A 113,750-nucleotide genomic window follows, 5' to 3' on the forward strand; every position below is an offset into this window, starting at 1 on the left:
GACACAAAAAAAGCGCGATCAAGATCGCCTGGCATTTGTGCGGTTAACTCACGCGCCAATTCTTCGGCCGCTTCGTTCTCGAAATGAAGCCGATAGGCGAAGCTGGTCTGATCCAATTGCCGCTTGATTGCCTCGTTCACGCGCGGGTTGCCGTATCCGATGTTGACGCACATGGGGCCGGAGGTGCCGTCAATGTATCGCTTTCCGCTCTGATCCCACAGGTAGATTCCCTCGGCGCGGGCAACGAGCGGGCGTCGCAGACGGCTCTGATAGAAGAGGTGGGACGGCTTGCGGGTGTCGGGGCCGCTTGATGTGCTATTCATTCTTGGTGCAACTCCAGAACTAGAAACTGTTTCAAGCCGTGGCGGGTAACAGGACACAATCGTCGGGTCTGACGGTCAGCTTAACGGCTGCGCCTTCGGCGAAGGGACGTCCTTCGATAGGGTTTATTGCCTGTAGCGTGTGAGGTCCAGCCTGCAGGAAGTACCGTGCCGCCAATCCTTGGTAATCGACGGCGTTGACGGTTGCGTCCAGACTAGATGCCTTGTCGAATTCGCCGGTTTGAGCGGTAAGTTTCAGTCTCTCGGCACGGAGTACGAGACGAAGCCGATCGCCGGAGGCAAAACGCGCGTTGCGGTCCAACGCTGTGAGTTTCATGCCGCCGTCCACGACAAGCAATAGCTCTTGGCCGTTCTTCTCCGAGACCTCGGCATCTAAAATGTTCGAGTTTCCAAGGAAGGTGGCGACAAACTCGTTGCAGGGGGCGTTGTAAACATCCTCGGGAGAACCGATCTGCTCGATGCGGCCTTGGTTCATGACCACGACCTTATCCGACATGGCGAGCGCTTCCGACTGGTCGTGTGTGACGAAAACGGTGGCTACGCCGAGTTCCCGCTGAATACGCTTGAGTTCGACACGCATCTCCTCGCGCAGATTGGCATCCAGAGCCGATAGCGGTTCGTCGAGCAGCAAGACGTCGGGCTGAATGACGATGGCGCGTGCTAATGCAATGCGTTGCTGCTGCCCGCCGGAAAGCTGCGCCGGATAGCGATCACCGACATGCGGCAGGCGCACAAGATCAAGTGCCTTTTTTACTCGCTCCGCTGCTTCTGCTTTGCTGACACTTCGGTATTTAAGCCCAAACGCCACGTTATCTTGGACGGACTTGTGAGGGAAAAGGGCGTAGTTCTGGAAGACGAGGCCGAGATTCCTCTTATGGATTGGTACATCGTTGACCCGTTTGCCTTTGATCGTGATTTCACCCTCGCTGGCCTGCTCCAGACCGGCGATAACCTTCAAGGTCGTCGTCTTCCCGCAGCCCGAGGGGCCAAGCAAGGTGACGAACGCGCCATCTTCAACCGTGAGGTCGATATCACGGGTCGCGACGAATTCGCCGTAGCGTTTCACCAGGGCCTTAATTTCGACTGCGTGCTGAGATGCGGTCACGGTGCTGTCAATCCTCATTAAAAGGGGCGTGTCGTAGCGGGTGGAAGGGGACCACGATCGCGGCCCCCTCCCTTAGCTTCTCTAGTATCCCTTTTGAACGCGGCCGAAGGTCTTCGACCACTCAGCCTCGTTACCGTTCCAGTAAGCAGGATCGGCAAAGGTAAGCTGACTTAGCGTTCCGGTCGCGTCGTAGGCCGGAAGCAAAGGAATCTTGTCGCCCAGATCAACTTTCGTCGGGTCGAGCGACGGCGGGTAGCTCTGGCCCTCGGCAACTGCAATGGCTACTTCAGGCTCCAGCATGAAGTTCAAAAGTTCTTCGCAGGCCTCCAAGGGGCTGCCCTTCAGAACCATCAGACACTCCTGCCAACCGAAACCATTCTTCGGGTCATGGTAGGCGATCGGATGGCCCTGTTGTTGTAGGGCGGCAATTCGACCGGACCAGCCTTCGGTCACGTAGATCTCTTCTTCGGCCAAAAGGCTCATCAGTTCTGCCCCGGAACCCCAGTATTTCAATGCATTGTCCCGATGTGCCCGGATGGCGTCCCAAACGGCGTCCATGTCCTTGATGTCATTTGGATTTTGATCGGTTGCCAGTGCGCCGTACCAGACACGCGTCCGCCAGTCGCCCCAACCGCCGATTTTACCTTTGTACTTCGCATCAATGAGAATCTTGGCGCCTTTTTCTTCCATCTCCTCCTTGGAGATGTACTTCGTATTGTAGGCTAGACCGGTGGTGCCGTAATCGTAGGGCGCGCAAGAGAGATTGCCGTTGGTGACCTTTCTGAAAGGCTCCTTCAGGGCAGTCATGGCGAGTTCGAGATTCGGAATGTTGGCCTCGTTCAAAACCACATCGTATCCAAGACCGGCGTAGCGCGCGTAATCGAACACACCCGAGGCGTGGAAGAGATTGAACTCACCGGGCTGTCCCGCTTTGACGCGGCTCAGATACTCGTCACCGCTGGAAAAGGTGCCATCGATGACTTCGATGCCCGTGGCTTTTTGGTAAGGATCGAATGCGTACTTTCGGAATGCCTCGGATACGACACCGCCCCAACCGTCGAAGCGCACGGAATCAGGTTTGGCCGCTAGCGCCTGCTTGCCAAGTGCACCCATCGGACCGCCGGTCAGGCCGTAAGCCAATCCGGCCGCACCAATGAGCGACATGAGTTCGCGCCGGCTGAGGTCGCCGCTGCGATAACGTTCTAGAAGCCGTTGATAGCGTTTCGTGTTGTCCATGGTGGTTATCCTCCTGTTCATGGGCTTTTAGTTTGATGGTGTTCGTGAAAGGCGCCGCGCCAAGCCGGCGCCAAGCAAAGGAAGAGCCACGGTCACAAGGATCATGACGGTTCCCAGGGCGTTGATTTCGGGGCTGATTGAATTTCGCAGCATCGAGAAAATCTGGGTCGGGACCGTTTCCACACCCGCGGGTTTCCAGAACAACGTGCCGGTGATGTCGTCGAAGGAAACGGTAAAGGCAAATAGCATCCCCGCGGCCACTGCCGGCATCAGTAAGGGGAGGGTTACTTGCATAAAAGCCTGTACTTTATTGGCGCCCAGGCTCAGGGCAGCTTCCTCATAAACGCGCTTGATGGCCACCAGGCGGGCCTGCACGACAAGAATGACGAAGGGCAGGGTGAAGATGACATGTCCCATCAGCAGCATCAGGAAGTTCTTGGGCAGCGACAGCCAGCGCAGGAACAGCAGCAGTGCCACGGCCAGCACGACCTCCGGTACCAGAACGGGTGCAATCAGCAGAGTGTTGAGAAATGACTTCCCCGGAAAATCGTAACGCACCAGCGCCAACGATGCGAGAATGCCCATGGCGGTTGAAATCAAAGCCGTCAAGCTGCCCAGAAGTAACGATGTCTGAAAGGCACGAACGATCGCCGCATTGTTCCAGAGCGCCTCGAACCAACGTAGACTCAATCCTTCGATCGGAAAGCCGCCGAACTGGCTGCTGTTGAAGGACAGCAGCACGACGACCGTCACCGGAGCGAACATGAAGAGGTACACCAGCACGGTGTACGATTTGAGCGCTATCCAGCCTTTATTTTGCATCGCCGGTCCTCATGAGAAGCTCTTGTACAACTGGTTTAGGCCAAGATAGCGGTTGTAGAGCAGCACCACCGATCCCAGAATCAAAAGCAGCACGATGGACAGCGCCGATCCAAGAGGCCAGTTCAACTGCGTTATGATGGCCTCGTAAATCAGGTTGGCGAACATGGCATCGGTCGGACCGCCGAGTACCAGCGGTGTAATATAGGTGCCGGACCCCAGCACGAAACAAAGCAGGCCGCCGGCCGCCAATCCAGGCATGGACAGCGGTAAGGTAACTTCCAAAAATGCCTGCCAGGGCGTTGTTCCTAGGCTGCGGGCCGCCGGGACCAGATCGCGGTCCATACCATCCAGGCTGACGTATATGTTGAGGATCATGAACGGCAGCAGGAAATGAAGTAACCCGAGGATTACCGTGACCTCGTTGTAGAGCATTTGCAGCGGTTCATCGGTTAAAGAAAGAGCCTCAAGCAGGTAGTTGAACGCGCCGCTGACACCCAGGATGTTGATCCAAGACATCGTGCGGATGATGTAGCTGATCCAGAAGGGGAGCATTAGCAACAGCAGCAAAAGCGCCTTGTTACGAAATCGCGTGTTAGCAACGAAGAAAGCTGCCGGATATCCAAGCAACGCGCACAGGATCGTCGTAATCCCGGCAATGCGCAAAGTGCTGAAAAGGATGTCGCGGTAAAAGCTGTCCGTCAGAACCTCCACCCAGTTATCCAGGTAAAAACCTGGCTGCTCGCCACCCACGGAGGTTCTTAGCCAAAAGGAGTAAACGACGACGAACGCCACCGGAACCACCAGCAAGAAGGCCACGGATACCATCGCCGGGGTTAGCAAGATTATAGGGTTCAAGTTGGGCCTGCGATCCGAGGCCATGGCGTCATCCCGTCAGTTTCACAACGACAAGAATCCTCCCGGACGCTTGCCAAGTCCCTTGATTACGTCCGGCTTCATAATATAAAGCAAATAGATAAGCAGAATATTAGACATAGATAGAAACTATAATAGGGGTGTCGGGTGAACCAGATTGAAGAACGACGCAAGGAACGCCTCAGCCGCCAGTTGGACTGGAATTTGCTACGAACCTTTATGGTTATCGTTCAGGAAGGAAGCATCACCCGAGCGGCGGAACGCCTGCTATTGAAGCAACCGTCCGTCAGTAGCGCCCTCAAGCGTCTCGAAACTCAGCTCGCTCGACAACTGATCGAACGCGGGCCCAGCATTTTCCGGGTAACGCCAGCGGGTGATCTGCTTTATCGGGAGTGCGTGGAAATTTATGGCAGTGTGTCGCGCCTTGCGGTTCTGTTGCGCGACGTACATGACGAGATATCAGGGCACATAACGATTTCCCTAGCCAGCCATGTGGTCTGTCCGACTTTTGATGAGGTCTTGTCGAGATTCCACCAAGAGCACCCGAAAGTAACCTACGCGCTTGAAATCGATACCAGTGCGGTGGTTGTCGAATCTGTTTTGCAGAAGCGGGCAAGCCTTGGCATTTGTTTGGTACACGACAAGGATCCGCGCCTTCCTTATCTCCATTTATACCGTGAGTTCTTTGGATTCTTCTGCGGCCCCCGACATCGCTTTTTCGGCAGAAGCGATCTGCAGTTAACAGATTTGCGAGGCGAACCGAACGTTTCCTTTAAGACCGACCAGCTTTCAGATGCCCTGCGCCCCGTAGCTTTGCTGCGCGAGCGTCATGACTTGCAGGGTCCCATCATCGGAACGTCCTCAAACCTGGAAGAGGTGCGCCGCATGATCATTGGCGGGCTTGGGATTGGACCCTTGCCGCTGCATGTCATGACGCGGGACCAAGAGGCGGGATTGCTCTGGCGTTTGCCTCCCTACGAGGATCCGCCGGTAATCGACATCTATATGGTTTACAATCCGCGCGCCCACCTGAATCGCGCCGAGCGTCACTTCATCGAGGCTTTGCAGGATGCTGTTGCGGCGACACCGCTGGAAGAGCGAACCTACGTACCTGAACGCGCGAACGGCTGAACCTAGATTTCCTTACCCTCAAAGGGGTGCCAGCCGTCTCGGTGCTCGATTTCGACAATCCAGACATCCGGATCGCGTTTGATGCTGCGTGCCAGGTACTCCTCGCCTTCGGCATTGCTGACGATGCCGTCGCGAAACGCAGCCATCCACCCCAAATTGCCATCGAGATCGCGAGCTTGAGTGAGAACCTTGCAACGACCATCCAATAGATCGAGCTTCAGGATAACAGCACCGCTCTGTCGCTCTCCCTTGTGGCGCACCATTGCCGAAATCGCCTGCTGATCGCAGTAGCGAATTTTCGCGCCGACCCACAAGTGCGTCGGCAAGCGTTCCTCAGTCATCGGCAACCTCATCGGTCACCGACGGTTCCGGGGGCAGGCCATAGCGCGCACGCTTGGCCGCCTTGCGTTCGGCACGCGCCTGTAGCTTCTCTTCCTTGCGATCGAGCCCTTCGATAACGATGACGGCTTCGCCTTTGGTCTCCTCAGCGTCAAAGGCTTGAACAAGGTCTGAAAGCTTGCCGCGGCGTACGCGCTCATAGAGCTTGGTGAGCTCAAGACAAACCGCAGCACGTCTGTCCCCGAGCACATGGAGAGCATCGGCGAGAAATCCCGCAATGCGGTGTGGGGATTCGTAAAAGACGAGCGTATGGAATCCCAATGCTTCTTCCTCGATGAAACGCTGCCGCTGGCCTGCTTTCTTCGGCGCAAAACCCTTGAAGACAAAAGATGAGGTCGGGAGGCCCGATATTGTCAGAGCCATGACGGCGGCGTTAGGGCCGGGCAGGGCGGTCACTTCAAATCCCGCGGCCAAAACAGTTTCCACCACACGGTAGCCCGGGTCCGAAAGGCCGGGCGTACCCGCATCGCTGCAAAGACCTACCGAGACGCCGGATTGCAGCAATCGCACAATCTGCATTGCCGCTTTTGCCTCGTTGTGTTCGTGGCAAGCGAGCAGACGTTTGCGCTTTGTGATTCCATGACGGTCCAACAATCGCGCAGTGTGTCGGGTATCCTCGCAGGCAAGGGCTGGCAACTCGTTAAGCTGCGCCAAGCTGCGGAGCGAGACATCCTCAAGATTGCCGATTGGCGTGGCGATGAGAACAAGCTTGGGGACTGGAGTGTCCATTTCCCTCTCGTGCTCCCTCAGGCGTTTGGTGCTCCGTAATAGAGCGTCACGGTATGCTTGGCTTCGGCAAAGAATAGCCAGCGCTCCATCAAGATGCCAACAAGTCCCATTAACACGGCAACGATCACGATTGGCGCGGCCGGGAGCACAACGAGTAGATCGGCGGCCAACAACAGGACCAGAGGTGCGACGAAGCCACAGGCAATCGCCAGACGCCTCAGTTTCATGGCGTGCTTGCGGCCGATCGCGAAAGCCATTTCCTTGAGCAGATAATTCTCTTCGGAGTGAGGCGCCTCTAACAGGCGCACCTTCCCAAACTGCCCTAACCCAGTGGCGCTCTCGGGTGTTGCCTGACTGCGCCGGTTGGAGGCAATCGCCCAATAGCCCGCTTTGATGGTCCAGCCCACGGATAGCAATAGCGCCGAGAGTCCCATAGGCCAGTTACCTTGCGGCGCATAGAAAACCGTGATGAGGGAGAAAAGCAACGCGCCGCCGGCTAACGCCATGCCGACAAAGGCCGGTAGAGTCCAGGCGCTGTGCCATTGCGCAATAGGCTTCAGGGACGCGTAGATCATGGCGGTGCAGCCAACGGTCACAGCTGCGCCAAGTGCTGACAATACCGCGGCCAAGGTCCACACCTCGTTGAAGAACACCCACCCGATTGCCAACGCCAACGCAGGAGCGAAGGTCACCAGCGATGCCACCCCTTCGCGTGAAAGCCAAGAGCTTCGCCATTGGCTAAGCGCACGCCAAGCGCGCTCCGGGTGCCCAAGATGCAGCGTCGATGACAGAAGGCCCGTGGTGATCATGCCAAGGCTTATGATCATGGATATTAATCCAAAAGCGCTATCGGCCGGCAGCATGCCCGCTGCGCCAAGAACGCCTATCAGGAACAGCAATCCGTAACCGCTGCCGGAAAAAACAGTAAAGACTATTATGGAAGGTGCAGGATGCATGCTTGTCCCTCAATCGCTCAGAACGCGGTCTAGCCAACCGAGTAAACCGCCGCTTGCGATGGGCTCCAGGGGCTGTGCCGTGGGCGTGGATGTGTTCGGCCGTTTGCGTTCGCGCGGTGGCAGGTACTTGTTGGTTGGTTTGTAGCCCATTTCCGGCATCAGATCGTACCCGTCTCTGTCAGCGACCATTCGAGAAACCTCTGATTCGGGATCGCCGAGATCGCCGAAATGCCGGGCGCTGGCGGGGCAGGTGCGTACGCAAGCCGGTTGGCGCTCTTCTTCTGCGATGTTCTCGTTGTAAATTCGGTCAATGCAAAGCGTACATTTGCGCATCACCTGTTCGCCCGGGTCCATCTCTCTGGCGCCGTAAGGGCAAGCCCAGGCGCAAAGGCCGCACCCGATGCACTTGTCTTCTTCGACCAAGACAATTCCATCTTCCGACCGTTTGTAGGAAGCGCCAGTCGGACAGACCGTCACACAGGCGGGTTCTTCGCAGTGCAGACAAGATTTTGGGAAATGCACGGTGCGCCCGTCGCAGCCTTCGCCTGCTTCGAAGCTGTGTACGCGGTTCAGCCAAGCGCCAGCAGGATCGGCACCATAGGCCGAAACGTCGGTGAGCGGTCCCGGATAGCCACCTGTGTTCCATTCCTTGCAATTGACCACGCAAGCGTGGCATCCGACGCAGATGTCCAAGTCGATGACTAGGCCAAGTTTCTTCGGCCCGGGATTTGTCGGGAGACTGGTCATCGTTTTCCTCCCTTTTTGCCATATGCCACCGTTTCGGGAGCTCTGGGCATCCCGGGAGGTCGCTTGAAGGCTTTGCGCTTGAGTGCGGTTTCCTCGAACCCTGGTTTTTCAGCTTTCTTTATACGTACTCGTAAGTCATACCAAGCGGCCTGTCCTGTAACCGGGTCGGACGCGGCGTAGCGATAGCCGCTGCCCTGTTCGGGGAGTAGTTCATCGATCAGGTGATTCAGCAGAAAGCCGCGGGTGCTTTCCGGCGCATCCTTGTCGAGGTTCCAGGCACCAGCACGCTTTCCAATGGCGTTCCAGGTCCAAACCGTCTTGGCGTTCACGCCTTGCATTATCTTTGTTGGGGCTTTGATCTTTCCGTGCCGGCTTTCAACCCAAACCCAATCATCTGCCTTCAGCTCAAGCTCCTGGGCTAAGGATTCCGGGACGAAGAGCACGTTGTGGCCATGAATCTGGCGCAACCAGGCATTCTGCGATCCCCAGGAATGATACATCGCCATCGGCCGTTGACTCACGGCATGGAGTGGAAAGTCATCGGCTGTCCGGGTTTCATCCTCCAGCGGGGGGTACCAGAAGGGTAGCGGATCGAAGTAACGGCGCAGACGTTCACGCTCGCGTTCGGGGGGCAGAACATCGCCATGACCGTCTGCTGCAAGCCGGAACTTTTGCAAGGGCTCGACGTAGAGCTGCAGGACCACAGGCGCGGCTTCCGTCATGAAACCCATGGACTTCGCCCAATCGAGGTAAGCCTGGTTGGCGAATTTAAAGTAATGCCCTTCCTCGGGGATATCGTGCCGCCAGAAGCATCCGTTCTCTATGTAGCGATCGAGTTGGTTAGGGTTGGGCGCGCCGACACCCTGTGCATCACCGTTCTCGCCGCGCCATCCCGCAAGCGGACCGATACCTGGTTTGCGTTGATGCTGGGTAATGTACTGTTTGTACCCCTCCGGAAATTTTTCCGAGCCGTCTTCGTTTGTCATCCCGGGCAAGCCAAGTCGATAGCCGAGATGGATCAGCACATCCTGGAAGGGGCGGACATCACGGTCGGGCGTCAAAACGGGCTGGCGAATTGCGTCGGCTGCGGCCTCGGCACTGCCGATCGGGCGGTCCAGCAAGGAAATGCAGTCCCATCGTTCCAGATAAGTCGTATCCGGCAGTACAAGGTCAGCGTAGGGCACCGTTTCAGAATAGAAGGCGTCGGAGTAGATCACGTGTGGAATGCGATATTCACCGGTTTCGGGATCCTTGTCGGTCAACATCGAGACGGTGCCGCCGGTGTTCATGGCTGAGTTCCAGGCCATGTTGGCCATGTAGAGGAACAAGGTATCAACCGGGTAGGGATCACCCTTCCACGCGTTGGTGATGACCATATGCATCAACCCGTGGGCAGACAGAGGATTCTCCCATGAGAACGCCTTATCGATGCGCTGCGGCTTTCCGTCCGGTCCCACGAGCAGATCTTCGGGGCCCTGCACGAAGCCAAGCGGCGGACCGGGCAGGGGCTGTCGCGGGTTCACCTGGCCTGGCTTGCCAGCTGGTTTGACCGGCGGTGGCGCGGACTGCGGGAACGGCGGCTTGTAACGGAAGCTGCCGGGGCTATCGATGGCTCCCAGCAGCATTTGCAATAGATGCAAGGCGCGGCAGGTATGAAAACCGTTCGAATGGGCCGAAATACCACGCATGGCATGCAGGGCCACGGGTCTGCCGACCATGCGTTCATGACGGACGCCACGCCAATCGGTCCAGGGCTGCTCGATCACCACGGTTTGGCTGAACGCGGCTTCGGCGATCTCCGCGGCAATACGACGGATCGTATCGGCAGGCAAGCCGGTTCGCTCGGCCACAGCTTCCGGGGCGTACTCCGCGGTCAGATACTTCTCAGCCAAGAGATAGAATACAGGCTTTGCCTGCCGGCCATCAGGTAACGTCACGGTTTCCCTTAAATCGGGCACGACTCCGTCACTGTCCCATGGTAACGCGGCCGCCTGTTTCTGATCCCATACCAGGGGCTTTCCGTCGGCGTCGCGAGCGAACAAGCCGTGGGAACTACTGCCGGGAGCATCGATGACCAACCAAGGAGCGTTCGTGTAGGATTTGAGGAATTCTTTGTCGATTTTTCCTGCGCTCAGGAGTTCATGAACCAGGGAGAGGGCAAAGAGGCCATCACTTCCCGGCGTAATTGGCAACCATTCGTCAGCGATGGCGGAATATCCTGTCCGCACGGGATTCACCGAGACGAACTTCGCACCGTTTGCACGCAACTTACTTAGGCCGATCTTGATAGGATTGGAGTCGTGATCTTCAGCCACGCCAAACATCATGAAAAACCGACTGTGCTCCCAGTCCGGTTCGCCAAACTCCCAAAAGCTGCCGCCGATGGAATAGAGACCACCTGCTGCCATGTTGACCGAGCAGAAGCCACCGTGAGCCGCAAAATTTGGCGTACCGAATTGCGAAGCCCACCAGGCCGTCAGGCTCTGGCTCTGATCGCGTCCGGTGAAAAAGGCAAGCTTACGGGGGTCTTCATTGCGGATCGCGGACAACCAACCGGTTGCGATCCCCAGTGCCTCGTCCCACTCGATCTCCTCGAACTCCCCAGAGCCGCGTGGACCCACGCGCTTTAAGGGTTTGCGCAGCTTGGCCGGGCTTTCCTGGTGCATGATCCCGGCGGAGCCCTTGGCACATAAGACCCCCTTGTTGATCGGATGATCGGGGTTGCCTTCGATGTAACGAATACCGCCATCTTTGAGGTGGACGCGGATACCGCAACGACAAGCGCACATATAGCAAGTGGTTGTGCGAATTTCGTCGGACACCTTGGGAGAAAGGTCGATAGGTCGGTCGTCCGGCACTGAAGGGCTCCTGGATTGAGATTTAGCGTGACGTGATGGACAGAACGCTATCCTAACCCTTGCGGGTAGAGATTCTCACCTACAAAGTGGAAAGGATTTCCAGGATGTGACGGAATGTTCCGATGCTAACGGATTGTTTTATCAGTCAGGTATTGCCGCGACACGAAGAAATACCTGATTGTATAGATAGCAGTATTTCTCACGGCCGCCTTAAAATTGCCTCTTTCCAGCCCCCGGGAAGTCTAGAGTAAGCTTGAGGCTGCATGGTTCGGGAAATACACTCAGATGCAGGAGGCATTATGGCACAGGATCCTTTGAAATTCCTGCGCGATCGGCAAGGTCCGGCGCGCGCTCCCTTGTTGCACGACCCAAAGGCTGATAATCCACAGGCTCCGCAAACCAGCGCCCGGGCGCCCGCGCCCAGTCCCAAACCAAAAGAGGAAGCGACCTTGCCGCAATCGATCCAGCCCACATCACGCTCAACAGTTTCATCGACTTCTGCAAGCCAGCCGGAGGGAACGGGTCGTTTGATCGTCGGACCGGCGATTCGAGTTAAGGGTGAAATTGGGGCTTGTGATACATTGGTTGTGCAGGGAGAAGTCGAAGCATCAATGACGGGCCGCGTGATGGAAGTCGCACAAGGTGGACTGTTCAAAGGGCAGGTTGAACTCGACGAAGCGAGCGTTGCTGGCCGGGTCAATGGCAAACTCACGGTCAAAGGATTGTTGAAAGTGACGGCCGGCGGGGAAGTGCGCGGCGAGATTCGCTATGGTGAGTTGCAAATTGAAAAAGGCGGCGTGATTGCGGGCGACATCGGTCTGTTAGATACGCCGTCAAAGGATTCAAAGCCCGAGGCTGAGGCGCCCAAAATGGAAGCTAAAACGGCGGCCGACTGACATTCAAATCGGCACTGACAATACCTCCAGCATCCGCAAGCGGCCCCGATTCGGGGCCGCTTTTAGATTCCATCCGGAATTACAGTAGCGCTGTAGCGTGGTGGCGCAGATGGTCTTCGATGAATGTAGCGATGAAATAGTAGCTGTGGTCGTAGCCCGCTTGCATCCGTAGCTCGAGTTCCTGGCCTGCGGTTTGGCAAGCACTGGCAAAGAGTTCCGGTCGCAATTGCTCCGCCAGGAATTGGTCGGCATCGCCTTGGTCGATCAGGATACCGCCACTTCTATGCCCGCTAAGGACAAGCGCAGTAGCATCGTAGTCGGCCCAGCTTTGCCGGTCTTCGCCGAGGTAGCCCGTGAAGGCTTTTTGCCCCCATGGCACCTGACTGGGAGCGACGATCGGAGAAAACGCAGAAATCGATAGGTAAGTTTCCGGGTTTCTCAATCCAATCGTAAGCGCGCCGTGACCACCCATGGAATGTCCCATGATTCCCTGGCGGGAGAGGTCGATGGATTCAAAGTTCTTCGCGAGGACCTGCGGGAGCTCTACCGATATGTAGCTGTACATCCGATATGCACCCGACCAGGGTGCCTGGGTGGCATCAAGATAAAATCCCGCACCTGAGCCAAAATCGTAGCTTTCGTCTTCACCGGGGATGCCTTGATTGCGCGGAGACGTATCCGGCGCCAGGATATTCAAGCCCAATTCGGCCGCTACTCGTTGCGCGCCGGCTTTCACGGTAAAGTTTTCCTCCGTACACGTCAGACCCGACAGGAACGTGACCAACGGACGCCTTTCACCTCTGACGGCCTGGGGCGGTTGGAAAAGCGAGAAGCGCATCGCGCCGTTACAGCGCTCGGAGTGATGTTCGAAGATGCTTTGCGCGCCTCCAAAGCATTTCGCTTCCGATATTTGTTTCAATACCATAACGGATTTAATTCCAGTAATACATTAATAAAGAACAACGCTCCGAATTGATTTTCCGGCGTGCATCAAATCGAAGCCCTTGTTGATATCCTCCAGCGGCATGATGTGGGTGATCATCTCATCGATGGCGATCTTGCCGTCCATGTACCAATCCACGATCTTCGGCACGTCCGTACGGCCGCGCGCGCCGCCGAATGCCGTACCGCGCCAGGACCGACCAGTAACCAGCTGGAAGGGGCGTGTCGAAATTTCCTGACCAGCGCCGGCGACACCGATGATGACGGAAACGCCCCAGCCTTTATGGCAGCATTCCAGAGCCTGACGCATCGTGTTCACGTTTCCGATGCACTCGAAGGAGTAGTCCGCCCCACCACCGGTCAGCGACACGAGGTAGGGGACAAGGTCACCCTCGACCTCCTTGGGATTGACGAAATGAGTCATGCCGAACTTTTCACCCAGCGCTTTGCGCTCGTTGTTTAGATCGACGCCGATGATCTTGTTTGCACCCACCATGCGTGCACCCTGAAGAACGTTCAGTCCGATACCGCCAAGGCCGAAGACAACGACGTTTGATCCGGGTTCAACTTTCGCGGTGTTGACAACTGCGCCGACACCAGTGGTGACGCCGCAACCGATGTAGCAAACCTTATCGAAAGGAGCATCGGGTCGAATTTTGGCCAGCGCGATTTCCGGCAAGACCGTGTAGTTGGCGAAGGTAGAGGTTCCCATGTAGTGGAGGATCGGCTTACCGTCGATCGAGAAGCGACTGCTGCCGTCGGGCATCAGACCCTTGCCCTGTGTTTCGCGGATGGCCTGGCAGAGGTTCGTTTTCGGATTGAGGCAGTACTCGCATTGCCTACATTCCGGGGTATAGAGAGGAATGACGTGATCGCCTGGCTTAAGCGAGGAGACGCCTGCACCCACCTCAACCACGACGCCTGCACCTTCATGTCCGAGGATCGCTGGAAACAGCCCTTCCGGATCGGCGCCGGACAGGGTGAAAGCGTCAGTATGGCAGATGCCGGTTGCCTTGATTTCCACCAGGACTTCACCAGCCCGTGGGCCTTCCAGTTGCACGGTCATGACTTCCAGCGGTTTGCCAGCCTCCAGGGCAACAGCGGCGCGTACATCCATCTTCAACTTCCTTCCTAAAGCACTTTTGGGGACGGTACCTGACCGACCGGATTATGTTTGGCGACAGACTTGCAGAAGGTGGTGGCGTATGACAAGGCTTGCGGCGACAATAATTGTCCTCTTGTCACGTGGGGCTGTTGTTTCCGGCTCTTGGCGATGGCGGCTTTGTCCGGGATTACAGCTCTTGCTAATCGAATACGCCCGGTTTGGTGACAAGCGGCATGAACTTGCATTCTGTGTAATAGATTTTTTTTTCTGGCCCTCCAAAAGGAGTCATATCTTGTGGATAAACGGAATCATCGAGTTTCTTTTTCAAAAGAAAGAAAATAACATTCGAAGTTATTTCATCATTCCGGTTAAGAAAATATGTAATGGGTTCTATATAGAAATCTTCCAAATGAAATTTTATTAGAGGTGGGTCATTTAGTTGAATATATAGCGAGAAGGGAACAAAGAATCTGTTCCCTAATCTTATATAGTAATAGTCCTGATCCACTAGGTACTCGCCTAGCGCGGATAGAAAATCCTCGCTTAACTCCCAATCGACAGGGCGTTGGTAGCTGTAATCTCCAGTTTCGCGGTTATAGCGTATATCGTCGCAATAGGGCGTAAAGGGGACAATAGGTAGTAAGAGGAGGGCGGTCAGCAGCAGGACCGGGATCAGCAGCGCCAAGGCCACCCGCCTGACCCAGACCGCTGACGCGGAGCGGCGCTTCTTCTTTGCCGCGCCGCTTTGACCGAACTCCTCCGCCATCCACCCTTACCCCCTTCATCCTCAAGCTTCGCTGAGGGGTATTCTCCTATGGCGACGGTCGCAGCGCCGACCACTCAGGGTTCGTTACCTGCCGCAACCCTTGCTTGCCATTCTTGTCGGTTATTATCTCAAACTCAAGGGTCATATCCTGCTCAGCGCGAGAGCGTACTTCAAAATCCGCACCCAAGCCCAGTTCACGTAGGGTCACGCGGTAAAGATCGGTCATCAGATCATCGCTGTTCGAGCTGAAGTTGTAATCCAAGCGATGCTTGATTTTTCCTGTAGCGAAAACTTTGTTACCCCGTCTTTCAAAAGATATTTTGCTGTCGCTTTGTAGAGCCTGGTGCTGAGACGCGGGCGTGTTGGCAAGTGCAGTACGCTGGCCGCCCCGTCCTTGGAGGTCTGCGGTAGTTGTCCCTCCATCCTCCAGCCGCAACATTGTTTGCTGCAGGGGCGATGGCTCGGGCAAGGTTTCCAGCGTTGTGGGGTCGATGCCAATAATTTGCGCTTCAATCGCTCTTTGATGGTCAAAGAGAAAACCTTGTGTTTCAGGGTTTTGTTCCAGAGATTGCGAGAAGTCTATCTCCATCACGCCGTCGGCGTCGGGATCCAGGAAGCGTTCTAGGAGCTTCGCGGCCTCCTTATCGCCAAGTTCCCGGCGCAGTACAACGGCAAGATCGCCAGCGCTTTTGAGCAGTTCTTCTGTCGTGCCAACGGCATCGGGAACCCGACCGCGTGAAGCAATGAAAACAGAAGTGTCGACCAGGACTTCGGCAATCAAACCCGCAATCTTTTCTTGGCGTTCGCGTTTCTGCCTGCGTTCTTGCGGGGGCGCTTCGCTGATTGCCTCTTCGATGTCCTGCTGCAATTGTTGGACGAATTTACCACTATTGCCCAAAAATCGTTTGTTCAGAGCAGATGGCTGTGCGGTGTTTGGTGGTTTTGGCCGTTTGCTTTGCTGATCGGTTGATAAGAGTGCAGTTGCAATCGGCGGCGGCGTCTTGGGAGCGGTGGTTGCTGGTGTTTCGCTTTTCCCCTGCCCACCGCTTTCTCGATTCGAGGGGCCTTTGTCCGTAGTTTGACGGGTGACGTTTTGGCCGTCGTTTTGATTGGAGGGCGCTGTTTCCCTTGCCTTTTGATCGCCCAGGGTGACGACGCTGCTCTGGGGCAAGCGGGCTAAAGGTGTCTGCAGGCTCTGCGATTCCGGGAAGGGATTCCGGAACCCATCGTCCGGGCGCGGCGTTCCTCCGCTTTGCGGCTGGTCTACTTGCGCCTCTGGCTTTGCTTGTGCGGACGCTGGACTGTCAGGTCCGTCCTGTGCCTTGCGGTTGCTGATTGGCTGAGGCTCTCTATCGTTGGGGTCATGCGGATTTCGTCCAGTATCCTCTGCCCCCGGTTTTCTCGGGGAGGCCTGGCTGGCGACATCATCCCGCTCACTGCCGGAGCCCGGCTGGCCGCCAGAGCCCGGCTGGCTTTTCTGCGCATTCCTCTCTGGGTTAATTTGGATGGAAGTCTCCTTACCGGAGGCGCTTTCCTTTGTGCCGCCGTTGTTAAAAGCGCTTTGGGCTGCGGGTTTTGCAGCCGCTGTGTTGCCAGGGCCGCCGCGCGGCGGCGCATCGTCAGACGCCGTCTCGTTCGTGCTGGTGGTGCCCGCAGGTTTTGCCGAGCTTGCAGCCGGTCCGGACCCTGGCTTGGCGCCGTTTGGCAGCGCGCCATTGCCAGAGGTGGTTGTGTTGGATGCCGCCGTGCCGGGAGCGCGCAGAGGCTGCCCGTCCCGCAAATTGACCGGCGCAGAAACGCGTGGGCCCTCGGGATCGTCCTTGACCTTGGCCGGATCGAAAACCAAGCCTTTGTCTGTAATCTCAAAGCCGTCCTCGGCCATCTCTTCACGGAAGCGCAGGCCAACCTCATCCGGGATCGGGCTTTTGGCCTTTTGCGTCATGGTGCGGGTGAACTCGAACGCCATGCCGCCCGGGCTGACGGGATCGAAGGGGTTTTTAGAATTGCGGTCGACCATGGCCATGACCGTCGGGCTGAGAACGGGCCGTCCGTCGGGTCGGCGTTTGGCCATTTCCTCGGCTAGCTCCTCGGTATTTTTTGCAAATTTCATCGCTGAACCTTTAAGAAAAATAGGGGATAAGCAAAAAATATAGGCGAAAAAGAATGATTATCAAATATAATGGTAATAAAACTAGAAAAATTGTCAAAATTTTTCGCTATTCCGGCTTGCAGGGTGCATTCGCGCAGGCTTAGGCTCGTCGCGCTTGGCCGAAGGAGGAACGAGTACTATGGACAGTATCCAACAAGCGCGGGTTGACCTGGCAGCCGCCCACAGGCTTGCCGCACGCTATGGCTATCACGAAGGTGTCTGCAATCATTTCAGCTATGCCATTCCGGATATGGATGATCGGTTTCTCTTGTCGCCTTATGGTGTTCATTGGTCACAAGTGCGTGCGAGCGATCTCCTCCTGGTCAATGCCAAAGGCGAGGTCATCGAAGGGAATGGTTATGCCGAGACGTCGGCCTTTTGCATCCATGCAGCCGTTCATCTGGCGCACCCGAGGGCTGCCTGTGTGCTGCACACTCATATGCCTTATGCAACAGCCCTGACATCACTTGAAAATTCCGAGATTCTGCCGATCAGCCAGAATTCCCTGAGGTTCTATCAGGATGTGGCCTACGACAACGACTACGGCGGATTGGTCCATGATATGGAGGAGGGCGCGCGGCTTGCCTCCAATCTAGGCAACAAGCGGGTCCTGATGTTGGGCAATCACGGGGTAATGGTTGTTGGGCCGACCATCCATCAGGCCTTTGATGATCTTTACTATCTGGAGCGCACCGCGGAGCTACAGGTGTTGGCTTATTCGACCGGCAAACCGCTGCGGTTAATGGGGGAGAACCTCGCGCGCCATACGAAGACACAGTTCGATGAAGAGCGTGACCGCTACAGCCGGATTCACTTTGATGGCTTGCTGCGGATTCTCGATCAGGAGAGCCCTGAGTTCAGAAACTAGGTCCCGCAGTTCGAGAATGCAAAAAAGGGAGCCATGGAGCTCCCTTTTTCATGTGCGAAGGATCGGCGAAGAAAGTTATTCGGCGGCGATGGCCTGTGCCGCCCGGCGCTGCAATTCTTCGCCCAGGAATTCGGCAAGTTTCTGCGGGCCGGTCTTGGCAAGCTTCGCCGAGCGCTCGGCTCCATTATTGTAGTTTGTGTTCGTATTGATGTCGTAGGTATAGATGTTGCCTTCGATATCGCGGATGAACTCGATACCGGCAACTTCAACGCCGTTGTCCGCGAGGACCTTTTCCAACGTCGAGATAAGCGCTGGATCAATATCATCAGTAATCTGGAATTTCGGCGCTTCTTCCTGATCTGGGGTCGCCGGGCAGAAGGCGTCGCCGACCGCGCAGGCGTCCGCAGGGCAAAGCTCAAATCCCTGGCTGGTATCGACCCGTACGGCATAGTGGAAACGTCCGCCGATGAACTCCGCACGCGTGATGTAGGGCTCCGCAGGCCGGATGTACTGCTGGATCAACCAAGTGCCATCGACAGGCGCCTCATACTCCGGACTTTCAAGATAAGCGGCCAAGCTTTCCAAATCTTGGAATAACTGAACGCCCAGGCCTTTCCCGCCACGGTTGGGCTTCAGGATAAGCGGTAGCTCCGCAAAGGCCCGAGCTGCTGGTAGCACCGCGTCCTTGCCGACGGCAATGCGCGTGCGTGGCGTGCGGACGCCCGCCGCTTGGAGCGCGGCATACTGTGCAACCTTGCTGACCTCCAGGTACAAAGCACGGCTGCCGTTGACAACCCTGCGCCCGTTCAATTCTAGCCAGTTCAGGACATGTTGGGTGTAGGAGGGTGCGTGGGTGTGCCCGCGCGTATGAGCTGAGGCGCTCATACGGCTATAGAAGATGCCTTCCGGCGGTTGGGAATCGAATGATAGAACGCCTTCATCAAGATGCCATTCCTCGAAATCCAGGCCCGCAGATTCCAGAGCCGACCGGAAAGGCGGCAACCACTCATCATTCTCGTGCAGAATATAGATCTTCGACATTTTTGCCGCTCCATATTTTACGCATAAAATGCGTGAAATAGTGAATATCACACTCAATAATGAGATTAAGTGGAGGCATTAAGACTCTTCAAGTGGGAAATACAAAAATTCACGAATCTGTGCGCAGAGCGGCGAGGGCTTCGGGTGTGTCGATATCTTCCAAAATGCTGCGATCATCGATTGCGATCTCGGCTACCAACTCCGGATAATCGCTAAGCAGATGTCGTGCGCCGACGTCACCATGGAGCGTTTGCAGTTCGGCAAAGAACTGGCGGGATATCAGAACTGGATTGCCGCGTTTACCCTGCCACGTCGGCAGGCAGATCGAGCGCCCTTCCACCGGATTGAAACCAGCGATGATGCTATTTATGACGGCGGTCGAAATGCGTGGCATATCACCGAGCATGATTATAACACCATCTGGCTGACCGGGGAGGCTCGCCAATCCCCGTTTTAGGGATGAAGCGAGCCCGCTGGCGTAATCCGGATTATGGGCGAAAACGAGCTCCATATCCGCGAGTGCGCTTGTAACTTCTTGTGCTTGATGACCGGTAACGACGACAAGGTCGCTTATCTGCGCGGCCTTTAGGGCTTCGACTGCATGGCGAACCAAAGGCTTGCCGTTGACGTCCGCCAGGAGCTTGTTGGCATGCCCCATGCGCCGTGACTGTCCTGCGGCCAGCAGCAACGCCGCAATTTTGGGTGCCCGCGGTGCCAGCGCACGGCCCTCATGTTCGGGATCAGGCGTTCCTTCAACGGCAAAAGAACGCGGCAGGGGTCGTTGGGCTATCTCCATCAATAGGCCGCCGGCACCCATTTGCATGATATCTCGAGATCCAACGGGTAGATCACAGAGCAGGCGTTCCAGAACCCAATCGAAACCGTTGACCTTGGGCGATCGGGCGCAACCGGGCAACCCCAGCACCGGCAGGCCATCCCACTCCGCAAGCAGCAGAAGATTGCCTGGGTCTACCGGCATGCCGAAGTGAAGAACCGTTCCGCCGGCTTGCGCGATGCCTTGGGGAACAACGTCGCGCCGGTCGACGATGGCCGACGCTCCCGATACGAGAAGCAGTTCGCACCCCTCCGCTTGGAGTTCCTCCAAGGCGCTGGAAATTGCAGAAGGATCGTGGGCGCAGCGGCGTTCTTTAGCTGGGGGGCAGTCGAGGTGAGCTAGGCGCTGATTCAGGGCGGCAACAGTCTTGTCTAGTAAACTGACCTTCATACCTGACAGTTCGGTTTGTACCAGTCCTATTTGCCGCGCTCGAAGCGGGGCGACGCTGATCAGCGGTTCATTGCCGAGCGTTTGCATCGCTTGGTCAATAATCTTCCCGTTTGCGGCGAAGGGAATCATCTTAACCGTGGCCACCATCTGGCGCGGTTCGACGAGGCCATAGGGTGGCACCGTTGCAATGGTGATGCACTCATCGGTCAAGTTGAAGGCATCAAGCCGACCTCTGTCGATCACTGCCAGTCCGCGCGCCTGGGCAATAAGATTGCAGCGCCCGGTAAAAGCTGCGGTCTGATTCAGGTTAGCACCACGAATAGCCGCGGCTACCATCGCCGCGGCTTCGTCTTCGTGCAGGTCTCCACGCGCCATGCGAGCGACGGTGACCTCTTCAATGCCTGCGGCGAGCAAGGCTGTAACGTCTCCCTCACTCAGCTTACGACCCTTCTTGAAGTTTGATTTATCAAAGCGGATCGAATGGGCGAGCAATGAACCGGCAGCATCGCGGCTATTGACCTTGCAAAAGTCCATCAGGCCGTGTCTCCCGGGGTCAGAGGCGGGGCAGCGCGCAAGACCTGGGTTATCTGCGCCATCACTGAAACGGCTATTTCAGCCGGCGATTTTGCACCGATTGATAGGCCTACAGGCCCTTGGATACGTGCGAGCGCTTCTTCGCTCGCGCCCTCCGCACGTAGGCGGGTCAGGCGCTTGGCATGGGTTCGTGTCGACCCCAGGGCGCCGATATAAAAGACGGGCGATTTGATGGCGGCGAGCAAGGCAGGGTCGTCGAGTTTAGGGTCGTGTGTCAGGGTGACAACGGCCGTGCGGCGGTCCAATGCCAGATCTGACATGGCCTCATCGGGCCAGGAGTCTACGCACCTGATTCCCGGGAACCGTTCTTCGGTTGCCCAAGCTTTGCGTGGGTCAATCAGAACGACATCGTACCCGGTCATCTGCGCCAGGGGCGCCAGGGCTTGCGCGATATGAACCGCACCGACCAGAACCAGGCGCAATGGGGGATTGAAGACTTGCAGGAACCAGCGGTCCTCGTACAGCCCGCTGCGGTCATCGCGTAAAGCCTTCCGAATTGCCGCGAACAGTTCGGCATCAGGCTTGAAGTCGCCATCGGCCTTGCCGTCGATTACCAGACACTGCTGGCCGGATTCGATGTTGGTAACCAAGACCGTTTCCAGCTTGCCTCGTCTAGCCTCCAGGAGCTTGTCGAGCAGGAGGCGCTTCATACCAAGGACTCCACGAATACCTTTACCGTGCCACCACAAGCCAAGCCAACCGACCAGGCGTCCTCATCGGTAACACCAAAGGTCAGGAGCTTTGGCGGTGCGCCTTCCATGATCTGACGCGCTTCGTGCACGACTGCGCCTTCGATGCAGCCGCCGGATACCGAGCCGACCATGCGGCCGGTTTCATCTACGGCCAACTGGCTGCCAACCGGGCGCGGTGAGGAACCCCAAGTTGCCACGACGGTCGCCAGGGCCACCTTGTGTCCCTGGTCTTGCCAGTTCGTGGCCGTTGCGAGAACATCTGCTTCGATCATGCTGACTTTCCTATCCATTGGCTTGCGGCCTCCTCTCGTGCCGGCGGGTCGGCGCTAAGTGCGGCGGCCAAATCGGCCAAACTGTTTATGCTATGGGCGCTGCGGAGTTCATCAACGTGACCGATCATCGCGCTGGCACCCTGTGATTTCGGTGCATAGGCGTCATACCGCAAGAGGGGGTTGAGCCAGATCAGGCGCCTGCAGGACTTGTGCAAGCGCTCCATCTCCTCGCCAACGCCGCGGGCGCCTTCACGGTCCAATCCGTCTGTGATTAACAAGACGACGGCCCCTTGTCCAAGTACCCGCCTGGACCACTGTCTGTTGAAATCCTTCAGGCACCCACCGATTCGCGTGCCGCCCGACCAATCCTCAACCTCGGCTCCCACCTTTTCCAGTGCTACGTCAATGTCCTTGTAGCGGAGCTGGCGCGTGATGTTGGTAAGCCGCGTTCCAAACACGAAGGAATGGACACGGTCCCGGTCGTTGCTCAAGTGGTGCATGAAATGGAGAACCATTCTTGAATAGCGTGCCATGGAGCCGGAAATGTCGCAAAGGACGGTCAAGGGGGGGCGGCGTGTGCGAGGCTCTTTCCAGTTGAGAGGAATGTGATCGCCCCCACCACGCAAACTGGCCCGCAGCGAGGCCCGAAGGTCTATTCGACGTCCATGCGGCGCTGCACGGAACCGTCTCGTCTTTACTTCTTGCAAGGGTAATTTCAAAGCTCTTATGGCGCGTTTTGCCGCTTCCAATTCATCGAGCGACATCTTCTCAAAATCCATTTCCTGGAGTCGTTCACGAGCGGAATAGGTGAAACTGGCATCGACTTCTATTTCTTCTTCCGCATTTTCCTGCGGCTCTTTCGGCGTCTGACGGGGCGGCGAGAAAGCATCAGCAACGCGCCTGCTGATTTCCTGCTCGGCAGCGTCGCGCAGACCGTCCGCCGTCACATCCGGCAACAACAACCCCTTCAACTTGTCCAGTATCTTTGGGTTGCGCCAGAAAAGATGGAAGGTCTGGTCGAAAACTTCCTGCTGATCGCGCCGATTTACGAAGGTGCTATGGAGTGTCCAATAGAAATCACGGCGCTCGCCGATGCCGACGGCGGTTATGGCCTCCAGGGCTTCGTGAACCTTTCCAGGGCCGACCGGTAGCCCTGCAGCCCTAAGCGTTCTGGCAAAGTAGAGGACGTTTTCCGCCAGGCGGCCTTCTTCGGCTGTGATCTGTCCATTTTGGGTGGTCATTTTTAAACGCCGGGAAGCCCGACCATATCCTGCTTTACCTCATCCAGAAGACGTGCGGCCTCGCTTCCTTGAATCTTCTGGATATCGTCCTGGTACTTCAAAAGAACGCCAAGCGTGCTATCGATCGTTTCCGGGTCCAGAGCGACTTTATCGAGTTGGGTTAAAGCATCGGCCCAATCAATGGTTTCGGCCACTCCTGGGAGTTTGAAAAGGTCATTTCCATGCCGCAAGCGCTGGATGAAGGCTACGATCTGGCGAGACAGGGCGTCCGCCGCCCCGGGCGCCTTGATCTTGAGGATTTCAAGCTCCCGCGCCGCGTTGGGATAATCGACCCAATGATAGAGGCAACGGCGCTTCAGGGCATCGTGAATCTCCCGGGTGCGATTAGAGGTGATGATGGTGATTGGCGCTTCCGCCGCCTTTATAGTGCCGAGTTCAGGAATGCTGACCTGAAAATCGGACAGGAGTTCCAGCAGGAAAGCCTCGAACGGCTCATCCGTGCGGTCCAATTCGTCGATCAACAGAACCGGCGCGCCGCCGATGCCGGGCCGCAGAGCTTGGAGCAGGGGGCGCTCGATGAGAAAGCGCTTGGAGAAGATGTCGCTCTCCAAACGTTCGCGATCCCGATCGCCCGCCGCTTCGGCCAGCCGAATCTCCATCATCTGGCGCGCATAGTTCCACTCATAAACCGCAGAGTTTACATCCAACCCCTCATAGCACTGCAGGCGGATTAGTGGCCGCCCCAAGGCGGTTGCCAGGACCTTGGCAATCTCGGTCTTGCCGACCCCGGCTTCGCCCTCCAGGAAAAGTGGGCGGCCGAGCTTTATTGCCAGAAATAGAACGGTGGCTAGACTGCGCTCGCCGATGTATTGCCCGCGTTTTAGCAGTTCCAATGTCTCATCGACATTCGCGGGTAAGGCGCAGTGCGCCGCAGAATCATCCGCCATACTTTCCTCTCGAAGGACCAATGTTGCCTATGAGAAGGAGACTATAGGGGCAAGGGTACGCCTGACAACGCGCCGGACCACCGCAGTGTTCGAATTATTTTTGGACCCAGCTTCCATCGGCGCGCTGGAACCACGTGCCGGCGGGCGCTTTTTGAAGGATTTGCGCGGCATAGACCTTGCCGACTTCCTCGGCGGTGACGCCCTGTTGTGCGGCTCGACTAGCGTAAATTTCCTTGCGCTGAGCGTTGACTTGAGCAGCGACGCTCTTGGCTGAGGCGTTGCCTGAATCGCGCACTACGAGCAATCCGTCAAAGCGTTCGCCGACAGCGCCTGATTTACGCAAATCGTCAAGTTGGTCGGCCTTAGCCTTTTTGAAGGTGTAGGTCAGACCCAAAGTGCTGGCCGCGATAGCCAAGCCGCCGAACAGCAAGAACTTGCGTCGTGAGGTGAATGTGCCGTTTCGCATGGTTTCCTCGCCGCCTTAAAAGATTCCCGGATTGCTCTGAATATCTTCGCGCGCCTGCTCTTCAAGCTTCACGCGGACTTCAGCATCCAGTTTGACATTCAAATTGATGGTGATGGGTTCCTTTGGAGCCTCGACCTTGACGGTCGGCGTGCAGGCCGAAAGGAATAGTAAAGCTGCCAGCACCGACCCGGCTGCCAGGAGCCCGTTCATCGCCGGTATGTTGCTCTCTTGCGCCACTATCGCGTCGCTGGGCTTCGCAGCAAATTTTTGCATCCGCACCGTCATCCATCCCCTGGCGTCTTAGGCCAGTTTTCCTGTGCCCGCTTCATCCACATATGCTGTCATTCTATTGTTACGGTGGCGAGAGGGAATATCTCCCCGAACGTTTCAATAAAAGTTCACCAATCGACGTGCCCTGCCGCAAAGCAGCCAGCAAAGACGTTGGATCCGTCGTAAGGTTAAAATTAAGCCTGAAGGGATAACCATCTAGAACATTTGGATTTCTTCCCTCTAGCCCTATAGAGAAAACCAACTCTTTATCGTTTGGCTTATCAAGATGGAGTTGGAGATCGTTGTATTGAAAGTCTTCCAGTGCATCGAGCATCAAAGAGACGCTTTCGCCCCCGCCCGACAAGGCTTGTCGAGTCGCTTCGTTGTTGTAGCGGATCGTGCCAACTTGCGTGTCGTCCAGGTTGGCGTTTGCAATGGTCACGGTGCCGCTGGTAAAGGCCAGTGGAACCTGGCCCGCGAGGATACCGGTAACTTGCAGCCCTTCGACATCAATGAGTTCGGCAAGTGCGCTCAGGTCCAGGCGGGTGAAACTCAAGGAAGCGCGGCCGTCTCCGCTTGCAAGGGAGTAGGCGCCATCCGTCAAAAGCAGGGGGCCGAGAAGACTTTGTGCTCTGGCTTCCTTGATTAGCAGCGTCGGCTCGCTGGTTTCTGCCGCCGGTTCTATGGAGAAAATCAAACGCACGTCGGTGAGGGGCAAGCCGGGATCGAAGCGCGACAGTGTGACCTCCTGATCGCCTTCAGTTGCGATTTTGATCATATCTCGAAACGACAGGGTACCGTTTAGTCCCTTCAGCGGCATATCGGCGTAACGTAGCGCCAGATCGGTGAGGGTTGCCGTCCCTTTGCCTTTCAGGTTCCTGCCATCCCAACCAAGTGATCCTGTCAAAGCCACAGTTCCCTCAACCTCTCGGAGGGAGGCGAGAAGGGGGCTGATTGCGAGAGGTTGTAAACCGCCCTTTTCGAAAACCACGGTTGTGTTGGGCAAACTGAGAGAAAGGTGAGAATAATCGCCAGCAAAAGATCCCAAAAACCCCAATTTTACCAGACGGTCCGCGAAATACACTTCGCCGGAAACGTCCGTTTTATCACTGCGCCGCGGCTTAAACGAGACATTCAGCCTTGCGGGCCCAGCCAGGATCGGATGCGTAACGGCGTCGGCGGTCAACCGCGCATCGCCCTTGCCAACGGCGAGACGCGGTAGAGCTTCCAGATCAAGTGCACCGGCAAATTGTAGGCCGTTAATTTTCAGTTCCTGGTCAGGGACCTGAAGCCCCCCGATTTTGAGATCGGAAAGCAATGCACCTTCGGACATGGATAGCTTCATCGATAGATTGCTTGCCTGCGTCGCGGGAACGCTTCCGGAGAGGCGCACTGCGGGTGCTTGTACGTCCAGGGTGAGGTCCTTGATGCTTCCTTCTTTAACCGATAGTTTCAAATCGTTGATGTTTAACGGCTTTTCTAAGATAATTCGTTTACCGGCAAGGGTGATGGGCGCACTGCTCGTCAGACTTCCAGGCTCTCTGCTCCGAAGAAAGATCGTTTCATTCTGAAACTCGGCATGGAGTGGCAAAGCACCGCGCAAATCTTCGCCAATGAGGCCGATCGATCCGTTGAGTGCTGTTTCGCCTAACGCATGACTGGCGGCACCATTGTATGTAATCGTGTGCAGTGGGATTGGCAGGCCTTTCAAACCAGACAGGCCAACCTCCAAGGCGCTACTTTCCAGACTGAGAGGGCGCCAGCCCGGACCCAGGTTTCCCTGAACGCGGCCACGGATCGAGACCTGTCGGCCCGCTGCGTCACTTAGGGCCAAATCGCTTATGACCTCGAACGGGTTTTCGCCTGTGAGGTTTGGCGCAATCTTGAGGCTCATTGGGCCCGAGAGGGTTAAGGGCTCCAAAGGCACTGCGAGGTTGTTCTGTTCGAATGGTATAGTTATTGCGCTTTTTATATAGTCGGTTATGGATGTTATTGAAAGTAATGTATCAGGTGAAAAATCTAAGAAAAGGAGCGTCCGGTCGGCGGACAATATTACGTCGGTATAGCCGGAAACTCGGGCGAGTTCCGTTATGGCAAGATTTTTAAATGTTCCGGTGAAACGAAGATGAGGCTCCAGGTTTCTATAGGCCGAGAGGAGATCGCTGTCGGGCTGGGCCGCAGGCGGACCGGCCGGTAGCAACCCATCGGCAGTAAATGTGCCCTTCAGTTCCATTTCCCGGCCGAGATAGGAAGCAAGGAACGATTGGATCGCGCTGCCCTCCGTGCTTTCCAGTGAACCGGCGAGACTGAAACGTGGAACGTCGGACAACGCCTTGATTGTGCCGGCCAGTGTCAGGCGAGACAGTCCGTTTGCTTCGTTGGTGTCGGTGTTGAAGCTGATTTGCTCTCGATCGACCGCGACCGTGAGATTGTTCTGCCAGTCGCCTGGAATGCTGGGGAAGTCCCGCATTTCGCTGCTGGATTCCAAATCCAACGTAAGGCCACTTTCGACCATCAATGTTTGCCAAGTGCCACGGCTCTGCGGGATTGGCAGACCCCATGGAACGCGTTGGAGATGAGCTGTTCCCTTTAGTGACAGACGCCTCAGTTGGAAAGGAAGCAAGCTGGATACGAAAGTGGTTACTGCTTCATCCTCGTCGAAGTTGAGGTCGCTTTCCAGGATGATAGGTTGCTCCGCATCGAACTCAGGGGCGCGTAATCTGATGGTCCCGGCGGCTTCTGGAGGACCGAGCGTTAGCGACGCGTTGAATCCTAGGTCCGGACTTATTTCGGCAGCGAGTTCAACCGGTCCAAGCGCCTTTTCCTGCCAGGATAGATCCGCGCCTTTGGCATGCAGGTACGCCGCCGTGACGCGGCCACCATCCAACGTGATTTGGCTTTCGATCTCCAGCATGCCGAGATTGCTAACAGCGTTGCCTGAAAGCGAGAATGCCTGACCATCGCCGCTTCCAGATACGGTTACAGTTACAGGACCTATTGTTGTTTCGAGCGTGATACTGCCGTTGCTTATCTGGATTGGAGGAAGAAGAGGAAGGTCAGGTAGCGTTGGAATGGCCGGGAAGTGCGATAATTCCGCCGTGGTGCCGCTGTCGTCCTTGGCATAGCGGTAGTGCACGCCCTCGAGCGCGAGGTTCTCCAGGCGGCTATCGAGCAAGCTGGCGAGGCTGAATTTCGCTTCCAAGCGTGCAAAGGACAGACCAGGAGCCGTGAGGTTGCTGATAACAAGGCGATCGAAGGCAAGTTCGCTGACCTTGAAATGATCGGCCTTTAGCCAGACTGACATAACTTCGGCGAGAAGGCGTTCTGCCAGTGTCAAACGCGCCAACCACAGTCCGCTCAGGACCAGAGCCAGAACAGCGAAAGAACCGGTGATGATTTTCCAGCGACGCTTCATGGTAGGAAAAGCCTAACCTTCAGCGTATGGGGCCGCAAAGAAAGAACCGGGGCCACGCAGACCCCGGCTCTTCTTTACGGTGGGGCTTTGTTCAACCGGCAGCGGCGGCGACAGCCCGTGCTGCGATAACGCTTACCAAGTGAGCGCGATACTCGGCAGAGGCATGCAGGTCGCTGTTCAGATCAGCCGCCGATACGGTCAATCCCTTGAGTGCAACGGGCGTGAAGTTAGCGGTAAGTGCCGCTTCCATTTCCGTTGCGCGGAACGCACATGGGCCTGCACCGGTCACGGCGACGCGGGTTCCCACAACACCCTGGCTGACAAAAACTCCAACGATGGCATAGCGGGAGGCCGGGTTAGCGAACTTTACGTAAGCTGCTTTTTCAGGAACCGGGAACACGACGGAGCGAATAATTTCGTTTTCCTCCAGCGCCGTTTCAAACAGGCCGGTAAAGAAATCGTCGGCCGCAATTTCGCGCTTGTTGGTTCGGATCACCGCGCCGCAGCCCAGCAAACCGGCGGGATAGTCGGCAGCCGGATCGCTGTTGGCGACAGACCCGCCGATGGTGCCGCGATGGCGAACCTGAGGGTCACCGATGCCCTCCGCCAACGCCGCTAACGCGGGCAAGCGACTTTTCACAAGGTCATTGGCAGCAACCTCCGCGTGGGTGGTCATAGCGCCGATCACGATGGCGCCATCTTCCTCGCAGACGCCTTTGATCTCGGCAATTCCGCCGAGGTCTATAAGATCGCTTGGCATGGCAAGGCGCTGCTTGAGGGTCGGGATCAATGTCATCCCACCGGCCAGAATCTTGCCATCGCCTGCACCCGCCAGGGCCTTGGCGGCCTCGTCGAGGGAGGCGGGTCGCTTATAATCGAACTGATACATCCTTCTGTCCTCCCTTACTCTGCCGCCTGGGCGCCGCGAGCCTGTGCCGCACGCCACACTTTCTCAGGCGTTGCAGGCATATCGATCTCGCAGCCCAGTGCATTCGTTATAGCGTTCATTAATGCTGCCGGAGCCGCAATGGCACCGGCCTCACCGCATCCCTTCACGCCCAACGGGTTGTGGGTGCAGGCCGTCTCCGTCGTGGCGACCTTCAGTAGCGGCAGATTGTCGGCGCGCGGCATGCAGTAATCCATGTACGAGCCGGTCAGAAGTTGCCCCGTTTCCGGATCATAGACACAGCCTTCCAGCAGCGCCTGGCCAACGCCTTGCGCAACGCCACCATGAACCTGTCCCTCGACGATCATCGGATTTATCACCTTGCCGAAATCATCGACCGCTACCCAATCGACAATTTCGGTCACGCCGGTCTCGGGATCGATTTCAACCTCGGCGATGTGGGTTCCTGCCGGATAGGTGAAGTTGAGCGGGTCGTAAAAGGCCGTCTCGTCCAGGCCCGGCTCCACATCCTCCGGGTAGTTGTGCGGCACGTAGGCCGTAAAGGCTATCTCAGCAATGGTCTTGGACTTATCCGTGCCAGCGACCTTGTATTGGCCGCCGTCGAACTCGACATCCTCCACGCTGGCTTCCATCAAATGGGCGGCAATTTTGCGGCCTTTTTCGATGACCTTGTCGCAAGCACGGATAATAGCCGAGCCCCCGACTGCGAGTGACCGAGAGCCGTAGGTGCCCATACCCATCGGGATGGAGCCGGTATCACCATGCACGATCTCGATGTTTTCGTAAGGTATGCCAAGCTTTTCGGCCGTAAGCTGGGCGAATGTGGTTTCGTGACCTTGCCCGTGGCTGTGCGATCCGGTGAAAACCGACACGGATCCAGTGGCGTTAAACCGCACCTGGGCGGATTCCCAAAGACCGACACCGGCCCCAAGGGAACCGACGACTGCAGAAGGTGCAATGCCGCAGGCCTCTATGTAAGCGGAAAAACCGATGCCGCGAAGCTTACCCTTGGCTGCTGATTGACGTTTGCGCTCGGCAAAGCCTTTGTAATCAATCATCTCCAGGGCCTTATCCATGGCGATTCCGTAGTTCCCGGTATCGTACGTCAAGGCAACCGGCGTGGCGTAGGGGAAGGCGTCGGGCGGAATGAAATTCCGCATTCTCAGCTCCGCAGGGTCTATCCCTGTCTCGCGTGCAGCCACCTCGACAATCCGCTCCAGCAGATAGGTGGCTTCCGGCCGACCAGCCCCGCGATAGGCGTCCACCGGTGCGGTGTTGGTAAACACGGCCTTCACGTTGGCGTAAATCACCGGCGTGGTGTATTGCCCGGCCAAAAGCGTCGCATAAAGGTAAGTGGGAACGCAGGACGCGAAATTGGACAGGTAGGCGCCCATATTGGCGATCGTATCGACTTTGAGCGCCGTGAATTTACCGTTTGCATCAAGCGCCAGCTTCACTTCGGTCACATGATCACGTCCGTGGGCGTCCGCCAGGAAACTTTCACTGCGATCAGCGGTCCATTTGATAGGTCGCCCGACTTTCTTGGCGGCCCAGGTGCATACCGTCTCTTCGGCATAGCAGTAAATTTTGGAACCAAAACCGCCGCCGACGTCCGGCGCAATAACCCGAACCTTATGCTCTGGCAGCCCCAGCACAAAAGCGCAGAGGATTAAACGGAGCAAATGTGGGTTCTGGCTGGTCGAATGCAGGATGTAATTACCGGTACCCGGTTCGTATTCCGCGAGGGCCGAACGTGGCTCCATGGCATTGGGAATCAGCCGGTTGTTGACCAACTTCAAGGTTGCGACGTGGCTCGCGTTGCTAATGGCGTCGTCCACGGCAGCTTGGTCGCCCAACTCCCAATCGAAGCAGAGGTTGCCAGGGGCCTCCTCATGAAGCTGAGGCGCATCATTCGAGAGCGCACCAGCGGGATTAACGACAGGCGCCAAATCCTCGTAATCGACCTCCACCAGTTCGGCCGCGTCCTGCGCTTGCTGGCGGGTCTCCGCGATCACGACGGCAACGTGGTCGCCCACATAGCGGACTTTATCGCGAACCAGTGGGAAATGCGGTGGGCCTTTGTGCGGATTTCCATGGCGATCTACGACCGTCCAGCCGCAGGGCAGGGAGCCGACACTATCGGCTGCCATATCGGCACCGGTGAAGATTGCAACGACACCCGGTGCGGCAACGGCAGCGGTGCTGTCGATCGACTTAACGACCGCATGAGCATGGGGCGAGCGCACGAAGACCGCCCAAACCTGATCCGCTCGGTTGATGTCATCGACATATTTGCCCACACCGGTCAGAAAACGTTGATCTTCGCGACGGCGGACAGAAGAACCTACTCCTGAATCAGGCATTGTCTCACCCTCCCATCTCGTCGGCTGCGGCCTGGATGGCCTTGACGATGTTCTGATAGCCGGTGCAACGACAGATGTTGCCCTCCAGCCAATCTCGAATTTCTGTCTCGCTGGGTTTCGGGTTCTCCTGCAACAGATCCACCGCGCTCATCACCATGCCAGGTGTGCAAAAGCCGCACTGCAATCCGTGGTGTTCCCGGAAGGCTGCCTGCATGGGATGCAATTCGCCGTTCACCGCAAGCCCTTCAATCGTGGTCACTTCCGTATCGTTGGCCTGAATCGCCAGCATGCTGCAGGCTTTTACCGACTTACCGTTCACATGTACGACGCAAGAGCCGCATTGACTGGTATCGCAACCGACGTGTGTGCCGGTAAGGCGCAGATTTTCACGCAAAAAGCTGACCAGCAAGGTGCGGGGTTCGACCTCCGCCGAAACCTGCTTGCCATTCACTTTCATGGAAACGCTGGGCATATTTTCCTCCCTTTTGCGCAGCATAGGCGGCGTCCTTGGACGTCCTGCGAAATTGTTCGGCCCGTCATTCATGCGGACAGTTCGATGGGTGAGTGTGTGTCCCCCTCGGGTCTTTGGTCAAGAACTTGCAAGCGTTAATTGAGCAGCTTGTCCAATTTACCAATTGAATGGCGCCGGCAGCGTCATGGTTGTCGCTCAGGTGCGTCCGAACATTACGATCAATAAAATGATGATGGCGACCAATCCGGAAATCCAGACCAAAGGTGAAAGGCCCGGCTTGCGCTTAGCCTCCGCCAATGCCTCCTCAATTTCCTGCTTGTCGAGCGCCTCATCGGGATCCGCATGCAAGGGTGTGTGCGGGGGAGTATGAGAGGGGGCTTGCGTGGGTGACCCATCGTCGGATTGTCCCTGTGCATGGGCACCTATAGCTTGCTCCAGCCCGTCTGTCGGACCACCGGAGCCGGAGGAAACGATTTGGGAAAAGGTCGCAAAGAACTCATCGGAGAGCTTCTTTGCGGTTCCATCGATCAGGCGCGAGCCGATCTGTGCAAGCTTACCGCCGACTTTGGCATCGACCTCATAGCTCAGCAGGGTGCCATTTTCTTTGGTCGTGAGCTTTACCTTGGCGTTGCCTTTTGCGAAACCGGCGGCACCGCCCTTACCTTCGCCTGACAAGGTGTAACTTTCCGGTGGCACCAAGTCCTCAAGCACGACGTGACCACCGAAAGTCGCTGATACAGGCCCTACCTTGGCTTTGACCTTCGCGTCGAAGCCGCCGTCTTCACTCCGATCCAACGACTGGCAGCCCGGGATGGACTGGCGCAGTACTTCAGGATCATTCAGTGCATCCCAGACCTTCTCTCGCGAGGCGGGGATAAGGACTTCGCCGGTCATCTGCATGGGTTGCTCTCCAGGTGGCCAGTGTCGTGGTGCGGCAAAGACCTAGGCTAAGACGCTACCCTTATCACTGCAACCGCCAAGAGGACGCGCAAAGGCGTCAACCGCCCAGGAACAAACGCCCGACTTCCGGATTCTCCAGAAGCTCAGTACCGGTGCCTGCAAGCGCCAATTGGCCGGATACCAAAACATACCCGAGATCAGCAAACTCCAGGCCCTTCTTGGCATTCTGCTCGACCATCACAATGGTTTTGCCTTCGACATTCTGCAGGTCGGCCAAAATCTCGAACACCATATCGATAAAGCGGGGTTCCAGCCCGATCGACGGCTCATCGACTAACAAGACTTCCGGGTTCATGATCAAGGCACGCGAGATTTCAAGCAAACGCCGCTCGCCCCCCGATAGTGTGCCGGCACGTTGATGGCGACGATCCGCTAGTCGCGTGTACTTCTCGAACACCCGGTCCGCAGATTGCTTGGCCTCAGCCGGCCGGTTCTTGAGGTACCCACCCATCAGAAGGTTCTCTTCGACGGTCATGTCCGGGAACACAGAATTGTCCTGGAGAATATAGGCGACGCCCGCATCACGCAGTTTTTCCTTGGGGCTGAGGCTGGTGATGTCGTTACCCCCAACGAAAATCTTTCCTCCGTATATATTGGTAAACCCGAAGATCGAGTGCAGGATCGTTGATTTTCCCGCGCCATTGGGGCCGATCAAGCAGAGGGACTGTCCCTTGCCGACCACCAAGTCAAACTCATGGAGGATCTCCATCTTGCCGTAGCCGGCACGCAACCCTTCGATCGTGACAAAGGGCTCGCCTTTACAGTAGCCCCTCAGGGTTGCAGCGTCTGGACGTTGCTCCGATAAGGCTTGAGCTTCCTTGGCAACCTGATCGACCGACATGACCGATTCGACGGTGCCGGTGCCATAGCCGCTGATCCGCTTCTTTTTTTCGCTTTCGGTTTCGCTGGCCATTAATGTGCTCCCAGGTAGGCGTCGATCACGCGCGGGTCATTCTGGATTTCGTTTGGACCGCCTTCTGCCAGAAGCTGACCATGCGCCAGGCAGTAGATACGCTTTGCAATGTTCATGATCACCCGCATGTTGTGCTCGATAACCAGCAGAGTGATGCCGAATTCCTGGTTCGCCCGGAGAAGGCGATCCAACAGGCCGTTGATGAGCGTCGGGTTGATGCCGGCGGTCGGTTCATCCAACAGCAGCATCTTCGGCTCGTTCATCAAGGCCATCGCGAATTCCAGGAGTTTTTGCTGGCCGAAGGAAAGCGAGCCCGCCATCAGATGACGTTTGCTATAGAGCCCAACAAACTCCATCAGCTCGTCACAGCGCTCCAAGTCCGCCTTGGGATGCCGCTGCAATAGGGCAAAAATTCCCTCCTCCTTGTGAGGGACGGAGATCAACATATTTTCAACGCAAGTCATGGCGCCGTAGATTCGGGTTTGTTGGAAGGTGCGCAAAAGGCCCAAACGAGCGATCTGTGGCACCAGCATCTTGGAAATTTCCTGCCCTTCGAACTGGACGGAGCCGCTGTCGATAGGATGATAGCCGACAATCGAGTTGTAGAGTGTTGTCTTGCCTGAGCCGTTAGGCCCGATCAGACCGACGATTTCGCCTTGATTGACGTGCATCGAGATATCGCTGTTAGCGATGATGCCGCCGAAGCGTTTGGATACGCTTTCAACGTTCAGCATGGTAGTCATGATGCATTCCCCTCGCTTGCGGCTTCTTCGTCTTCAACCCGGTAGCCGAAAAGCTCAGGTTTGCGTTCACGCAACCATCCGAGAATGCCGAGCGGGAAGAAGACGACAATGATAACGATCAGCAACCCGAGGGCCACGCGCTGCCAGCCGAGAAGATAGGTCCAGAACAGCTCCTGCGTGACATGGAACACGATTGCACCGACCACCGGTCCCCAGAGCAGTCCCTTGCCGCCCAGGATCGCCATCAGCACCATCCAGACGCCGAAGGTTGCGCCCGCAAAAGCACTGTCGCGCGGATCAATGAAGCCCAACACATTTCCGGCCAATCCGCCACCAATCGCGAGGAACAGGGCGGATATGGCCCAGGCGATCGTCTTGTATCGTGTGGTTCTCAGACCCATTGCTTCGGCCTTGTCTTCATCATCGCGAATTGCGTTGATGGCCAAACCGAAGCGACCGGCATAAAGCCGCCTCAAGCTGAAGAACGTCACAGCCGTCAGAAGAACCATCATGAAATAGTAGAAAACCTTCGGCTGTAGGCCGATCCCAGAGGGGAAAAGCGGTGGAACCATGCCCGAGCCGGCGCCAACCCAATCCCAGCCAGCGAAAATTTCCCCAAAAGCAATACCCAATCCCAGGGTGCCGATAGCGAAATAATGACCGCGCAAACCAAGGAGCCCAGTGCCGATTACCACCGCGAAAACAACACCAATCAAGGCGGAGATAAGCAAGCCCAGAGCCAGGCCGGAGAAGTACTGCCCAGTTGTTAAGGCAAACCCGGCGGCGCCCTGTGCATCGGTATAGGTTCCGACGTCGAAAAAGAGGCCGACCTGGACCACCGCTGTAGTGTACATGCCCAAGCCAAAGAAAATGACATTGCCAAAGGAATTGTACCCCATCTGGCCGCCAACGACGTCCCAGGTCAGTGCGATCAGGATCATGACCCACAACATCGTCAACTGGGTTTGTAAGCCCGGAAAAAGGAAGGGCGCGACGACGGCGGCAATCAGAATGGCAATGAATCCGCCAATCTCCAGGCCGCTCTTTTTGCTCATGATGCCACTCATTTCAGATACTTCCTTTGCCGCCCCAGCATGAAGCTGCGGTACATCAGGATCACGACCAGCAGTAGGTAGACGAAAGCCAACTGATACTCTGCGCCGAGTACAAAGCCCGCATATTGTTCGGCCACACCAAGACCAAAGGCCGACGCGACAACACCGGCAATATTGCCGAGTCCAGCAACAACGACGATGGTGAAGGAGCGAATTGTGTAAGCCAGGCCCTGGAAGGGGTGGATGGTCAGGCTCATGACCACCAGAGCACCGGCTGCGCCGCAAACCGCCGCGTTGATGCCATAGGTCGTGGCATAGACCTTGTCAGTATCAATGCCCAAGATCCGCGCCGCCCGGGCGTTCTGGGCGGTCGCGCGTATCGCTTGGCCCATCCGCGATTTTCGCATGAAGACAACCAGGCAAACAGCGATCACCAGTGTCAGGACAAAGGCCAGCAACTTGATCTGCGGTACGCTCACCATGCCTTCGAAAATGAACCAGCTTTGCAGCTGTGTATCGACGGTCTGCACGTCAGCGCCAAAAACCTCGTTCATCAACTGCTGAAGCAGGATCGACATCCCGAACGTCGCCAAAAGCGAAATGAAGAGATCGCGATCAACCAGCCGGAAAATGACGAGTTTGTAGAGCAGATACCCGAGGATAAAGAGGGCAATAGCCGCGGCCGGTATTCCAAAAAGTGGTGGAACGCCGACTTGAAATAGACTCCAGGCTACGAAGCCGCCAAGGATGACGAATTCTCCCTGGACAATGTTGATGATGTTCATCACGCCCCAGACGAGCGCCATTCCATAGGCTGCAAGGGCGAAGAGCGCGCCAATTAATACTCCGTCCAACAACAGCTGAACATTGAAGATCGGCGCTTGAATCAGGATGTCGATGTTATCCATGCGTTGAGCCTGTCTCCCAGACGTCTACCCATACCGACAGCACGCCGGTAACGACGGTGATGATTCCATACCCGATAAGGACCGACCCCGCCTCCAGACGAAGGGAGCGGGGCCGGGTACCTATGGTCTACCGTATCGAGTGCTTATTACCGTGGATAGCGTAGCTTAGCCGAAGCCCACTTCGTGGGAGCGACCACTTGGAACTCGCCATCCTGGACTTGATAAAGCACCATGGGCTTAGCGATGTTCTTACCAGTTTCATCAAATTTGATGTTGCCGTAAAAGGTCTGGATCTCGGTTACGGCCAAGGCGTCGCGTACCGCATTCGCCTCCAGGGTGCCGGCGCGACCGATAGCATCGGCGAAGACCTGCACTGCTGCAGCGGATTCCGCTGCCTGATATGGCGGCGCATAGCCGTAGGTATCTTCGAACAACTTGGCGAAATCCGCCGCCGATCCGAAGAGGTCATCCGAGTAGCTGAGGCTTGGCGCCCACTGGGAAGCGCAGAGCGCACCTTCAGCCGCTGCCCCGAACTGACCGATGATGTCGGCAGCGTCACAGTGGGTCATGGCGAGCATCGGGACTTGAACGCCCATTTCGCTAAGCTGGCGGATGGCTAGTGCAGCCCCCTTAGAGTGGCCGGATACAACCAATACATCAGGCTTTAGCGCCTTGACCTTGGTCAGGGTTGCCGACATGTCGTTCAATTCCGGCGGAAGCTTGTCATCAATCACGACCTTCATACCGAATTTCTCGGCATCGGCGAGCACGCCGGCGCGCACATCCTGCGAGAAGGGGTCATTTTCGAAAGCGCCCGCAATTGTTACGTCGGAGGCTTTCTTGCCTTCTTTCTCCGCGATCTCAGCCGCCAGAGCAATGGCACTGGTCAGATACTGTTCGGATGTTGAAAGTACGGCGAAAAGATACTTGTAACCCTGTGTGAAGAGGGATCGCGAAGCACCGTTTGCTTCAACCATCGGGACGCCGTAGTTTTCCGTCACTGGAGCGATGGCTTTGGTGAGTCCGGAAGAGTAGGGCCCAAGCAGAAACTGAACACCGTCTTGCTGGATCAAACGTTCAGCCAACTGTGCGCCGCGCGCGGGGGTCGATTCGTCATCGTAATAAACGATTTCAATCTTGTGGGCGACACCGCCGACCATAACGCCACCTGCGTCATTTAGTAACTTTGCCGCCAGGTCATAACCGTTCTTAGTATGGGCACCGTTTGTGGAATACTTGCCCGTCAAGGAAATCGCCGAACCAAGTCGGATCGTGTCGGCCTGAGCAACGCCAGCGACTGCGATGCTCAATCCAGCGGCAGCAACCGTGGCCGCCGCAAACTTGCGGAAGTGCAGCATTAAAATAAACCTCCCTATAACTGCGCTTTCTTTGTTTGGCCCATCAAGCGCGCAGGATCGATGAGCTATGGCAAGAACCTAGCTGTTCAAGCTGTGGGTGGCAAGATTGTAGAAACGCAATGTATGTCGTTTTCTGTATGCTGGCTCGAGAGCCGCATGCACGAGCGATACCGATGGCGATGCATAGCGCCTTGGTCTGGAAGTGGTGATCATGCATACTGCCGCGCCGCGTGACCCGCGGAGCACGGTCAGTGCCCGTAAAGGCGGTAAGTTATGTGATTGTAGTTGGGTGGTGATAGGGAGGATTGTGTGCCTACCAGGAAAGGAATGACGGCGACCTGCCGTTTGCTCGGCCTCGCAACAGTCTTTGTGTTTATTGCGATGCTGCCTGTTCAGGCGGCGGTTGACGGGACGGTCGGCGCGCCGCATCTGGAAGGCGCCGATCTGCGGCTTTTCTGGATAGTCCCCTTTATTGGAATACTATTGTCTATCGCAATTTTTCCTTTGGTGGCCCCCAGTTTCTGGCACCACAATTTCGGCAAGATATCGGCGTTTTGGGGCGCGGCGTTCCTGCTGCCCTTTACATTGGTGTTCGGCTGGCAACTCGCATTGTTTGAACTGCTGCACGTTGCTTTGTTGGAGTACATACCCTTCATCATTCTGCTTCTGGCGCTTTTTACCGTCGCCGGTGGCGTGCGTCTGAAAGGGCGCTTGCGCGGTACGCCGGTGGTGAATACCGGTATCCTGTTGTTGGGAACGATGATTGCGAGCTGGATGGGCACGACCGGCGCGGCAATGTTGCTGATTCGACCGATTATTCGCGCAAACGAATGGCGCCAGCATCGGGTTCATACCATCGTTTTCTTCATTTTTCTGGTTGCCAATATCGGTGGCTCGTTGACCCCTTTGGGTGATCCGCCGCTGTTCCTGGGATTTCTGAAGGGCGTGTCTTTCTTCTGGCCCACGACCCATATGTTCCTGCCAATGGTCATGCTGTCGGTTTTGTTGCTGGTGATCTACTTCCTCTTGGATAGCTATTTGTTCAATAAGGAAGAGATCAAAGAGCCCCCCCAGGAACCGGCGTCGGAGAACGCCGAGCCTGAAGAAGCGTTGGGATTGGAGGGAAGCGCTAACCTATTGCTCTTGGTCGGCGTCATCGGCGCTGTTTTGATGAGTGGCGTTTGGCGTCCTGATGTCGCGATCGATATCTATCATGTCGAGGTCGAGCTTCAGAACCTGACTCGTGATGTGCTTCTGATTGGCATCGCTGTGTTTTCCTGGCAGATGACTCCGAAGGCCAGTCGCGAAGCCAATGGCTTTTCCTGGTTCCCCATTGTTGAAGTCGCCAAGCTATTTGCGGGCATTTTCGTGACGATTGTCCCAGCTATCGCGATCCTCAAAGCTGGCACCAACGGCGCCATGTCTGGGTTGGTGAACATGGTAAATGTTGATGGGCAACCCGTGAACAGTATGTACTTCTGGCTAACTGGAATTCTCTCCAGTTTCCTGGACAATGCGCCGACTTATCTCGTGTTTTTCAATACTGCTGGCGGCGACGCGGATATCCTTATGGGTCCGATGGCGCAGACCTTGCTGGCCATTTCAGCCGGTGCGGTTTTCATGGGGGCAAACACCTACATCGGCAACGCGCCAAACTTCATGGTGAGGTCAATCGCCGAGGAACGGGGAATTGCGATGCCCAGCTTCTTTGGTTACATGGCGTGGTCCGGGCTGATACTGCTGCCCCTGTTCGGCTTGGTGACGCTGGTCTTTTTCCTGTAGAGACCGGCCTCTCACTTTTAGTGGGACATCAAGAGCGGGATCTTGCTGTCGGCTAGAACCTCGTGGGTAACGCCTCCCAGCAAGATCTGACGCCAGCGCGTATGCCCGTAAGCGCCAAGCACGATCAGATCGCAGCTCTGCGTTTCGGCGAAATCAAGGATCGCCTTGCCAACGCTGTCGGGAATTTCTGCCAGATTGCGTGCCTCTCCGTTCACTCCATGACGCCGTAAGTGCTCCATCACTTCCAACTTGGAAAGGGCATCGCCTGCATCAGCGCCAACCGTCAGAACCAGAACCTTTTCCGCGCTCGCAAGAATACTCATCGAATCACGAATTGCCCGCACGGCTTCGCGTGTGCCTTTCCAGGCCAACACGACTTTCTTGCCGATCTGGATTTCAGGATCAAACCCTCTGGGAATGACGAGCACAGGTAGTCCAGACTGCATCACCAGTTCTTCAGGTAAACGCGTCCGAAAGTGATCTTCAAGATGTTCGATGATTGGCTGTGCAGCGATAATGATGTCGGCCGTATGGGCATGTTCCGACATAAGCTCCACATGATCGCCCTCTATTACGAGCCAGGCATTTTCTATGCCGTCACGTTCACAAGCTTCATGGAACTCTTTCTCAAGGTTATCCGCGACCTCACGGGCATTACGGCTGGCTTCGGACAGAAACATTGCCGAAGCGCCGCGCCCGGTAATACCCGCCGGCATGCCTATTGGGGTAGGAATAAACAAGGCAAAGACCTTCGCGTCGTGTTGTCGCGCGAGTTTGAGCGCCACCTTTAGGCGAGTGCGATGCTCTACGTCGTTAGCGAGATGGACAAGGATGGTCTTCAAACTCATTTCATTACTCCAGGGTGATGCAGGCTGGATTCACGAACCAGAAGCTACTCCGAAGGCCGCTTAGCGTCTAGCAGCGAGACAGATATTACCGGTTTCACAAACGTTTGTCGGCGCGGAGAATGAGCTTCCGATCTCGCAACAGCGTTACGGAATCGCCGGCAACGGCAAACAACGCAGAGCGCAGTTCGGCGGGTGCCGTCAAAATGCGCTGCGTGATCTCACTGACGACTTGCTTGGAGACGTCCATGCGCGCGAGCCAATCCGCAAAATCATGCTCCTTATTGTAAATCGTTTCCCGATTGATCGTCAGGCCGGCGGCCTCGATAGAACGCCGCCACTCGTCACGGGTGAGACTGCGTGCATGGCTGGGGTCGCGGGTTACTTCCAACCAATGTAAGAACGCGCAAATTTCCGGTTCATCTGGGGCCATGCTGTCTTCCAGCACAAAACGGCCTCCAGGGCGCAGCACGCGCTCCACTTCGCGGAGGAACCCCGGAATATCATCAAAATGATGTGGCGCAATTCGGCAGGTTACAAGATCGAATGTATCGGGGCCGAAGGGAATATCCGTGGCATCGCCGTACTTGAAAATGACGTTCTCGACCTGGCGCTCAATCGCCAGTTTTCGAGCGCGGGCAAGCATGCCCTCGGCGATGTCGATTCCGACGACGAGGGACGCTTTCGCAGCAAGGCGAAACGCCGTGTGGCCAGGGCCGGTGGCAACGTCCAGGCACAAATGATAAAGCCCAGGTTCGGCATAGGCGGCAACGATATCCAAATCGTTGCCGAATGCATGGCCGGGACTATTTGCATAAGCATCGGCCTGTTTGGAAAAACGCGCGGCGGTGTCTGCTTTATCAGTCATTGATTCAATATTCACACAGTTTTTCGGCTCGCATCCAGACTATCCGGCTGCCATGGCAATATTCGCCGCATGGCCATATCCACCAAGCTGTAAAGCGTGACAGCTATAATAGTTAAAATAAAGAGGGCAGCGAACATAACCGCGACTTGTCCTCGGGCGTTTGCTTGCAGCATTGCATAGCCAAGTCCTGCTGACGATCCAACCCACTCTCCAACCACGGCGCCAATCGGGGCTACGGCGGTGGCGACTCGCAGCCCGGAGGCAAAGGCCGGCAAGGCTGCGGGTATGCGTATATGACGCAAGCGCGACCAGCGACCGGCGCCCATTGTCGCGGCCAGATCCAGCCAACCCGGGTCGGTTCGGCGCAGGCCGTCAAAGGTGGCGGCCGTTACCGGAAAGAAGATGATGAGACTTGCCATCGCGACTTTGGAGGCAAGCCCATAACCAAGCCAAAGGACCAAGATCGGCGCTAGGGCGAAAACCGGGATAGCTTGGCTGACGACGAGGAGCGGGAGCAGCCAGAGGCGTAAGGTTCGTGCGCTGGCGAGCAAAAGCGCAGCAAATCCGCCAAGCGCAGTGCCGATCCCGAGGCCCAGTAGTATTTCAATCAGTGTGATCCCGGCATGGCCGATCAAGAAACGCCAACGCTCATATAATGCCAGGGCGACCTGATCAGGGCCGGGGAGGATGAAACTGGGTGCGTCGGTGAGGCGGACGGTAACCTCCCAAAAAAGCAGCAAGACGGCCGCGATCACCAGACTGCGGGCAACTCTTGTCATGGTCGATCTCGTGCAAGTAGGAGCCGGTTCAGTAAGGCCGATTGGGCGGCCAGGATGTCGACGGATCTAGGGTTCCGCGGTGCTGGTTCGGCGGGAATAGGAAAAGATTCGAGCGTTGCGGGGCGTCCGGACATAATCAGAATGGAATCCCCCAGCCGCAATGCTTCCAATGGGTCATGGGTGACCAGAAGGACGGTCCGCCCCTTCAGCAAATTTGCCGCGAGTTCTTGCAGCTCCAGGCGTGTAATGGCATCGACCGCCGAGAATGGCTCATCCATCAGGACAAATGGCTGGTTCTCGAAAAGCGTTCGTGCCAGGGCAGCCCGCTGACGCATTCCGCCGGAAAGCGCTGCAGGTCTTTTCCCTGCAGCATCGGCAAGGCCCACCGCCCTTAAGAGCTCCAGCGCGCGCATTTCTGCGGTACGGGTGTCTTTTCCACCTTTGCCATAACGCAATCTATGACCCAGGCAAACGTTCTGAAGCGTGGTCAACCAAGGTAACAAGAGATCCTGCTGGGCCATGTAGGAAAGGCGGCCTTCGAGGCTAGCTCCATCACTGTCTCTCACGTTGCCCATTGCCGCATCGCCCAGCCCGGCCAGGAGCCTCAACAAGCTAGATTTGCCAATTCCCGAGGGGCCCAGCAGGCATGTGGTTTGTGCAGCAGGGAGTGTGAGTTGCAGACCGGTGAAAAGCGGCTCACCTTGAAAGGAAAGCGTTCCATCGGTCAGGTGGACGTCTGGAGCACGTTCATTGGAATGGTGTTTGGCGGCCTGAGTCTGCAAGATATGTTCCCGGAACCAGCGGCGACGGCGGACTATTGCAAGGCGCCGCGCGCGGGACAAGAGAAAGCAGTGACTTGTTTGGGCGGGCAAGGATCGTGACCCGTTCTGGCATAGGCTGTTTTAGGGTTAATTCGCGAACTGGGAGCCTGACCTGAAACAGGAACCTCACGAACCCCTGCGGCACCCGGTCATGGTCGCCAGCGAAATCTATCGGACTTCCAGCTACGGCGGTCGGCATCCGTTGTCGATTCCCCGGGTCTCCACCGTCGTCGATGTTTGTCGTGCGATGGAGTGGTTGTCCGACGACGCCTATATCGATAGCCCACAGGCGACCGCCCAGGAGTTGGCGAGGTTTCATGATCCAGAGTACATCGCGGCTGTTCAACGCCTTGAGAGGGAACAGCAGGCCGATGCGGATGCGCGTCAACGATTCAATCTCGGTGTGAATGGGAATCCAATTTATCCGGAGGTGTTCCGGCGACCAGCTACGGCGGCCGGTGCGTCGCAGCTTGCGGGTCGCCTGTTGCGATACGGCGGCATTGTACATAGCCCGGCGGGAGGTACGCATCATGCGTTGCGCGAGCGCGCAAGCGGGTTTTGCTATTTCAATGATCCGGTCCTGGCGATCCTCAGCCTTCTCGATCATGGCTGCGACCGGGTCTTTTACTTGGATATCGACGCCCATCATGGGGATGGAGTGCAGATCGCGCTTGCCGAAGAGCCGCGCGTGTTCACCTGCTCAATGCATGAGGCGGGTCGATGGCCGATGAAGAGAGATGAACTGCTGGGGAACCTGAATGACAGAGGCGGCGGTCAAGCGCTCAATCTGCCGGTTATCGAGGGATTCAACGACAGCGAGTTTCGGTTCTTATTTGAGTCAGTCGTATTGCCGTTGATCGATCGCTTCAAGCCGGATGCTGTGGTTTTGCAATGCGGATGCGATGGATTGGCGGATGATCCGCTCAGCCGTCTGTCTTTGTCGAACCAGGCGCACTGGGCAGCGGTCAGGGGCTTGATTGGTGTTGCGCCGCGGCTTCTCGTGCTTGGCGGCGGCGGTTACAACCCTTGGGCGGTGGCCCGATGCTGGTCGGGTGTATGGGCCGTTCTAAACGGCTTTGACGTGCCGAAACGGCTACCAGAGGCGGTTGTCGGAATTCTTCGGTCGCTGATTTGGCGTCATAGCAAGGGGCGAAATCCTCCGTCCCATTGGATGGAAACACTCGCGGATCTGCCAAACGAAGGGCCTTTGCGCCCGGAGATTCGTGATTTGGCAAAAGCCGCGCTGATGTGATGGAGACAAACGATGGTGAAGCCGAACCCACTTGCGAGGCAGGTCAAAGCGCGGCAGGCTACGGCCATGTTTAGGAAGCTTCTATCGATTTCCCTTCTTATTGGTGTTTTCTGGATCACTGCGGCCTTGGCGCAAAGCAGCCCGGAAGAGGTGTATTTCGAGAAAGACCGATTGGTTATCGAAACACTGGAAGGCAAGCGGTTCGCCTTTACTATTGAACTGGCGATTACGCCAAAACAGCAAGCACGCGGGCTGATGTACCGCCGCGGCATGGCTGCGGATTCGGGCATGCTTTTTATCACGGACACCCCGCGCGAAATCAGCATGTGGATGAAGAATACGTTCATTCCCCTGGATATGCTTTTCGTGGATGGCCAGGGTGTGATCGTGAAGATCGCATCGGGAACGGTACCGCATTCCCTGGAAACGGTGGCCTCGGGTCAGGCGGTAAAAGCTGTGTTGGAGATCAATGCGGGCGTATCGGAACAGCTTGGAATTACCGAAGGATCGCGGCTTCTTTATCCCACCTTTGAATAGGCCTCTTGCCTGAGAGCGGCGGACCGCTTAAACAGGCGTCACAACCGCCGCTGGCGGGGAGTAGCTCAGCCTGGTAGAGCACCTGCTTTGGGAGCAGGGGGTCGTTGGTTCGAATCCAGTCTCCCCGACCACTTCATATTTTTCCGGAGTGCCGATCCGCGATTCGTGCGCCCGTTTGCTTGAAAATCTATCATGATCTGCACGCGATGATGCATTTCCATAAATTTTATGGATAATTGTCTGCATGGTGATCGATAGGAAAAAATTTGCAAAGGCGGAACAGCGGCAGAAGGTCGCGCGGAAAGAGGCGCTATACATCCTGCGCGTCATTCTTTTTGCGTTGATCCTGGTGGGGGTGGGTATTACCGCGTATTATAACTTGCGCTAGGTGCAGGTTAGCTGCTTGCTTATCAATCCTGAGCTATAATCTTAAGCGAATCGGGAAGATAGCCCGACCCTGCTACAATCCCAAAGGCTGACGCTCACGTTATGCGATCTTCTTCGTCCAAGCTACCCGATCCGACGACCCTTGAAGATAGATTGGTCTTCTTCAAAGCTTTCTTACGATCGCCCCTAAGCACCGGTTCCATCACGCCCTCGTTTAAATATCTAGGGCGGCGGATGCGGCGCATTATTGACGAGCAGGGGTTTGCCAAGAGTGCGATCATAGAGTTTGGGTGTGGTACGGGATCCGTTACCCGAAGCTTTGACGGCCATGAAGTCATTGGCCTGGATTTGGATGAGCGGCTGCTCGCCAAGGCTAGGAGAAATTGCCCTTTCGCTCGTTTCGAAACCGCCGATGTCTGCGCCGATGGCTTCGAACTTCCGAAGTTCACAAGCCAGCGGGCATACTTGGTCTCTTGCATACCGGTCGTGAACCTTGGTGAGCGACGGGTTGTCTTCGAGCGGAACCTGCAAAGACTTTTCGAGGATTCCCGTGTCAGTGGTTTCCTGCAGTTTACCTACCTGCCGAAGCGCCCCCTTAATCTGCAAGGAAAAGTTCAGCGCAGAAATTTGGTGCTCCGCAACCTTCCGCCGGCCTTCATCTATTGTTGGGAGCCCAGCCAAGGGACTCCCGGTGAAGCTTTGACCGCGGAAGCGAGTTGATCGTTCCTGCAACAGGTCAGTTTCACCGTTTCATCGCCCAGAAAAGCAACAAGATTACCACTACTCCAGCACCCCAAACGATCGGGTCCGCCACATCTAAGGTGAAATCTCCGATTTGCAGCTGCGAGTTGGAGATGGTGCGCGTCGTCTGGGAAACGGCTCCGCCGATCGTCTCTCCAGGCGATCCGAATTGTGCCTGAAAGCTCATGTTTCGATCCTAGCTGATATCGGCCGATTTTGCCGCAAAACCGTCTGGAAGTGTAGTTGCGATCACCGTAAGGGTCGGCGGCAGCGTCAAGAGCGTAGTCCTGCGATAACTTCCGAGGAGGGCGAGAGGAGGGTCGTTTGATCAGGGTAGGGTAAGCAAGCAGTCAGGCCCCTTGTATCCAAACGGGCGAGCCCACAGCCTTCGATCGCCCGGCGATAGCGTTGGCGGGCTGAGTTGTCGAACAACAACAAGCCGTCCGGCTTTACCTTCTCAATAGCCGGAGTCAGACATGCGGCACGGCAACGGCCGTCGATAATAATCAAATCGAACTGGCCCTCGTGGTCGTTGATGCTGTTCACGTAAGCGCCGAAGTCCAATCCCTCATACCCGTCCCGGGCGGAGCGGTAGCGCGGGTCGGCATTAGGCGATGCAGGCTGCGCCGGTACGCAATGGACACGCGCGTGCGCACCCATTGCTATAAGCGCGTCCTGGACTTCTGCCGCCCAATCAGCGTCATGCTCAACGGAAATGACTTCGGCGGCGCGATTGGCGAGCCAGACGGTGCTGGCGCCGCTGCCGTACTCGAATACCCTAGCGGCGGCGCGATCCTTCAAGAAACGTTCGATGATATTTGCCGATTCAAGGGTCCACCAGGGCAGGTCGACTCGGCAGAGGTCTTCAAAGTCATAAATGGCGAACAGGCTACGCAACCAAAGACACCAGCGGTTAGCCCGTCGCCGTTCCAAGAATCCGAGAAGCCCAATCGCTGCGGCAAGCTTGCGTAAAATACGCATGCAACAGATGAAGGTTGATCGCAGGACAGCCTTCATTTTCCTTTAGCTTTTTTGGTGGGGGTTGAAGAATCGGGGCTGGAAAACCCGACCCGATCCGCCACGAGATAACGTTCAGATGCATTGTTTTCGCTGGCCAGGACAAGCTCGGCAATCAAGCCGGTTCCAAGCAACTGTGTACCGGTCAGGATCAAAAGAATACCGAAGAACAGCAAAGGACGGTCGCCAATCGGGCCAAGCCCTGCGAACCATAGGACAGTAAGGTAGAAGAGTATTAGGAATCCGACGAAGCCGAGCGGCAATCCAATCAATCCAAAGAGATGTAGAGGGCGTGCCCGGTAACGGGTCAACAAGATCACAGTCACAAGGTCGAGCAACCCCTTTGCAAGCCGGGCCGTGCCGTATTTGCTCTTTCCCTGAAGCCTTGGGTGATGGGTAACCGGGAGCTCCGCAACTCTGAATCCCAGGGCATAAAGCATGGCTGGAGTAAAACGGTGCAGCTCGCCATAAATACGCAAGTGTGCGGCAGCATCCCGGCGATAAATCTTCAAGCCGCAGTTCATGTCATGCAGTTCGAGGCCGAACGCTCGGGCAACCACGAAGTTGAACACTTTTGACGGAAGACGCTTGCCGATGGGATCCTGACGGTCCTTCTTCCACCCGCTAACGATGTCATACCCTTCGTCGAGTTTATCGAGAAGCCGCGGAATTTCCTTGGGGTCGTCCTGCAGGTCGGCGTCCATAGTGACAATGTATTCGCCGCTTGCCTCCTTGAACCCGGCCATAAGCGCCGCAGCCTTGCCAAAATTCCGCGTAAAGCGAATGAGGCGCACCTGCGCCTCTTCCACTGCCAACCGTTTAGCGATTTCTGGCCCGCGGTCCCGACTTCCGTCGTCCACCAGCAAGATTTCATAATTGAAATTATAATCGAGCAATGCCGCCTTGATAGCCACGATCAGGGCTTCGAGACTGCCTTCTTCATCCATGAAAGGTATAACAATGCTGATAGAGCGAGGAGTGGACATAAACAACCAACTATGGTTTTTCGGACAATGAAAAGAGTAAGCAGGATTCGGTAAATTGTCTATGAATGCAAAACTGTAACAATTGATTTCGTTCTGTTTTTTGCTTAGTCGAACCGATTATGGAAATGCCGCCGATGAGCGCTGTACAACGAAACATTGCATACGCCGGGTCTCTTATCGGGCGACCTTTCTGTTCGTTGCTTCTGCTGGCTTTGGCGTTGGCGCCAATCGCTTTCCATCCTTTAGGAATTGGGCGGGATTATCCCAATCACCTTGCAAGGGTGTTTATTCAAGGGGCTTTCGGTCACCAACCCGCATTGCAGCAGTCCTATCAATTGAACCAGCAGGCAATTCCTGATCTGGCGATGGATCTATTGGTCGGTCCCTTCGTTGGCTTAATCAATGTCTATACCGCAGCCACGGTTTTTTCGGTGTTTGCTGTCGCATTACTTCCCGTTGGCGGCATGCTGCTACATTTCGTTCTGTACCGACGGTGGTCCCTTTGGCCATTAGCCTGCCTGCCTGCGTTGTACAGCGCGCCGCTTGCCGGTGGGTTGATCAATTTTCTTGCCGGTGTGGGCTTATCACTCGTCGGCTTTTCGGGATGGATAGCCTTTCGCCAGCGAAGCCGCTGGCTGCGGTTAGCAATCTTCCTGCCTCTCGTGGTCGTCCTATGGTTCTGGCATGCTCTTGGGTTCCTGGCGTTGGGTTACATGGTCCTCGCTTACGAAGTGGCACGGGCCCTGCATCAGCCAAAACACGCCTCTTTGTTCTGCCAGCGGGAACTTCTGTTGCAGAGCATCCTCTTTATGGTGCCACTGGCTTTGCTGATCATATCCTTCTTGTCATTGGGCGGACTTCCCGCCGGGGGTATTTCCTTTGGTAGTCCCATGGCAATGTTGATAAATTTCACTTTTGCCTTTGGCCTGTCCGACTTGCTCCAGGGGATAATTGTATTGGCGGTCGTGGCGGTCATTCTTATTGCTCTACGGCAAGCCGGGGCACTGGTGTGGCATCCTGATATCAGGGCACCTGTGATCGCTGTGGGACTGCTCGTCCTGTTTATCCCCGAAAAATTCCTGGGCATTAGCCTGCTGCAGTTGCGGTTTCCCGCACTCTTCGTTTTTTTGCTGTTTGCGGGTAGCCAATTGACGGTCGCCTCAGTGAAGGTGAGGGGTCTTCTTGCAATACTGTTCCTTGGTCTGTTTGCCTGGCAGTGGTCCTATGCCTGGCAACGCATGGCAAGCGTTGATCGGGTTCAGCGCGAGATGACGGAAGCGTTTGCCGGGATGAGTGAAGGCAGTTGGCTTTTAACCGCTTGGCCGCCGGAGAAGGATCGATCCGAGTTGGTGTGGAACGAATTGTATCACTCCAGCAGCCTTGCGGTTATCGAAGCCATGGCCTTCGAACCCAAGCTTTTTACTAACACCTCGCGCGTAAACGTTCGCGCACCGTTGAGCGTGTTTAATGAACCCCAAGCCTATCCTGCGAAAATGCCGGAACTGCTTGAGCGTGCCGCAAAGGCGGCGCCCAATGAAGCCGGGTGGGGGCAGGATGGCGCGGCCCGGTACTTCGATGGGTGGCCAGGTACCTTCGACTATTTGTTGTGGTTGGGACGCCAACCCTTGGATGCGCCGACGGATTGGAAATTGACGCCCGTAGCGGCAAACCCGGAGTTCATTCTCTATCGAATTAACTGAACGTCCTAGAGGCGTGGGTCGCGGCCCTTCCACTATGTGTCGTCCAGGCGATTGACATTCCCCGGCCAGACGGCCAAAAGTTCAATCGCGTGACGGTTTTTCGGGTTGTAGCGGCCTGAAAACGCAAGAGGGAACGTGGTGCGAGGCGCGAATCATTGCGCGGAATCAATTCCACGGCTGCCCCCGCAACTGTAAGCGGCGAGCCTTTATCCGTATAAGCCACTGGTCCACAAAGTTTTAAGGACTGGGAAGGTCGGGTAACAGGCTAAGACCCGTGAGCCAGGAGACCTGCCGTCGCGTCGTGTTTCGGTCGGTGGACGGGGGAGTCCGCGAACGGGATAACGGCCCGGATTGCAGAATCCAAGCTTCGAACAGCGGGCCGCTCGTTGCTTTCTCCAATCTAAACCCTCGCCTCTGGAATGCGCGTGAAAATGCCTTTTACCCGGAGGGGGGAAGCAATGTCTCTCAGTAAGCAAGCACTGCTCTATGCAGGCCTGATCTCGACAGTTTTTTCACTGGCCCATGTAACATCTGCGGCCGCGCAGGATTCCGATGTAGTTTCGCCAAGTACGCCGGGTAAGGAAATCGTTGTCAGTGCAAGTCGTGTGCCGATGTCGGCTAACAGGGTCGGCAGCGCCGTCACGGTCATTGATGCCGAAGATCTGGAGGATCGGCAGACTCAATCGGTGGCCGATGTTCTGCAGGAAGTTCCCGGCGTAGCGGTGACCCGATCGGGTGGCATGGGATCCTTGACCGAAGTTCGCATCCGCGGCGCGGAGGCAAATCAGACGTTGGTTTTAATTGACGGCGTGCGCGTCAATGACCCGTCTCGCGGTAACGCGTTCAACCTCGATAATCTTCTGGCGGTTGATCTCGAACGTATTGAGGTGTTGCGCGGCCCGCAGTCCGCGCTCTATGGCAGCGAAGCCATGGGTGGCGTGATTAACATCATCACTAGGAAAGGCGGACCATCTCGTGTGTCGGCTACGTTGGAGGCCGGGACACTTGAAAGCTACCGTTTCTCCAGTTCGGTCAGTCATAGTGAAGAGAACTACTCATTTTATTTAGGAGCGACACGCCTTAATAGCGACAGCGTTTCTGCTCTGGACCGCAAGATGCCCGGCGTCTCGGAGACGGACCCCTATGAGAACACCAGTATCAATGCCAATCTGCAGTTCGATGTAGGGCGGTTTGTCGAGGTTAGTTTAAGCGGCCGCTATAGCGATGCGACGGTGGAGTTTGACCCCTTGGTGTTTGACCCGAACACCTTCGTATCTGCAACGCAAGACGAGCCGGGTGTCTTTACCGATACCGTTGAAGCCACGGGGCGAGCACAAGCTAAACTGACTTTGTTCGAGGGGCAGTGGGAACAGATCGTTGCGGCCGGTATCTCCGACATCGATACCGAGACGACGGACCCCTTCTTCTTTTTACCGGTCACTTCGACCGAGGGGCAGGTAAGGGAATACCTCTATCAATCGAACATCTTCTTTGCCACACCGGAAGTGGCAAACGCTGAGCACACGCTCATTCTTGCGTTTGAACGCTTGGAAGAGGATGCGGCGGGAACGTTCCTTTCGGGCGGAGAAGATCAATCCCTGGCGAGTAACTCCTTGATCGGCGAGTATGAATTGGCGCTGTGGGATAGCCTGTTCCTGGGGGGCAGCATTCGACAGCAGCATAACGAAAAACTTTTCGATGACAGCACGACCTACCGCGCCACGCTGGCTTACCTCCTCGCAGATACGGATACGCGCCTGCATGGCAGTTTCGGCAAAGCAGTCAAGAACCCCACACTGACCGAGCTCTTCGGTTTTGGGCCGGGCTTTACGGGCAACCCGAACCTGCAGCCCGAATCGGCAATCGGTTGGGATATTGGGATCGAGCAGAACTTCTGGGATAAGCGCGCATCAATCGATGTCACCTATTTTGATTCAACCATCGAGGACTTAATCGTCGGTACAGGGAATACGGCCTTCAACGCGACTGGTGAAAACCGGATCAAAGGGTTGGAAGTTGCGGGCTCGATTCGCCCCTTGCCTGATTTGCGTCTGACGGCCAGCTACACTTATACCGACAGTGAGGACAGCAACGGACAAGAGCTGATTCGCAGACCTCGCCATATGGGTAGCCTCAACGCCAACTATCGCTTCCTAGATGGTCGTGCCAGCGTGAACCTGGGATTAGTGCACAAGGGTAAGCAGGACGACCTGAACTTTGCGACCTTTCCGGCGACACGGGTCGGTCTCGATTCCTATACGACCGTCAATCTCGGCGGTTCCTATGATATTACTGAGGGCGTGAGTCTTTTCGCTCGTGCGGAGAATCTGACGGATGCCGAACAGATCGACGTGTTTGAAACCAGAGGCCCGGGCCTTACGGCGTTTGTGGGCCTTCGGATCGGTTTCTCGCCGGATTGATTGCCCGCGGCGGCTATCGGTTTGCTCCTTGTTGCTTTTCCTGATTCTGATCGGGGCAGGAGGGGTATCATTGGGTCAGTTGTCAGCCGCCGAAACACGATCTGGACCACAACGCATTCTTTCCATGAATCTTTGTATCGACCAGTTGCTGCTGCAACTGGTCGATCGAGACCGCATTCTATCCGTTGCCGCTGATAGTGCTGATCCACAGCTGTCGTCCATTGCCGATCAGGTTAAAGGGATTCCCGTTAATCACGGACGCGCTGAGGAAGTTATCTCATTCAATCCCGATCTCGTCCTGGCAGGCCCCTTCACGACGCCGCACACTGCGGGTCTGTTGCAGCGCTTGGGTTACAGAGTGGAGACCATCCCGTTACCCCGATCATTCTCAGAGGCGTCCAAGGTGATCACCGAGCTTGCCGATTTGCTGGAAGTCGGCCCTCGCGGATTAGAGATCGCGAGGCAATTAGACGCCGATTTAGCCGAGTTGCAACGGCAAGTCGGCAATCGTCCAGATCGACCGACGGCGGCTTTCTTCGAACCAAACGGTTTTACGCCGACGGCAGGGACCATTGGCGACCGACTCCTGTCCGCTGCGGGTATGGAGAACCTGGCAGCCGATCTCGAGCGGCCTTATCTATCCCTCGAAGACCTTATCAGTTCCCGGCCGGATTTTTTGGTGCTGCAAGCACAACCGGGTGTGTCGCGCTCGCAGGCGGAAGCGCTACTGGAGCACCCGGCAATGCAGGGTATGGAAGGGTACGGTCGAATTCTCAAGCTACCGCCGCTTGCTTGGGCCTGTGGGGGCCCCGAGGCCGTCGCGGCGGCACGTGAGCTGGCGAGGCAAGCAGGAACGGTCAGTCGATAGGTGGGAATCGCGGCGGAGCCGTGGCGCTTGCCATGCAGTCGTGGAATCCCGTAAGTAAATGAACCAATAGAGTTAGGGATCATGTGGACCCCAGCAAGGCGGGGAAGACATGAGCCAAGGATTGCAAGGAAAGAAGCAGGATGCAGGTTCGTATTTTCAAACCGGCCAAAACGGCAATGCAGTCAGGACGTGCGCGTACCGATCGCTGGTGCATGGAATTCGAGCCGGGCGCACGCCGTGAAATTGAACCGCTGATGGGTTGGACATCGAGTGCCGAAACCAAACATCAAGTGTGCCTGTGGTTTGACAGCAAGGAAGAGGCGGTCGCCTACGCGGAAAAGCAAGGATTGATGTACAGCATATCCGAGCCCACCGCGCGAAAGATCAAACCCAAAGCCTATGCTGACAACTTTTCCTACAGCCGTCTTGGACGCTGGACCCACTAGCGGAATTCCTGGCAAGTGTGCTGGTTGTACGAAATGGGTTCGTGACCCCGTAGCTCAGCTGGATAGAGCAAGTGCCTTCTAAGCACTAGGTCGCAGGTTCGAATCCTGCCGGGGTCGCCATTTCCATACGTCGAACCAAAAAACCTAGAAAAATTGATAAAAGTTATTGTTTATTCCCTATTAATATTGTATATAGGGTGTGGCTCATGCTCGTTGAGTCACATAAGAGCGCGAATGCGCATTTTGGGGGCCGGAAGCCAAAACAACATGGCTTATTGGTACAAACGCCCGGAAGACGCTGGGGCTGCTGCAGTCTTGTTACGCGTCTTCCTGGAGTATCAGGAGTGATAGATGACTACAATTCTTCTTGCAGATGAGGTCGCGACAGGGACGCCGGTCCAGGTTGCGGCTGGCCGATTCACCCTCCGGGTGTCCGGCACATTCAATGGTGCAACATTGCGGTTGGAGATGTTGGGTCCCGACGAGGCAACCTGGTTGCCGGTCGAAGGTGGTGAGTTCATCGAGGGTGATGCACAGGTCCGAAACTTGGAGATCTGCGCGTCTCAACTTCGTATGGCAGTCGGCGGAGGTACGCCATCCGGGCTTCGGGCGGATCTGGTGCCCTATGTCGCATGAGGGGCTGTCCCGTTCGCTCGCCGATCACCGCACCGATGTTCGCCAGTTCAAGAGCGAGTGCGCTGGGGTTCGTGGATGAACAGGCTCTCAGTTTCAATGGCGTCTTTGACTATATGGTGTTGCCGATTGAAACCAGCGATCTCTTGCGGAGTGATCGCGCTTTTAGCATAGGGCTCTACATGGCCTGGCATTGGCAAAATGACAGTGTGGTTTTGTTGTCCACCATGCCAACTGCCGAAGAGGACCCGACACGGCACGGATTTGTTCTTTCCGTTAACCTGGCAAGTGGTCCCGAGTTCGGGCGTTTTCATTGCCGGTTTGAAGGCGATGTTCCAGCGGGCCAGCGGGCAAGGGCTTTGGGATCATCAGTGTTTGGATGGACCGCCAGGCCGGCTGTGACTTTTCTGCTGACTTATGACGGAAGTGGATCGGCGGCCGGGTTCCAACTTTACGTAAACGGCGTTCCGGACAACATGTCGGTCGTAGAGGATACTCTGACGGGACCGGTGATCTCGTACAAACGACCCAATGTTGCCGGCAATCCGGGATCGGGCGCTATCTTCCGACCTACGATGGATGCGTCACAGCTGATTCTTTGCGACCGAGCACTGACCCAGATTGAGGCTATGGAGCATCACAACGGGATTGCTGGCGATCCTCGAAATTCGCAGTTTGGCGCGGCGGTGCGACATTGGTGGCCAATCGGGGAGGGAGATGTCTTGCCTTGGCTGGATGATCGCATTAGCGGACTACAAGCTGAGGCCATTGGTTTCACCGCCAGTGGGTTCGTGGCCAAAGAATAGCGCGGGCTTTAAGGTTCGTTATCGAAAGATCTTGACGGTGGTGCGGTGTTCGCTCTTAACGCCCGTAGAGCGTTTCCGGATCCTGTTCCACCGGCAAGACGTCCTCTAGTTTCTGTCCATTCCATTGACGGAAGAAGCAGGAGCGTCGGCCGGTGTGGCAGGCAACACCATTCTGCTCGACCGTCAGGAGCAGCGTATCGCCGTCGCAATCGACGCTGAGTGACTTCAAATGCTGTGTTTGTCCTGAGGTTTCGCCCTTGCGCCAGAGCTTTCCGCGCGAACGGGACCAATAACAAACCTGGCCGGTCTTGAGCGTCTCTGACAGTGACTCACGATTCATCCAAGCCATCATGAGGATCTCGCCGCTGCCTAGTTGCTGGGCGATAGCAGCAACGAGTCCGCGCTCGTCGAAATTGATGGCTGCATCGAGCGAGGGAGGGAGGCCTTCGGGACTGTCGGTCATGTTTTTTCCTTACTGCCTCTCATTGTAGTCTAGCCTTTGTTCGCTTGCTCTAGACGTTCGAAACCGGCTGTTAGGTCGTTGATAAGATCATCAGGGTCTTCCAAGCCGATATGGTAACGCAAAAGCGGCCCTGTCGCCTCCCAGCGACGCGCGGTTTGGTGCCTTTCAGGGTATCCCGAGACGACTAGGCTGGCAAAACTACCCCAACTCGCGCCGATACCGAAATACTTATAGGATTCGATCATCGCTTCGACGGCTCGGTGTTCATAAGGCTTCGCTAGGACGATACCAAGGAGGCCTGTCGCCCCGTCAAAGTCACGCTTCCATAGGGCATGGCCCGGGTCTTCCGGCAGGGCAGGATACAAGACACGATCGACCTCGGGGCGCTCTTGCAACCAGCGCGCTACCGCCAGTGCACCCCGTTGGTGCTGGTCGAGCCTCGCACCCATGCTGCGTAATCCTCGCAATCCCTGGTATGCTTCTTCAGGGCCGCAACAATGACCATGGAACAATGCCATGTCGTATACCGCCCGGAAGGACGCTTCATTTGCGGCGATGTAACCCAGCATCAGATCACCGTGTCCCCCGATGTACTTGGTTCCCGCCTGGATGGACACATCAACACCCTGTTCTAATGGACGATAGAACAGGGGCGTTGCCCAGGTGTTGTCCAGCGCAGTGCGCACACCGTGTTTACGAGCCGCTGCAACAATTGCGGGTACGTCCTGCATCTCAAAGGTGAGCGATCCCGGGGTCTCCATATAGATAAGCTTGGTATTGGGTCGTATCAGAGCTTCGATGCCGGCGCCGATAGTCGGATCATAGTAAGTGGTCTCAACTCCCTGGCGCTTTAGAATCTTGTCGCAAAAACGCCGCGCCGGGTAATAAATGCTGTCGGTCACCAGGATATGGTCGCCCTGGTTTACGAAGGCTTGCAGTGCAACCGTGTTCGCTGCAAGGCCTGATGACAGCGTGATTGCGTCTGCGGCGCCCTCCAGTTCGGCCAAGGCTTCTTGAAACGCAAAGTGAGTTGTTGTGCCAGCGATGCCGTATGAAGGCTTCCTGCTACTTCTATCCGGGCGCACCTCATATTCGTCGAGGCGATCAAACAATATGGTCGAGGCGCGCATAAGCGGTGCATTCAAAGCGCCGTTCCAGTCGCTGCTGTGACGCGCGCTTTGGACGAGTCGTGTGCGCTTAGATTCTACTCTTGAGGTTGTCATTGTGGAAATATCCTGTGTTTCACGTCGTTGTGATTAGGGGCTATTCAATCTAGGAACTGACACTTTGATTTGCGCAAGCATTTGATACTTCGGGAATTTTCGGCATACAAATCATTTTATTGCAATTAAATGTCTAGGTTATTGCCTTTCAGGTGCATCTGTTCCATGGTTTGTGCGTGAGTTCGCCCCACAGGGAACCAATCCTTGACCTGAGAGGGATGAGGGGTGCTCGCGTGTGATTTAAGGCAAGGGACAAACAGGGAAGGTTTTATCTCCATGAACAAGAAAACATTGTTAGGTGCAGGAGCAGCCCTTCTTCTCGCTACTGGGGTCGCAAACGCAGCGACACTGGACGACGTGAAGGCAAAAGGGCAGCTGAGCTGCATCGTTACAACTGGCCTGGTGGGCTTTGCGTTTACCGACGAGAATGGTCGTTGGAACGGTTTTGACGTTGATTTCTGCCGTGCAACGGCTGCTGCCGTCCTAGGCGACGCGGAAAAAGTCAACTTCGTACCAACTACCGGCAAAACTCGTTTCACTGCGCTGAATGCCGGTGAGGGCGATATCCTGTATCGTAACACCACGATCACGATGAGCCGCGATGCCGACCTGAAGCTGACGTTCCTGGGCGTGAACTACTACGACGGTCAGGGCTTCATGGTTAACAAGAACCTGGGCGTAACCAGCGCCAAGGAATTGAACGGTGCATCGGTCTGCATTCAGACGGGTACCACAACCGAGCTCAACCTTGCTGACTTCTTCCGGGTCAACAACATGAACTACGAGCCGGTCCCCATCGAGACGAACGAAGAAGCGCGCACGAACTACCTGGCCGGCCGTTGTGACGTTTATACAACGGATGCTTCCGGTCTTGCTGCAACGCGTGCGACCTTCGACGATCCGAAGAATCACGTGATTCTGCCGGAAATCATCTCCAAAGAGCCTCTCGGCCCGGCAGTACGCCAGGGCGACGATGCTTGGGGCGATATCACGCGTTGGGTTTTGTACGCTCTGCTCGCGGCTGAAGAGTATGGCGTGACGCAAGCCAATGTTGACGAGCTTGCTGCCAAGGCAACCGGCAATCCTGATATCGATCGGATGCTCGGCACCGAAGGTGACTTCGGCGCCATGGTTGGCCTTAGCAAAGATTGGGCCAAGAACGCCATTAAGGCAGTCGGTAACTACGGTGAGATTTTTGACCGTAACATCGGACCCGATACCGCAATTGGACTTGAGCGTGGCTTGAACGCGCTCTGGACCGAAGGTGGTCTGATGTACGCTCCGCCGATCCGCTAATCAACGGAGCCCTAGGTTCAAGATACGGCGGCGCAACTCTTTATCCGGGTTGCGTCGCCTCTTGGACTTTTTGAGTCATAGTTCTTCAGTGTTCCGAGATGGCGTCGCATGTCGTGGTGGCCGCGATTGGTTCTGGGCCACATCACGATGACAGTCAGGCATCGGAAGACAGAAAGAACGCCAAGAGTTCAAAGGAAATGCGGTCATGGCGGCAGCAGACATAGTCGATAGCCGTAGCGCCCTATCCCGAGCTTGGAACAACAAAGAAGCGCGCTCGGTCATTCTTCAAATTCTGACGGTGGCACTGCTATTCGGGTTTTTCTTTTACATAATCCGGAATGCCGTCATCAATCTGGAGACGATCGGCAAAGGGTACAGCTTCACCTTTCTTTCAGCTCCGGCCAGCTACGACATTAATCAGACACTGATCGACTACAACTCGCGCGACACTCATTTCCGCGCGGCGATCGTCGGCATTCTCAATACACTTCTTGTGGCGGTTTCGGGCATCATTCTGGCGACCATCGTCGGATTTGTGCTTGGCGTTCTGCGTCTCAGCAAGAACTGGTTGATGAGCCGCATCGTCTATTGCTACATCGAACTTGTCAGAAACGTTCCGGTTCTGCTCCACATCTTGCTGATTCACGGCATTGTCGTTAACACGCTGCCGGTACCCCGTCAGTCTCCCAGCTTCTTCAGTGAGAGTGTGTTTCTGAGCAATCGCGGATTGTATGTCCCCAGTCCGTTGCCTGAGCCTTTGTTCTGGGCAACCATGATTGCCTTTTTCGGCGGTATAGTAGGGACGGTGCTTTACAAGCGCCGTGCGCGCAAACTGCAGGAGGAAACCGGTCGCATTCTGCCGGTGTTCCGTGTCGGGCTTGGATTGATCATTGGACTGCCGTTTGTGGTTTTCCTGGTTACCGGCATGCCGATGAACTGGAGCTATCCTGAGCTCAAGGGTTTCAACTTCGTTGGCGGTGTAGCCATGAAGCCGGAGTTCCTGGCACTGTGGCTTGCTTTGTCGCTCTATACCTCGGCCTTTATCGCCGAGATTGTACGCGCCGGTATTCTTGCAGTCAGCTACGGCCAGACAGAGGCGGCTCATGCCTTGGGATTGCGGACCAATCGGACGCTGCAACTGGTCATTATCCCGCAGGCTCTTCGTGTGATCGTACCGCCCCTGACCAGCCAGTATCTGAACCTGACGAAAAACTCGTCATTGGCAATTGCCATTGGGTACATGGACATCGTGGCGACAATCGGTGGTATCTCGCTCAATCAGACAGGGCGTGAGATGGAATCTATGACCATTGTGCTGTTGATTTATCTCAGCTTCTCGCTGGTCATTTCACTCTTCATGAACTGGTACAATAAACGCATCAAACTGGTAGAGAGGTGAGGGGGCTGTCATGAGCAATCTACAGGATACCCAGACTTACGCTCCCGGCCAGCACCCCGACATGCCGCCGCCTTTGGCGACACGCGGCATTATAGGCTGGATGCGCAAAAATCTGTTCAGTTCCATCGGGAACACGATCTTGACCCTGGTGGCGATCGCGATCCTTTGGCGGATCGTGCCGCCGATCTTGGATTACTTCGTGTTTGATGCGGTGATTAACGCAAGTAACCGCGAAGAGTGCGTTGCCAAGGGAACCGGCGCGTGCTGGGCCGTGATCAGCGAGCGCTTTCAGGTATCACTTTACGCTTTCTATCCGGAAGCGGAACGTTGGCGCTTGAAGCTTACTTTCCTGCTGCTGTTTGTTGCTTTGGGACCGGTTCTGTTCGACCGCTTTCCGCTACGCAAACAAATGATCTGGTTCTCTTTAGCCTATCCCTTTATCGCCATTTGGCTGGTGGTGGGCGGCTTCTTGGGACTTCCATTGGTCGAGACCAAGATGTTCGGCGGTGTCATGCTGACACTCATTATCGGCATCACGGGGATAACCTTCTCGCTGCCGTTGGGTATTTTGCTGGCGCTGGGCCGTATCTCAAATCTTCCGGCTATGCAGATCGTCAGCGTTGCCTTCATCGAGTTCATTCGTGGCGTGCCACTGATCACACTGTTGTTCGTCGCATCGACGATGCTGAACTACTTCCTGCCGCCGGGGACCGAGTTCGATCTGCTTTTGCGGGTGCTGATTATGGTCACCCTTTTCGCGTCGGCTTATATCGCCGAGGTGGTGCGCGGTGGTCTGCAGGCAATTCCAAAAGGGCAGTACGAGGCCGCCGATGCCATGGGGTTGAAATATTGGCAGGCTATGCGGCTGATTATCTTGCCGCAGGCCCTGAAGATATCGATTCCGGGTATCGTGAATACCTTCATCGGTCTCTACAAGGATACGACCCTCGTGTTGATCATCGGACTGTTCGACGTCTTGGGGATCATGCGGTCGGCATTGGCGGACCCAAAATGGAACGGTTTGTCGACTGAGGTGTATATCTACACGGCCCTTTTCTTCTTCGTATCGTGCTTCGCTATGTCCCGGTACTCCTTGTACCTGGAGAAGAAGCTTCACACCGGGCATAAGCGCTAAGCACAAGGAGGCTGAAAGATGAGCGAACAAGCCATCGAGACAACGGAAATGCAGATCTCCGATGAGGTCGCTATCGAAATCACCGGCATGCACAAGTGGTATGGCGATTTTCACGTTCTTAAGAACATCAACCTACAAGTTCGCCGCGGTGAACGAATCGTCATCTGCGGGCCCTCGGGTTCGGGCAAGTCCACGATGATCCGGTGCATCAATCGCCTGGAGGAACACCAGCAGGGCAGCATTCAAGTTGGTGGCATCGAGTTGAGCAACGATCTAAAAAACATCGATGCCATTCGCCGCGAGGTTGGAATGGTGTTCCAGCACTTCAACCTGTTTCCACACCTGACGGTTTTGGAGAATTGTACGCTTGCGCCCATTTGGGTCCGTAAGATGCCAAAGCGGGAAGCCGAGGAAGCTGCGATGAAGTATTTGGAGCGGGTTAAAATCCCCGACCAAGCCAAGAAGTATCCTGGGCAGCTTTCCGGCGGTCAGCAACAGCGTGTGGCCATCGCCCGCAGTCTCTGTATGAACCCTGAGATCATGTTGTTCGACGAACCGACTTCGGCACTTGATCCGGAAATGATCTCGGAAGTGCTGGACGTGATGATCGACTTGGCGAAATCCGGCATGACAATGTTATGCGTTACCCATGAAATGGGATTCGCTCGCAAGGTCGCGAACCGGGTGATTTTCATGGATGGCGGTGAGATCATTGAGGAGAACGAGCCGGAGCAGTTCTTTACCAATCCTAAGTCGGATCGGACGAAGCTCTTCCTCAGTCAGATACTGCATCACTAGTTAGAAGAAGCTCCGCAAGGAGTCGGGAAACGCCGATGTTGGAGAAATCCTCCAATGTCACTGCCCAGGGGGGCCTGGAGCGAGGATGGAGAGCAAGGCGAGCGCGTCACGGGAGATAGAATCACCCTGCGATGTTCTAAGACCTTCCACTTCCAACGCCGAACGAACACTATGTGTGTTGGGGCTGGGCGGCGGCGGCACGTCAATGGTTGCCGGCTGTTTGCGCTTAGCGGGCGTCTCCATGGGAGAACGCTTGAATGAAGCCAACAATGAAGATCAAGAATTCCATGACCTGATTCAGTGCCGTCCGCTGCTGGATGGTGCGGGAAATCTTTTGCCGGAGCGGTTGGAGCAATTCCGGGCCTTCATTGAATATCGAAACGAACGACATCCGGTTTGGGGATGGAAGCATCCCGAAACACTACGGATTTTACCGCAAGTGCTGGACAGGCTCCGTAACCCACACCTGCTTTACATCTTTCGGGATGTGCATGCGGTCGCGCAGCGTAATCACAAGCGCCTGGGATTGGATCATCCCTTGTCACTGCGAGCGTCGCTCGGGCACCTGACTGCGATGGTAAACGCGATTGAGCAGCTATCTGCACCGACGTTGTTGATCAGTTACGAGCGCTGCCTTCGTCATCCAGAAAAATTCTTGCGGCTCCTATCTTCCTTCTGCGGATTGGAATTGACGCAGAAGGACTGTCAGGACTTGGCAAGCTTTGTCAGACCTGACCGTGTTTCCGGTGAAATCGATGCACAGGCGCGCGCGCGCGATCGGGCTTATTATAAGCCGGAAAGTGACTGAGATGGCGCAGCGCTTTTCCGACCGCCTCAAGGCCGCATGGCATCTTTTGATAAACTATGACCCAGTCGTGGAATCCGATACTGCGCACCTGATTCAGCCCGTTACGGTAATCCGGCCTGCCGCTCCTGATCAGAAGCGACGAACCTATGTGGTGCTCGGCGTTCCCAGGGGGGGGACCTCAATGGTCGCTGGGTGTTTGCGCCTCTTGGGTCTTCCGATGGGCGACCGGATCGAAAGTGCAAACAATGAGGATTTGGATTTTACCGAAACAGCGAGGCAGTTGGAGCCACTTTACGACGGAGATGGAAAACCAATTGCGGCGAAGTTCGATGAATTGCGAGCGATAGCATCCCGCAAAGCAGCAGAACGCGACGTTTGGGGTTGGAAGGACCCGAATGGCCATGTCTACATCGTCGAACTGTTGTCCGTTCTTCCAAATCCTCACCTGATTATTGTATTCCGTGATCTGCAGGCGGCCGCGCAAACCACCTTTGCCAGAACGGGGCAGGGGCACATGAAAACGATTGAGGATACGCTTGCCCAAGTCGGGTTCCTCACGACGATGGTTCGGAATACGGATTGTCCCGTAGCGTTTGTGAGCTACGAGCGTGGATTGCGGTTGCGTGAGTCGCTCGTACGGGGACTTGCTGATTTTGCCGGAATGCCGATTGACGAAATGATGATCGACGAAATCATCACTTATATCCGGCCCGATAGGGGTGGCGGTGAATTGGACGAAGTTTACAGATTGACGGATAAATCTTTCTGGCGCGGGAAACCCATCAGGGATCCTAAGGAAGGCGGCGGTGTCCCTTAGTATGGGATCAAGCCGTTCTCACGAGGATCGTCAATTTGGATGGTTTTGCGACTGACAGGCACGAAGCCGACCTTCTGGTACAACGGCAAAGCTTTAGGGTGGTCCAACGTGCAGGTGTTCACGGTCACTTTGTCGGGTTGCTTCTCCCAAGCCCTGTCCACGGCGCTGTGAAGCAGGAAGGGACCAAATCGGCGGCCGATGAACTCCGGCATCACGCCCAGCAACGCGAGGTCCACCGTTCCCGGCTTCCTCGCATCTAACTCGAAGAAGCCCGCGGGAACACCTTCGGCATAGAGAACGAAAACCTCCACGAGGTCGTTCTCGATAATGTCCCGAAGTGCGTCGTCGCTCATGCGCCGCCGTTCGTACCAAAGCCAGTCCCGACCGACCGTATTGTAAAGGAACCTATAGAACGAGAGGGTCGGGCGCTCTGCCCGCAACAATCCCAAGCGATGACCGGTCAAGTGTGGGGTTTGGAGTGAGGCGACTTTACGTTCGGTCATCTCCAGGTAGGTGATGGTCACCTCAATGCGATCGCGGAGGTTTGCATCGGCCGGTGGTTCCCCCCGATCGATAAGCCACTTTTGTCGCAGACTGCAAGGGTTGATCTCGTATCCGATCGCTTCATAGAAGCTGTGCGCTTTGTGATTACCTGGACGGATCATGAGTTGGACCTTGGCCACTTTTCGGGCCTTCAACCATGCTTCCGAGGCATCGACCAGGAGGCGTCCGAATCCCTTCCTTTGATGGTCCTCAGCGACGGCTAGATAGTAGAACCAGCCGCGATGACCATCGTGCCCGACGCAAACACTTGCCGCTAAAGCACCATCGACTTCGCCGATCAGTATTTGCGCATCTTTGCTTGCTTGCCACATACCGATATCGCGGGTCGGATCGTTGTACCAAGCGAGCATCCCCAGGTTCTTCCACAGCGCCACGAGCGCATCGAAATCAGTGTCCCGATACCTGCGAATCTTCAGCGATTTCTTCTCGCTTTGCCCCATCGACTTGAACTCTGTGATCAGTTGGAAGCGATTTCGCCGGTTTCCACCGGTGTTCCGCTGCTGTCCAGACCCCACTCACTCCAGGAGCCGTCATAGACCGCGAAATCCTTGTGCCCTATCTCATGCAGGGCGAGGGCCAGGACCGACGCCGTGATCCCCGATCCGCAGGTCGTGACGATCGGTTTTGAGAGATCAATTCCGGCTTTCTCAATGTGCTCCAGCAATAAGTGGTTGGGCAGAAGAACACCGGATGCTGAATCGATTACGTCCGTGAAGGGGAGATTCAGGCTGCCTGGAATGTGGCCGCTGCGTCTGCCCGGCCAGAGCTCCGGCTCGCTGCCATCGAAGCGGCCCCGTGAACGAGCGTCTACCACCTGGAAACGTTGGGATTCGAGGTTGCGCATCATCTGGTCTTTGTCCTTGACCAAAAAGCTGTTTTTGCGCGCGGTGAAATGCCTGGGACCGGGCAATCGCATTGGGCCACGCTCAACAGGTTTCCCTTCCGCTTGCCACTTTGGAAGCCCGCCATCAAGGACGGTCACATCGCTGTGTCCAAAGACTTTGAACGTCCACCACACGCGAGGTGACGAACGCATGCCGAGGCGGTCGTAAACCACGATTCTGTTGCCATCACCCAGGCCCAAATTACGGACTCGGGAGGAAAACTTTTCCGGTGACGGCAACATGTGCGGCAAATCGCTGTTGTCGTCCTTGATCTCATCGATATCGAAAAAGACGGCGCCGGGAATGTGGGCCTCTTCGAATTCTGCCTGGGCATCGCGCTTTTCGGCAGGGAGGAAGTAGCTGGCGTCCACGATACGGACATCTGGTGCTTGAAGATGCTCAGAAAGCCAAGCCACTGATACTAGAGCGCTGTTGTTGGGTTTCATGCAGGCTTCCCGTTTGCTGCTTGTGGGCTCATGCTTCGTCGAAAGCAAGGTTAATGCGGCGGTTTTGCTTACCCTTGTTTTCAATTTTGCGAACCACAACCTTGCCGATTTCCGCGGTTCGCGCAACGTGCGTTCCACCGCAGGCTTGCAGATCGACACCTTCGATCTCCAGTAGCCGGACACTGCCAAAACCGGTAGGCGGCGCGACGGACATCGTACGAACGAGATCAGGACTGGAGGCTAATTCCTGATCGCTGATCCAGCGGGGCGAGATCATGTGGTCCTCCGCAATGACCCGATTGAGCGCCTCGCTCAGGACTTCCTTATCCGGTGCCTCGGCAAGATTAAAGTCCAAACGGCCCTTGCCGTCGCCTACCTGGCCGCCGGTCACGTCGCCGTCGATCAACGAGCAAAGAACGTGCAGGCAGCTATGCATGCGCATATGGCGGTAGCGGCGATCCCAATCAATCCGCGCAATTATCGCATCGCCTGGTTTCGGCAGTAGCGAACCTTCCTCCAGAATGTGGAGGACATCGTCCGGACCGGCGCCTTTGCGTGCTTCAACAACCCGTATCTGTGTGCCGTCGGCCAAAACTAAAACGCCGCTGTCGCCCGGTTGCCCGCCGCCGGTGGGATAAAAGACAGTTTGGTCCAACGAGACACCGTCCGGCCCGGCTGCAATCACGGTAGCGGTGCATTCTTTTAGATAGGAGTCTTCCCGAAAGAGTGCCGTCATTGATCAGTTTCCTTTCATTCCTCCATCTCGCAAATTAGCAACCCACTCAGGGAAGGGAATATCCTTGGAACGCAAAAAGTCCGCATTGAACAGTCTGCTGGTGTACCGTGTTCCGGAATCGCACAGCATCGTTACGATCGTGTGACCTGTCCCCATCTTCTTTGCCAGCCGGATTGCTCCGGCAACGTTGATCCCGCTTGATGTGCCTAAAATCAGGCCCTCTTCCTCAACCAGGGAGAATACCTGGGGGATTGCTTCCTGGTCGGTTATTTGAAACGGCTCGTCTACGGGAGCGCCTTCCAAATTGTCTGTGATACGCCCCTGGCCAATCCCTTCCGTGATTGAACTTCCTTCGGCCTTCAGTTCGCCGTTTGCATAGAAACCATAGATCGCCGAGCCCATGGGATCCGCGAGGCCGATCGTGATATCCTTGTTGCGTTCTTTCAGGGCTAAGCCCGTGCCGCAAAGCGTGCCGCCGGTACCGACCGCGCAGATAAAACCGTCCACGGTGCCATCGGTCTGTTGCCAGATTTCCGGCCCGGTCGTTTCGTAATGCCCTTGCCGGTTTGCAACATTGTCGAACTGATTTGCCCAGATGGCGCCGTTGGGCTCGCTAGCCGCTCTTTCTTCAGCAATGCGGCGCGAAACGTGCACGTAGTTTTCAGGGTTCTTGTAGGGAACGGCAGGGACCTGGACCAACTCCGCACCGCAGAGACGCAACATTTCCTTCTTTTCCTCACTCTGCGTCTCCGGGATGACAATAACGGTGCGATACCCGCGCGCTCGTGCCACAAGAGCCAGGCCGATACCGGTGTTGCCAGCGGTCCCTTCAACAATAACGCCGCCGGGGCGAAGTTGGCCGCGGATCTCGGCATCCTTGATGATGGCCCAGGCAGCACGATCCTTGACGGACCCGCCTGGGTTCAGGAACTCCGCCTTTCCCAGAATTGTGCAGCCTGTTTCTTCCGACGCTTTTCTGAGTTTGATCAGCGGCGTGTTGCCAATCGTGCCGATGAAGCCATTTCGTATATCCATTGTGTGGGTCTCCGGGAGAGGGGAGAGTATGCCTTTGCCACAGAGACTAGCCAGCAGGCTAGCGGGCGGCAAGGGGTGCCCATTTCGGGTTGACTCTTTTGCTGAGTCACGTTGAAGCTGTCCAAAGTTCGTGCATTTCGAATGCCTGGTAACAAATAAGAAAAACAGGGAGTTCAGAAAATGATAAAGAGGCTGTTATTGTCTGCAGCAGCGGGCGTGCTGTTGTTTGGTTTGAGCGGGCCGGCTTCGGCTGAAACCCCAAAAGATACATTGGTTATTGCGGCGCAGATCGATGATATCGTCTCACTCGATCCGGCCGAGATTTTTGAATTTTCCGGTACCGACCTAGCCAACAATGTTTATGACACTCTGGTGGAGCTCGACCCTAATAACATGGGGCCACTCGTGCCGGGGATTGCAGAGAGTTGGAGCGTTGCGGATGACGGTGTGACCTACACCTTCAAGATTCGCGAAGGCGCCAAGTTCCATAGCGGCAACCCCATCACCGCTGAAGATGCGGAGTTCTCCATCCGGCGTGTGATTGCTCTGGAGAAAACACCTTCATTCATTTTGACGCAATTCGGATTCACGACCGAGAACATGGAGCAGACCATCAAGGCGACGGGCCCTTATGAGTTGACCCTGGTCACGGACAAGCCCTATGCGCCTTCCTTTGTGTTCAACTGTCTGACGGCGCCAGTGGCTTCGATTGTCGACAAGAAACTGGCCATGGAACATGAGAAAGATAGCGACTTCGGATACGAGTGGCTGAAGACCAACTCCGCTGGGTCCGGCGCTTATTCTTTGCGATCCTGGAAGCCGAACGAATCTTATGTCTTGGACGCGAATGCCGACTACTGGCGTGGAGCGCCTGCAATGAAGCGGGTGTTCGTGCAGCATGTGCCGGAATCCAATAGCCAGCGTTTGGCCCTTGAAAAGGGCGATATTGATATCGCGCGCAACCTTTCGCCCGATGACATTGCTGCTATTTCCGGAACGCCAGGCATTAAGGTTGAAGATGACCTGAAAGGCCGCATTCTTTACTTCTCGCTCAATCAGAAAGATGAGCGGCTGTCGAACCCCAAAGTGATCGAAGCCTTCAAGTATCTGGTCGATTACGAAGGGATGTCTCAGTCCTTCCTGCGTGGACAGTACACCGTGCATCAGGCTTTCCTCCCGCTCACCTATCTCGGTGAGTTGAAGGAAAAGCCATATTCGCTGAATCTTGAGAAAGCGAAGGCTTTGCTTGCCGAGGCCGGGTATGCGGATGGATTCGACGTGCAGATATACGTGCGTACCGATCCGCAGCGTCTGGAGGTTGCCCAGGCTTTGCAGCAGGTTTGGGCGCAAGTCGGCATTAAAGCCGAATTGGTAACGGGCACGGGCAAGCAGATACTGACCCAGTACCGTGCGCGCCAGCACCAAATCTACCTAGGTGCCTGGGGTCCGGATTATCCCGACCCGCATACGAACGCCGATACCTTTGCCCACAACACCGATAATTCGGACGAGGCGGGCCTTACGGGCAAGCTTGCGTGGCGTAACGCTTGGGAGATTCCGGCTATGACCAAGGCGACCGAAGCGGCCGTATTGGAAAAGGATTCTGACAAGCGCGCCGAGATGTATCGCACGATCCAGCGAGAGCATCAGCAGACCTCGCCGTTCGTTGTTATGTTCCAGCAAATCATTCAAACAGCGGAACGCGACAATGTTTCAGGTCTACGGACGGGTGGTGCTACGCACGACGTGTTCTTCTGGACCGTAACGAAGAACTGATCGGCGCAACGGACGATCTGTGACTGAAACTTCATCAAGCCGTGAAACGGCAACCGGGAAGCCCGCTTCCCGGTTGCCGGGCCTGAAGGCTGTCGCAAGCACGATTCTTTCCGTCGCTGTGACTTTCTTTGGCCTGTTGCTGGTTACCTTTCTCATCGGACGGGTCATGCCCATCGATCCGGTGTTGGTGGTGGTCGGAGAGCGTGCATCACCGGAAATCTATGCCAAGGCCGTAAAGGAACTTGGGTTGGATCAACCGATCTATATTCAGTTTCTGGACTATATCGGAAAGGTGCTGACCGGAGATTTCGGGAAATCGCTGCTGACGGCCCGGCCCGTGCTTGAAGATATGGCGCGCGTGTTTCCGGCAACTTTGGAACTCGCGACCGTTGCGACGATTTTCGGTGTATTCCTGGGCATTCCGGCCGGTGTTATCGCTGCTGTAAATCAGGGGCGTTGGCCTGATCACCTGATCCGTCTCGTCGCGCTATTTGGCTACTCGCTGCCGGTCTTCTGGTTGGCCTTGATCGCGTTGCTGGTCTTCTACAGCGAACTCGGGTGGGTCGCCGGGTTCGGGCGGTTGGATATTTTCTATGAAGACATCGTTCCGGCCGTGACGGGCATGATCCTGGTGGACAGCCTTTTGGCCGGAGACATGGAGGTTTTCAACAACGCCGTCAGCCATATCATTCTACCATCCGCCGTCCTCGGATATTTCTCGCTGGCCTATATCGCCCGTATGACCAGGTCATTCATGTTGGAGCAATTGCGCCAGGAGTATGTGACGACAGCACGGGTGAAGGGGCTCTCGGAAAGTCGGGTCATATGGTATCACGCCTTGGGTAACGTCATGGTGCCACTGATCACGGTTGTCGCGCTTTCCTACGCCTTTTTGCTGGAAGGCTCGGTATTGACCGAAACGGTGTTCGCTTGGCCAGGGCTCGGCTTCTACATCACCAATTCATTGTTGTCGGCCGATCTAAATGCCGTGTTGGGTGGAACGATTGTTGTCGGCGCTGCCTTCATTGGTATCAATCTACTGTCCGACCTGCTTTACAAGCTGGTCGACCCTAGGACCCACTGAAATGGCTGATACCAAGGCCCAGCAAGCCAAGAGCGGCCTGAAATCTTGGCTTACGAGCGATACGCCGACGTCGCGACTGCAGGCCCGCGCGGTTCAGGTATATCTCGCTTCCTTGGATTTCGTGCGCAACCCGCTGACCGTGACGGGATTGGCGATTGTCTTGGTGCTTCTGCTCGTCGCTCTTTTCGCGCCCTTCATCGCCACGCACGATCCTTTTGCTCAAGTGCTGGACGACCGCCTGTTGCCGCCTGGCGAGAAGGGTTACATCTTTGGCACCGACGAATTGGGCAGGGACATCTTCAGCCGGATCGTCTATGGCAGCCGGATCACCCTGATGATTGTTGCGATTATTGCTGTGATCGCGCCGACTGTCGGCCTGATAGTCGGTACCCTTGCCGGCTATCTTGGGGGCTGGGTCGATGTCGTCTTAATGCGGATTACCGATATTTTCCTCGCCTTTCCGCGCTTGGTTCTGGCGCTTGCCTTCGTCGCGGTACTGCCGCGCGGCGTGGAAAACGCCATTCTGGCAATTGCCATCACATCCTGGTCGCCTTATGCCAGAATCGCCCGGGCTGAGACGCTGACGGTTCGGCGGGCGGATTACATTGCGGCAATCCAGATTCAGGGGGCTTCCAGTTTTAGAATCATTCGAGGGCACATTGTGCCGATGTGTCTTTCTTCGGTGATCATACGCATGACATTGGATATGGCCGGGGTGATCTTGATAGCTGCCGGTTTGGGTTTCCTCGGCTTGGGCGCGCCGCCGCCAACGCCTGAATGGGGCGCCATGGTCTCCGCCGGGCGCAAGGTTCTGCTGGATCACTGGTGGGTGGCAACGTTACCGGGACTTGCAATAGGCATCGTTAGTTTGGCCTTCAATCTTCTGGGCGATGGGCTGCGCGACTTGCTCGACCCGCGTAGTGGGGGGTAGCGAATGTCCGATAATCCGCTGCTTCAGGTAGATAGGATGTTCGTCGATTTCCACACCCGAACGGGCGTTGTTGAGGCGGTTCGGGGCATATCTTTCAGCGTCGGACGTGAAAAGGTGGGGATTGTCGGTGAGTCAGGGTCCGGCAAGTCGATGACGGGCAAGGGAATCCTGGGGTTGGTCCCTTATCCAGGCGTCGTTCGCGCCGATCGTATTTCGTTTGACGGCGTGAACCTATTGAACGCCGATGCGACTCGGATGCGCTCCATCCGCGGGCGGCGCATTTCGATGGTGATGCAGGACCCGAAGTATTCCCTAAATCCGGTGATGACGGTTGGGCGGCAGATTGATGAGGCCTACCGGAAGCACAACAAAGTCGGCCAGAACGAAGCCAAGCGCCGTACCTTGGAGATGCTGGAGGCCGTGCGAATCCGTAATCCCGAGCGGGTGTATCAACTGTACCCACATGAAGTGTCGGGCGGCATGGGTCAGCGAATCATGATTGCAATGATGTTGATTCCGGACCCGGACCTGCTGATCGCAGACGAACCGACCTCGGCTCTCGACGTGACGGTCCAGCTTCAAGTATTGGCGATCCTGGATGATCTGGTGACTGAACGTGGCATGGGATTGATGTTCATCAGTCATGATCTCAATCTTGTCGCCTCTTTCTGCGACAGGGTTCTCATCATGTATGCGGGCAGGATCGTTGAATCATGCGATGCCCGGAACCTGTCGGCGGCAAAGCACCCCTACACGCAAGGCCTGCTGAATTGCTTGCCGCAGGTCGACCAGCCTGCTGCTGAACTCCCCGTCCTGGAACGCGATCCGGCGTGGTTGGATTAGCCATGTTACAGATCGAAAAGCTAAATGTTGTCTTTGGTACCAAGGATCGCCAGGTCCATGCGGTGCGTGACGTTTCATTTTTGATCCCGCCGGGTGAGAGCTATGGATTGGTTGGCGAATCCGGCTCCGGAAAATCGACGGTACTGCGCGCCATCAGTGGGCTCGTTACCGAGTGGACAGGTAACATCAACCTGGCGGGCCGTGATCTGGGGCCAAAGCGTGAGCGTGGTTTCGCCAAGGATGTGCAGATGGTGTTTCAAGATCCTTATGGGTCTTTGCACCCACGCCACACAGTTGATCGAACCTTGATGGAGCCCGTTGCTATTCATGGTCTGGACAACGCCGACGAGCGCATAGAGAAGGTTCTTAACGAGGTGGGGCTGGGTCCAAGCTTTCGCTATCGTTATCCGCACCAACTTTCGGGCGGGCAGCGGCAGCGTGTGGCGATTGCCAGGGCGCTGATCCTGGAGCCGAAATTACTGTTGTTGGACGAGCCGACTTCGGCACTTGATGTCTCGGTGCAAGCCGAGGTTTTGAACCTGCTGCAACGCTTGCGGCGGGAACTGGGCCTGACTTATCTGCTCGTCAGTCATAATCTGGCGGTTATTGCGCAAATGTGCGGTCACCTCGCGGTCATGAACCATGGTCGCGTCGTTGAGGAAATGACGGCGGAGCAATTGCGTGGTGGCTTGCCGGAGCATCCCTATACACGCCAACTTTTAGTGGCCAGTCGCGGTTATGACCGTGCTGCGATCGATCAGTTCGAAGAATATGCGGATATGGGCTGACCGCGGCCCGCCTAGGTGTTCCAGCGTTTTGTTACGTCTTGGCGGTTAAGCTTCAGCCACTGGAGGGCGATGATGGCCGGAGAATTCTGGATTCGGCCTTCTTCCAACATGGCCCAGGCCTCGTCGAATGGCAGGACGCGCGCCAGAATATCTTCGTCCTCATCTTCCAGGCCGTGTACTCCGCCCAGCCCGGCATCATCCATATGGGCCAGAAAGATCGTGGTGGCTTCGGTACAGGCACCCTGGCTTGGCATGTAAGTCATGATCTTTTCAAGCGCCAGGGGTTTGAATCCCGCTTCCTCCTGGCACTCACGGACGGCTACGTCTTCCAGGTTCTCGCCTTCTTCGACGATCCCGGCAATAATCTCCTGCTGCCAGGCGTCCTGGCCGATTAAATGCGCGGGGAGGCGAAACTGCTCGAGCAATAGAATCGTATTGCGCACCGGGTCGTAAGGCAGAACGGCAACGACCGGTTCACGCAGGAACACTTCCCGCTCGATCTCCCGGGTCCAACCTCCGTCGTGGCGGCGGTGGCGTAGTCGAAAGATGGCTAGGGCAAAAAAGCCTTTAAAACCGGTTTTCCTGGAATGAATTTCTATCCGAGGGTCATCCATCACGTTTGTGCTATCCCGTCTTACGCTATGCTGGCTCCGAGCATAGGTAGCAAAGGGCCAAGAGCAACAGCAATTCGATCCTGGAAGGAAGTAGAAATGGCAGCCAAAAGTGAAAAGGTGGTCTTCACCGGCGCTGAGGGACAGAACCTCGCAGCGCGGCTTGATAGCCCGCAGGGCGAACCATTGGGCTATGCCTTGTTTGCGCACTGCTTTACCTGCAGTAAGGACATATTTGCGGCATCGCGGATCGCGCGGGGCTTGGCGGAACAGGGTATCGCAGTACTTCGGTTTGATTTCACGGGGTTGGGTGCCAGCGACGGTGAGTTTGCCAACACCAACTTTTCCAGCAATATCCAGGACCTGTTGTCGGCCGTTGCTTTTCTGCGTCGTGACTATCAGGCGCCAGCACTACTGGTCGGGCACAGTTTGGGCGGTGCCGCAGTGCTGGCCGCGGCCGGGGATGTTCCTGAATGCCGCGCCGTGGCCACCATCGGCGCACCTGCCGATCCGGCACACGTGGCCCATAACTTCGGCGCCTCTCAGGAGGAGATCGAACGGGTTGGTGAGGCGGAGGTTACCCTTGCTGGCCGCAAATTCACGATCAAAAAGCAGTTTTTGGACGATATCGCCAGCCAGCGGCTGGAAAATCGTATATCGGAGCTAAAGAGGGCGCTCTTGATTTTCCATGCACCGCTCGACAACACCGTGGGAATTGATAACGCGAGCCGTATATTCATCGCGGCGAAGCACCCAAAGTCATTTGTTTCGCTTGACCAAGCCGATCATCTCCTCAGTCGCCATGAAGATGCCGCTTATGTTGCGCAAGTTCTGAGTGCCTGGGCAGGGCGCTACATCGCAGCAAGCACGACCGAAGCGAGGACCAGAGTCGAATCGACTGAAGGTACTGTGGTTGTACGCAGTTCAGGGGCAGGGCGATTCACCCAAGACATTGAAATCGGAAAACACCGTCTGATCGCGGATGAACCGACGAGCGTCAGTGGTGGTCTGGACCGGGGACCGAGTCCCTACGACCTGTTGCTTGCCGGGTTGGGGGCCTGTACCTCCATGACGCTGCGTCTCTATGCCGAACATAAAAAACTGTCCCTCGATAAAGTCGCAGTACGTTTGCAACATAGCAAAGTTCATGCTGCCGATTGCGCCGACTGTGAAACAAAAGATGGAAAAATCGACTTAGTTGCCCGTGAGATAACAATTACTGGAGATCTCACCGATGCCGAGAGGCAGCGCTTGCTTGAAATTGCGGATCGTTGCCCGGTACATAGAACACTGGAAAGTGAAATCAAAATAAAAACAGCTTTAACAGCCGAATAGTATTCAAGATTAAGGCAGAATTTTTCTATTCTGTTCATTAAGTCAGTAGTGTTGACCGAGTTGTAATCAGTTTGGATTTGTACTTTTGGGAAGGCATAGAAAGCCAAGCGTAATTTTGTATGAAAGTGGGAGCTAGTATCGCTCTGGGGTTTTGACTTTACGCCGTAGGTCGTCCTCATGTTAGGATCGTTCGCATTCGCGATATTGTGACTCTGTTACCCCGTCTTCAATGAAGCTTCGGGGAGTAAACAGGCCCCGACTATCTAACTCCAGGGAGGCTATAAGAAATGTCTAACAACGAAACTTTGACCGGGGCCCGCCTACACCCGGCTATTGAGCCGATGGCGGAAACGGTTAAGTCCGGGAAAATGGACCGCCGAGAATTCCTCGCGCTCTCCACGGCTTTTGGCGCAACGGCTGCGACCGCATACGGTCTGCTCGGTTTGACGCTTCCGAAGCCGGCTGCGGCTGAAGGTAAGAAGGGCGGCGTCATGAAGGTCTCCATGAACATCAAGGGGATCGAAGACCCGCGTATTTATGACTGGTCGGAAAGAGCGAACGTAGCGCGCCAGTTTTGCGAGGCCTTGGTTCGCTGGAACTCAGAGTTCGTTTTCGAACCTTGGCTCCTTGAAGGCTGGGAAGCCAACGATGATGTAACGCAGTACACTTTGTTCGTCCGGAAGGGCGTCAAGTGGAGCAACGGTGATGACTTCAACGCCGATGACGTTGTTTTCAACCTGAACCGTTGGTGTGAAGCCGAGATAGAAGGCAATTCTATGGCCTCTCGCCTTTCCAATCTTGTTGACCCCGACACCAAAAAGGCGCGTAGCGGTGCAATCGTCAAAGTTGATGATTTCACGGTTCAACTGAATCTTGCCGCACCGGATATTTCCATCATTCCCGGCGTGGCCGACTATCCGGCTTTGATCGTTCATCGTAATTTCGAAAAGGATGGCGGCGATCTCAGCAAAAACCCGATTGGAACCGGTCCGTTCAAACTTGATTCCTTCGAAGTAGGCGTGGGTGCGACCCTGAGCCGGTCCGATAACTGGTGGGGTGGCGAAGCCTTGCTTGATGGGATTGAGTTCATCGATTACGGGACCGATCCTGCTGCAGAAATTGCGGCGTTCGAAGCGGGCGAGATTCACACCAACTATCAGACGACCGGCGACTTCGTTGAGATAATGGAAGGCCTTGGCCTCGAAACCTCCAACGTGATCACCGCGGCGACGGTCGTTGCGCGTATGAACGTCACGCAGAAGCCTTACGACGACGTGCGCGTGCGCCGTGCGATCCAACTGGCGGTCGACAACGAGACGGTACTCGCTTTGGGTTACAACAACGCCGGATCGCCGGCCGAGAACCACCACGTTGGGCCCATGCATGAAGAATATTTCAAGCTTCCGCCAATCAAGCGCGACCCGGCAGCGGCCATGGCTTTGCTGAATGAGGCGGGTATGGCAGATACGGAGTTTGAACTAATCTCGATCGACGACGACTGGCGCCGCAATACCAGTGACGCCATTGCCGCTCAGATGCGTGACGCCGGAATCAAAGTGAAAAGAACTGTCATTCCCGGTTCATCATTCTGGAACAACTGGACGCAGTATCCTTTCTCGACCACCAACTGGAATGCGCGCCCGCTGGGTGTGCAGGTGCTTGCCTTGGCCTATCGGACCGGGGAAGCCTGGAACGAGACTGCCTACAGCAATCCGGAATTTGATGAGAAGATCAACGCGGCTCTTGCGGTTCTCGACGCAGACAAGCGTCGTGTGCTGATGGAGGATATCGAGAAAATTCTCCAGGACTCGGGCATTATGATTCAGCCTTATTGGCGTGGTCTATTCTGCAGCAACGTGCCTGAATTGAAGGGACGAAATATGCACCAGACCTTCGAGATGCATTTCGAAAAGGTTTACCTGGAAAGCTAAGGTCAGCGTGAAGGCGGGAAGGGGACAGATGTCCCCTTCTTGCTTTTCTGTCTCTTTGCGAAAGGGCCTGTGATGCTCACCTTCATCAGTCGTCGGGTTGGCGTGCTTGCGCTGACGATGATCGTGCTTACCCTTGTGGTATTTGCATTGGTCAACCTTGAGCCAAATCTGAAAAAATTGGCGCTCGAACAGAACAACAACCGCATGACGCAAGAAGCGGTTGATAGCTGGCTTGAAAAGAATGGATACAACCGGCCTCTGCTCGTGCGTTATGGCGAGTGGCTGTTCAATGCATCGCGCGGGGACCTCGGGGAATCGACCCGCTTCAAGTCGCCTGTGAACGACGTGCTTCCCAAGCGGCTTGGATATACCGGAACTTTGGCCTTCTGGGTTATGATCATCATGGTGCCCTCGGCGCTGATCGTGGGAATTCTCGCCGGTATGCGGGAAGGCAGTTTTCTTGACAGAGTCCTTTCTATTTTCTCGATCGGCACGACCGCAACGCCTGAATATGTGAGCGGTATCCTCTTTACCGTGGTTTTCGCCTCTTGGCTGGGGCTTCTAAAAGGGGTCTCCAATGTCGATAGCGTAACCGTTGAGAACTTTACGCTTCCAGTCATGACGATGGCGCTCTACGGAATGGGCTATATCGCGCGCATGACGCGAGCGTCCATGGCTGAAGTGATGACCTCCCAATACATTCGTACCGCGCGGCTAAAAGGACTCTCGTTTCGGGCCGTCGTCTTCAAGCATGCACTGAGGAATGCGCTGATAGCACCCTTTACCGTTATCATGCTGCAGTTCCCCTGGTTGCTGACAGGCGTCGTGATCGTAGAAAATCTATTCAACTACAAAGGATTTGGTTGGACCTTGGTGGAAGCCGCGGACAACAACGACATTAACCTGCTGCTTGCCTGCTCGCTGGTATCGGTTGCCGTTGTGATAACGACGCAGTTGATATCCGATATCGGCTACGCCTTCCTCAATCCACGTATTCGCGTCAGCTAGGGGGACGTTCAATGGAAAGCATAGGCTTCCTTGAGATCTGGGGCGTCGTCATAGCGCGGCTATGGCCGGTGTGGCTTGGCTTGGCAGTCTTGATGGGCGCGAGTGCATTTTACCGCGACCGGTTGGGGCTTTATGGACGGCTGTATCATAGCAATGTGGGTATGGTGGGTCTTGGGATCGTCTTTTTTTGGATCCTTACGGCATTATTTGCCGATATTGTTGCTCCCTTCGACCCGATTGAGCAGTTCGTGCTGCTGAAACGGGCGGCGCCCGGATCCATCGAAGCAGAGACCGGCAGAGCATTCCTGTTCGGTGCGGACAACCTGGGGCGCGATCTGTTCAGCCGCATGGTTTACGGCAGCCGTTTTGTGCTTCTGATTGCACCTGCAGCGACCTTGGTGGCCTTTTTGGTTGGAATCTCCTTGGGATTGCCGGCGGGGTACTTTGGCGGCAAAAGCGATGCGATTCTTTCCTTCATCGCCAATCTCGTGCTGGCCTTCCCTGTGATCTTGTTGTTCTACCTGCTGGTAACGCCCGGTGTTCGAGAGACCGCCATTCCGAATTTCATGGCGGGGGTGTTCTTTATCTTCCCGGTTTTGATTTTTGCGATGCTGTTCTACACCCGCTATGCGCAACGTGCCGGATTACTCGCAATTCTGCTCGCGGTTACCTTCGGGTTGGGTGGCTGGATGTACATCGGCGTGGTCTTTGACCTCGACCCGCTTGGCATCATCCATCTGGAACCGAACGAGCTGAACATCTTTGCCGCGGTGGTGTTTGCGTCATCGCCCGGTGTCTTCCGTATCGTTCGCGGTCTGACGATGGATATCAAGACACGCGATTACGTGGCTGCCGCGCAAACGCGAGGCGAGGGGTCCTGGTACATCATGTTGTGGGAAATGCTTCCCAACGCCCGCGGTCCGCTGATCGTCGATGCCTGCCTTCGCATCGGCTATACGACGATCCTCCTTGGAACGCTCGGTTTCTTCGGTCTGGGTTTGGCGCCGGAGTCTCCGGACTGGGGCTCCATGATCAATCAGACCCGTGGATTCATCCGCATTGTTCCAACGATTGTGCTGCCACAGACGATTGCTTTGGCATCGCTGGTTCTTGGCCTCAACCTGCTGGCCGACGGCTTGCGGGAAGAATCATTGCGAGACTGATCGAGGAAGGAGAATACAGCGATGAGTGATCCGATCCTGGAAATTGATAACCTCTCGATCTCCTTTTTTACCCGAATTGGAGAAATCCCGGCGGTCATGGATTTCTCCTGTAGCGTCCAACCGGGCGAAGCGATGGGCCTTGTCGGTGAATCCGGCTGCGGCAAATCAACTGTTGCGCTCGCTATTATGCGCTACCTCGGGTCGAACGGCCGGATTGTGGATGGCTCGATCAAGTTCAAGGGCCGCGACATGAGCACACTCTCCGAAGAGGAGCTGTCGCAGTTGCGTGGATCAAAGATCGCCATGATCTATCAGGAGCCCATGGCTAGCCTGAACCCGGCGATGCGCGTCGGCGCTCAATTGACCGAAGTCCCCATCCTTCATGAAGGGGTTTCGATGGCAGAGGCCGAGAAACGCTCCATCGAGATGCTCGAGGCCGTACGCCTACCTGATCCGGAGCGGATCATGCGTGCCTACCCGCACCAGCTTTCCGGCGGTCAGCAGCAACGCATTGTGATTGCTATGGCGTTGTTATCCAAGCCGGAGTTGCTCCTGCTCGATGAACCAACGACCGCCTTGGACGTTACTGTCGAAGCTGGGATCATTGAACTGGTGAAGAACCTAGGGAAGCAGTTCGGCACCTCGATGATCTTCATCTCTCACAACCTGGGTCTGATTTTAGAGACCTGTGATCGCATTACGGTCATGTATTCGGGTGAGGCCGTGGAGACAGGCACGGTCGACGAGGTCTTCAACAAAATGCGCCATCCCTATACGCAAGGGCTGTTCCGTTCCATACCCTTGCCGGGCACCGACAAGAACGCGCGCCCAATCGAACCAATTCCGGGACAGTTTCCCTTGCCGCATGAGCGCCCGCCTGGCTGCAATTTTGGCCCACGTTGCGCGCATTTCAAAGCCGGACTTTGTGACGTTGGTAATCTAGCCATGCACACAATTGCAGGCGAGGAAGGCCATGCCTCCCGTTGCGAGCGCATTAGTGACATCGACTGGGCAGCGCCGATTGTCGCGTCGAAGGAGTTTGCCGAAGTAGAGCCCGGCGACGTCGTTTTGAAGGTGGATAAGCTAAAGAAATACTACACCGTCAGCGCTAACGAGATTTTTGGTGGCAAGCAACGCACGGTTAAAGCCAATGAGCGCATTACGATGGATGCGCGCGAAGCTGAAACCGTTGCCATTGTCGGTGAGTCCGGCTGCGGGAAATCGACCCTGGCGAAGGTCCTGTTGGGCCTGGAAACAGGCACCGATGGCGTGATCGAACTCAACGGGGAGGATATTACCTATAAACCTGTCGAAAAACGCTCAACAGGTACCGTGAGTTCGCTTCAGATGGTGTTCCAAAATCCATTTGATACCCTTAATCCAAGCCATTCCATAGGCTCGCAAATCATTCGCGTGCTGGAGCTTTTTAAGATTGGGAAGGACCAACAGGAACGCGAAGCACGTATGTTCGAACTGCTCGATATGGTCAAGCTTCCACGCGCATTCGCCGACCGCAAGCCACGCCAGCTATCAGGCGGCCAGAAGCAACGTATCGGCATTGCGCGCGCGTTTGCGGGCCATCCAAAAGTCGTCGTTGCGGACGAGCCCGTTTCCGCCTTGGATGTCTCGGTCCAGGCTGCGGTGACCCAACTGCTAATGGAGATCCAGCGCGAGTCACGCACGACCATGCTATTCATCAGTCATGATTTGTCCGTCGTGCGGTATCTGGCGGATCGCGTTGTCGTAATGTACTTGGGGCACGTTGCTGAAAAAGGGACGACCGACGAGGTTTTCTCGCCGCCCTATCATCCCTATACGGAGGCGCTGCTTTCCGCCGTCCCCATAGCCGACACATCGGTTCGCAAGAAGCGGATCATTCTGGAAGGCAATCTGCCATCGGTGATGAACCCGCCAAAGGGCTGCCCTTTCTGCACGCGCTGTCATCGGCGCATTGGCAAGGTTTGCGATACGGAAGTTCCGCCAGTTCATAACATCTCGGATACCCACAGCATCGCCTGCCACATTCCGCTGGAAGAGCTTATGAAGGTTGAGCCGGTTATCGTGCTGGCGGGGAGCGGTGACGGCGATGCGGAAGGTGATGGTCCGACTACGCCGGAAACATCGACGCTTAGTTAGAATTGGTAGGCTCGTCGGGGAAATCTAGCCCAGCTTTACGTAGTCCAACTGCGAGAGCGGCAATCAGCTCTGGGTCCATGTTTCTGACTAGAAACGGGGTTAGGGGGGTCACCGCGGAATCCGGACGAAGCTGTAAGACATGTTCAAGTGTTTGCCTCGCCTTTTCCGGCTCTTCGTTCATTGCGTAAGCGGCCACCAAGCTTGTCTGCACCATGTAATTGTCCGGTAGGTTCACCTTCAGGGCGATGTCCCGTGCGGATTTATAATCACCCTGCAAATAGGCGTGCAGATGCCAAATATAGTCCCACCAACTTTGATGTTTCGGGTTCAATGTTTTAGCGCGCTGAACCCAGGTTTTCCCTTTCTCCCATTCGCCTGAGTAGGCCATCCAAGTGCCAAGGTCGGCGAGCACGAAAGCATCGTTTGGATTTAACTTGATGGCACGATCAGCGAATTGCTGGAAGATAGTCCGGTCTTCCATTTGCATTTGGCTGAGAATTGCCAAGGCGTAATATGCATCAGCATTCTCAGGATTGAGCTTTAGTGCGCGATTGGCTGATTCTCGCGCCAGTTCCGCCCAATCATCAGGCGTGTCGATGGCGTACTTCTTAGCCTCAATGTAGCTGAACGCCAGACGTGACCAGCCAAGAGAGTAGTCCGGATCGTTCTGTAATGTTTGCTTGAGGCAGTCTCGTGCTCTGCGGTGACGATCCGGTTCAAAGGTCTCGTAGAACCAATAGGACAACAAAACGCAATTATAGGATTTGAGCGTTTGGGGCGCATCCCGCCGCAATCGATTGGCAATCTGGGTATCGAACAGCGGTGCATCGGCTGAACCGACTTGCGCGACCACTTTCTGAGCGATCTCAAGCTGTATGTCGAAGATGTTAGCTATGCTGAGGTCGCGTCTGAAAGGACCGGGGGAATCAAGCTCCTGGCAAGTCCGCGCATCCGTAAATCTCGTCGTCACCGCTAGTAAATCACCAGAGCGTTGGACACTTCCGGATAGAATATAATCAGTGCTCAATTCACGACGCACTTGGGTGCATTGAGGCCGTGTGCCCAACTGGCGTGTGGAATTCAGATCAATCACAAAGAGATTCGAGAACTTCGAGAGATAAGTCACAATCTCTCTACTTAGACCTTCGCTGAAGTACTGGTTGTCCGCATTCTGCTCCAAAGTATCGAATGGAAGGACGGCGATGCGCGGGCCGTTTGGCAAATCGACCTCGCTTGTCGCGGTAAACCAGCCCAGAAAGGCTCCCAGAAGCAAAATCATAGCAAGTGCAACGATAGGAACGCGCCAGGGCTTCGTTCCTCTGCGGCGCAGTTGGACCGCTTTTTCGGCCGGCCAGCACCAAACTTCGATTGGCTTTGCTATGTTTTTGACGCGTTGTCGCCCCCCCAAAGCGAAGATGCAATCAACTTTTCCCTTCACTTGTTCGTGGACAGCGCCGGAAAGGCAGATTCCACCAGACGGTGCCAAGCTTTCCAGTCTAGCGGCAAGATTAACGCTTTCACCGAACAGATTATCGTCTTCTTGGATCATCTCGCCGAAATGAATTCCTATTCGAAATTCCATTTTGGCATCGGCGCTTTGGTCTCTGTTGATATCTTGCAGCGCGCTCTGGATTCGATGTGCACAGCGTACGGCGGTAACGGAGCTTGGAAATTCCGCAATCACGCTGTCTCCAGCCGTGCCAAAGACCCGTCCGCCAAGCTCGTTCACGATTGATTCGATAATAGTCCGACGTTCGGTAAGCAGCCGGTAGGCCGCTCCCTCATCAGCCTCCATGAGGCGACTGTAGCCAACTGCATCCGCCGCAAGGACGGCGGCCAAGCGATGGTCCATGAGCCTCTCCTTAACGCATAAGGATACTGCGAGAGAGTAGGATGGTCCATTATAGTTAAGGGTGTGCAATACCGCCCGACGGCGCCGGGCAATGTAAAAGGGGCCTCCAAATCTGAAGGCCCCTTTTTAAAAATTGGCTCCGCGGGCAGGACTCGAACCTGCGACAGGGTGGTTAACAGCCACCTGCTCTACCAACTGAGCTACCGCGGATCAGCGACGTTCGGCAATACCGTCAACGTCCGTATGATGGCGCGGCTTATAGCAAAAGAATTCATGCTTGCAAACCCATTCCGCACGACTTTCGGTGGTCGGTCTAACTGGTGGTATCATCTGCCTTTCTCAGGTGGACGCCGTTAATCTTCCAACTACCGTCTTCCTGACGTTGCATGATATAGGCGGCGATGACCGCGGTGCCGTCGGGTCCGACCAGATGCACCTGTTGGATAGGATGCCCTTCGACGACACTTAGTTCTGTAAATGTGACGTCTTGTGCACGATAGACGTGCTGATAATTGCGGCGCACGATGTTGATAAACCGGCCCGGGTTTTGGAATTTTTCTTGGATGTAAGGAGACGCATAGCTGAAGGCTGTGCCGGCGTCATCTAGTCGGAAGGCCTGAATCTGGGCGAGAATCGTGCTCTGGATAGCTTGCCGATCTGAGTCGCCAACCGGCTGGGCGCTCAGTCCAGCGGGCGATAAGAGCGCGGCAATTAGCAGCAGAAAACGCAGAGGTCTCATTTCCTGGTTCCTCCTTGGGTCTATATCATGACATAGCGCGGAGCCGTCGGTAATCCAGGCGTGATGAAATATTGTAAGTCTCGGCTTGAACTTCCGACCGGGAGAGGTTAATCCCTGTTCACCGCTCGCTGAGGCGGCCCGGTGGCAGAGTGGTGATGCAGAGGACTGCAAATCCTTGTACGTCGGTTCGATTCCGGCCCGGGCCTCCATTTCTTCTTCAGGACACCATGAGCGTCGCCGGCCTGAAGAGGCGGGCACCGCGTTGAGCACAGCAAATATTCTTTGCTTTGTTAGTATTTCAATTAAGAAAATCTCAACTTTTATCTTTTAGCTTCATCGCTGCTACCAAGAGGCGAGGCTGACACGACTGGCGCGACTTCTAGATGGTGGCAGCTTTATTGAAGTCTTCGGGATGGAGCAGTAAGAATGACCAGCGAATTTGGCGCTCAAAAACTAGCGCAACCTCAGGGTGATTTTGAGCAGCTTCAAAGCGATATTTCGGATACCACCCCCCAAGAAACTCCGGACGTTGTATTGGAAGCCCCGAAAGAGCCAAAAAACATTTCGGAGACCGGCGTCAGCAAAACAGTGATTGAGGCCCTGATCCTCAAGACCATGATCTCGCTGAAGGTCGAGACGATAGCAAAGTTATGCAAGTCCCTCTTTCTGCCTTACTCGATTGTCGAGCAGATCATGGAGGAGATGCGGACGAGCGGGATGGTTGAGATCCTCGGCTCGACGGGAGAGGGGGCGGGCGATCAGTTCCGTTTCACTTTGACTACGAGCGGTCGGAAGATTGCGCTTGAGGCGCTTGATCGAAACAAGTATGTCGGTCCGGCGCCAGTCGGGCTAAAGGCTTTTGCCGAGCGTGTGCTCAAGCAATCCATCATAAACGAGATGATACCGCGAGAGCGAATTGATGAATGCTTTGGCGATCTCGTGGTCCCTGAAGAACTGGTTGAGGAATTGGGCCCGGCGGTCAACTCCGGACGCGCCGTTCTCCTTTACGGCACTCCAGGTAACGGTAAGAGTTCGCTCGCCGAGCGAATGGGACGGATGTTCCTGAGTGAGATATATATTCCGCATTGCGTCGAGGTCGGCGGAGATATCATCAAACTCTATGACCCTGCCTTGCATCGTGCGGTTGGACCCGAGGAGCCTGTCGACTCTATTTTCAAGACCGTATCGATCGAGCGCGAAGATATCGACAAGCGTTGGGTCAAAATCAAACGCCCCCTGGTGATCGCTGGCGGCGAGCTGACGTTGGAGATGTTGGACCTACAGTTCAATGCCTTGAGCGGATTCTACGAAGCGCCGCTGCACATGAAAGCGCTTAACGGCATTATGATGATTGACGACTTCGGTCGTCAGCTGGTGTCGCCGGAAAGCCTTTTGAATCGCTGGATTGTTCCCCTGGAGAAGCGGATTGATTTCCTGAAGCTCCATACGGGAAAATCGTTCGAAATTCCCTTCGACGCTCTGGTCGTTTTCTCAACCAATCTCAGTCCGAAGGACCTGATGGATCCGGCATTCCTCCGCCGTATTCCCTACAAGGTACGTATCGAGGGACCCACGTTCGAAGATTTCGCTATGATCTTTCAGCGTGTTGCGTCGGAAGCAGGGCTGGTGATCGACGATGAAACCATTCGCGAGGTGGCCGGGTTCCTGGAACAAAAACAGCTTCAGCTCGCGAATTATCAGCCAAAATTCATTATCGATCAGGTGGTGGCAGCATGTAAGTATGCGCGGACGGAACGCCGCTGTGATCAAAAGCTGATCAATCGAGCGATGCGTAATCTTCAAGTCGATTGAACGCTGCCAGTTCGTAAGTGATAGCGGCGGGGAATTGCTTCCCGCCGTTGTCATTGGCACAGGGTCAGCCTATAACGGCTCTACCATTTTTTTGCCTTGGGAGCGCCGACAGGCTGTTACGCTGCAATGATCGATTTTGAAGCTGCTCGTCACAACATGGTCGAAAGCCAAATTCGGACCAACAAGGTTCGTGATTTGAGAATCGTGGATGCTATGGACTCGCTTCCACGTGAGCTGTTTGCGCCTGAAAATCGCCGTGGTGTCGCATATATCGATGAAGATTTACCTATCGGGAATGGTCGCTATATGATCGAGCCGATGGTGCTTGCCCGTTTGGTTCAAGCAGCGGAAATAAAGCCTGGCGACCTTGTTCTCGACCTCGCCTGTGCAAGCGGTTACTGCGCGGCTTTGCTGACGATACTGGGTGCAACCGTTGTCGCTGTCGAACCAGACGCTGATTTGATTGCCATGGGGACGGAGGCCTTGAACGAGGCTGGCATCGAGAATGTGGTCATGCTTAAAGGCGATCCAAAGGTCGGTTACGAAAAGCAAGCGCCCTACAACGTGATCTTGTTGCCTGGCGCCGTTGCGGAAGTGCCGGCGGCTTTGTTTGATCAGCTCGCAGACGGCGGGCGGTTGGTAACCGTTGTTCGGACTGATCAAAACTCTGTTGGCGCAGCCACCCTGTATCGACGGAGTGGTAAGGCGATTTCCAGCCGTGTTTTATTTGATGCGTCGACGCCGCTATTGCCCGGTTTTGAGAGGCAACCTGGTTTCGTGTTCTGAAAATAGGAACCTGATGTCCGTGATAGATAGTCCGTTGGAAATGGAAGTCGAAGAATTACGGCGACGGCTTGCCAGCGATGATTCACTGGTGGTTCTGGATGTTCGGGAGCCTTGGGAGTTGGAGATTGTCCGGCTCTCGGGAACACTTGATATACCGATGAATCACTTGATTGAACGGATAAAGGAAGTGCCGCAAGATCGGCCGGTCGCCGTGTTGTGCCGCAGCGGTGGGCGCAGTATGAAAGTTACGCAGTACCTGCGTCAGCAAGGATTCTCGAACGTGATCAATGTCGCCGGGGGGATTCTTGCCTGGGCCGACCGCATCGATAACACTTTGGCCAAATATTGACTGTGATAATTGGGAGAGGATCTTCGTCCCGTGAGTAAGAAGAACCGATTGAGTCAATTTACAATGTTGACGGCATTATCGCTGGCTACTTTTACGATGGCGGGCGCTTTTACTCTTCCTGCAGCAAAGGCGGAAAGCTTGGAGCAAGCTCTGATTGCCGCCTATGAGAGCAATCCTACCTTGCGGGCCGCCAGGGCCAATCTGCGGGCCGGGGACGAAGCGGTCCCGCAAGCCCTGTCAGGATGGCGGCCTTTGGTTACGGTGAACGCTAATACCGGCGGTCAATACACTGATTCGGACAGTGGAAGCAGCAAGAACAGCGATGGGACTTTGCCGATTGGGGCAAGCCTGGACATCGTCCAACCTCTTTATACCGGTGGTCGTACGGACGCCAATGTCAACGCTGCCGAGAACGACATTCAGGCGCAGCGTTCATCTTTGAAATCGACTGAGCAGCAGGTGCTGCTGGATGCTGTTGCAGCCTACATCAATGTCTGGCGAGCCAATTCTGTTCTTGAATTGAATCTGAATAACGAACGTGTGTTGCAACGGCAGTTGGAAGCGACCCGGGATCGTTTTTCGGTAGGTGAGTTGACAAGAACAGACGTGGCACAGGCTGAATCCAGGCTGGCACGGGCGGTTTCCGATCGGATCGAAGCCGAGGGCGCATTGGCCGAGGCGGCTGCGGTCTATGAAGAAGTGATAGGCCGTTCGCCCAGCGATACCGTGCAGCCCCCCCTCCCGATGAGTTTGCCTGCCAGTCTGCAAAGCGCGGTGGATGTTGCTCTCGCTAGCAATCCGGACGTGGTCGCAGCCGAGTTCCAACAACGCGCAGCGGGGCATCGCGTCGAAGCGGCGGAAGCGGAGTTTGAACCAGAGGTTAATCTGGTCGGGCGTGTGAGCCACGACCGGAACCGGACGGTCGATGATAGCAACACGACCCAAGCGTCTGTGCTAGCTGAACTGACTGTGCCGATTTACCAGCAGGGTTTTGTGTCCAGCCAGGTACGGCAGCAAAAGCAGATCTCCAACCAGCGTCGTATAGAAATTGAACAGGCGCGCAGGCGTGCTCAGCAGGAGGCCGTTGCCTCTTGGGAGGCTTTGGTAACCGCAAGGGCGCAAACAACGTCATTTGAATCCGAGGTGGAAGCCAATCGTATAGCGCTCGACGGAGTCCAGCAGGAAAACTTAGTGGGTGCACGAACTGTCCTGGATGTTTTAGATGCGGAGCAGGAGCTGCTAAACTCTCAGGTTAATCTAGTGACGGCGCAGCGGGACTTGGTGCTGGCGGCGTACCGTACAATCGCTGCAACGGGATCTATGACGGCCCAGGGCCTTGCATTGGACGTTACGCTCTACGACCCGCAAGCGAATTATAACGCCGTTCGGCACCGCGCTTACGGAACGGATGTCCTGCCCATTCAGTAAACGGCGGTCTGCCCAACGAGGCTGTTTTTGCAATCATGAGGGGCGACTGGCAGAATAATGGGTAGAGACTCGGCTGAAGCGGTTTGATCCGAACGGGCGCGCCCATAGGGAGTATCCATGAGTCAAGCGACACCCGAAGGCGAAGCGACGATGGAAGATATCCTCGATTCCATCCGTAAGGCGGTGGAAGCCGAAGATTGGCAAGTCGTCGAGCCCGAGCCTGTTATCGAATTGACGCGGGTGGTGAAAGAGGACGGCAGTGTTGTCGATTTGACTATGCCTACATCAGAGTCTGGAACCGAGGGCAATGGGGAGCAAGTGAGCGAGGAACAGTCTGTGAGTGACGGAAAGAACGGTGATTTCGAACGGCCCCATGAGGGAAATTCGTTCGGCGACAAACCAACGCCCGGACCGAATGATCGGCTGTCCGCCGCTGCCGGATCCGCTGCGCTTTCGAGTTTCATCTCAAAATCCGAAGAGAAACATGTCGATATTGGCCCGCAACTGGGATCGGGCCGCACCCTTGAAGGTGTTGTACGGGAAGCTCTGGTACCCCACGTGCGTGATTGGCTGGAAGAAAACCTCGTTCCGCTCGTGCAGAATATAGTGCGCGAAGAAATTGAGCGTATGGTTCGTCGCAAAGACGACTAAGGTCCTCTCTAACCGGCCAAATCAGAAAAAATCTGTAAGAAAGGTTTGACGAGTGGCGGCCCAGCGCCGCATTAACTCTGTTGATCTCTGGTTTCGTATAAAAAGGAAACAGCAGCAGTGCTGGAAAAGACGTACCGACCCAAAGAGGTCGAGACAAAGAATTATGCGCGTTGGGAAGAGGCGGGATGCTTCGAGGCGCATGAGGACTCGGCTCAGCCCCCCTACACGATCATGATGCCACCGGCGAACGTGACCGGTAGTCTACATATCGGCCATGCCCTGACTTTCTCGATTCAAGACATCCTAATCCGCTGGAAGCGTATGCGCGGGCATGACGCGCTCTGGCAACCGGGCACAGACCATGCCGGTATTGCCACCCAGATGGTCGTGGAGCGGAACCTCGCGGCGGAAGGAATCCATCGCCGCGATTTGGGGCGCGATAAGTTTCTGGAAAAGGTGTGGAACTGGAAAGAGGAATCCGGCGGCACGATCATCCGGCAGCTTCGTCATCTTGGTGCGTCCGCGGACTGGAAACGCGAGCGCTTCACAATGGATGAGGGGCTTTCTAAGGCCGTCGTTAAGGTGTTTGTCGAGCTCTATAAACAGGGCCTAATTTACCGCGACAAACGCTTGGTGAACTGGGATCCCAAACTGCATACCGCAATCTCCGACCTGGAAGTTCAGCAAAAGGAAACGAAGGGCCATCTCTGGCATTTCCGTTATCCGATCGAGGGGGAAGATGGGCGTTACATCGTCGTTGCCACCACACGGCCGGAAACGATGTTGGGTGACAGCGGCGTGGCAGTTCATCCCGAAGACGAACGTTATGCTGATTTGATCGGCAAGTTTGTCGTGCTGCCTCTAGTGGGGCGACGGATACCGATTGTCGCCGATGAATGGGCCGATCCAGAAACCGGTTCCGGCGCCGTCAAGATTACGCCGGCCCATGATTTTAACGACTTTGAGGTCGGCCGTCGCCATGAGCTGGAGATGATCAATATTTTTGATCAGGATGCACACCTCAACGATTCCGTTCCGGAACCTTACCGCAGGCTGGATCGTTTCGAAGCGCGAGCGCGAGTTGTGGCGGATCTCGAAGCATTGGGGCTTGTCGACAAGATTGAGGACCACGTTCACGTGGTGCCGCATGGTGACCGAGGCGGCGTTCCGATCGAACCCTACCTGACGGATCAGTGGTACGTTGATGCCGCAACCCTTGCCAAGCCTTGTATCGAGGCGGTTGAATCCGGAAAAACCCGCTTTGTACCGCAACAATACGAAAACATTTATTTCGATTGGATGCGGAACATTCAGCCGTGGTGCGTCTCGCGGCAAATTTGGTGGGGACACCAGATACCTGCGTGGTATGGGCCAGACGGCACGGTATTTGTCGAGATGACGGAGGAGGCCGCTTCCGCGTCCGCTAAAAGCCATTATGGAAAGACCGTGGACCTTCGCCGCGACGAAGACGTGCTCGATACCTGGTTCTCCTCTGCGCTTTGGCCATTCTCGACTCTCGGATGGCCGGAGGACACCGCAGCGGTAGAACGTTATTACCCTGGGGATGTTCTGGTAACAGGCTTTGATATCATTTTCTTCTGGGTCGCACGCATGATGATGATGGGCATCCATTTTATGGGCGAGGTTCCCTTCAAGGATGTCTATATCCATGGCCTCGTTCGGGATGCCGAAGGGCAGAAGATGTCGAAGTCCAAGGGGAACACGATGGACCCCCTTGATGTGGTGGAGAAGTATGGATGTGACGCCCTACGTTTCACCTTGGCCGCTCTTTGCACCAACGGACGTGATATCAAGCTCGCCGAACCCCGCATCGAAGGTTATCGCAATTTTGCGACCAAACTTTGGAATGCCAGCCGTTTTGCCTTGATGAATGGCGTAGAGTTGCAGGCGGGGTATGATCCATCCACCAACAGTTTGACGATCAACCGTTGGATCGTCAGCAAGCTGACGAGCGCTGCGTCTTCTCTCGACCAGGCGCTTTCGAGCTATCGCTTCAATGATGCCGCTTCAATTCTGTATCACTTCGCGTGGGGTGAGTTTTGCGATTGGTACATTGAGTTGTCAAAACCAATATTGAACGGTGAAGACCTGGTAGCCAAGGCCGAGACCCAAGCAACGACAGCATGGGTTCTAACGCAGATCGTCAAGCTTATGCATCCGCTTATGCCTTACATAACAGAGGAACTTTGGGGAACGTTGTCTGGCGGTGGTGAGGGCCTCCTGATTTCGGCCGCCTGGCCGGCGTTGCCCGAAACGCTGACTGACGTAGAGGCGGAGGCCGAGATTGACTGGCTCATCAAGTTGATCACGGAGGTCCGGGGTACGCGGAATCAAATGAATGTCCCCGCTGCAGCGCAAGTGCCACTGCTGATTAAGGGCGCGAGCGATATTACACGAGCCCGCTTGACCGCTAATGAGGCCTTGATTGGGCGTCTGGCCCGCGTTTCAAAGCTCACGCACAGTGAAACCTCTGCGGGCGAAGGCGATGTTCAGATGGTGGTGGGTGAGGCGACCTTCGTCATGCCATTGGGCGATGTCATCGACTTGGCGGCCGAGCGCGCCCGTTTGCAACGCGATCTGTCAAAGCTTGAAGGCGAAATTGCGAAAATCGAAAAAAAGCTCGCAAACGAGCAGTTCATCGCAAAAGCGCCCGAAGAAGTCGTTGAGGAACAGCGCGAACGGTTGGTAGAAGCGTCACAGACACGCCAGAAGCTGTCGGATGCAGTTGCCCGCTTGGGTGCATGACGAAACGACCGGAAAGTTAGAGGTTTAGGCTACGACAATTTTGTTGGAACCTGCTTGCATGCTTTCCATGCGGAAAAAGCGGTAGAGGTGTCAGGCAGGCAGCGATAGTCTCCAGCCTTGCAATGTAATGCTTAGATATCCTGGCAGGAAACGAGGGAGGGCCCGCTATGCCACTCGATCACGGAAAAAAGAAATGGGACAAGTCGAAGCTGGTGAGTCGCCACGTCTCGATTGGGCCGGATAAAGCGCCACATCGGTCCTACTATTTTGCGATGGGCTTGACCGAAGAGGACGTGGCAAAACCTTTTGTAGGCGTCGCTACCTGCTGGAATGAGGCCGCGCCTTGCAATATAGCGCTCTCTCGCCAAGCCCAGGTGGTTAAGAAGGGCGTAAACGAGGCGGGCGGCATGCCGCGCGAGTTCACCACCATTACCGTGACCGATGGCATTGCCATGGGACATGCGGGCATGAAGTCATCGCTGGTGTCTAGAGAGGTCATCGCCGATTCGGTTGAGCTGACGATGCGCGGCCACTGCTATGACGCCCTGGTCGGGCTGGCCGGGTGCGATAAGTCGTTGCCCGGCATGATGATGGCCATGGTGCGCCTTAATGTTCCTGCGGTTTTCATGTATGGCGGATCGATCCTGCCCGGTCGTTTCAAGGGGCGGGATGTAACGGTTCAAGATGTGTTCGAGGCGGTCGGTGCCCACGCAGCCGGGAAGATCGATGCCGAAGAGTTGCACGCTCTGGAATGCGTCGCTTGCCCATCGGCCGGTTCATGCGGCGGTCAGTTCACTGCTAATACGATGGCTTGTGTTTCGGAAGCGATGGGTATTGCACTACCGGGGTCAGCGGGCGCGCCTGCTCCGTATGAAACCCGCGACGCCTATGCCGAAGCATCGGGCAAGGCTGCCATGGACCTGATTGAGATGAATCTGCGCCCACGCGATATCGTGACCCGCAAGGCGCTTGAAAATGCCGCCGTCGTGGTCGCCGCCTCAGGAGGTTCGACCAATGCGGCGCTTCATCTTCCAGCCATCGCCAACGAGGCAGGCATTGATTTTGATATTCACGAGGTTGCCGCGATCTTCCGGCGCACGCCCTATATCGCCGATCTCAAGCCCGGCGGTCGCTTCGTCGCCAAGGATCTTTTCGAGATTGGCGGCGTTCCGGTCCTGATGAAAGCGCTTTTGGACGGCGGATACCTGCATGGCGATTGCATTACGGTGACCGGCAAAACCATTGCGGAGAATTTGGCCGATGTGGTGTTCCCGACGGATCAGGAAGTGATTCGCCCGACATCAAACCCCCTCACTTCCTGGGGCGGTGTTGTTGGGTTGAAAGGGAACCTCTCGCCGCAGGGTGCGATCGTTAAGGTTGCCGGTATGAAGAAGTTGAAGTTCACCGGTCCGGCGCGCTGCTTTGATTGTGAGGAGGATGCCTTTAAAGCCGTCCAAGCCCGCGATTACAAGGAAGGTGAGATCCTTGTTATCCGCTACGAAGGGCCCCGTGGTGGGCCGGGCATGCGTGAAATGCTGGCGACCACCGCCGCCATTTATGGTCAAGGCATGGGTGACAAGGTCGCATTGATCACTGATGGCCGTTTCTCTGGTGCAACGCGTGGTTTCTGTATCGGCCATGTCGGTCCGGAAGCTGCGGTTGGCGGCCCGATTGGTTTATTGAAAGACGGCGATATCATTGCCATCGACGCCGATGAAGGTACCTTGTCGGTTGAACTCAGCGATGCTGAGCTTGCTGAGCGCCGGAAGGCATGGAAGCCGCGTGGTACCGACTACAACTCCGGCGCAATCTGGAAGTACGCACAAACGGTCGGAGATGCGGAGAAGGGCGCGGTGACGCAGCCGGGCGCCAGGGCGGAGACACATGTCTACGCCGATCTCTGATCCTGGCCAATCTGGGGGCGCCTCTGATTCTGAGGGGCGCGATCCACTTTATCTGAGGGGGCTGGCATTCGTATTGGGTGCCAGCCTTTTCAATTCCTCCATCGGTTTCTTGATCCGCGTGGTCGAGGAAGCGGATGGCTGGACACTGCTCTTCTATCGCTCAATCGCTTTCGTCATCTTCATGCTGGGGTTTCTCGCCTTTCGCCACGGCCCAACTAACTTGCCGGCCCGCTTCAGGGCTATCGGTTATCCGGGTGTCCTGGCGGGCGTCATGCTGGGTATTTCCTTTACCGGGTTCATATTCGCACTGCTAAACACGACCGTTGCGAACGTCGTGTTCATCGGCGCATCTTCGCCATTCCTGGCCGCATTCTTTGCCTATGTCGCGCTTAGAGAGCGATTGAGCTTGAAGACCTGGATGGCAATGGGTTTAGCACTTGTCGGCGTGGCCGTAATGGTTGGTGATGGCCTGACAGGCGGCGGAATTCTCGGAATTGGTCTGGCTTTGCTCACCATCACCACCTTTGCCATTGCGTTGGTCGCGCTGCGGTCCGGTCGGCGTAACGATATGCGGCCGGCCACCTGTTTGGCTGGGGTTTTCGCCTTGTGCGCAGCGACGGTTATGGCCGATACGCTCGTGATCTCTGCGCATGATCTTGCCGTAGCCTGCACAATGGGTGTCGTGCAGTTGGGGCTGCAGTACGCCTTCTTGACCGCCGGCACTCGCTATGTACCTGCGGGGGAGGTCGCACTGGTCGGCCGACTTCAGTTGGTCCTCGCACCGCTTTGGGCATGGTTGGCGGTGGGTGAGGTTCCCAGCGATATGACCTTCATTGGTGGGATTGTTATTGTGACGGCGCTCGTGTTTCACGGATTCAACGCCTTGCGAGGAACTTCCTTGAGAGTCTAAGCAAGACTTGCCGCGGCCCGATCGGCGGCCAGCAATCCGGTTTCCCAAGCGCCGTGCACAGTACTGAAAGCGTTGATGGAACAATGCTCTCCAGCCAGGAAGAGTTGATCGTCGAAGCACTCGGCCAGTAAGAGCCTTCTGTCAGCCAAGCCTGGCAAGGCGGCGGAGTATGCGCCGAGCGATAGTGGATCCTGGTTCCACGTCGTTGAGCAGCGAAAGGTCAACGATTTACCAGCCTCGCCACCAAAAACCGCCTTCAATTCTTCCCGCGCGATTGCTTCAATGGTCTGGGGTCCTGACTGTTCGAGCGCACGTGCATTCTCGCCACCGTAAAAGCCGTTAATCAACGGATAGCCCTGTGGGCGAACAAGATACGCGCCCGTTCTTTGGTCGCTGTCCTTTCCGACGGCCGAACTGGTCTGACCAAAGGGGCTATTGAGCCCTTCGATGGTGAATACCGCTTTCAACGCACACCCCATGGGCACGGCTTCCAAGGCCTCGCGTATTCCTTCGGGAAACCCCGGCTCCATTCGAAGGAGACCATTGCGCAGTACATTGACCGGCAAAGCGATAATCAAACGTTGCGCATTCAGAATTCCGTTTGGGGTCTCTACCCGGAACCTAGTGGGATCGCGCTCGATAGATGTCACCGGATTGCAAAGTGCCGCGTTCAATCCGTGTGAAAAGTGGGTAATGAGGGATCCATAGCCTTCCAAAATCGACCAATCCTCGTGGGTGTCGAGATAGCGGCTTGAATCCAAGGTGGAGACGCTATCGGCCTCCCGACTGCTGTGCCAGGTGATAATGGCGCGGAATAAACCTTCCCAGGCGCCAGCGCTGCCCAGATGGTTTGAAATGGCGTCATCGAGGCCTTTTTTGCCGGCTTAATCCACCGCAATGAATGCGCTCTCGATGGCCGCCTGGCGCTTTTTGATGCCGGTTTCATCAAGGGGCGTAGGCGCAAGTCGACGAGACCAGTCGGGTGTGATACCAGGGACGGTGAAGCCTTGTTCGCGAGCGAGTGGCACCAGGGGGTTCTGGCTACCGGAATGAAGGAACTGAGCGCCCAGATCCTGAAACACGCCGGGTGTGATTTCGATGGTATGCGCGCGGCCGCCGACTCGGTCCCGCGCTTCCAGCAATGAATAGTCGACGCCTAACTGCCGCAAACGTCGCGCGGCAGCGATTCCTGCCGCGCCAGCACCGATGATGGCAACGTCTGTGTCGGATTTCCGGGCAGGCAATGAATAGCGTTCCTTTTCGGCACTTGTATTAGGGGCAAGCAGACTTCTAATCTGACGCTCTTTTCGGATCAGGACAAGGATACCTATCCATGCGCATCGCCGTTGGCGGTTTCCAACACGAGACCAACACCTTTGCCCCTTCAAAGGCCACGTTCGAGGATTTCGAGCGTGCTGATGCCTGGCCGCCGTTGACCCGGGGACAAGGTATGGCGCAGGTGGTATCGGGGATAAATCTGCCGGTCGCAGGTGCGTTAGAATACATACGGGATCAGGGGCATGAGATCCTGCCGCTTGTGTGGGCGTCCGCGCCTCCGTCGGCTCATGTTACCGAGGATGCTTTCGAACGTATTGTTGCAATGCTTTTAGAGGATCTGAAAAAAGCCGGGCCGCTCGACGGGGTCTATCTCGATCTGCATGGCGCCATGGTGACAGAGCATCTGGAAGATGGCGAGGGAGCGATCCTCAAGCGCGTGCGCGACCTGCTGGGGCCGAATGTGCCCTTGGCGGTGAGTTTGGATCTGCATGCCAATGTGACGCCGGAAATGGTGGATTTGGCCGATATCCTAGAAATCTATCGGACCTATCCACACGTTGACATGGCCGCGACCGGGGCGCGTGCAGCTGAGCGGTTGGAGGCGTTGTTGAATACAGAGGAACGTTGGCACAAAGCGTTTCTGCAATTGCCTTTCCTTATTCCTTTGACCGGGGGCTGTACTTTTATCGACCCCTCGAAAAGCCTTTATGAGAAAATTCCTCATCTAATAGATGAAAATCAAATTGTATCACTTTCATTTGCCTGTGGATTTTCGCCTGCAGATATTTACCACGTGGGAGCCAGCGTGGTGGCGTACGGCAAGGATTCCGCGCGTGTTTGGAAAGTTGCCGAAGAATTCCGTGACGCGGTAATTGCCCGAGAGGCCGAGTTTGCGGGCGACCTGTTTGCAGCACCGGATGCCGTCCGCAAGGCCCGTGAGATTAGTGCCGTCGCCTCGCGCCCTGTGGTATTGGCCGATACCCAAGACAATCCCGGGGCCGGCGGCAACGGCGACACGACGGGGTTACTCAAAGAACTGGTCGCGCAGCATGCGGAGAAGGCCGTCGTCGGTGTGCTTTGTGATCCAGCATCGGCCGCCGGGGCGCACGATGCCGGTGTCGGGGCAGATATTCGACTGAGCCTGGGCGGGAAGTCGGGATGGCCTGGCGTTACGCCATTGGAGGGCACCTTCAAGGTTTTGGCGCTGTCTGACGGCAAGACGGTCGGAACGGGACCTTTTTACAAAGGTGCAAACATCGATCTTGGGAAAACCGCCTTGCTTGAGATATCAGGCGTCAAGGTCATCGTTGGTTCGCGAAAGATTCAAGCTGCGGATCAATCCATGTTCAGGACTGTTGGGATCGAACCGTCGTCCATGGGAATATTGGCCTTGAAATCCTCGGTTCATTTTCGGGCCGACTTCCAACCGATTGCCGAAAAGGTGCTGGTCGCGGCATCACCAGGGCCCAATCCAGTGGACTACGAATCTCTTGCGTATCGGCGTGTGCGCCCGGGAATTCGCTTGATGCCGGGATCATCCAGGACAAGCTAAACGCGAGGGTATCTTTGGCAATCCGTTGCGGTCGACGGCAGCTTGTCCTATAGCTTGGCGCGTTTTCACTGACTATGGCATAGCGACAGCCTTGCCGCTGACGAACAAGGATTGAAATGGCTCGCATACTCATCACATCGGCGCTTCCCTACATTAATGGTGTAAAACATTTGGGAAATCTGGTCGGCTCCATGTTGCCCGGTGATGTTTATGCGCGCTTCATGCGGATGCGTGGCCATGACGTGCTCTACATCTGCGCAACCGACGAACACGGTACGCCGGCTGAACTGGCAGCCCTGGAAGCGGGGCAGTCGGTTGAAGAGTATTGCCGTGAGCAGCATACCATCCAGGCAGCGATCGGTGCGCGGTTTCAACTTTCATTCGATCACTTCGGGCGTAGCTCCAGCCCGCAGAATGCGGAGCTGACGCAGCATTTCTGTAAGAAACTCGACGAGCATGGTCATATCGAGGAGCGAACCATCAGTCAGGTCTATTCCGTGGATGATGCGCGCTACCTGCCTGATCGCTACATCGTGGGAACCTGCCCACATTGCAGTTACGAACGAGCGCGCGGCGATCAGTGTGAAAATTGCACGCGACTGCTGGAACCTACCGACCTTATCGATGCTCGGTCCGCGGTTTCGGGATCGAAGAATCTGGAGGTTCGGGAAACTAAGCACCTGTTCCTGCTGCAAAGCAGCTTCGTCGATCAACTGAGGTCCTGGATCAACAGCAAGGACGATTGGCCAAATCTGGTACGTTCGATTGCCCTGAAATGGCTGGACGAGGGGTTGCATGACCGCTGCATCACGCGCGACTTGTCCTGGGGTGTACCTGTTGATCGGCCGGGTTTTGAGGGCAAGGTTTTTTATGTTTGGTTCGATGCGCCTATCGAATACATCGGCGCGACCAAAGAATGGGCCGACCTGGACCCGGAGAATCGAGACTGGCGTAGCTGGTGGGATGGCAAGGCGAAGGATCTGCGATACCTGCAGTTCATGGCTAAGGACAACGTGCCGTTTCACACGGTCAGCTTTCCTTGCACGCTCTTCGGTTCAGGGGAGGATTGGAAGGCTGTTGATTTCATCAAAGGTTTTAATTGGCTGACCTATTATGGCGGCAAGTTCTCGACCAGCCAGAAGCGTGGAATTTTCATGGACATGGCGCTGGAGGAGTTCCCGTCGGATTACTATCGCTATTGGTTAATGGCCAACGCGCCGGAGGGTAGTGACAGCTCCTTCACTTGGCAGAGTTTCGTCGATGGCGTCAACAAGGACCTTGCTGACGTTCTGGGCAACTTCGTCAACCGGACGCTCAAGTTCACAACGGCGCGGTTTGGCGACACGGTGCCAGACGGCGGCACATGGGGGGCGGCGGAAGACAAGCTCGCGAGCGGCCTGGAACGACTGATCTCCAGCTATGCGGAGAACATGGAAGCCGTACAGGTTCGAAAGGCGCTTTCCGACCTTCGAGCTATTTGGGTTCTAGGGAACGAATACCTGACCGATGCTGCACCCTGGACAACGATCAAGACGGATCGTGATCAAGCGGCGGTATCCGTTCGCACGGCCATCAACTTGATTCGGCTCTTTGCGACCCTTGCACATCCGGTAATCCCTGAGAATGCGGGAAAGCTCCTTGAAAGCTTGGGGCTGGAAGATAATCCGGAATGGCCAGGGCGCGCGATTCGTGAAGAATTGACTGCCATCAAAGCGGGTCAGCACTTCCAGGTGCCGCCTATTCTTTTCGAGAAGGTGCCAGCCGAACGCGTGGCGGAACTGATGGCCCGTTACGGCGGCGAGTAAGCCCTACCCCCATGGCCCGGGACTCTCGGGTTCATCGTTTCCGGGATTTTGCGTTTCCTGGGGTTTGCGCCTGCGCAGCCGCACCCCCTGTTTCAAGCCGTAGATACCGCCATAAGGAGCAGTCGCACGTTTGAATAGGGGCGTGAGGGCCATGCCAAGCAGGAAGCCGCCGACGTGCGCCCACCAGGCGACACCACTGGTGGCGCCGCCGCTACCCAAAGCCGAAAAGAGCTGAAACAGTGCCCAAATTCCGAGCATCAAATACGCGGGAACGGGAATGACCAGCCAGCCGACGAGCGCCATGATCGTGGCGCGAGGATGGAGTAGTAGATAGGCTCCCAGAACACCGGAGATAGCGCCGCTCGCGCCGACCATTGGCTGCAGGGAACCGGGCTGAGCAACGGCGTGTGCCAAAGTCGCACCAACACCACACAGCAAATAGAAGATAAGAAATCGACCATGTCCCATGGCGTCTTCGGTGTTATCACCGAATACGCGCAGAAACAGCATGTTACCAATGAGGTGCCACCAGCTACCGTGCAGAAACATGGACGTCAGGACGGTTAGCCAAGGCGTCAACATCCACGCGGCCGGTTGCCTGTCGCCAAATAGTACCGCCGGTATTGTGCCATAGGTGAATACCGCCCGCTGAAACTCACGGGTGTTGCCGGATATCTCGTAGAGAAATACCAGGACGCAAAGCGCAATCAGTCCATAGGTAATCCAGGGGCGCTCAATACGGATCCGGGGATTGTGGTCGAAGAGCGGGAGAAATGCCATTAGGCGGCCAAGGTGCACCAAACGGGTGTATGGTCTGACGCCTTTGGCTGGCCGCGTGGTTCACGGTCGATATCGCAGTCCTCCAGAAGATCGACCGCTTGCGGCGACAACAACAGATGATCAATGCGAATGCCATGGTCGGCATCCCATGCGCGGGCCTGATAGTCCCAGAAACTATAAGCAACCCGCTGGGGATGGATTTCCCGGAAGGCCTCGTAATATCCAAGCGCCACGATTTCCCTCAGTGCTTCGCGCGTCTGCGGTTTGAATAACGCATCACCGGCCCATGCCTTTGGGTCGTAGCAATCCCGTGGTTCGGGAATGCAGTTGTAATCGCCACCGAGAATGATGGCTTCTTCCGTTTTCAGGAGCGTGGCGGCATGAACCTTGAGGCGGTCCATCCAATCCAGCTTGTACTGGAACTTCGGCGTGTCCACGGGATTGCCGTTTGGCAGGTAGATACTGGCGACGCGAATACCGGCGGTTCTGGCTTCCAGATATCGCGCCTGCTGATCATCCGGGTCACCGGGCAGGCCTTCTTGTGTAATCTCAAGAGGATCGCGCGAAAGGATCGCAACACCGTTGTAACTCTTTTGCCCATGTATGGCGCAGTGATAGCCCAACGCTTGAATCTCCAGCAGCGGGAACTTGTCGGCCTCGCATTTGATTTCCTGCAACAACAGGACATCGGGTTTTGCTTGCTGGATCCAGGCCGTCGCATTGGGCAGCCGTGCGTTTATCGAATTGACGTTCCAGGTGGCGACTTTAACCATTTGCGTGGAATCCCGAGATTACAGAAATCAATAGACTAGGTGCCGTGCGGCCCCACGGGGTCGCCGATCACATCCTACCAATTGCTCATTGCTCTGTCAGAAGGAAAGCTACTGAACGGCAGCGGTCGATCTAAATTGCGAAAGACGTTCCACACCCGCACGATGCCGTTGCATTCGGGTTCTCGATCTTGAAGTAAGCCCCCATCAGATCCTCGACGAAATCGACCTGGGACCCGCTCAACAACTCCAGCGACATCTGGTCGATCACGACCCTGGCACCATCGCGCTCAAAGGTCACGTCGTCCGGATTGGTGTTATCATCGAAGGAAAAGCCGTATTGAAAACCGGAGCAACCACCCCCTGATACGGCAATGCGCAGCATCAGGTTTGATTGCTCTTCCTGTTGCATCAGCCAAGCAATACGCTTAGCGGCGTTCTCGGTCAGGCTAAGACTCTGCGTTGCTCGTTGGATCGTCGTCATTTCGCTCATTCGGGGGCTGCTCCGCTACAATACTGCCCTTAATGTAAGCCTTAGATAGCAACTGTCCAAGGGGCATCATAGAAATGCCGGTTTACCCGGAGACTGCGGAGAGAGTAGCTTGCCTGCCATGACGGAAAAATCATTAGCGGTACTGGCCTGCCGCCCTGAACAGAGTAGGGGACGACGCTACCCCGCAGAGACCAGTCAAACACGCTCGGATTTCCAGCGTGACCGTGATCGGATTCTGCATGCTGGTGCCTTTCGCAAGCTCCAGTACAAGACACAGGTTTTTGTGATTCATGAGGGGGACTACTATAGGACACGCCTCACACATTCCTTGGAAGTCGCGCAAATCGCCCGCTCGATCGCTCGCGCTTTGGAACTCAACGAGGATTTAGCAGAAGCCTGTGCGCTCGCCCATGATTTGGGACATCCGCCGTTTTCGCATGCTGGCGAGGATGCTCTCCATGCGGCGATGGAGCCTTATGGCGGTTTTGATCACAACGAGCAGACGTTCCGTATCGTGACGGAACTGGAACGGCTTTACGCTGCTTATGACGGTTTGAATCTGACCTGGGAGACACTGGAGGGGATCGTCAAGCACAATGGCCCACTTGGAGGTGCTGGCCAGCGACCGGTCCGTGCGTCAATCGCAGCCTTCGATGCCGAATGGTCGCTGGAACTCGGCGGCTTTCCAAGCGCGGAAGCACAGGTCGCGGCGCTGGCCGATGATATCGCTTACAACAGCCATGACGTAGATGACGGACTAAGAGCAGGCCTGTTCTCGGTGTCGGACTTAGAATGCGTTCCAGGCGTCGGAGACATCTTTGCTCAGTTGCGCAGGCAGTTCCCTGATTTGGCGCCCAGACGGCTGCGCTATGAAGGCGTGCGGCGCATGATTACGCTTCTGGTTGATGATCTTATTGCGGAAACCCGGCGGCGGGCGATTGAAGCTGGCCTTGATAGCCCCGATGCCGTGCGCACGATTGGTAGACCAGTCGTCGGGTTCTCCGAGCCGCTGCGTGAACAGGAGAAGCTCTTGCGCGCCTTCCTGTTCGAGCGTATGTACCGCCACTTCCGCGTCAACCGGACACGGCGCAAGGCGAGACAAGTGGTGCGGGATTTGTTCGAATGCTATTTGGCGGAGCCGGAATGTCTGCCTGATGAATGGCGTGATCGCGCAGAAAACTCTGTCGATAAGATCGCAGCAGCGCGGCTCGTTGGGGACTACATCGCCGGGATGACAGATTCCTATGCCCTTAAGGAGCACAAGAAGCTCTTCGACCTCTATTCCATAGTAGATACATGAACATTTTCAATTATTTCTCTCAAAAAATTAATGTTGTGATCGGCGAAATGCAGGCGGCGGGCGAGGTCCCGCCAAACCTGGATCTACAGCGTGTCTCCGCAGAAGCGCCGCGCGATACGAACCATGGGGATGTGGCGACCAATGCGGCCTTGGTCTTGTCCAAGGCAGCGGGCATGAACCCGCGCGCTTTTGCCGAGATGCTTTCAGCGCGCCTCGCATTGTTGCCGGACGTTTCGGCCAGCGAGGTGGCAGGCCCGGGCTTCATCAATCTACGCCTTTCCAATCTCTTTTGGCAGGAGCGGCTGCGTGAAATTATCCAGGCTGGCACCGACTACGGTAGTTGCGAACTCGGTGGTGGGCGAAAAGTGAACGTTGAGTACGTATCTGCAAACCCCACAGGTCCCTTGACGGTTGGACACGCCCGCGGCGCGGTCGTCGGCGATGCCTTGGCCGCAATCCTGGAAAAAGCCGGCTATGACGTCTGCAGAGAGTACTACATCAACGACGCAGGCACCCAAGTGGATACGCTTGCCCAGTCGGCCTATCTGCGCTACCGCGAAGCGCTCGGCGAGGATATCGGAGAGATTCCGCCAGGGTTCTACCCCGGTGATTATCTGAAGGATGTTGGTCAGGCCTTGGCAGAAGCCGAAGGTGATTCCCTGGTGACATTGCCGGAAGCGGAATGGTTTCCACGTGTCCGGAGCTTTGCTATTGACGCACTCATGACTGAGGTCCGGAACAACTTGGCGGCACTTGGCATTCATCAGGATGAATTCAGTTCGGAGCGCGCATTGGTTGCAGCGGGCGGTGTCGAAGAGGTGGCCAGCTTCCTTAAAGCACGCGGGCTGATCTACGAAGGGGTGCTGGAGCCGCCGAAAGGTATGAAGCCGGATGATTGGGAGCCTCGCCCGCAGACGCTCTTTCGGTCGACGGATTTTGGCGATGATGTGGATCGTCCGCTCAAGAAATCTGATGGAACCTGGACCTACTTTGCCGGGGATATGGCCTATCACTTGGACAAATTCCGACGCGGCTACAAGTTGCAGATCGATGTTTGGGGCGCCGACCACGGCGGATACATCAAGCGCATGCAATCCGCGGTCAAGGCTTTGACCGAGGGACAGGGGACACTGCACATAGTTCTGTGCCAGCTCGTAAAGCTGCTGCGTGGCGGCGATCCCGTGAAGATGTCGAAACGGGCCGGTACATTCATCACGTTGCAAGATGTCATCGACGAGGTCGGAAAGGACGCGCTCCGCTTCATCATGTTGACGCGCAAAAGCGATCAGCACCTTGAGTTCGACCTGGAAAAGGTTATGGAGCAGAGTCGCGAGAATCCGGTGTTTTACGTTCAGTATGCACACGCTCGTTGTCGTTCGGTGCTCAGACATGCCGCATCCGAAATGCCTGAAATTCCACAAGATACTGTGGGTATGCTCGCCGCGCCCTACAATCTCTTGACCGATCCCGAAGAGCTTGCTTTGATCAAGGTCATGGCAGGCTGGCCCAAAGTAGTGGAAGGGGCGGCTGAGGCTTACGAGCCGCATCGTGTGGCGTTTTACCTCTACGATCTAGCGGCGGCCTTCCACCAGCTTTGGAACAAAGGGCGGGACGATGCGCAGCTTCGCTTCCTGCTTGACGACCAGCCGGAATTGACGAGGGCTCGCCTTGCATTGGTTCAGGCATTGGCAACGGTAATCGCCTCCGGGCTAGCAGTGATGGGCGTGGAGCCGGTCGAGGAGATGTAGAAATGGCTTCCAATCCTTATGAGCGCGGCTGGCAATCAGTGGATGACCTCGATCGCCCGGTCATAAGCGAGGAGGATATCTCGCGGCAGCAGGCGGCCCGCCGATCCCGCAGTCTCTTGCGATCTGGCATCCGGATCGGCAGCTTGCTTTTGGTGCTCGGCGGTTTTGGTGCGCTTGTAGTATATGCGTACAATTGGGGTACGGGGGAGATTGCGGAAAGTCAGGTGCCTGTCGTCGCCGCTGATCAGACACCAGAAAAAGAAGCGCCGAGCGAGCGTGGTGGCCTGACGGTTCCCTATCAGGACGCGTTGGTTTTGAATGAGACCTCCAAGGGTCAGCAGGTCGAACGCATCATACCGCCGCCGGAGGAACCTATGATCGTCCAACCCGCCGAAGATCCCGCGCCGATGGTGGAGTCAGCGCCGGCGACAGCTAAAGCCGTTTCGGATGCAGAGGAGGCCGCTGCAAGCGAGAGCAGCGATCCCATCGCATCTTTGATCCAGATGGCTGAACTTGATGCGGCCAACACCGATGCCAAGGGCACTGCCGACGCCCCTGAGGAGGTTACGGCGTCAGAACCGCCAATTGCACCGGCCGCTGATCCGCAGACACAGCAGCTGGCGCAGGTTGGCCAAGTTAGCGGTTTCAAAGTCCAGCTTGCATCCCTTAAGACAGAAGATGCCGCCCGGTCGGAGTGGGCAAGGGTACAACAAGCTAACAAGGATTTGCTTGGTGGCTTGAAGCTGGATATCCAGCGGGTCGATCTTCAAGACAAGGGCATATTCTATCGAATTCAGGGAGGCCCATTGCCAAGCCGTGAAACGGCCAGTGATATCTGCGCGCAATTGAAGGGTCGCGGCCAACCTTGCATCGTGGTGGCCCCCTGAGGGGCGGCGACACGGGACGGGTATAATGCTCTCAGCAGTCTTCGGCTGTTCCGGCACAAGCGTGACCGCGGACGAACGGGCATTCTTCCGGGAGGTGCGTCCGACGGGATTTATCCTATTCGCAAGGAACGTTGAAAATCCCGACCAGTTGAAGAAGCTTATCGACGCTTTGCGAAGCAGTATCGATGATCCCCATGCGCCTGTTTTGATCGATCAGGAAGGGGGGCGCGTGCAGCGGTTGCGACCGCCTTACTGGCGTGATGCGCCGCCTGCGGCACGTTTTGCCGACCTATATCGCGCAAATGCAGAGGTCGGCTGCCAAGCCGCTAGAACCAATGCCAGATTGCAAGCGGCAGAGCTATTGGCACTGGGCATTACAGTGAGTTGTGCTCCGGTCTTGGATCTGCGTATCGAAGGGGCTCACGACATCATTGGCGATCGCGCTTATGGCACAACGCCCGCATCGGTCGGTGATCTCGGGAGTGCCGTGTGCGACGGATTGTTGGATGGCGGTGTCTTGCCGGTTATCAAACATATTCCAGGGCACGGCCGGGCGAGCGAGGACAGCCATATGGCATTGCCGCGCGTTGCCGCAGATCTCGCGACCCTTCGCGAGCAGGATTTTAAACCCTTTGCCGCCCTCAATCAGGCCCCTTGGGCGATGACAGCGCACATCGTTTATGAAGCCTTGGATTCTGATAACCCAGCGACGCAATCGTCAACGGTTGTCAGTCTGATCCGGCATGAACTAGGCTTTGATGGACTGTTGATCAGCGATGATCTATCCATGAAAGCGCTGCAGGGGGATTATCAGTTGAGGGCCGAACGCAGCTTGGCTGCCGGCTGCGATGTAGTTCTGCACTGCAATGGCGACATTACGGAGATGCAAGATGTTGCCGCGGGGTGTGATGAACTGAAAAGCGCTGCATTTACCAGGCTCGCGCGGGGCGAAGCGCTGCGTCAGCAACGACAAACGACATTCGATGTCGAAGCGGAGCTGGCGCGGCTTGAAGGTTTGTTGGTAAGCGCCTGAGATAGAGGTGATGCGTCCTTATGGCGGGTGACGGCGAACAGAGCACAAACTCATTCAACGAGGACCCTGAGAAGGTTCGCGGTGCAACGCGAGACGAATTACGTTTGGATTTGGAAGGCTTCGAAGGGCCAATCCACGTTCTGCTTGAACTGGCGCGGGATCAGAAGGTTGATATCCTCCAGATTTCCATGCTCAAACTAGCGGATCAATATCTCGAATTCATTCGCCGCGCACAGGCGATCAACCTTGAGTTGGCTGCAGACTATCTGGTGATGGCAGCCTGGCTTGCTTACCTGAAGTCGCGCCTGCTTTTACCGGCGCTAAAGGACGATGGGGAAGAGCCGAGCGCTACCGCCTTGGCTGCCTCCTTACGATTCCAACTGCAGCGGCTCGAAGCTATGCAAAACGCCGGCAAACAGTTGATGGAGCGTCCGCGGTTAGGACAGGATTTCTTTGCACGAGGCGCACCAGAACCCATCGATGTCGTGCAGGAATCCCAGTACGAAGTCACGCTTTTTGATTTGCTACGGGCCTATAGTCGGCACCATGTCAGGGTCAAGGCGACCAGCCTCCACATTCAGGCTTTCGATCTCTACAGCGTCGAAGAAGCGATTCAACGATTGAATCGGTTCCTGGGGAACCTTCCGGATTGGCACAGCCTTACATCGTTCCTGCCTTCGGATATAAGGGATAATCTGGTACTGCGATCTGCGTTCGCCTCCACCTTCGCGGCGTCCTTAGAGCTAGCAAAAACCGGGAAGGTTGAGATCCGACAGGACAGTACCTTTGGCCCACTCTTCATCCGTAGCAGACCCACAAGCAAATGACTAAATCTTACGAACATCTAAGATTGCTTGAAGCGCTGTTGTTTGCAGCCAAGGATCCCATGACGGTCAAGCAGCTACAACGTCATTTTCCCGATGACTTTGACTTGAAAACGGCCCTTGTGGATCTCAAGGCACGTTACGCCAATCGGGGCGTCGTTCTGCAAAGGGTGGGCGAAGCTTGGGCATTTCGCACGGCGCAGGACTTGGCGCCGCACATGCGTATCGAACAGACCGTGATGCGCAAATTGTCGCGGGCAGCGGTCGAGACCCTGGCCATTATTGCTTATCACCAGCCGCTGACGCGTACGGAGATCGAGGAAATCAGAGGCGTGGCGATGTCGAAAGGCACGCTCGATGTGCTCCTGGAAGCCGGTTGGATTCGACCTCGCGGGCGACGGCGCACACCAGGGCGGCCGGTGACTTGGGGCACGACACAGTCGTTTCTCGATACCTTCGGGCTTGAGGCCATCGACGAACTTCCCGGTATCGAGGAACTCAAGGCTGCAGGCCTGCTCGATAAACGGCCGGCCCTGACCGCACTTACATCTCGGGGGATGCTGACAGCCGTTATGGATGCCGACGATGCAGAGGATATGGGCGAAAGGTCTCGTAGCCGATTTGAAGACACGGATGATGAATTCGAGGAAGACGAACTGGATGAAAGCGAGATCGATATCGCGCTTGCCGAGGATTTTGGCGCGGATATCCAGACCCCTGACATCGGTGATGACGTCGACCAGGAGGACGACGCGTCAGACAACGAAGATGAAGAAAGGGAATCCTCGTATTGAAGTCACTTTCTTCCTATCTTTAGGCATACTTTCGGTAACATCGCATCGTGCTTGCACCACAATAGGATAAAGCAGTCCCTTCATGCTATCTCTCGAGACCGTACATCATTGGTATGGCAGTCTGCATGCCGTTGATGGCTTGACCTTGTCCGTCGAAGCTGGGGAGGTCGTTTGCCTGCTTGGTCCGTCCGGTTGCGGGAAAACGACAGCCCTGCGCGTAGCGGCGGGCCTTGAGCGCTTGCAGCAAGGCAAGGTAAGCCTGGATGGTTCAGTAGTTGCAGATGGCCGAAGGGACGATCCGCCCGAGGCCCGTAACGTCGGCTTGGTGTTTCAGGATTTCGCACTTTTTCCTCATTTGAGCGTCCTGGAGAATGTAGGATTTGGTCTGCAGAAATTGGGGGCTGAGGCCCGCCGCGCTCAATCTATGGAGAGCTTGCAGCTAGTCGGGATGGCCGACAGTGCCCAAGTTTACCCACATCAACTCTCAGGCGGTCAGCAACAGCGCGTCGCCCTGGCAAGAGCCCTTGCGCCAAGGCCGCGCGTAATGCTTTTGGATGAACCCTTTTCAGGGTTGGATACACGCCTGCGCGGGCAAGTCCGTGACGAGACCTTGCATGTTCTCAAAGAAGTGGGCGCCGCTACGCTTCTCGTAACGCACGATCCCGAGGAAGCAATGTTCATGGCGGACCGGATCGCCGTCATGCAGGGCGGGAAATTGATGCAAATCGGCACACCTGCCGATCTTTATTTTCGACCGGCAAATGCTTTCGTGACGGCATTCCTGGGAGATACCAACCGATTTGAGGGAACCGTCACACAGCGGCAGGTCGATACGCCGTTCGGGCGGTTAGACTGTGCGAAATTGGATGAGGGCAGCGCAGTGGAAGTCCTCATCCGTCCGGAAGCTTTGCAATTGATGGCCGGGCAAGGGGCTGGCTCGCCAGAAGGAAAAGGCAGTGCAACGGTGTTGGCAGCACGGCTGCTGGGGCGAACAAGCTTGATTCATCTAAGTGTTTGTAACGGCGATGGGCGTCATCTCCATCTCCACGCACGTGTGCCTGGGCGTTTCCTGCCACAGGAAGGTGAGCGTCTTGAAATCCAACTTGATCGCAGTCAGGCCTTTGTTTTCCCTCTTAGCACTGCTAGATAGGGTATGAAGCGGGCCAGCGAGCTCGCATGGGATCATGGTATTGTTCCGTTCTGCAGGAATGCAGCGGTAAGTTCAGGGAGAATCCCCGATGGGAAGTTTTAGTGTTTGGCACTGGTTGATCGTTCTGGCGGTTGTTTTGTTGTTGTTTGGCGGCGGCGGAAAGATTCCGAAACTCATGAAAGACATGGGATCCGGAATCAATGCCTTCAAAAAAGGCTTAAAGGAAGAAGAGAAGAAGAAAGCCGAAGCCGAAAGCGAAACCCCGAAGGCGATCAAGAGCGACGAGGCAACAACGGCCGACGCGTCTTCGAGCGAAAGCGAATCAGAGACCGAGAAGAAGGCGGCCAACGGCTGATCTTGTTTCACGGCTTGTGCCCTGTAGGCAACGCTGCGTCGGCGTTAATGCCACGCATTCTGAGGACTTAGGCATCCATGTTCGACATCGGCTGGACCGAGATGGCGATCATCGCGCTGATTGCTCTCGTGGTGATTGGCCCTAAGGATTTGCCGGGCGCGATGCGCACCGTCGGTCACTGGGTCCGAAAAATCCGGACGGTCGCGCGGGACTTTCAATCCGGTCTGGATGACATGATCAGGGAGTCCGAGCTTAGCGAGGCACGGAAGTCGATTGAAGGTGCCAGCAATCTCAATCCTAAGAAAATACTGGAAGACACCGTTGACCCTACCGGCGATGTCGCTAAAGAAGCGCGTAGCCTGCAACAAGATGCAGAGGCAATGCCCGGCGATGAGGCCAAAGAATCGAAAGTCGAAAAGGCGCCTGTTTACAAGACAACCAGCGCCGCTGCATTGAAATCCTCTCCGAAACCCAACTCGCCGGAAGCGGAGGCGCCGAAACCGGCGGATAAAGCCGCGCCAACTAGCGCCCCCGAGCAAAAGTCCGAATCCAAACAGCCCGACAAGGGCGAATCCTGAGGCAGCAATAGATGAGCGACGATTCCGCCGACGCGAACAAAATGCCTCTGCTAGAGCATCTGATAGAGCTTCGTCAGCGGCTGCTCTACAGCGTGATCGCGCTTTTTGTTTTCTTTGTCATTTGCTTCTTTTTTGCACAGGAACTTTACAACTTCCTGGTTCAGCCACTAGCGGACATTCTGCTTGAACGGAGTACACCCGAACATCAGCGCAGGATGATCTTCACGGATTTGACGGAAGTGTTCTTTACCCACGTCAAAGTCGCCTTCTTCTTCGGCGCCTTCATCGCCTGCCCAATTTTTCTCTCGCAGATTTGGTTGTTCGTTGCGCCAGGTCTGTACAAGCATGAAAAAAGCACGCTGGCGCCCTTCCTGATTGCCAGTCCAATTCTGTTTTTCATCGGCGGCGCGATGGTCTATTACGCGATTATGCCGATGGCCTGGGAATTTTTCTTGAGTTTCGAGGTTCCGGCAAACGAGGGTGGCCTCGCCGTGCAGCTTGAAGCGAAGGTCAACGAATACCTTTCCCTGGTCATGAAGTTGATATTTGCATTTGGCCTGTGCTTTCAGTTGCCGGTCATCATGACCTTGTTGGCGCGTGTCGGCATGGCAAGTTCCGAGGGAATGAGGGCTAAACGGAAGTACGCAATTGTTGGTGTCTTTATTGTCGCTGCGATTTTTACACCTCCCGATCCCTTAAGCCAGATTAGCCTCGCGGTTCCGATTATCATTCTCTATGAGGTGTCCATCTGGATGGCCAAACTCGTTGAGAAGAAAAGGGAAGAACGTGCGGAGGAAATGGAGCGGGAGTTGGATGACGAGACCGGCACCGATTGATAAAAAGCCGTATGTTTTCGGCTTGCTGCGGTCAGATGCCTGAAAAGACGGTGCTTCTTCTCTAGACCTCAGCGCCTTCGGGGCTTTATAAGGCCTTCCAGTCACCATTTTAAACCCGATTCGCCAAAGCGAAGTATCTATGCTCGACATCAAATGGATTCGCGAGAACCCACAGGACCTCGATAGCGCGTTGGGGAAGCGCGGCATTTCGCCTCTGTCCCGGGATTTGCTGCTTTTGGACAAGCGTCGCCGCGCAACGCAAACAGCATTACAAGAACTGCAAACCCGTCGAAATGAGATATCTCGATTAATCGGAGATAAAAAGCGCAAAGGCGAGGACGCGGAGACTGAAGTTCAAGAAGTCGCCCAGTTGAAGCTACGCATGAGCGAATTGGAAGCCGAGGAGCGGGATACCGGGCACTCGCTCGATCAGTTGATGGCGGGAATTCCTAATATCCCTGCTGAAGATGTGCCGGTCGGCGATGATGAGAAGGCGAATGTTGAGATACGCCGGTGGGGTACCCCGCGGCAATTCGATTTTGCACCGCAGCAGCATTTTGAAATCGGCGAAGCGCTCGGTGGGTTGAACTTCGAGCAGGCTGGCCGTCTGGCGGGTGCCAGATTCACTGTTTTGCATGGTGCGATCGCGCGGCTTCATAGGGCGCTGGCCCAGTTCATGATCAATCTCCACACTGAGCAGCACGGTTACCTTGAAGTGGCGCCGCCCTATCTGGTGCGTGACGAGGCTTTGTTTGGTACTGGTCAGCTCCCTAAGTTTGGCGAAGATCTGTTTAGAACGACCGATGACCGATGGCTTATCCCTACCGCAGAGGTGCCACTGACGAATTTGGTCGCTGGTCAAATGTTGGATGCGGGCGAGTTACCGCTTCGTGTTACGGCCTGGACGCCCTGTTTTCGGTCAGAGGCCGGGGCGGCCGGTCGGGATACCCGCGGGATGTTGCGCCAGCACCAGTTTGAGAAGGTAGAGTTGGTTTCCGCCACGTTGCCCGAGGATTCCGAAGCCGAACATGAAAGGATGACAGCGTGCGCAGAGGAAGTCCTGCGCCTGCTGGAGCTACCTTATCGTACCGTCGTGTTGTCTACCGGAGACATGGGCTTTGGGGCCCGCAAAACCTATGATATCGAGGTTTGGCTGCCTGGACAGGATACCTACCGCGAGATTTCAAGCTGTTCTAACTGTGGCGATTTCCAAGCGCGTCGCATGAAAGCCCGTTTCCGTAGCAAGGAAGACAAAGGCACCGGCTTCCTCCACAGCTTGAATGGTTCAGGAGTTGCGGTCGGGCGGGCCTTGATTGCGGTGATGGAAAATTACCAGGAAGCAGACGGCAGCATCACCATCCCTGAAGTTTTACGCCCACTGATGGGTGGGCTGGAAAGGATCACAAGGCGTGCTTGAACCGCTTCCAGACCTATCCAAGGCGCGTATTCTCGTCACAAATGACGATGGCGTACATGCCGAAGGAATCAAGGTCTTGAGGCGGGTCGCGGAGAGCTTGAGCGACGATGTCTGGGTTGTTGCCCCTGATGTCGAACAGAGCGCAACATCCCATTCTCTAACCATGCGGCGCCCCCTTCGGGTTCGTCAGTTGGAGGAAAGGCGATTTTCCGTCGATGGCACGCCGACCGATTGTGTTCTGGTCGCAACGCGATCGATCCTGAAAGACCAGAAACAACCGGATTTGATCCTTTCAGGCGTAAACCTTGGCAGCAATCTTGGTGAAGACGTAACCTATTCGGGTACCGTGGCAGCGGCGATGGAGGGCGCTTTGCTGGGTTTCCGGTCCATGGCGTTTTCCATGGCAGGGGGAGGGGACAATCCCTATCGCTGGCAAACCGCCCTGGAACTAGGACCCGATATTATTTCAAGACTTGCGGTGTGCTCTTGCCACCCTGAAGTTCTCTTGAACGTGAATTTTCCAGACAGGGAGCCCAAGGATGTATTGGGCTTGCGCATTTGTCGCCAAGGCAAGCGGCAGGACGCAACCAACGTTGTTGAAGGCATAGATCCCGGCGGGCGTCCTTATGTTTGGATTGGCAGCTACCTGAGTGATCGTACAACGGAGAACGAGAGCGACCTTGCAGCCGTCGCTGCGGGCTATATTTCGGTAACACCGCTTCACCTTGACCTGACTTTCTCGCCGATGCTCGATGAGCTTAGGGAAAGGATGCAATGACTCTGGAAGCCCGCAAGATACGGCTGATCATGGAGCTGCGCAGAGGTGGTATCGTTGATACGGCAGTGTTGGCGGCCATTGAGCGTATTCCGCGTGAAACCTTCGTGCCGGCACCCTTTCAGGACCAATCCTACGAGAACCGGACGCTTCCAATTGGTTGCGGCCAAACGTTGAGCCAGCCGGGCGTTGTCGCCCTGATGACTCAGGCGTTACGGCCAAATCGCCTGATCAAGGTTCTGGAGGTAGGCACCGGATCCGGCTATCAAGCCTCGATCCTTTCTCGATTGTTCCGGCGCGTCTACACCATAGAGCGCTATCGAGAGCTGTTGAAGACTGCGGAAAGCCGGTTTGATCAACTACGGATCAGCAACATTACAACGCGGGTCGGCGACGGAAATTTGGGTTGGAGCGAGCAGGCGCCATTTCAACGCATTATCGTGACGGCGGCAGCGACGGACATTCCGGGGAAGTTGGTTGATCAGTTGGGGGAAGACGGCGTTATGGTTGTTCCCCTTGCTCGGCCGAACCGGGAACAAGAGGTGGTGCGTTTGATTCGAGGCCCAAGCGGATTACAGGAAGAGCACCTGACCACAGTGCGTTTTGTCCCCTTGGTTCGCGGTCTTCCGCGCGCATCGGCCATCAAATCCGCCTAATAGGCGATACCCGAATACTGGACCCTTCCGAGTAAGTCTGGCATCAAAAGAGATTGAAGCAGCGCCCGATTCGCGTTACCTGCCGGAGCGTGCCCGTTATGCAGTTAAAGAGGCTGTTTAAACCGACCGTGCTTTTAGCTTGTCTGTTCCTGGCGTCCTGTAGCCGGAGCAACGGCCCGGCACCGGTTGTCTATGGCGGCAGTCAGCCGGTAAATGCTTCATCACAGCAACGCTTACCCATACCAAACGAACATGTCGTGGTGGCAGGAGAGACGCTATTTGGGATTTCGCGTTACTATAATCTTCCAATCCGCGCGCTTATCGAGCGGAACGGATTGCAGCCACCCTATCTGCTGCGCACCGGGCAACGCCTCAGCCTACCTGCACCGGCCGTTCATATGGTCCGCCGTGGCGAGACAGTCTACGGCCTGTCTCGGCAATATGGCATCACGACGTCGGATCTTAGCCGCGCGAACGGTCTGACTGCGCCTTACACGATCCAGGTAGGCCAACGGTTGGTGATCCCAAAGAGCGATGGTGCCCCGCAGAACCGTACGGTAGGCAGTACCGTGCCTCAATCCACGGTGCCTACGACCGGTGAAACCGCGCCCAACCTGACAGCTGTTCCGGTCGCTAAACCGAGCGTAAAACCGGCATCCAATACGCAAGCGTCGGTGGGGACGAGTGCCACGCGCCCAACCCCCGCACCTCTACCACAGCCTCCCAGCAGCACAGGGCGCTTCGTTTGGCCCGTCGCAGGAAAGTTACTTTCTACCTTCGGGCCGAAAGCCGGCGGCTTGCATAATGACGGTATCAACATTGCCGCCGCCGCGGGAACGCAGGTGGTAGCCGCCGAGAACGGGGTTGTCGCCTATGCATCGAATGAGATGAAAGGATTCGGCAATCTTCTGCTTATCAAGCATGACGGTGGATGGGTCACGGCTTATGCCCATAATGCCAAGTTGTTAGTTAGCCGCGGGCAAACGGTTGCGCGCGGTCAACGCATCGCCCTTGTGGGGGCTACCGGTGCGGTTGGAACGCCGCAGCTGCATTTCGAGCTTCGTAAGGGCAGTCAAGCAGTTGACCCTCTCGGCTACCTCCCAACTCAAACATCGCAACGCTGATTGCACTGAAACCCGCTAGTCGAGCTTCTTTCCGAGGCGCCCCGCTAGATCTTGAACAAACTGCCAAGCAACGCGCCCCGAGCGGCTACCGCGCGTCATTGACCATTCGACCGCTTGGCTGTGGAGGTCCTCCGTGGTGATTTCCAGGCCATACCTCTTGGCGTAACCTTCGATCATGGCAAAGTAGGTATCCTGATCGCAGTTATGAAAACCGAGCCATAGCCCGAAACGGTCTGACAAGCTGACTTTCTCTTCCACCGCTTCTGAAGGATTGATGGCCGTGGAGCGCTCGTTCTCGATCATATCCCGCGGCATCAGGTGTCGCCGGTTAGAAGTGGCATAGAAAATCACATTGTCTGGGCGCCCTTCAATTCCGCCCTCTAGAACCGCCTTGAGCGATTTATAGCTAGCATCCTGTTGATCAAAGCTAAGGTCGTCACAAAAAAGGATGGCACGGCGCGGTTCGCTCCGAAGACGGGTGAGCAGCCTGGGTAGGCTCGGTATATCTTCGCGATGAATTTCAACCAGGATAAGT

The 113,750-nt window shown here is 55.9% G+C and carries 108 protein-coding genes, 4 tRNA genes and 1 riboswitch (2 of these 113 only partly in view); of the genes, 57 read left to right on the forward strand and 55 right to left on the reverse strand.

Features of this window, described 5'->3' with window-relative positions:
* From FHR98_RS08605 to FHR98_RS08625, 5 genes are all read right to left on the reverse strand, one after another.
* Positions 1-323 carry the start of an aminotransferase family protein gene (locus FHR98_RS08605; protein ID WP_183416280.1) on the reverse strand. It extends 1,060 nt beyond the left edge of the window, so 323 of the gene's 1,383 nt are visible here — the first part of the coding sequence; it begins with the start codon at positions 321-323; its stop codon lies beyond the left edge, outside the window.
* A gap of 31 nt (positions 324-354) precedes the next feature.
* On the reverse strand, positions 355-1,446 hold the full coding sequence (locus tag FHR98_RS08610) for an ABC transporter ATP-binding protein (RefSeq protein ID WP_322091233.1): 1,092 nt from the start codon (positions 1,444-1,446) through the stop codon (positions 355-357).
* An 81-nt stretch (positions 1,447-1,527) separates the two neighbouring features.
* Positions 1,528-2,682, reverse strand: a complete 1,155-nt coding sequence (locus FHR98_RS08615) for an extracellular solute-binding protein (RefSeq protein WP_183416282.1) — start codon at positions 2,680-2,682, stop codon at positions 1,528-1,530.
* A gap of 27 nt (positions 2,683-2,709) precedes the next feature.
* Positions 2,710-3,504, reverse strand: coding sequence for an ABC transporter permease (locus tag FHR98_RS08620; RefSeq protein WP_183416283.1), 795 nt, complete (start codon positions 3,502-3,504; stop codon positions 2,710-2,712).
* 9 nt (positions 3,505-3,513) lie between these two features.
* Positions 3,514-4,383, reverse strand: coding sequence for an ABC transporter permease (locus FHR98_RS08625; RefSeq protein ID WP_183416284.1), 870 nt, complete (start codon positions 4,381-4,383; stop codon positions 3,514-3,516).
* Between the two features lie 141 nt (positions 4,384-4,524).
* Between FHR98_RS08625 and FHR98_RS08630 the strand changes: the two genes are divergently transcribed.
* A complete protein-coding gene (locus FHR98_RS08630) occupies positions 4,525-5,508 on the forward strand; it encodes a LysR substrate-binding domain-containing protein (protein WP_322091234.1) in 984 nt (327 codons plus the stop codon).
* Positions 5,509-5,510: 2 nt separating this feature from the next.
* Here the strand turns inward: FHR98_RS08630 and FHR98_RS08635 are convergent, their stop codons facing one another.
* From FHR98_RS08635 to FHR98_RS08655, 5 genes are read right to left on the reverse strand one after another with little or no spacing between them, the layout of a single operon-like run.
* A complete protein-coding gene (locus FHR98_RS08635) occupies positions 5,511-5,849 on the reverse strand; it encodes a DUF1491 family protein (protein WP_183416285.1) in 339 nt (112 codons plus the stop codon).
* Entirely contained in the window at positions 5,842-6,636 is a 795-nt protein-coding gene (gene rsmI, locus FHR98_RS08640; RefSeq protein WP_183416286.1) for a 16S rRNA (cytidine(1402)-2'-O)-methyltransferase, read from the reverse strand. Before rsmI ends, FHR98_RS08635 begins: the two co-directional genes overlap by 8 nt.
* 17 nt (positions 6,637-6,653) lie before the next feature.
* Positions 6,654-7,592 carry a dimethyl sulfoxide reductase anchor subunit family protein gene (locus tag FHR98_RS08645; protein ID WP_183416287.1) on the reverse strand — a complete coding sequence of 313 codons (939 nt, stop codon included), beginning with the start codon at positions 7,590-7,592 and terminating at the stop codon, positions 6,654-6,656.
* Positions 7,593-7,601: 9 nt separating this feature from the next.
* Positions 7,602-8,339 carry a 4Fe-4S dicluster domain-containing protein gene (locus tag FHR98_RS08650; RefSeq protein WP_183416288.1) on the reverse strand — a complete coding sequence of 246 codons (738 nt, stop codon included), beginning with the start codon at positions 8,337-8,339 and terminating at the stop codon, positions 7,602-7,604.
* Positions 8,336-11,197 carry a molybdopterin oxidoreductase family protein gene (locus FHR98_RS08655; RefSeq protein ID WP_322091235.1) on the reverse strand — a complete coding sequence of 954 codons (2,862 nt, stop codon included), beginning with the start codon at positions 11,195-11,197 and terminating at the stop codon, positions 8,336-8,338. The genes FHR98_RS08650 and FHR98_RS08655 overlap by 4 nt, the downstream gene beginning before the upstream one ends.
* A gap of 449 nt (positions 11,198-11,646) precedes the next feature.
* Between FHR98_RS08655 and FHR98_RS08660 the strand changes: the two genes are divergently transcribed.
* Entirely contained in the window at positions 11,647-12,093 is a 447-nt protein-coding gene (locus tag FHR98_RS08660; RefSeq protein ID WP_183416289.1) for a bactofilin family protein, read from the forward strand.
* A 79-nt stretch (positions 12,094-12,172) separates the two neighbouring features.
* On the opposite strand, the gene fghA is transcribed toward FHR98_RS08660, so the two are convergent.
* The 4 genes from fghA to FHR98_RS08680 form a co-directional block, all read right to left on the reverse strand.
* Positions 12,173-13,018: an S-formylglutathione hydrolase gene (gene fghA / locus FHR98_RS08665; RefSeq protein WP_281369931.1), complete on the reverse strand. Its 846-nt coding sequence runs from the start codon at positions 13,016-13,018 to the stop codon at positions 12,173-12,175.
* A 24-nt stretch (positions 13,019-13,042) separates the two neighbouring features.
* Positions 13,043-14,152, reverse strand: coding sequence for an S-(hydroxymethyl)glutathione dehydrogenase/class III alcohol dehydrogenase (locus FHR98_RS08670; RefSeq protein WP_183416290.1), 1,110 nt, complete (start codon positions 14,150-14,152; stop codon positions 13,043-13,045).
* Between the two features lie 187 nt (positions 14,153-14,339).
* Complete coding sequence (locus FHR98_RS08675; protein WP_183416291.1) at positions 14,340-14,906, reverse strand: hypothetical protein; 567 nt, start codon at positions 14,904-14,906, stop codon at positions 14,340-14,342.
* A 46-nt stretch (positions 14,907-14,952) separates the two neighbouring features.
* Positions 14,953-17,016: a hypothetical protein gene (locus FHR98_RS08680; RefSeq protein ID WP_183416292.1), complete on the reverse strand. Its 2,064-nt coding sequence runs from the start codon at positions 17,014-17,016 to the stop codon at positions 14,953-14,955.
* Between the two features lie 178 nt (positions 17,017-17,194).
* Here FHR98_RS08680 and FHR98_RS08685 point away from each other — a divergent pair, with 178 nt between their 5' ends.
* Positions 17,195-17,923, forward strand: a complete 729-nt coding sequence (locus FHR98_RS08685; RefSeq protein ID WP_183416293.1) for an aldolase — start codon at positions 17,195-17,197, stop codon at positions 17,921-17,923.
* Between the two features lie 75 nt (positions 17,924-17,998).
* On the opposite strand, the gene FHR98_RS08690 is transcribed toward FHR98_RS08685, so the two are convergent.
* The 18 genes from FHR98_RS08690 to FHR98_RS08775 all read right to left on the reverse strand — a co-directional run bounded on the left by FHR98_RS08690 (position 17,999) and on the right by FHR98_RS08775 (position 37,765).
* On the reverse strand, positions 17,999-18,964 hold the full coding sequence (locus FHR98_RS08690; RefSeq protein ID WP_183416294.1) for an ATP-grasp domain-containing protein: 966 nt from the start codon (positions 18,962-18,964) through the stop codon (positions 17,999-18,001).
* A gap of 109 nt (positions 18,965-19,073) precedes the next feature.
* A complete protein-coding gene (locus FHR98_RS08695; RefSeq protein ID WP_183416295.1) occupies positions 19,074-20,723 on the reverse strand; it encodes an NTP transferase domain-containing protein in 1,650 nt (549 codons plus the stop codon).
* Positions 20,723-21,433, reverse strand: coding sequence for an XdhC family protein (locus FHR98_RS08700; RefSeq protein WP_183416296.1), 711 nt, complete (start codon positions 21,431-21,433; stop codon positions 20,723-20,725). The genes FHR98_RS08695 and FHR98_RS08700 overlap by 1 nt, the downstream gene beginning before the upstream one ends.
* Complete coding sequence (locus tag FHR98_RS08705) at positions 21,430-21,747, reverse strand: XdhC family protein (protein WP_183416297.1); 318 nt, start codon at positions 21,745-21,747, stop codon at positions 21,430-21,432. The genes FHR98_RS08700 and FHR98_RS08705 overlap by 4 nt, the downstream gene beginning before the upstream one ends.
* Positions 21,744-22,988, reverse strand: coding sequence for a vWA domain-containing protein (locus FHR98_RS08710; RefSeq protein WP_183416298.1), 1,245 nt, complete (start codon positions 22,986-22,988; stop codon positions 21,744-21,746). The genes FHR98_RS08705 and FHR98_RS08710 overlap by 4 nt, the downstream gene beginning before the upstream one ends.
* Before the next feature lie 2 nt (positions 22,989-22,990).
* Positions 22,991-23,935 (reverse strand): AAA family ATPase, encoded by a 945-nt coding sequence (locus tag FHR98_RS08715; protein ID WP_183416299.1) that lies wholly within the window; start codon positions 23,933-23,935, stop codon positions 22,991-22,993.
* A 94-nt stretch (positions 23,936-24,029) separates the two neighbouring features.
* On the reverse strand, positions 24,030-24,401 hold the full coding sequence (locus tag FHR98_RS08720; protein WP_183416300.1) for a YdbL family probable chaperone protein: 372 nt from the start codon (positions 24,399-24,401) through the stop codon (positions 24,030-24,032).
* A 15-nt stretch (positions 24,402-24,416) separates the two neighbouring features.
* Complete coding sequence (locus FHR98_RS08725) at positions 24,417-24,674, reverse strand: YnbE family lipoprotein (RefSeq protein WP_246377645.1); 258 nt, start codon at positions 24,672-24,674, stop codon at positions 24,417-24,419.
* 79 nt (positions 24,675-24,753) lie between these two features.
* The gene (locus tag FHR98_RS08730) at positions 24,754-28,086 is read right to left on the reverse strand and encodes an intermembrane phospholipid transport protein YdbH family protein (RefSeq protein ID WP_183416301.1); all 3,333 of its coding nucleotides are present in this window, start codon (positions 28,084-28,086) and stop codon (positions 24,754-24,756) included.
* A 91-nt stretch (positions 28,087-28,177) separates the two neighbouring features.
* Positions 28,178-28,975, reverse strand: coding sequence for an FAD binding domain-containing protein (locus tag FHR98_RS08735; RefSeq protein ID WP_183416302.1), 798 nt, complete (start codon positions 28,973-28,975; stop codon positions 28,178-28,180).
* A gap of 14 nt (positions 28,976-28,989) precedes the next feature.
* A complete protein-coding gene (locus FHR98_RS08740; RefSeq protein WP_183416303.1) occupies positions 28,990-31,356 on the reverse strand; it encodes a xanthine dehydrogenase family protein molybdopterin-binding subunit in 2,367 nt (788 codons plus the stop codon).
* 4 nt (positions 31,357-31,360) lie between these two features.
* Complete coding sequence (locus FHR98_RS08745) at positions 31,361-31,828, reverse strand: (2Fe-2S)-binding protein (RefSeq protein WP_183416304.1); 468 nt, start codon at positions 31,826-31,828, stop codon at positions 31,361-31,363.
* A gap of 195 nt (positions 31,829-32,023) precedes the next feature.
* Positions 32,024-32,728 (reverse strand): SRPBCC family protein, encoded by a 705-nt coding sequence (locus FHR98_RS08750; RefSeq protein ID WP_183416305.1) that lies wholly within the window; start codon positions 32,726-32,728, stop codon positions 32,024-32,026.
* Positions 32,729-32,825: 97 nt separating this feature from the next.
* Positions 32,826-33,701: an ABC transporter ATP-binding protein gene (locus FHR98_RS08755; protein ID WP_183416306.1), complete on the reverse strand. Its 876-nt coding sequence runs from the start codon at positions 33,699-33,701 to the stop codon at positions 32,826-32,828.
* A complete protein-coding gene (locus tag FHR98_RS08760; protein WP_183416307.1) occupies positions 33,701-34,444 on the reverse strand; it encodes an ABC transporter ATP-binding protein in 744 nt (247 codons plus the stop codon). The genes FHR98_RS08755 and FHR98_RS08760 overlap by 1 nt, the downstream gene beginning before the upstream one ends.
* Positions 34,441-35,511, reverse strand: coding sequence for a branched-chain amino acid ABC transporter permease (locus FHR98_RS08765; RefSeq protein ID WP_246377648.1), 1,071 nt, complete (start codon positions 35,509-35,511; stop codon positions 34,441-34,443). The genes FHR98_RS08760 and FHR98_RS08765 overlap by 4 nt, the downstream gene beginning before the upstream one ends.
* The gene (locus tag FHR98_RS08770) at positions 35,508-36,407 is read right to left on the reverse strand and encodes a branched-chain amino acid ABC transporter permease (protein ID WP_183416308.1); all 900 of its coding nucleotides are present in this window, start codon (positions 36,405-36,407) and stop codon (positions 35,508-35,510) included. Before FHR98_RS08770 ends, FHR98_RS08765 begins: the two co-directional genes overlap by 4 nt.
* A gap of 146 nt (positions 36,408-36,553) precedes the next feature.
* Positions 36,554-37,765, reverse strand: coding sequence for an amino acid ABC transporter substrate-binding protein (locus FHR98_RS08775; protein WP_183416309.1), 1,212 nt, complete (start codon positions 37,763-37,765; stop codon positions 36,554-36,556).
* Between the two features lie 309 nt (positions 37,766-38,074).
* On the opposite strand from FHR98_RS08775, the gene FHR98_RS08780 reads away from it, so the two are divergent.
* A complete protein-coding gene (locus tag FHR98_RS08780) occupies positions 38,075-39,547 on the forward strand; it encodes a sodium:proton antiporter (RefSeq protein WP_322091236.1) in 1,473 nt (490 codons plus the stop codon).
* A gap of 17 nt (positions 39,548-39,564) precedes the next feature.
* Here the strand turns inward: FHR98_RS08780 and FHR98_RS08785 are convergent, their stop codons facing one another.
* From FHR98_RS08785 to FHR98_RS08800, 4 genes are all read right to left on the reverse strand, one after another.
* The gene (locus FHR98_RS08785; RefSeq protein ID WP_183416310.1) at positions 39,565-40,395 is read right to left on the reverse strand and encodes a universal stress protein; all 831 of its coding nucleotides are present in this window, start codon (positions 40,393-40,395) and stop codon (positions 39,565-39,567) included.
* A 94-nt stretch (positions 40,396-40,489) separates the two neighbouring features.
* On the reverse strand, positions 40,490-41,260 hold the full coding sequence (locus FHR98_RS08790; protein ID WP_183416311.1) for a class I SAM-dependent methyltransferase: 771 nt from the start codon (positions 41,258-41,260) through the stop codon (positions 40,490-40,492).
* Between the two features lie 11 nt (positions 41,261-41,271).
* Complete coding sequence (locus FHR98_RS08795; protein ID WP_183416312.1) at positions 41,272-42,039, reverse strand: ABC transporter permease; 768 nt, start codon at positions 42,037-42,039, stop codon at positions 41,272-41,274.
* Entirely contained in the window at positions 42,036-42,821 is a 786-nt protein-coding gene (locus FHR98_RS08800) for an ABC transporter ATP-binding protein (protein WP_183416313.1), read from the reverse strand. Before FHR98_RS08800 ends, FHR98_RS08795 begins: the two co-directional genes overlap by 4 nt.
* A 190-nt stretch (positions 42,822-43,011) precedes the next feature.
* Between FHR98_RS08800 and FHR98_RS08805 the strand changes: the two genes are divergently transcribed.
* The 5 genes from FHR98_RS08805 (at position 43,012) to FHR98_RS08825 (ending at position 45,756) form a co-directional block, all read left to right on the forward strand.
* Positions 43,012-44,112 carry an acetoin utilization protein AcuC gene (locus FHR98_RS08805; protein ID WP_183416314.1) on the forward strand — a complete coding sequence of 367 codons (1,101 nt, stop codon included), beginning with the start codon at positions 43,012-43,014 and terminating at the stop codon, positions 44,110-44,112.
* 12 nt (positions 44,113-44,124) lie between these two features.
* Positions 44,125-44,649, forward strand: coding sequence for a DUF192 domain-containing protein (locus FHR98_RS08810; protein WP_221205811.1), 525 nt, complete (start codon positions 44,125-44,127; stop codon positions 44,647-44,649).
* A 54-nt stretch (positions 44,650-44,703) separates the two neighbouring features.
* A tRNA-Pro gene (locus tag FHR98_RS08815) sits at positions 44,704-44,780 on the forward strand.
* A 113-nt stretch (positions 44,781-44,893) separates the two neighbouring features.
* Positions 44,894-45,037, forward strand: a complete 144-nt coding sequence (locus tag FHR98_RS08820) for a hypothetical protein (RefSeq protein WP_183416315.1) — start codon at positions 44,894-44,896, stop codon at positions 45,035-45,037.
* Between the two features lie 233 nt (positions 45,038-45,270).
* Positions 45,271-45,756, forward strand: a complete 486-nt coding sequence (locus FHR98_RS08825) for a methyltransferase domain-containing protein (RefSeq protein WP_183416316.1) — start codon at positions 45,271-45,273, stop codon at positions 45,754-45,756.
* Between the two features lie 22 nt (positions 45,757-45,778).
* On the opposite strand, the gene FHR98_RS08830 is transcribed toward FHR98_RS08825, so the two are convergent.
* The 3 genes from FHR98_RS08830 to FHR98_RS08840 all read right to left on the reverse strand — a co-directional run bounded on the left by FHR98_RS08830 (position 45,779) and on the right by FHR98_RS08840 (position 47,780).
* A complete protein-coding gene (locus FHR98_RS08830) occupies positions 45,779-45,964 on the reverse strand; it encodes a hypothetical protein (protein ID WP_183416317.1) in 186 nt (61 codons plus the stop codon).
* An 86-nt stretch (positions 45,965-46,050) separates the two neighbouring features.
* On the reverse strand, positions 46,051-46,794 hold the full coding sequence (locus tag FHR98_RS08835; protein WP_183416318.1) for a class I SAM-dependent methyltransferase: 744 nt from the start codon (positions 46,792-46,794) through the stop codon (positions 46,051-46,053).
* Positions 46,791-47,780, reverse strand: a complete 990-nt coding sequence (locus FHR98_RS08840; protein ID WP_183416319.1) for a glycosyltransferase family 2 protein — start codon at positions 47,778-47,780, stop codon at positions 46,791-46,793. Before FHR98_RS08840 ends, FHR98_RS08835 begins: the two co-directional genes overlap by 4 nt.
* A 134-nt stretch (positions 47,781-47,914) precedes the next feature.
* Between FHR98_RS08840 and FHR98_RS08845 the strand changes: the two genes are divergently transcribed.
* From FHR98_RS08845 to FHR98_RS08875, 7 genes are all read left to right on the forward strand, one after another.
* Positions 47,915-49,480, forward strand: a complete 1,566-nt coding sequence (locus tag FHR98_RS08845) for a hypothetical protein (protein ID WP_183416320.1) — start codon at positions 47,915-47,917, stop codon at positions 49,478-49,480.
* Between the two features lie 76 nt (positions 49,481-49,556).
* Positions 49,557-49,790, forward strand: a riboswitch (cobalamin riboswitch).
* Between the two features lie 148 nt (positions 49,791-49,938).
* The gene (locus FHR98_RS08850; protein ID WP_183416321.1) at positions 49,939-51,900 is read left to right on the forward strand and encodes a TonB-dependent receptor plug domain-containing protein; all 1,962 of its coding nucleotides are present in this window, start codon (positions 49,939-49,941) and stop codon (positions 51,898-51,900) included.
* Positions 51,901-51,970: 70 nt separating this feature from the next.
* Positions 51,971-52,768: an ABC transporter substrate-binding protein gene (locus tag FHR98_RS08855; RefSeq protein ID WP_183416322.1), complete on the forward strand. Its 798-nt coding sequence runs from the start codon at positions 51,971-51,973 to the stop codon at positions 52,766-52,768.
* A 140-nt stretch (positions 52,769-52,908) separates the two neighbouring features.
* Entirely contained in the window at positions 52,909-53,214 is a 306-nt protein-coding gene (locus tag FHR98_RS08860) for an ETC complex I subunit (protein ID WP_183416323.1), read from the forward strand.
* 43 nt (positions 53,215-53,257) lie between these two features.
* A tRNA-Arg gene (locus FHR98_RS08865) sits at positions 53,258-53,334 on the forward strand.
* A 231-nt stretch (positions 53,335-53,565) separates the two neighbouring features.
* Positions 53,566-53,850: a hypothetical protein gene (locus FHR98_RS08870; RefSeq protein ID WP_183416324.1), complete on the forward strand. Its 285-nt coding sequence runs from the start codon at positions 53,566-53,568 to the stop codon at positions 53,848-53,850.
* Positions 53,847-54,653: a hypothetical protein gene (locus FHR98_RS08875; protein ID WP_183416325.1), complete on the forward strand. Its 807-nt coding sequence runs from the start codon at positions 53,847-53,849 to the stop codon at positions 54,651-54,653. Before FHR98_RS08870 ends, FHR98_RS08875 begins: the two co-directional genes overlap by 4 nt.
* Before the next feature lie 55 nt (positions 54,654-54,708).
* Here FHR98_RS08875 and hisI read toward each other — a convergent pair whose 3' ends face one another.
* Together hisI and metC are read right to left on the reverse strand one after the other, a co-directional pair.
* Positions 54,709-55,116 carry a phosphoribosyl-AMP cyclohydrolase gene (gene hisI / locus FHR98_RS08880; protein WP_183416326.1) on the reverse strand — a complete coding sequence of 136 codons (408 nt, stop codon included), beginning with the start codon at positions 55,114-55,116 and terminating at the stop codon, positions 54,709-54,711.
* Positions 55,117-55,145: 29 nt separating this feature from the next.
* Positions 55,146-56,339 (reverse strand): cystathionine beta-lyase, encoded by a 1,194-nt coding sequence (metC, locus tag FHR98_RS08885; protein ID WP_183416327.1) that lies wholly within the window; start codon positions 56,337-56,339, stop codon positions 55,146-55,148.
* A 276-nt stretch (positions 56,340-56,615) separates the two neighbouring features.
* Here metC and FHR98_RS08890 point away from each other — a divergent pair, with 276 nt between their 5' ends.
* The 6 genes from FHR98_RS08890 (at position 56,616) to FHR98_RS08915 (ending at position 62,592) form a co-directional block, all read left to right on the forward strand.
* Positions 56,616-57,635, forward strand: a complete 1,020-nt coding sequence (locus tag FHR98_RS08890; RefSeq protein ID WP_183416328.1) for an amino acid ABC transporter substrate-binding protein — start codon at positions 56,616-56,618, stop codon at positions 57,633-57,635.
* A gap of 205 nt (positions 57,636-57,840) precedes the next feature.
* Positions 57,841-59,034, forward strand: a complete 1,194-nt coding sequence (locus FHR98_RS08895; RefSeq protein WP_183416329.1) for an amino acid ABC transporter permease — start codon at positions 57,841-57,843, stop codon at positions 59,032-59,034.
* A gap of 10 nt (positions 59,035-59,044) precedes the next feature.
* The gene (locus FHR98_RS08900; RefSeq protein WP_183416330.1) at positions 59,045-60,169 is read left to right on the forward strand and encodes an amino acid ABC transporter permease; all 1,125 of its coding nucleotides are present in this window, start codon (positions 59,045-59,047) and stop codon (positions 60,167-60,169) included.
* 48 nt (positions 60,170-60,217) lie between these two features.
* Positions 60,218-60,967, forward strand: coding sequence for an amino acid ABC transporter ATP-binding protein (locus FHR98_RS08905; protein WP_221205829.1), 750 nt, complete (start codon positions 60,218-60,220; stop codon positions 60,965-60,967).
* Positions 60,968-61,052: 85 nt separating this feature from the next.
* The gene (locus FHR98_RS08910; RefSeq protein ID WP_183416332.1) at positions 61,053-61,775 is read left to right on the forward strand and encodes a sulfotransferase family protein; all 723 of its coding nucleotides are present in this window, start codon (positions 61,053-61,055) and stop codon (positions 61,773-61,775) included.
* Between the two features lies 1 nt (position 61,776).
* The gene (locus tag FHR98_RS08915) at positions 61,777-62,592 is read left to right on the forward strand and encodes a sulfotransferase family protein (protein WP_183416333.1); all 816 of its coding nucleotides are present in this window, start codon (positions 61,777-61,779) and stop codon (positions 62,590-62,592) included.
* Here the strand turns inward: FHR98_RS08915 and FHR98_RS08920 are convergent.
* From FHR98_RS08920 to FHR98_RS08935, 4 genes are read right to left on the reverse strand one after another with little or no spacing between them, the layout of a single operon-like run.
* The gene (locus tag FHR98_RS08920; protein ID WP_221205813.1) at positions 62,589-63,596 is read right to left on the reverse strand and encodes a GNAT family acetyltransferase; all 1,008 of its coding nucleotides are present in this window, start codon (positions 63,594-63,596) and stop codon (positions 62,589-62,591) included. The genes FHR98_RS08915 and FHR98_RS08920 overlap by 4 nt on opposite strands.
* A 17-nt stretch (positions 63,597-63,613) precedes the next feature.
* Complete coding sequence (gene sseA / locus FHR98_RS08925; RefSeq protein ID WP_183416334.1) at positions 63,614-64,486, reverse strand: 3-mercaptopyruvate sulfurtransferase; 873 nt, start codon at positions 64,484-64,486, stop codon at positions 63,614-63,616.
* 28 nt (positions 64,487-64,514) lie between these two features.
* Positions 64,515-65,222 (reverse strand): alanyl-tRNA editing protein, encoded by a 708-nt coding sequence (locus tag FHR98_RS08930; protein WP_183416335.1) that lies wholly within the window; start codon positions 65,220-65,222, stop codon positions 64,515-64,517.
* A 3-nt stretch (positions 65,223-65,225) separates the two neighbouring features.
* On the reverse strand, positions 65,226-66,257 hold the full coding sequence (locus tag FHR98_RS08935; RefSeq protein WP_183416336.1) for a cysteine synthase A: 1,032 nt from the start codon (positions 66,255-66,257) through the stop codon (positions 65,226-65,228).
* A 198-nt stretch (positions 66,258-66,455) separates the two neighbouring features.
* Here FHR98_RS08935 and FHR98_RS08940 point away from each other — a divergent pair, with 198 nt between their 5' ends.
* The 5 genes from FHR98_RS08940 to FHR98_RS08960 all read left to right on the forward strand — a co-directional run bounded on the left by FHR98_RS08940 (position 66,456) and on the right by FHR98_RS08960 (position 71,679).
* Positions 66,456-68,033 (forward strand): ABC transporter substrate-binding protein, encoded by a 1,578-nt coding sequence (locus FHR98_RS08940; protein WP_246377651.1) that lies wholly within the window; start codon positions 66,456-66,458, stop codon positions 68,031-68,033.
* Between the two features lie 73 nt (positions 68,034-68,106).
* Positions 68,107-69,117: an ABC transporter permease gene (locus FHR98_RS08945; RefSeq protein WP_221205830.1), complete on the forward strand. Its 1,011-nt coding sequence runs from the start codon at positions 68,107-68,109 to the stop codon at positions 69,115-69,117.
* Between the two features lies 1 nt (position 69,118).
* Positions 69,119-70,048, forward strand: coding sequence for an ABC transporter permease (locus tag FHR98_RS08950; protein ID WP_183416338.1), 930 nt, complete (start codon positions 69,119-69,121; stop codon positions 70,046-70,048).
* 3 nt (positions 70,049-70,051) lie between these two features.
* Complete coding sequence (locus tag FHR98_RS08955; RefSeq protein WP_183416339.1) at positions 70,052-70,891, forward strand: ABC transporter ATP-binding protein; 840 nt, start codon at positions 70,052-70,054, stop codon at positions 70,889-70,891.
* Positions 70,892-70,893: 2 nt separating this feature from the next.
* The gene (locus tag FHR98_RS08960) at positions 70,894-71,679 is read left to right on the forward strand and encodes an ABC transporter ATP-binding protein (RefSeq protein ID WP_183416340.1); all 786 of its coding nucleotides are present in this window, start codon (positions 70,894-70,896) and stop codon (positions 71,677-71,679) included.
* Positions 71,680-71,690: 11 nt separating this feature from the next.
* On the opposite strand, the gene FHR98_RS08965 is transcribed toward FHR98_RS08960, so the two are convergent.
* Positions 71,691-72,293: an NUDIX domain-containing protein gene (locus FHR98_RS08965; protein ID WP_183416341.1), complete on the reverse strand. Its 603-nt coding sequence runs from the start codon at positions 72,291-72,293 to the stop codon at positions 71,691-71,693.
* Positions 72,294-72,389: 96 nt separating this feature from the next.
* Between FHR98_RS08965 and FHR98_RS08970 the strand changes: the two genes are divergently transcribed.
* From FHR98_RS08970 to FHR98_RS08990, 5 genes are all read left to right on the forward strand, one after another.
* Positions 72,390-73,625, forward strand: a complete 1,236-nt coding sequence (locus FHR98_RS08970) for a bifunctional alpha/beta hydrolase/OsmC family protein (RefSeq protein WP_183416342.1) — start codon at positions 72,390-72,392, stop codon at positions 73,623-73,625.
* A 287-nt stretch (positions 73,626-73,912) separates the two neighbouring features.
* Entirely contained in the window at positions 73,913-75,556 is a 1,644-nt protein-coding gene (locus FHR98_RS08975) for an ABC transporter substrate-binding protein (protein ID WP_183416343.1), read from the forward strand.
* 72 nt (positions 75,557-75,628) lie between these two features.
* Positions 75,629-76,564 carry an ABC transporter permease gene (locus tag FHR98_RS08980; protein ID WP_183416344.1) on the forward strand — a complete coding sequence of 312 codons (936 nt, stop codon included), beginning with the start codon at positions 75,629-75,631 and terminating at the stop codon, positions 76,562-76,564.
* 11 nt (positions 76,565-76,575) lie between these two features.
* Positions 76,576-77,727 (forward strand): ABC transporter permease, encoded by a 1,152-nt coding sequence (locus tag FHR98_RS08985; protein ID WP_183416345.1) that lies wholly within the window; start codon positions 76,576-76,578, stop codon positions 77,725-77,727.
* A gap of 21 nt (positions 77,728-77,748) precedes the next feature.
* Positions 77,749-79,863 carry a dipeptide ABC transporter ATP-binding protein gene (locus tag FHR98_RS08990; RefSeq protein ID WP_183416346.1) on the forward strand — a complete coding sequence of 705 codons (2,115 nt, stop codon included), beginning with the start codon at positions 77,749-77,751 and terminating at the stop codon, positions 79,861-79,863.
* On the opposite strand, the gene FHR98_RS08995 is transcribed toward FHR98_RS08990, so the two are convergent.
* The 3 genes from FHR98_RS08995 to FHR98_RS09005 all read right to left on the reverse strand — a co-directional run bounded on the left by FHR98_RS08995 (position 79,856) and on the right by FHR98_RS09005 (position 82,454).
* On the reverse strand, positions 79,856-81,703 hold the full coding sequence (locus tag FHR98_RS08995; protein WP_183416347.1) for an adenylate/guanylate cyclase domain-containing protein: 1,848 nt from the start codon (positions 81,701-81,703) through the stop codon (positions 79,856-79,858). The two genes, FHR98_RS08990 and FHR98_RS08995, sit on opposite strands and share 8 nt — an antisense overlap.
* Positions 81,704-81,849: 146 nt before the next feature.
* Positions 81,850-81,925: transfer RNA gene (locus tag FHR98_RS09000), tRNA-Asn, on the reverse strand.
* A gap of 103 nt (positions 81,926-82,028) precedes the next feature.
* Positions 82,029-82,454, reverse strand: coding sequence for a DUF4864 domain-containing protein (locus tag FHR98_RS09005; RefSeq protein WP_183416348.1), 426 nt, complete (start codon positions 82,452-82,454; stop codon positions 82,029-82,031).
* Between the two features lie 135 nt (positions 82,455-82,589).
* Here FHR98_RS09005 and FHR98_RS09010 point away from each other — a divergent pair.
* The 9 genes from FHR98_RS09010 to FHR98_RS09050 all read left to right on the forward strand — a co-directional run bounded on the left by FHR98_RS09010 (position 82,590) and on the right by FHR98_RS09050 (position 93,060).
* Positions 82,590-82,663 (forward strand) — tRNA-Cys (locus FHR98_RS09010).
* A 217-nt stretch (positions 82,664-82,880) separates the two neighbouring features.
* A complete protein-coding gene (locus FHR98_RS09015; protein WP_183416349.1) occupies positions 82,881-84,266 on the forward strand; it encodes a DUF8689 domain-containing protein in 1,386 nt (461 codons plus the stop codon).
* A gap of 126 nt (positions 84,267-84,392) precedes the next feature.
* On the forward strand, positions 84,393-85,052 hold the full coding sequence (locus FHR98_RS09020) for a protein-L-isoaspartate O-methyltransferase family protein (protein WP_221205814.1): 660 nt from the start codon (positions 84,393-84,395) through the stop codon (positions 85,050-85,052).
* A 13-nt stretch (positions 85,053-85,065) separates the two neighbouring features.
* Positions 85,066-85,401, forward strand: a complete 336-nt coding sequence (locus FHR98_RS09025) for a rhodanese-like domain-containing protein (protein ID WP_221205815.1) — start codon at positions 85,066-85,068, stop codon at positions 85,399-85,401.
* Between the two features lie 30 nt (positions 85,402-85,431).
* Entirely contained in the window at positions 85,432-86,829 is a 1,398-nt protein-coding gene (locus FHR98_RS09030; protein WP_183416350.1) for a TolC family outer membrane protein, read from the forward strand.
* Between the two features lie 117 nt (positions 86,830-86,946).
* Positions 86,947-87,480, forward strand: coding sequence for a DUF2497 domain-containing protein (locus FHR98_RS09035; protein ID WP_183416351.1), 534 nt, complete (start codon positions 86,947-86,949; stop codon positions 87,478-87,480).
* A 117-nt stretch (positions 87,481-87,597) separates the two neighbouring features.
* Positions 87,598-90,246, forward strand: a complete 2,649-nt coding sequence (locus FHR98_RS09040; protein ID WP_183416352.1) for a valine--tRNA ligase — start codon at positions 87,598-87,600, stop codon at positions 90,244-90,246.
* Positions 90,247-90,413: 167 nt separating this feature from the next.
* Positions 90,414-92,150 carry a dihydroxy-acid dehydratase gene (gene ilvD, locus FHR98_RS09045; RefSeq protein WP_183416353.1) on the forward strand — a complete coding sequence of 579 codons (1,737 nt, stop codon included), beginning with the start codon at positions 90,414-90,416 and terminating at the stop codon, positions 92,148-92,150.
* Positions 92,131-93,060 carry a DMT family transporter gene (locus FHR98_RS09050; protein WP_183416354.1) on the forward strand — a complete coding sequence of 310 codons (930 nt, stop codon included), beginning with the start codon at positions 92,131-92,133 and terminating at the stop codon, positions 93,058-93,060. The genes ilvD and FHR98_RS09050 overlap by 20 nt, the downstream gene beginning before the upstream one ends.
* Here FHR98_RS09050 and FHR98_RS09055 read toward each other — a convergent pair.
* Positions 93,057-93,917 carry a flavin monoamine oxidase family protein gene (locus FHR98_RS09055; protein ID WP_183416482.1) on the reverse strand — a complete coding sequence of 287 codons (861 nt, stop codon included), beginning with the start codon at positions 93,915-93,917 and terminating at the stop codon, positions 93,057-93,059. The two genes, FHR98_RS09050 and FHR98_RS09055, sit on opposite strands and share 4 nt — an antisense overlap.
* Before the next feature lie 27 nt (positions 93,918-93,944).
* Positions 93,945-94,304, reverse strand: a complete 360-nt coding sequence (locus tag FHR98_RS09060; protein ID WP_183416355.1) for an FAD-dependent oxidoreductase — start codon at positions 94,302-94,304, stop codon at positions 93,945-93,947.
* Between the two features lie 89 nt (positions 94,305-94,393).
* On the opposite strand from FHR98_RS09060, the gene FHR98_RS09065 reads away from it, so the two are divergent.
* Together FHR98_RS09065 and metG are read left to right on the forward strand one after the other, a co-directional pair.
* Positions 94,394-95,890 (forward strand): M81 family metallopeptidase, encoded by a 1,497-nt coding sequence (locus FHR98_RS09065; protein ID WP_183416356.1) that lies wholly within the window; start codon positions 94,394-94,396, stop codon positions 95,888-95,890.
* Positions 95,891-96,006: 116 nt separating this feature from the next.
* Positions 96,007-97,695, forward strand: coding sequence for a methionine--tRNA ligase (gene metG, locus FHR98_RS09070; RefSeq protein ID WP_183416357.1), 1,689 nt, complete (start codon positions 96,007-96,009; stop codon positions 97,693-97,695).
* A 3-nt stretch (positions 97,696-97,698) separates the two neighbouring features.
* On the opposite strand, the gene FHR98_RS09075 is transcribed toward metG, so the two are convergent.
* The 3 genes from FHR98_RS09075 to erpA all read right to left on the reverse strand — a co-directional run bounded on the left by FHR98_RS09075 (position 97,699) and on the right by erpA (position 99,738).
* Positions 97,699-98,475, reverse strand: coding sequence for a rhomboid family intramembrane serine protease (locus FHR98_RS09075; RefSeq protein ID WP_183416358.1), 777 nt, complete (start codon positions 98,473-98,475; stop codon positions 97,699-97,701).
* Positions 98,475-99,248: an exodeoxyribonuclease III gene (locus FHR98_RS09080; RefSeq protein ID WP_183416359.1), complete on the reverse strand. Its 774-nt coding sequence runs from the start codon at positions 99,246-99,248 to the stop codon at positions 98,475-98,477. Before FHR98_RS09080 ends, FHR98_RS09075 begins: the two co-directional genes overlap by 1 nt.
* A 130-nt stretch (positions 99,249-99,378) precedes the next feature.
* Positions 99,379-99,738, reverse strand: a complete 360-nt coding sequence (erpA, locus tag FHR98_RS09085) for an iron-sulfur cluster insertion protein ErpA (RefSeq protein WP_246377655.1) — start codon at positions 99,736-99,738, stop codon at positions 99,379-99,381.
* A 118-nt stretch (positions 99,739-99,856) separates the two neighbouring features.
* Between erpA and FHR98_RS09090 the strand changes: the two genes are divergently transcribed.
* The 14 genes from FHR98_RS09090 to FHR98_RS09155 all read left to right on the forward strand — a co-directional run bounded on the left by FHR98_RS09090 (position 99,857) and on the right by FHR98_RS09155 (position 113,215).
* Positions 99,857-101,038, forward strand: coding sequence for a deoxyguanosinetriphosphate triphosphohydrolase (locus FHR98_RS09090; RefSeq protein WP_183416360.1), 1,182 nt, complete (start codon positions 99,857-99,859; stop codon positions 101,036-101,038).
* Positions 101,035-102,786, forward strand: coding sequence for an arginine--tRNA ligase (gene argS / locus FHR98_RS09095; RefSeq protein WP_183416361.1), 1,752 nt, complete (start codon positions 101,035-101,037; stop codon positions 102,784-102,786). The genes FHR98_RS09090 and argS overlap by 4 nt, the downstream gene beginning before the upstream one ends.
* Before the next feature lie 2 nt (positions 102,787-102,788).
* Positions 102,789-103,673, forward strand: a complete 885-nt coding sequence (locus FHR98_RS09100; protein ID WP_183416362.1) for an SPOR domain-containing protein — start codon at positions 102,789-102,791, stop codon at positions 103,671-103,673.
* A 25-nt stretch (positions 103,674-103,698) separates the two neighbouring features.
* Positions 103,699-104,706, forward strand: a complete 1,008-nt coding sequence (nagZ, locus tag FHR98_RS09105) for a beta-N-acetylhexosaminidase (RefSeq protein ID WP_183416363.1) — start codon at positions 103,699-103,701, stop codon at positions 104,704-104,706.
* 20 nt (positions 104,707-104,726) lie between these two features.
* Positions 104,727-105,533 (forward strand): segregation and condensation protein A, encoded by an 807-nt coding sequence (locus FHR98_RS09110; RefSeq protein WP_183416364.1) that lies wholly within the window; start codon positions 104,727-104,729, stop codon positions 105,531-105,533.
* Positions 105,530-106,324: an SMC-Scp complex subunit ScpB gene (gene scpB, locus FHR98_RS09115; protein WP_183416365.1), complete on the forward strand. Its 795-nt coding sequence runs from the start codon at positions 105,530-105,532 to the stop codon at positions 106,322-106,324. The genes FHR98_RS09110 and scpB overlap by 4 nt, the downstream gene beginning before the upstream one ends.
* Before the next feature lie 82 nt (positions 106,325-106,406).
* The gene (locus tag FHR98_RS09120; RefSeq protein ID WP_183416366.1) at positions 106,407-107,474 is read left to right on the forward strand and encodes an ABC transporter ATP-binding protein; all 1,068 of its coding nucleotides are present in this window, start codon (positions 106,407-106,409) and stop codon (positions 107,472-107,474) included.
* Between the two features lie 88 nt (positions 107,475-107,562).
* Positions 107,563-107,829 (forward strand): twin-arginine translocase TatA/TatE family subunit, encoded by a 267-nt coding sequence (locus FHR98_RS09125; RefSeq protein ID WP_183416367.1) that lies wholly within the window; start codon positions 107,563-107,565, stop codon positions 107,827-107,829.
* A 77-nt stretch (positions 107,830-107,906) separates the two neighbouring features.
* Positions 107,907-108,407, forward strand: a complete 501-nt coding sequence (gene tatB, locus FHR98_RS09130) for a Sec-independent protein translocase protein TatB (RefSeq protein WP_183416368.1) — start codon at positions 107,907-107,909, stop codon at positions 108,405-108,407.
* An 11-nt stretch (positions 108,408-108,418) separates the two neighbouring features.
* The gene (gene tatC, locus FHR98_RS09135) at positions 108,419-109,243 is read left to right on the forward strand and encodes a twin-arginine translocase subunit TatC (protein WP_183416369.1); all 825 of its coding nucleotides are present in this window, start codon (positions 108,419-108,421) and stop codon (positions 109,241-109,243) included.
* A gap of 139 nt (positions 109,244-109,382) precedes the next feature.
* On the forward strand, positions 109,383-110,660 hold the full coding sequence (serS, locus tag FHR98_RS09140) for a serine--tRNA ligase (RefSeq protein WP_183416370.1): 1,278 nt from the start codon (positions 109,383-109,385) through the stop codon (positions 110,658-110,660).
* The gene (gene surE / locus FHR98_RS09145; protein ID WP_183416371.1) at positions 110,653-111,438 is read left to right on the forward strand and encodes a 5'/3'-nucleotidase SurE; all 786 of its coding nucleotides are present in this window, start codon (positions 110,653-110,655) and stop codon (positions 111,436-111,438) included. Before serS ends, surE begins: the two co-directional genes overlap by 8 nt.
* Positions 111,435-112,091 (forward strand): protein-L-isoaspartate(D-aspartate) O-methyltransferase, encoded by a 657-nt coding sequence (locus FHR98_RS09150; RefSeq protein WP_183416372.1) that lies wholly within the window; start codon positions 111,435-111,437, stop codon positions 112,089-112,091. The genes surE and FHR98_RS09150 overlap by 4 nt, the downstream gene beginning before the upstream one ends.
* Positions 112,092-112,189: 98 nt before the next feature.
* Entirely contained in the window at positions 112,190-113,215 is a 1,026-nt protein-coding gene (locus tag FHR98_RS09155; protein WP_183416373.1) for a peptidoglycan DD-metalloendopeptidase family protein, read from the forward strand.
* Positions 113,216-113,230: 15 nt separating this feature from the next.
* On the opposite strand, the gene FHR98_RS09160 is transcribed toward FHR98_RS09155, so the two are convergent.
* Positions 113,231-113,750, reverse strand: partial view of an ATP-binding protein gene (locus tag FHR98_RS09160; protein ID WP_183416374.1) — the 3' portion only. 359 nt of this gene lie beyond the right edge of the window; 520 of the gene's 879 nt are visible here — the last part of the coding sequence; the start codon falls outside the window, past its right edge; its stop codon occupies positions 113,231-113,233.

It is taken from the genome of Limibacillus halophilus (assembly GCF_014191775.1).
Classification (GTDB): Bacteria; Pseudomonadota; Alphaproteobacteria; order Kiloniellales; family CECT-8803; genus Limibacillus; species Limibacillus halophilus.

Excerpts from the sequence above, each read along its gene's own strand:
- FHR98_RS08615 (WP_183416282.1), bottom strand. The coding sequence starts at position 2,682 with ATGGACAACACGAAACGCTATCAACGGCTTCTAGAACGTTATCGCAGC.
- FHR98_RS08620 (WP_183416283.1), bottom strand. The coding sequence starts at position 3,504 with ATGCAAAATAAAGGCTGGATAGCGCTCAAATCGTACACCGTGCTGGTG.
- FHR98_RS08625 (WP_183416284.1), bottom strand. The coding sequence starts at position 4,383 with ATGGCCTCGGATCGCAGGCCCAACTTGAACCCTATAATCTTGCTAACC.
- FHR98_RS08635 (WP_183416285.1), bottom strand. The coding sequence starts at position 5,849 with ATGACTGAGGAACGCTTGCCGACGCACTTGTGGGTCGGCGCGAAAATT.
- rsmI (WP_183416286.1), bottom strand. The coding sequence starts at position 6,636 with ATGGACACTCCAGTCCCCAAGCTTGTTCTCATCGCCACGCCAATCGGC.
- FHR98_RS08645 (WP_183416287.1), bottom strand. The coding sequence starts at position 7,592 with ATGCATCCTGCACCTTCCATAATAGTCTTTACTGTTTTTTCCGGCAGC.
- FHR98_RS08650 (WP_183416288.1), bottom strand. The coding sequence starts at position 8,339 with ATGACCAGTCTCCCGACAAATCCCGGGCCGAAGAAACTTGGCCTAGTC.
- fghA (WP_281369931.1), bottom strand. The coding sequence starts at position 13,018 with ATGGTATTGAAACAAATATCGGAAGCGAAATGCTTTGGAGGCGCGCAA.
- FHR98_RS08670 (WP_183416290.1), bottom strand. The coding sequence starts at position 14,152 with ATGGATGTACGCGCCGCTGTTGCCCTGGAGGCTGGCAAACCGCTGGAA.
- FHR98_RS08675 (WP_183416291.1), bottom strand. The coding sequence starts at position 14,906 with ATGGCGGAGGAGTTCGGTCAAAGCGGCGCGGCAAAGAAGAAGCGCCGC.
- FHR98_RS08680 (WP_183416292.1), bottom strand. The coding sequence starts at position 17,016 with ATGAAATTTGCAAAAAATACCGAGGAGCTAGCCGAGGAAATGGCCAAA.
- FHR98_RS08685 (WP_183416293.1), top strand. The coding sequence starts at position 17,195 with ATGGACAGTATCCAACAAGCGCGGGTTGACCTGGCAGCCGCCCACAGG.
- FHR98_RS08690 (WP_183416294.1), bottom strand. The coding sequence starts at position 18,964 with ATGTCGAAGATCTATATTCTGCACGAGAATGATGAGTGGTTGCCGCCT.
- FHR98_RS08695 (WP_183416295.1), bottom strand. The coding sequence starts at position 20,723 with ATGGACTTTTGCAAGGTCAATAGCCGCGATGCTGCCGGTTCATTGCTC.
- FHR98_RS08700 (WP_183416296.1), bottom strand. The coding sequence starts at position 21,433 with ATGAAGCGCCTCCTGCTCGACAAGCTCCTGGAGGCTAGACGAGGCAAG.
- FHR98_RS08705 (WP_183416297.1), bottom strand. The coding sequence starts at position 21,747 with ATGATCGAAGCAGATGTTCTCGCAACGGCCACGAACTGGCAAGACCAG.
- FHR98_RS08710 (WP_183416298.1), bottom strand. The coding sequence starts at position 22,988 with ATGACCACCCAAAATGGACAGATCACAGCCGAAGAAGGCCGCCTGGCG.
- FHR98_RS08715 (WP_183416299.1), bottom strand. The coding sequence starts at position 23,935 with ATGGCGGATGATTCTGCGGCGCACTGCGCCTTACCCGCGAATGTCGAT.
- FHR98_RS08720 (WP_183416300.1), bottom strand. The coding sequence starts at position 24,401 with ATGCGAAACGGCACATTCACCTCACGACGCAAGTTCTTGCTGTTCGGC.
- FHR98_RS08725 (WP_246377645.1), bottom strand. The coding sequence starts at position 24,674 with ATGCAAAAATTTGCTGCGAAGCCCAGCGACGCGATAGTGGCGCAAGAG.
- FHR98_RS08730 (WP_183416301.1), bottom strand. The coding sequence starts at position 28,086 with ATGAAGCGTCGCTGGAAAATCATCACCGGTTCTTTCGCTGTTCTGGCT.
- FHR98_RS08735 (WP_183416302.1), bottom strand. The coding sequence starts at position 28,975 with ATGTATCAGTTCGATTATAAGCGACCCGCCTCCCTCGACGAGGCCGCC.
- FHR98_RS08740 (WP_183416303.1), bottom strand. The coding sequence starts at position 31,356 with ATGCCTGATTCAGGAGTAGGTTCTTCTGTCCGCCGTCGCGAAGATCAA.
- FHR98_RS08745 (WP_183416304.1), bottom strand. The coding sequence starts at position 31,828 with ATGCCCAGCGTTTCCATGAAAGTGAATGGCAAGCAGGTTTCGGCGGAG.
- FHR98_RS08750 (WP_183416305.1), bottom strand. The coding sequence starts at position 32,728 with ATGCAGATGACCGGCGAAGTCCTTATCCCCGCCTCGCGAGAGAAGGTC.
- FHR98_RS08755 (WP_183416306.1), bottom strand. The coding sequence starts at position 33,701 with ATGGCCAGCGAAACCGAAAGCGAAAAAAAGAAGCGGATCAGCGGCTAT.
- FHR98_RS08760 (WP_183416307.1), bottom strand. The coding sequence starts at position 34,444 with ATGACTACCATGCTGAACGTTGAAAGCGTATCCAAACGCTTCGGCGGC.
- FHR98_RS08765 (WP_246377648.1), bottom strand. The coding sequence starts at position 35,511 with ATGAGTGGCATCATGAGCAAAAAGAGCGGCCTGGAGATTGGCGGATTC.
- FHR98_RS08770 (WP_183416308.1), bottom strand. The coding sequence starts at position 36,407 with ATGGATAACATCGACATCCTGATTCAAGCGCCGATCTTCAATGTTCAG.
- FHR98_RS08775 (WP_183416309.1), bottom strand. The coding sequence starts at position 37,765 with ATGCTGCACTTCCGCAAGTTTGCGGCGGCCACGGTTGCTGCCGCTGGA.
- FHR98_RS08785 (WP_183416310.1), bottom strand. The coding sequence starts at position 40,395 with ATGAGTTTGAAGACCATCCTTGTCCATCTCGCTAACGACGTAGAGCAT.
- FHR98_RS08790 (WP_183416311.1), bottom strand. The coding sequence starts at position 41,260 with ATGACTGATAAAGCAGACACCGCCGCGCGTTTTTCCAAACAGGCCGAT.
- FHR98_RS08795 (WP_183416312.1), bottom strand. The coding sequence starts at position 42,039 with ATGACAAGAGTTGCCCGCAGTCTGGTGATCGCGGCCGTCTTGCTGCTT.
- FHR98_RS08805 (WP_183416314.1), top strand. The coding sequence starts at position 43,012 with ATGGTCGCCAGCGAAATCTATCGGACTTCCAGCTACGGCGGTCGGCAT.
- FHR98_RS08810 (WP_221205811.1), top strand. The coding sequence starts at position 44,125 with ATGGTGAAGCCGAACCCACTTGCGAGGCAGGTCAAAGCGCGGCAGGCT.
- FHR98_RS08820 (WP_183416315.1), top strand. The coding sequence starts at position 44,894 with ATGGTGATCGATAGGAAAAAATTTGCAAAGGCGGAACAGCGGCAGAAG.
- FHR98_RS08825 (WP_183416316.1), top strand. The coding sequence starts at position 45,271 with ATGCGGCGCATTATTGACGAGCAGGGGTTTGCCAAGAGTGCGATCATA.
- FHR98_RS08830 (WP_183416317.1), bottom strand. The coding sequence starts at position 45,964 with ATGAGCTTTCAGGCACAATTCGGATCGCCTGGAGAGACGATCGGCGGA.
- FHR98_RS08835 (WP_183416318.1), bottom strand. The coding sequence starts at position 46,794 with ATGAAGGCTGTCCTGCGATCAACCTTCATCTGTTGCATGCGTATTTTA.
- FHR98_RS08840 (WP_183416319.1), bottom strand. The coding sequence starts at position 47,780 with ATGTCCACTCCTCGCTCTATCAGCATTGTTATACCTTTCATGGATGAA.
- FHR98_RS08845 (WP_183416320.1), top strand. The coding sequence starts at position 47,915 with ATGAGCGCTGTACAACGAAACATTGCATACGCCGGGTCTCTTATCGGG.
- FHR98_RS08850 (WP_183416321.1), top strand. The coding sequence starts at position 49,939 with ATGTCTCTCAGTAAGCAAGCACTGCTCTATGCAGGCCTGATCTCGACA.
- FHR98_RS08860 (WP_183416323.1), top strand. The coding sequence starts at position 52,909 with ATGCAGGTTCGTATTTTCAAACCGGCCAAAACGGCAATGCAGTCAGGA.
- FHR98_RS08870 (WP_183416324.1), top strand. The coding sequence starts at position 53,566 with ATGACTACAATTCTTCTTGCAGATGAGGTCGCGACAGGGACGCCGGTC.
- FHR98_RS08875 (WP_183416325.1), top strand. The coding sequence starts at position 53,847 with ATGAGGGGCTGTCCCGTTCGCTCGCCGATCACCGCACCGATGTTCGCC.
- hisI (WP_183416326.1), bottom strand. The coding sequence starts at position 55,116 with ATGACCGACAGTCCCGAAGGCCTCCCTCCCTCGCTCGATGCAGCCATC.
- metC (WP_183416327.1), bottom strand. The coding sequence starts at position 56,339 with ATGACAACCTCAAGAGTAGAATCTAAGCGCACACGACTCGTCCAAAGC.
- FHR98_RS08890 (WP_183416328.1), top strand. The coding sequence starts at position 56,616 with ATGAACAAGAAAACATTGTTAGGTGCAGGAGCAGCCCTTCTTCTCGCT.
- FHR98_RS08895 (WP_183416329.1), top strand. The coding sequence starts at position 57,841 with ATGGCGGCAGCAGACATAGTCGATAGCCGTAGCGCCCTATCCCGAGCT.
- FHR98_RS08900 (WP_183416330.1), top strand. The coding sequence starts at position 59,045 with ATGAGCAATCTACAGGATACCCAGACTTACGCTCCCGGCCAGCACCCC.
- FHR98_RS08905 (WP_221205829.1), top strand. The coding sequence starts at position 60,218 with ATGCAGATCTCCGATGAGGTCGCTATCGAAATCACCGGCATGCACAAG.
- FHR98_RS08910 (WP_183416332.1), top strand. The coding sequence starts at position 61,053 with ATGGAGAGCAAGGCGAGCGCGTCACGGGAGATAGAATCACCCTGCGAT.
- FHR98_RS08915 (WP_183416333.1), top strand. The coding sequence starts at position 61,777 with ATGGCGCAGCGCTTTTCCGACCGCCTCAAGGCCGCATGGCATCTTTTG.
- FHR98_RS08920 (WP_221205813.1), bottom strand. The coding sequence starts at position 63,596 with ATGGGGCAAAGCGAGAAGAAATCGCTGAAGATTCGCAGGTATCGGGAC.
- sseA (WP_183416334.1), bottom strand. The coding sequence starts at position 64,486 with ATGAAACCCAACAACAGCGCTCTAGTATCAGTGGCTTGGCTTTCTGAG.
- FHR98_RS08930 (WP_183416335.1), bottom strand. The coding sequence starts at position 65,222 with ATGACGGCACTCTTTCGGGAAGACTCCTATCTAAAAGAATGCACCGCT.
- FHR98_RS08935 (WP_183416336.1), bottom strand. The coding sequence starts at position 66,257 with ATGGATATACGAAATGGCTTCATCGGCACGATTGGCAACACGCCGCTG.
- FHR98_RS08950 (WP_183416338.1), top strand. The coding sequence starts at position 69,119 with ATGGCTGATACCAAGGCCCAGCAAGCCAAGAGCGGCCTGAAATCTTGG.
- FHR98_RS08955 (WP_183416339.1), top strand. The coding sequence starts at position 70,052 with ATGTCCGATAATCCGCTGCTTCAGGTAGATAGGATGTTCGTCGATTTC.
- FHR98_RS08960 (WP_183416340.1), top strand. The coding sequence starts at position 70,894 with ATGTTACAGATCGAAAAGCTAAATGTTGTCTTTGGTACCAAGGATCGC.
- FHR98_RS08965 (WP_183416341.1), bottom strand. The coding sequence starts at position 72,293 with ATGGATGACCCTCGGATAGAAATTCATTCCAGGAAAACCGGTTTTAAA.
- FHR98_RS08970 (WP_183416342.1), top strand. The coding sequence starts at position 72,390 with ATGGCAGCCAAAAGTGAAAAGGTGGTCTTCACCGGCGCTGAGGGACAG.
- FHR98_RS08975 (WP_183416343.1), top strand. The coding sequence starts at position 73,913 with ATGTCTAACAACGAAACTTTGACCGGGGCCCGCCTACACCCGGCTATT.
- FHR98_RS08980 (WP_183416344.1), top strand. The coding sequence starts at position 75,629 with ATGCTCACCTTCATCAGTCGTCGGGTTGGCGTGCTTGCGCTGACGATG.
- FHR98_RS08985 (WP_183416345.1), top strand. The coding sequence starts at position 76,576 with ATGGAAAGCATAGGCTTCCTTGAGATCTGGGGCGTCGTCATAGCGCGG.
- FHR98_RS08990 (WP_183416346.1), top strand. The coding sequence starts at position 77,749 with ATGAGTGATCCGATCCTGGAAATTGATAACCTCTCGATCTCCTTTTTT.
- FHR98_RS09005 (WP_183416348.1), bottom strand. The coding sequence starts at position 82,454 with ATGAGACCTCTGCGTTTTCTGCTGCTAATTGCCGCGCTCTTATCGCCC.
- FHR98_RS09015 (WP_183416349.1), top strand. The coding sequence starts at position 82,881 with ATGACCAGCGAATTTGGCGCTCAAAAACTAGCGCAACCTCAGGGTGAT.
- FHR98_RS09020 (WP_221205814.1), top strand. The coding sequence starts at position 84,393 with ATGATCGATTTTGAAGCTGCTCGTCACAACATGGTCGAAAGCCAAATT.
- FHR98_RS09025 (WP_221205815.1), top strand. The coding sequence starts at position 85,066 with ATGTCCGTGATAGATAGTCCGTTGGAAATGGAAGTCGAAGAATTACGG.
- FHR98_RS09035 (WP_183416351.1), top strand. The coding sequence starts at position 86,947 with ATGAGTCAAGCGACACCCGAAGGCGAAGCGACGATGGAAGATATCCTC.
- ilvD (WP_183416353.1), top strand. The coding sequence starts at position 90,414 with ATGCCACTCGATCACGGAAAAAAGAAATGGGACAAGTCGAAGCTGGTG.
- FHR98_RS09050 (WP_183416354.1), top strand. The coding sequence starts at position 92,131 with ATGTCTACGCCGATCTCTGATCCTGGCCAATCTGGGGGCGCCTCTGAT.
- FHR98_RS09065 (WP_183416356.1), top strand. The coding sequence starts at position 94,394 with ATGCGCATCGCCGTTGGCGGTTTCCAACACGAGACCAACACCTTTGCC.
- metG (WP_183416357.1), top strand. The coding sequence starts at position 96,007 with ATGGCTCGCATACTCATCACATCGGCGCTTCCCTACATTAATGGTGTA.
- FHR98_RS09075 (WP_183416358.1), bottom strand. The coding sequence starts at position 98,475 with ATGGCATTTCTCCCGCTCTTCGACCACAATCCCCGGATCCGTATTGAG.
- FHR98_RS09080 (WP_183416359.1), bottom strand. The coding sequence starts at position 99,248 with ATGGTTAAAGTCGCCACCTGGAACGTCAATTCGATAAACGCACGGCTG.
- erpA (WP_246377655.1), bottom strand. The coding sequence starts at position 99,738 with ATGAGCGAAATGACGACGATCCAACGAGCAACGCAGAGTCTTAGCCTG.
- FHR98_RS09090 (WP_183416360.1), top strand. The coding sequence starts at position 99,857 with ATGACGGAAAAATCATTAGCGGTACTGGCCTGCCGCCCTGAACAGAGT.
- argS (WP_183416361.1), top strand. The coding sequence starts at position 101,035 with ATGAACATTTTCAATTATTTCTCTCAAAAAATTAATGTTGTGATCGGC.
- FHR98_RS09100 (WP_183416362.1), top strand. The coding sequence starts at position 102,789 with ATGGCTTCCAATCCTTATGAGCGCGGCTGGCAATCAGTGGATGACCTC.
- nagZ (WP_183416363.1), top strand. The coding sequence starts at position 103,699 with ATGCTCTCAGCAGTCTTCGGCTGTTCCGGCACAAGCGTGACCGCGGAC.
- FHR98_RS09110 (WP_183416364.1), top strand. The coding sequence starts at position 104,727 with ATGGCGGGTGACGGCGAACAGAGCACAAACTCATTCAACGAGGACCCT.
- scpB (WP_183416365.1), top strand. The coding sequence starts at position 105,530 with ATGACTAAATCTTACGAACATCTAAGATTGCTTGAAGCGCTGTTGTTT.
- FHR98_RS09120 (WP_183416366.1), top strand. The coding sequence starts at position 106,407 with ATGCTATCTCTCGAGACCGTACATCATTGGTATGGCAGTCTGCATGCC.
- FHR98_RS09125 (WP_183416367.1), top strand. The coding sequence starts at position 107,563 with ATGGGAAGTTTTAGTGTTTGGCACTGGTTGATCGTTCTGGCGGTTGTT.
- tatB (WP_183416368.1), top strand. The coding sequence starts at position 107,907 with ATGTTCGACATCGGCTGGACCGAGATGGCGATCATCGCGCTGATTGCT.
- tatC (WP_183416369.1), top strand. The coding sequence starts at position 108,419 with ATGAGCGACGATTCCGCCGACGCGAACAAAATGCCTCTGCTAGAGCAT.
- serS (WP_183416370.1), top strand. The coding sequence starts at position 109,383 with ATGCTCGACATCAAATGGATTCGCGAGAACCCACAGGACCTCGATAGC.
- FHR98_RS09150 (WP_183416372.1), top strand. The coding sequence starts at position 111,435 with ATGACTCTGGAAGCCCGCAAGATACGGCTGATCATGGAGCTGCGCAGA.
- FHR98_RS09155 (WP_183416373.1), top strand. The coding sequence starts at position 112,190 with ATGCAGTTAAAGAGGCTGTTTAAACCGACCGTGCTTTTAGCTTGTCTG.